99 protein-coding genes, 2 tRNA genes and 1 pseudogene (1 of these 102 cut by a window edge) are annotated in these 112,720 nt (G+C 68.7%); 43 read left to right on the top strand and 59 right to left on the bottom strand.

Annotated features, from left to right (window positions below; genetic code table 11):
* Positions 1–742 carry the 5' portion of a MarP family serine protease gene (locus AAEX60_RS13110; protein ID WP_342104014.1) on the bottom strand. It extends 26 nt beyond the left edge of the window, so the window shows 742 of its 768 coding nt (coding positions 1–742); its start codon is at positions 740–742; its stop codon lies beyond the left edge, outside the window.
* On the bottom strand, positions 742–1,179 hold the full coding sequence (locus AAEX60_RS13105) for a CvpA family protein (protein WP_342104005.1): 438 nt from the start codon (positions 1,177–1,179) through the stop codon (positions 742–744). Before AAEX60_RS13105 ends, AAEX60_RS13110 begins: the two co-directional genes overlap by 1 nt.
* Positions 1,180–1,220: 41 nt before the next feature.
* On the opposite strand from AAEX60_RS13105, the pseudogene AAEX60_RS13100 reads away from it, so the two are divergent.
* A pseudogene (locus AAEX60_RS13100) lies at positions 1,221–2,624 on the top strand (purine-cytosine permease family protein); the annotation flags it as partial.
* A gap of 243 nt (positions 2,625–2,867) precedes the next feature.
* Here AAEX60_RS13100 and arfB read toward each other — a convergent pair.
* A complete protein-coding gene (gene arfB / locus AAEX60_RS13095; RefSeq protein ID WP_342104004.1) occupies positions 2,868–3,305 on the bottom strand; it encodes an alternative ribosome rescue aminoacyl-tRNA hydrolase ArfB in 438 nt (145 codons plus the stop codon).
* A 175-nt stretch (positions 3,306–3,480) separates the two neighbouring features.
* On the opposite strand from arfB, the gene AAEX60_RS13090 reads away from it, so the two are divergent.
* Entirely contained in the window at positions 3,481–4,068 is a 588-nt protein-coding gene (locus tag AAEX60_RS13090; protein ID WP_342104003.1) for a DUF3267 domain-containing protein, read from the top strand.
* 213 nt (positions 4,069–4,281) lie between these two features.
* Here the strand turns inward: AAEX60_RS13090 and AAEX60_RS13085 are convergent, their stop codons facing one another.
* The 10 genes from AAEX60_RS13085 to AAEX60_RS13040 all read right to left on the bottom strand — a co-directional run bounded on the left by AAEX60_RS13085 (position 4,282) and on the right by AAEX60_RS13040 (position 14,827).
* The gene (locus tag AAEX60_RS13085) at positions 4,282–4,971 is read right to left on the bottom strand and encodes a TlpA family protein disulfide reductase (protein WP_342104002.1); all 690 of its coding nucleotides are present in this window, start codon (positions 4,969–4,971) and stop codon (positions 4,282–4,284) included.
* Between the two features lie 104 nt (positions 4,972–5,075).
* Complete coding sequence (ccsB, locus tag AAEX60_RS13080; protein WP_342104001.1) at positions 5,076–5,933, bottom strand: c-type cytochrome biogenesis protein CcsB; 858 nt, start codon at positions 5,931–5,933, stop codon at positions 5,076–5,078.
* Complete coding sequence (locus tag AAEX60_RS13075) at positions 5,926–7,434, bottom strand: cytochrome c biogenesis protein ResB (protein WP_342104000.1); 1,509 nt, start codon at positions 7,432–7,434, stop codon at positions 5,926–5,928. Before AAEX60_RS13075 ends, ccsB begins: the two co-directional genes overlap by 8 nt.
* 10 nt (positions 7,435–7,444) lie before the next feature.
* Positions 7,445–8,134, bottom strand: a complete 690-nt coding sequence (locus AAEX60_RS13070) for a cytochrome c biogenesis CcdA family protein (protein ID WP_342103999.1) — start codon at positions 8,132–8,134, stop codon at positions 7,445–7,447.
* Between the two features lie 3 nt (positions 8,135–8,137).
* Positions 8,138–9,088 (bottom strand): tetratricopeptide repeat protein, encoded by a 951-nt coding sequence (locus AAEX60_RS13065; protein WP_342103998.1) that lies wholly within the window; start codon positions 9,086–9,088, stop codon positions 8,138–8,140.
* 215 nt (positions 9,089–9,303) lie between these two features.
* Complete coding sequence (locus tag AAEX60_RS13060; RefSeq protein ID WP_342103997.1) at positions 9,304–10,887, bottom strand: ammonia-forming cytochrome c nitrite reductase subunit c552; 1,584 nt, start codon at positions 10,885–10,887, stop codon at positions 9,304–9,306.
* Positions 10,888–10,893: 6 nt separating this feature from the next.
* On the bottom strand, positions 10,894–11,388 hold the full coding sequence (gene nrfH / locus AAEX60_RS13055; RefSeq protein ID WP_342103996.1) for a cytochrome c nitrite reductase small subunit: 495 nt from the start codon (positions 11,386–11,388) through the stop codon (positions 10,894–10,896).
* Between the two features lie 242 nt (positions 11,389–11,630).
* The gene (locus AAEX60_RS13050) at positions 11,631–12,356 is read right to left on the bottom strand and encodes a response regulator transcription factor (RefSeq protein WP_342103995.1); all 726 of its coding nucleotides are present in this window, start codon (positions 12,354–12,356) and stop codon (positions 11,631–11,633) included.
* On the bottom strand, positions 12,353–13,279 hold the full coding sequence (locus AAEX60_RS13045) for a sensor histidine kinase (protein WP_342103994.1): 927 nt from the start codon (positions 13,277–13,279) through the stop codon (positions 12,353–12,355). Before AAEX60_RS13045 ends, AAEX60_RS13050 begins: the two co-directional genes overlap by 4 nt.
* Before the next feature lie 129 nt (positions 13,280–13,408).
* On the bottom strand, positions 13,409–14,827 hold the full coding sequence (locus AAEX60_RS13040; RefSeq protein ID WP_342103993.1) for a YibE/F family protein: 1,419 nt from the start codon (positions 14,825–14,827) through the stop codon (positions 13,409–13,411).
* Between the two features lie 200 nt (positions 14,828–15,027).
* On the opposite strand from AAEX60_RS13040, the gene AAEX60_RS13035 reads away from it, so the two are divergent.
* Positions 15,028–15,837 carry a DNA-3-methyladenine glycosylase family protein gene (locus AAEX60_RS13035; protein WP_342103992.1) on the top strand — a complete coding sequence of 270 codons (810 nt, stop codon included), beginning with the start codon at positions 15,028–15,030 and terminating at the stop codon, positions 15,835–15,837.
* A 186-nt stretch (positions 15,838–16,023) separates the two neighbouring features.
* On the opposite strand, the gene AAEX60_RS13030 is transcribed toward AAEX60_RS13035, so the two are convergent.
* The 6 genes from AAEX60_RS13030 to AAEX60_RS13005 all read right to left on the bottom strand — a co-directional run bounded on the left by AAEX60_RS13030 (position 16,024) and on the right by AAEX60_RS13005 (position 22,885).
* Entirely contained in the window at positions 16,024–17,205 is a 1,182-nt protein-coding gene (locus tag AAEX60_RS13030; RefSeq protein WP_342103991.1) for an AI-2E family transporter, read from the bottom strand.
* Between the two features lie 378 nt (positions 17,206–17,583).
* Entirely contained in the window at positions 17,584–18,930 is a 1,347-nt protein-coding gene (locus AAEX60_RS13025; RefSeq protein ID WP_342103990.1) for an APC family permease, read from the bottom strand.
* A 281-nt stretch (positions 18,931–19,211) separates the two neighbouring features.
* A complete protein-coding gene (locus AAEX60_RS13020; RefSeq protein WP_342103989.1) occupies positions 19,212–20,675 on the bottom strand; it encodes a sensor histidine kinase in 1,464 nt (487 codons plus the stop codon).
* Positions 20,676–20,740: 65 nt separating this feature from the next.
* Complete coding sequence (locus AAEX60_RS13015) at positions 20,741–21,427, bottom strand: response regulator transcription factor (protein WP_342103988.1); 687 nt, start codon at positions 21,425–21,427, stop codon at positions 20,741–20,743.
* A gap of 4 nt (positions 21,428–21,431) precedes the next feature.
* Entirely contained in the window at positions 21,432–21,956 is a 525-nt protein-coding gene (locus AAEX60_RS13010) for a DUF6457 domain-containing protein (protein ID WP_342103987.1), read from the bottom strand.
* Positions 21,957–21,985: 29 nt separating this feature from the next.
* A complete protein-coding gene (locus AAEX60_RS13005; RefSeq protein WP_342103986.1) occupies positions 21,986–22,885 on the bottom strand; it encodes a 4Fe-4S dicluster domain-containing protein in 900 nt (299 codons plus the stop codon).
* 129 nt (positions 22,886–23,014) lie between these two features.
* On the opposite strand from AAEX60_RS13005, the gene AAEX60_RS13000 reads away from it, so the two are divergent.
* From AAEX60_RS13000 to AAEX60_RS12985, 4 genes are read left to right on the top strand one after another with little or no spacing between them, the layout of a single operon-like run.
* Positions 23,015–25,480 carry a DMSO/selenate family reductase complex A subunit gene (locus AAEX60_RS13000; RefSeq protein WP_342103985.1) on the top strand — a complete coding sequence of 822 codons (2,466 nt, stop codon included), beginning with the start codon at positions 23,015–23,017 and terminating at the stop codon, positions 25,478–25,480.
* 11 nt (positions 25,481–25,491) lie between these two features.
* Positions 25,492–26,103 carry a DMSO/selenate family reductase complex B subunit gene (locus tag AAEX60_RS12995; protein ID WP_342103984.1) on the top strand — a complete coding sequence of 204 codons (612 nt, stop codon included), beginning with the start codon at positions 25,492–25,494 and terminating at the stop codon, positions 26,101–26,103.
* 1 nt (position 26,104) lies between these two features.
* Entirely contained in the window at positions 26,105–27,019 is a 915-nt protein-coding gene (locus AAEX60_RS12990) for a dimethyl sulfoxide reductase anchor subunit family protein (protein ID WP_342103983.1), read from the top strand.
* Complete coding sequence (locus AAEX60_RS12985) at positions 27,016–27,642, top strand: TorD/DmsD family molecular chaperone (RefSeq protein ID WP_342103982.1); 627 nt, start codon at positions 27,016–27,018, stop codon at positions 27,640–27,642. Before AAEX60_RS12990 ends, AAEX60_RS12985 begins: the two co-directional genes overlap by 4 nt.
* Here AAEX60_RS12985 and AAEX60_RS12980 read toward each other — a convergent pair.
* Positions 27,627–28,841: an MFS transporter gene (locus AAEX60_RS12980; protein ID WP_342103981.1), complete on the bottom strand. Its 1,215-nt coding sequence runs from the start codon at positions 28,839–28,841 to the stop codon at positions 27,627–27,629. The genes AAEX60_RS12985 and AAEX60_RS12980 overlap by 16 nt on opposite strands.
* Positions 28,838–30,583, bottom strand: coding sequence for a hypothetical protein (locus tag AAEX60_RS12975; protein WP_342103980.1), 1,746 nt, complete (start codon positions 30,581–30,583; stop codon positions 28,838–28,840). Before AAEX60_RS12975 ends, AAEX60_RS12980 begins: the two co-directional genes overlap by 4 nt.
* 91 nt (positions 30,584–30,674) lie before the next feature.
* Here AAEX60_RS12975 and AAEX60_RS12970 point away from each other — a divergent pair, with 91 nt between their 5' ends.
* Positions 30,675–31,049 carry a hypothetical protein gene (locus AAEX60_RS12970; protein ID WP_342103979.1) on the top strand — a complete coding sequence of 125 codons (375 nt, stop codon included), beginning with the start codon at positions 30,675–30,677 and terminating at the stop codon, positions 31,047–31,049.
* A gap of 79 nt (positions 31,050–31,128) precedes the next feature.
* Here the strand turns inward: AAEX60_RS12970 and deoC are convergent, their stop codons facing one another.
* The 6 genes from deoC to AAEX60_RS12940 form a co-directional block, all read right to left on the bottom strand.
* A complete protein-coding gene (gene deoC, locus AAEX60_RS12965; protein WP_342103978.1) occupies positions 31,129–31,797 on the bottom strand; it encodes a deoxyribose-phosphate aldolase in 669 nt (222 codons plus the stop codon).
* Between the two features lie 26 nt (positions 31,798–31,823).
* Positions 31,824–32,642 carry a sugar-binding transcriptional regulator gene (locus AAEX60_RS12960; RefSeq protein ID WP_342103977.1) on the bottom strand — a complete coding sequence of 273 codons (819 nt, stop codon included), beginning with the start codon at positions 32,640–32,642 and terminating at the stop codon, positions 31,824–31,826.
* A 129-nt stretch (positions 32,643–32,771) separates the two neighbouring features.
* Positions 32,772–33,821, bottom strand: a complete 1,050-nt coding sequence (locus AAEX60_RS12955) for a galactitol-1-phosphate 5-dehydrogenase (protein ID WP_342103976.1) — start codon at positions 33,819–33,821, stop codon at positions 32,772–32,774.
* A 22-nt stretch (positions 33,822–33,843) separates the two neighbouring features.
* Complete coding sequence (locus AAEX60_RS12950) at positions 33,844–35,361, bottom strand: FGGY-family carbohydrate kinase (RefSeq protein ID WP_342104013.1); 1,518 nt, start codon at positions 35,359–35,361, stop codon at positions 33,844–33,846.
* Between the two features lie 198 nt (positions 35,362–35,559).
* The gene (locus AAEX60_RS12945) at positions 35,560–36,000 is read right to left on the bottom strand and encodes a low molecular weight protein-tyrosine-phosphatase (RefSeq protein WP_342104012.1); all 441 of its coding nucleotides are present in this window, start codon (positions 35,998–36,000) and stop codon (positions 35,560–35,562) included.
* Between the two features lie 8 nt (positions 36,001–36,008).
* Complete coding sequence (locus tag AAEX60_RS12940; RefSeq protein ID WP_342103975.1) at positions 36,009–36,380, bottom strand: phage holin family protein; 372 nt, start codon at positions 36,378–36,380, stop codon at positions 36,009–36,011.
* A 241-nt stretch (positions 36,381–36,621) separates the two neighbouring features.
* On the opposite strand from AAEX60_RS12940, the gene argF reads away from it, so the two are divergent.
* A complete protein-coding gene (argF, locus tag AAEX60_RS12935; RefSeq protein WP_342103974.1) occupies positions 36,622–37,617 on the top strand; it encodes an ornithine carbamoyltransferase in 996 nt (331 codons plus the stop codon).
* A 134-nt stretch (positions 37,618–37,751) separates the two neighbouring features.
* Here the strand turns inward: argF and AAEX60_RS12930 are convergent, their stop codons facing one another.
* On the bottom strand, positions 37,752–38,477 hold the full coding sequence (locus AAEX60_RS12930) for an AIM24 family protein (protein WP_342103973.1): 726 nt from the start codon (positions 38,475–38,477) through the stop codon (positions 37,752–37,754).
* Between the two features lie 273 nt (positions 38,478–38,750).
* Here AAEX60_RS12930 and AAEX60_RS12925 point away from each other — a divergent pair, with 273 nt between their 5' ends.
* The 3 genes from AAEX60_RS12925 to AAEX60_RS12915 are packed head-to-tail and all read left to right on the top strand — an operon-like array spanning position 38,751 to position 41,012.
* Positions 38,751–39,317 carry a mismatch-specific DNA-glycosylase gene (locus AAEX60_RS12925; RefSeq protein ID WP_342103972.1) on the top strand — a complete coding sequence of 189 codons (567 nt, stop codon included), beginning with the start codon at positions 38,751–38,753 and terminating at the stop codon, positions 39,315–39,317.
* Between the two features lie 47 nt (positions 39,318–39,364).
* Complete coding sequence (locus tag AAEX60_RS12920; RefSeq protein ID WP_342103971.1) at positions 39,365–39,889, top strand: RNA polymerase sigma factor; 525 nt, start codon at positions 39,365–39,367, stop codon at positions 39,887–39,889.
* Positions 39,882–41,012 (top strand): hypothetical protein, encoded by a 1,131-nt coding sequence (locus AAEX60_RS12915; RefSeq protein ID WP_342103970.1) that lies wholly within the window; start codon positions 39,882–39,884, stop codon positions 41,010–41,012. Before AAEX60_RS12920 ends, AAEX60_RS12915 begins: the two co-directional genes overlap by 8 nt.
* Before the next feature lie 148 nt (positions 41,013–41,160).
* Here AAEX60_RS12915 and AAEX60_RS12910 read toward each other — a convergent pair whose 3' ends face one another.
* Positions 41,161–42,336 (bottom strand): MalY/PatB family protein, encoded by a 1,176-nt coding sequence (locus AAEX60_RS12910; protein ID WP_342103969.1) that lies wholly within the window; start codon positions 42,334–42,336, stop codon positions 41,161–41,163.
* 222 nt (positions 42,337–42,558) lie between these two features.
* Entirely contained in the window at positions 42,559–42,765 is a 207-nt protein-coding gene (locus tag AAEX60_RS12905; protein WP_342090287.1) for a cold-shock protein, read from the bottom strand.
* A gap of 713 nt (positions 42,766–43,478) precedes the next feature.
* On the opposite strand from AAEX60_RS12905, the gene AAEX60_RS12900 reads away from it, so the two are divergent.
* Together AAEX60_RS12900 and AAEX60_RS12895 are read left to right on the top strand one after the other, a co-directional pair.
* Positions 43,479–46,733: a GH92 family glycosyl hydrolase gene (locus AAEX60_RS12900; protein ID WP_342103968.1), complete on the top strand. Its 3,255-nt coding sequence runs from the start codon at positions 43,479–43,481 to the stop codon at positions 46,731–46,733.
* Positions 46,734–46,835: 102 nt separating this feature from the next.
* Positions 46,836–47,438 carry a hypothetical protein gene (locus AAEX60_RS12895; protein WP_342103967.1) on the top strand — a complete coding sequence of 201 codons (603 nt, stop codon included), beginning with the start codon at positions 46,836–46,838 and terminating at the stop codon, positions 47,436–47,438.
* 128 nt (positions 47,439–47,566) lie between these two features.
* Here the strand turns inward: AAEX60_RS12895 and AAEX60_RS12890 are convergent, their stop codons facing one another.
* Positions 47,567–49,630, bottom strand: coding sequence for a bifunctional metallophosphatase/5'-nucleotidase (locus AAEX60_RS12890; RefSeq protein ID WP_342103966.1), 2,064 nt, complete (start codon positions 49,628–49,630; stop codon positions 47,567–47,569).
* 205 nt (positions 49,631–49,835) lie between these two features.
* Between AAEX60_RS12890 and AAEX60_RS12885 the strand changes: the two genes are divergently transcribed.
* From AAEX60_RS12885 to AAEX60_RS12870, 4 genes are all read left to right on the top strand, one after another.
* Positions 49,836–50,213, top strand: coding sequence for a DivIVA domain-containing protein (locus AAEX60_RS12885; RefSeq protein WP_342103965.1), 378 nt, complete (start codon positions 49,836–49,838; stop codon positions 50,211–50,213).
* Between the two features lie 254 nt (positions 50,214–50,467).
* The gene (locus tag AAEX60_RS12880) at positions 50,468–51,100 is read left to right on the top strand and encodes a peptidyl-tRNA hydrolase (RefSeq protein ID WP_342104011.1); all 633 of its coding nucleotides are present in this window, start codon (positions 50,468–50,470) and stop codon (positions 51,098–51,100) included.
* Between the two features lie 460 nt (positions 51,101–51,560).
* The gene (locus AAEX60_RS12875; RefSeq protein ID WP_342103964.1) at positions 51,561–52,616 is read left to right on the top strand and encodes a YeeE/YedE family protein; all 1,056 of its coding nucleotides are present in this window, start codon (positions 51,561–51,563) and stop codon (positions 52,614–52,616) included.
* Between the two features lie 34 nt (positions 52,617–52,650).
* The gene (locus AAEX60_RS12870; protein ID WP_342103963.1) at positions 52,651–52,881 is read left to right on the top strand and encodes a sulfurtransferase TusA family protein; all 231 of its coding nucleotides are present in this window, start codon (positions 52,651–52,653) and stop codon (positions 52,879–52,881) included.
* A 69-nt stretch (positions 52,882–52,950) separates the two neighbouring features.
* Here the strand turns inward: AAEX60_RS12870 and AAEX60_RS12865 are convergent, their stop codons facing one another.
* From AAEX60_RS12865 to AAEX60_RS12850, 4 genes are all read right to left on the bottom strand, one after another.
* Positions 52,951–53,550, bottom strand: coding sequence for an HAD family hydrolase (locus AAEX60_RS12865; protein WP_342103962.1), 600 nt, complete (start codon positions 53,548–53,550; stop codon positions 52,951–52,953).
* A gap of 74 nt (positions 53,551–53,624) precedes the next feature.
* The gene (locus tag AAEX60_RS12860) at positions 53,625–54,908 is read right to left on the bottom strand and encodes a TIGR04053 family radical SAM/SPASM domain-containing protein (protein ID WP_446721321.1); all 1,284 of its coding nucleotides are present in this window, start codon (positions 54,906–54,908) and stop codon (positions 53,625–53,627) included.
* Positions 54,905–56,374: a protoporphyrinogen oxidase gene (gene hemG / locus AAEX60_RS12855; protein ID WP_342103961.1), complete on the bottom strand. Its 1,470-nt coding sequence runs from the start codon at positions 56,372–56,374 to the stop codon at positions 54,905–54,907. The genes AAEX60_RS12860 and hemG overlap by 4 nt, the downstream gene beginning before the upstream one ends.
* Positions 56,375–56,490: 116 nt before the next feature.
* Positions 56,491–57,153 (bottom strand): response regulator transcription factor, encoded by a 663-nt coding sequence (locus AAEX60_RS12850; protein WP_342103960.1) that lies wholly within the window; start codon positions 57,151–57,153, stop codon positions 56,491–56,493.
* A gap of 172 nt (positions 57,154–57,325) precedes the next feature.
* Here AAEX60_RS12850 and alr point away from each other — a divergent pair, with 172 nt between their 5' ends.
* On the top strand, positions 57,326–58,456 hold the full coding sequence (gene alr, locus AAEX60_RS12845) for an alanine racemase (RefSeq protein WP_342103959.1): 1,131 nt from the start codon (positions 57,326–57,328) through the stop codon (positions 58,454–58,456).
* A 96-nt stretch (positions 58,457–58,552) separates the two neighbouring features.
* Here alr and AAEX60_RS12840 read toward each other — a convergent pair whose 3' ends face one another.
* Positions 58,553–59,227: an EcsC family protein gene (locus AAEX60_RS12840; protein WP_342103958.1), complete on the bottom strand. Its 675-nt coding sequence runs from the start codon at positions 59,225–59,227 to the stop codon at positions 58,553–58,555.
* A 240-nt stretch (positions 59,228–59,467) separates the two neighbouring features.
* Here AAEX60_RS12840 and AAEX60_RS12835 point away from each other — a divergent pair, with 240 nt between their 5' ends.
* The 3 genes from AAEX60_RS12835 (at position 59,468) to AAEX60_RS12825 (ending at position 62,618) form a co-directional block, all read left to right on the top strand.
* Complete coding sequence (locus AAEX60_RS12835; protein WP_342103957.1) at positions 59,468–60,760, top strand: citrate synthase; 1,293 nt, start codon at positions 59,468–59,470, stop codon at positions 60,758–60,760.
* Between the two features lie 249 nt (positions 60,761–61,009).
* Positions 61,010–61,762 (top strand): leucyl/phenylalanyl-tRNA--protein transferase, encoded by a 753-nt coding sequence (gene aat, locus AAEX60_RS12830; RefSeq protein WP_342103956.1) that lies wholly within the window; start codon positions 61,010–61,012, stop codon positions 61,760–61,762.
* A complete protein-coding gene (locus AAEX60_RS12825) occupies positions 61,755–62,618 on the top strand; it encodes an Fpg/Nei family DNA glycosylase (protein ID WP_342103955.1) in 864 nt (287 codons plus the stop codon). The genes aat and AAEX60_RS12825 overlap by 8 nt, the downstream gene beginning before the upstream one ends.
* Positions 62,619–62,790: 172 nt before the next feature.
* On the opposite strand, the gene AAEX60_RS12820 is transcribed toward AAEX60_RS12825, so the two are convergent.
* Positions 62,791–63,450: a hypothetical protein gene (locus tag AAEX60_RS12820; RefSeq protein ID WP_342103954.1), complete on the bottom strand. Its 660-nt coding sequence runs from the start codon at positions 63,448–63,450 to the stop codon at positions 62,791–62,793.
* A 295-nt stretch (positions 63,451–63,745) separates the two neighbouring features.
* On the opposite strand from AAEX60_RS12820, the gene pheA reads away from it, so the two are divergent.
* Together pheA and AAEX60_RS12810 are read left to right on the top strand one after the other, a co-directional pair.
* Complete coding sequence (gene pheA / locus AAEX60_RS12815; RefSeq protein ID WP_342103953.1) at positions 63,746–64,666, top strand: prephenate dehydratase; 921 nt, start codon at positions 63,746–63,748, stop codon at positions 64,664–64,666.
* A gap of 5 nt (positions 64,667–64,671) precedes the next feature.
* The gene (locus AAEX60_RS12810) at positions 64,672–65,121 is read left to right on the top strand and encodes an SRPBCC family protein (protein WP_342103952.1); all 450 of its coding nucleotides are present in this window, start codon (positions 64,672–64,674) and stop codon (positions 65,119–65,121) included.
* A gap of 228 nt (positions 65,122–65,349) precedes the next feature.
* Here AAEX60_RS12810 and AAEX60_RS12805 read toward each other — a convergent pair whose 3' ends face one another.
* The gene (locus AAEX60_RS12805; RefSeq protein ID WP_342103951.1) at positions 65,350–66,030 is read right to left on the bottom strand and encodes an FMN-binding negative transcriptional regulator; all 681 of its coding nucleotides are present in this window, start codon (positions 66,028–66,030) and stop codon (positions 65,350–65,352) included.
* Positions 66,031–66,122: 92 nt separating this feature from the next.
* Between AAEX60_RS12805 and AAEX60_RS12800 the strand changes: the two genes are divergently transcribed.
* Both AAEX60_RS12800 and AAEX60_RS12795 read left to right on the top strand, forming a co-directional pair.
* Positions 66,123–67,307 (top strand): sensor histidine kinase, encoded by a 1,185-nt coding sequence (locus AAEX60_RS12800; RefSeq protein ID WP_342103950.1) that lies wholly within the window; start codon positions 66,123–66,125, stop codon positions 67,305–67,307.
* Entirely contained in the window at positions 67,298–67,963 is a 666-nt protein-coding gene (locus tag AAEX60_RS12795) for a response regulator transcription factor (protein ID WP_342103949.1), read from the top strand. The genes AAEX60_RS12800 and AAEX60_RS12795 overlap by 10 nt, the downstream gene beginning before the upstream one ends.
* 6 nt (positions 67,964–67,969) lie before the next feature.
* Here the strand turns inward: AAEX60_RS12795 and AAEX60_RS12790 are convergent, their stop codons facing one another.
* The 4 genes from AAEX60_RS12790 to AAEX60_RS12775 form a co-directional block, all read right to left on the bottom strand.
* Entirely contained in the window at positions 67,970–68,803 is an 834-nt protein-coding gene (locus AAEX60_RS12790; RefSeq protein ID WP_342103948.1) for an HAD family hydrolase, read from the bottom strand.
* Positions 68,800–69,663: a PRD domain-containing protein gene (locus tag AAEX60_RS12785; RefSeq protein ID WP_342103947.1), complete on the bottom strand. Its 864-nt coding sequence runs from the start codon at positions 69,661–69,663 to the stop codon at positions 68,800–68,802. Before AAEX60_RS12785 ends, AAEX60_RS12790 begins: the two co-directional genes overlap by 4 nt.
* A gap of 117 nt (positions 69,664–69,780) precedes the next feature.
* Entirely contained in the window at positions 69,781–71,190 is a 1,410-nt protein-coding gene (locus AAEX60_RS12780; RefSeq protein WP_342103946.1) for a glycoside hydrolase family 1 protein, read from the bottom strand.
* 28 nt (positions 71,191–71,218) lie between these two features.
* Positions 71,219–73,102 (bottom strand): beta-glucoside-specific PTS transporter subunit IIABC, encoded by a 1,884-nt coding sequence (locus AAEX60_RS12775; RefSeq protein WP_342103945.1) that lies wholly within the window; start codon positions 73,100–73,102, stop codon positions 71,219–71,221.
* A gap of 182 nt (positions 73,103–73,284) precedes the next feature.
* Between AAEX60_RS12775 and AAEX60_RS12770 the strand changes: the two genes are divergently transcribed.
* The 4 genes from AAEX60_RS12770 to AAEX60_RS12755 all read left to right on the top strand — a co-directional run bounded on the left by AAEX60_RS12770 (position 73,285) and on the right by AAEX60_RS12755 (position 76,517).
* Complete coding sequence (locus AAEX60_RS12770; RefSeq protein ID WP_342103944.1) at positions 73,285–73,575, top strand: DUF1905 domain-containing protein; 291 nt, start codon at positions 73,285–73,287, stop codon at positions 73,573–73,575.
* A gap of 154 nt (positions 73,576–73,729) precedes the next feature.
* On the top strand, positions 73,730–74,257 hold the full coding sequence (locus AAEX60_RS12765; RefSeq protein ID WP_342103943.1) for a DUF1697 domain-containing protein: 528 nt from the start codon (positions 73,730–73,732) through the stop codon (positions 74,255–74,257).
* A 5-nt stretch (positions 74,258–74,262) separates the two neighbouring features.
* The gene (locus AAEX60_RS12760) at positions 74,263–75,108 is read left to right on the top strand and encodes a helix-turn-helix transcriptional regulator (RefSeq protein ID WP_342103942.1); all 846 of its coding nucleotides are present in this window, start codon (positions 74,263–74,265) and stop codon (positions 75,106–75,108) included.
* 137 nt (positions 75,109–75,245) lie between these two features.
* A complete protein-coding gene (locus tag AAEX60_RS12755) occupies positions 75,246–76,517 on the top strand; it encodes an MFS transporter (protein ID WP_342103941.1) in 1,272 nt (423 codons plus the stop codon).
* A gap of 31 nt (positions 76,518–76,548) precedes the next feature.
* On the opposite strand, the gene AAEX60_RS12750 is transcribed toward AAEX60_RS12755, so the two are convergent.
* From AAEX60_RS12750 to AAEX60_RS12740, 3 genes are read right to left on the bottom strand one after another with little or no spacing between them, the layout of a single operon-like run.
* Positions 76,549–77,448, bottom strand: a complete 900-nt coding sequence (locus tag AAEX60_RS12750) for a PRD domain-containing protein (protein WP_342103940.1) — start codon at positions 77,446–77,448, stop codon at positions 76,549–76,551.
* Positions 77,429–78,847: a glycoside hydrolase family 1 protein gene (locus AAEX60_RS12745; protein ID WP_342103939.1), complete on the bottom strand. Its 1,419-nt coding sequence runs from the start codon at positions 78,845–78,847 to the stop codon at positions 77,429–77,431. Before AAEX60_RS12745 ends, AAEX60_RS12750 begins: the two co-directional genes overlap by 20 nt.
* A gap of 15 nt (positions 78,848–78,862) precedes the next feature.
* A complete protein-coding gene (locus AAEX60_RS12740) occupies positions 78,863–80,770 on the bottom strand; it encodes a beta-glucoside-specific PTS transporter subunit IIABC (RefSeq protein ID WP_342103938.1) in 1,908 nt (635 codons plus the stop codon).
* Positions 80,771–81,015: 245 nt separating this feature from the next.
* Here AAEX60_RS12740 and AAEX60_RS12735 point away from each other — a divergent pair, with 245 nt between their 5' ends.
* From AAEX60_RS12735 to AAEX60_RS12725, 3 genes are read left to right on the top strand one after another with little or no spacing between them, the layout of a single operon-like run.
* Positions 81,016–81,831, top strand: a complete 816-nt coding sequence (locus AAEX60_RS12735; protein WP_342103937.1) for an MBL fold metallo-hydrolase — start codon at positions 81,016–81,018, stop codon at positions 81,829–81,831.
* Between the two features lie 16 nt (positions 81,832–81,847).
* Positions 81,848–82,234, top strand: a complete 387-nt coding sequence (locus AAEX60_RS12730; protein WP_342103936.1) for a DUF2255 family protein — start codon at positions 81,848–81,850, stop codon at positions 82,232–82,234.
* Positions 82,235–82,255: 21 nt separating this feature from the next.
* Positions 82,256–83,038, top strand: a complete 783-nt coding sequence (locus AAEX60_RS12725) for a carboxymuconolactone decarboxylase family protein (protein ID WP_342103935.1) — start codon at positions 82,256–82,258, stop codon at positions 83,036–83,038.
* A gap of 75 nt (positions 83,039–83,113) precedes the next feature.
* On the opposite strand, the gene AAEX60_RS12720 is transcribed toward AAEX60_RS12725, so the two are convergent.
* Both AAEX60_RS12720 and AAEX60_RS12715 read right to left on the bottom strand, forming a co-directional pair.
* The gene (locus AAEX60_RS12720; RefSeq protein WP_342103934.1) at positions 83,114–83,782 is read right to left on the bottom strand and encodes a hypothetical protein; all 669 of its coding nucleotides are present in this window, start codon (positions 83,780–83,782) and stop codon (positions 83,114–83,116) included.
* 121 nt (positions 83,783–83,903) lie between these two features.
* Positions 83,904–85,484 carry a diacylglycerol kinase family protein gene (locus AAEX60_RS12715; protein WP_342103933.1) on the bottom strand — a complete coding sequence of 527 codons (1,581 nt, stop codon included), beginning with the start codon at positions 85,482–85,484 and terminating at the stop codon, positions 83,904–83,906.
* Positions 85,485–85,586: 102 nt separating this feature from the next.
* Between AAEX60_RS12715 and serS the strand changes: the two genes are divergently transcribed.
* Together serS and AAEX60_RS12705 are read left to right on the top strand one after the other, a co-directional pair.
* Entirely contained in the window at positions 85,587–86,861 is a 1,275-nt protein-coding gene (serS, locus tag AAEX60_RS12710) for a serine--tRNA ligase (protein WP_342103932.1), read from the top strand.
* Between the two features lie 11 nt (positions 86,862–86,872).
* A complete protein-coding gene (locus tag AAEX60_RS12705; protein WP_342103931.1) occupies positions 86,873–88,699 on the top strand; it encodes a PQQ-binding-like beta-propeller repeat protein in 1,827 nt (608 codons plus the stop codon).
* A 119-nt stretch (positions 88,700–88,818) separates the two neighbouring features.
* Here AAEX60_RS12705 and AAEX60_RS12700 read toward each other — a convergent pair whose 3' ends face one another.
* Positions 88,819–89,589 (bottom strand): HAD family hydrolase, encoded by a 771-nt coding sequence (locus AAEX60_RS12700; protein WP_342104009.1) that lies wholly within the window; start codon positions 89,587–89,589, stop codon positions 88,819–88,821.
* A 147-nt stretch (positions 89,590–89,736) separates the two neighbouring features.
* Positions 89,737–90,303 carry a WhiB family transcriptional regulator gene (locus AAEX60_RS12695; protein ID WP_342103930.1) on the bottom strand — a complete coding sequence of 189 codons (567 nt, stop codon included), beginning with the start codon at positions 90,301–90,303 and terminating at the stop codon, positions 89,737–89,739.
* Positions 90,304–90,978: 675 nt separating this feature from the next.
* On the opposite strand from AAEX60_RS12695, the gene AAEX60_RS12690 reads away from it, so the two are divergent.
* Positions 90,979–92,298 carry a DUF4921 family protein gene (locus tag AAEX60_RS12690; RefSeq protein ID WP_342103929.1) on the top strand — a complete coding sequence of 440 codons (1,320 nt, stop codon included), beginning with the start codon at positions 90,979–90,981 and terminating at the stop codon, positions 92,296–92,298.
* A 7-nt stretch (positions 92,299–92,305) separates the two neighbouring features.
* Here the strand turns inward: AAEX60_RS12690 and AAEX60_RS12685 are convergent, their stop codons facing one another.
* Positions 92,306–92,896, bottom strand: coding sequence for a TetR/AcrR family transcriptional regulator (locus AAEX60_RS12685; RefSeq protein WP_342103928.1), 591 nt, complete (start codon positions 92,894–92,896; stop codon positions 92,306–92,308).
* A gap of 94 nt (positions 92,897–92,990) precedes the next feature.
* Between AAEX60_RS12685 and AAEX60_RS12680 the strand changes: the two genes are divergently transcribed.
* The 3 genes from AAEX60_RS12680 to AAEX60_RS12670 all read left to right on the top strand — a co-directional run bounded on the left by AAEX60_RS12680 (position 92,991) and on the right by AAEX60_RS12670 (position 98,212).
* Positions 92,991–94,214 carry a hypothetical protein gene (locus tag AAEX60_RS12680; RefSeq protein WP_342103927.1) on the top strand — a complete coding sequence of 408 codons (1,224 nt, stop codon included), beginning with the start codon at positions 92,991–92,993 and terminating at the stop codon, positions 94,212–94,214.
* A 96-nt stretch (positions 94,215–94,310) separates the two neighbouring features.
* Entirely contained in the window at positions 94,311–96,248 is a 1,938-nt protein-coding gene (locus tag AAEX60_RS12675) for an ABC transporter ATP-binding protein (protein WP_342103926.1), read from the top strand.
* Positions 96,245–98,212 carry an ABC transporter ATP-binding protein gene (locus AAEX60_RS12670; protein ID WP_342103925.1) on the top strand — a complete coding sequence of 656 codons (1,968 nt, stop codon included), beginning with the start codon at positions 96,245–96,247 and terminating at the stop codon, positions 98,210–98,212. The genes AAEX60_RS12675 and AAEX60_RS12670 overlap by 4 nt, the downstream gene beginning before the upstream one ends.
* 138 nt (positions 98,213–98,350) lie before the next feature.
* Here the strand turns inward: AAEX60_RS12670 and AAEX60_RS12665 are convergent, their stop codons facing one another.
* The 4 genes from AAEX60_RS12665 to AAEX60_RS12650 all read right to left on the bottom strand — a co-directional run bounded on the left by AAEX60_RS12665 (position 98,351) and on the right by AAEX60_RS12650 (position 103,850).
* Positions 98,351–99,859 (bottom strand): MFS transporter, encoded by a 1,509-nt coding sequence (locus AAEX60_RS12665; protein ID WP_342103924.1) that lies wholly within the window; start codon positions 99,857–99,859, stop codon positions 98,351–98,353.
* On the bottom strand, positions 99,856–101,040 hold the full coding sequence (locus AAEX60_RS12660; RefSeq protein ID WP_342103923.1) for an amidohydrolase: 1,185 nt from the start codon (positions 101,038–101,040) through the stop codon (positions 99,856–99,858). Before AAEX60_RS12660 ends, AAEX60_RS12665 begins: the two co-directional genes overlap by 4 nt.
* Positions 101,041–101,136: 96 nt before the next feature.
* The gene (locus AAEX60_RS12655; protein WP_342103922.1) at positions 101,137–102,639 is read right to left on the bottom strand and encodes an MFS transporter; all 1,503 of its coding nucleotides are present in this window, start codon (positions 102,637–102,639) and stop codon (positions 101,137–101,139) included.
* Positions 102,636–103,850 carry an amidohydrolase gene (locus AAEX60_RS12650; RefSeq protein ID WP_342103921.1) on the bottom strand — a complete coding sequence of 405 codons (1,215 nt, stop codon included), beginning with the start codon at positions 103,848–103,850 and terminating at the stop codon, positions 102,636–102,638. The genes AAEX60_RS12655 and AAEX60_RS12650 overlap by 4 nt, the downstream gene beginning before the upstream one ends.
* A 193-nt stretch (positions 103,851–104,043) precedes the next feature.
* Here AAEX60_RS12650 and AAEX60_RS12645 point away from each other — a divergent pair, with 193 nt between their 5' ends.
* Together AAEX60_RS12645 and AAEX60_RS12640 are read left to right on the top strand one after the other, a co-directional pair.
* Positions 104,044–105,786, top strand: a complete 1,743-nt coding sequence (locus AAEX60_RS12645) for a pyruvate dehydrogenase (RefSeq protein ID WP_342103920.1) — start codon at positions 104,044–104,046, stop codon at positions 105,784–105,786.
* 201 nt (positions 105,787–105,987) lie between these two features.
* The gene (locus AAEX60_RS12640; protein WP_342103919.1) at positions 105,988–106,665 is read left to right on the top strand and encodes a hypothetical protein; all 678 of its coding nucleotides are present in this window, start codon (positions 105,988–105,990) and stop codon (positions 106,663–106,665) included.
* Positions 106,666–106,776: 111 nt separating this feature from the next.
* On the opposite strand, the gene argG is transcribed toward AAEX60_RS12640, so the two are convergent.
* The gene (argG, locus tag AAEX60_RS12635; RefSeq protein ID WP_342103918.1) at positions 106,777–108,195 is read right to left on the bottom strand and encodes an argininosuccinate synthase; all 1,419 of its coding nucleotides are present in this window, start codon (positions 108,193–108,195) and stop codon (positions 106,777–106,779) included.
* 78 nt (positions 108,196–108,273) lie between these two features.
* Between argG and AAEX60_RS12630 the strand changes: the two genes are divergently transcribed.
* Positions 108,274–108,669, top strand: coding sequence for a hypothetical protein (locus AAEX60_RS12630; protein ID WP_342103917.1), 396 nt, complete (start codon positions 108,274–108,276; stop codon positions 108,667–108,669).
* A gap of 83 nt (positions 108,670–108,752) precedes the next feature.
* Here the strand turns inward: AAEX60_RS12630 and AAEX60_RS12625 are convergent, their stop codons facing one another.
* The 4 genes from AAEX60_RS12625 to AAEX60_RS12610 all read right to left on the bottom strand — a co-directional run bounded on the left by AAEX60_RS12625 (position 108,753) and on the right by AAEX60_RS12610 (position 112,102).
* The gene (locus tag AAEX60_RS12625; RefSeq protein ID WP_342103916.1) at positions 108,753–110,372 is read right to left on the bottom strand and encodes an LCP family protein; all 1,620 of its coding nucleotides are present in this window, start codon (positions 110,370–110,372) and stop codon (positions 108,753–108,755) included.
* A gap of 52 nt (positions 110,373–110,424) precedes the next feature.
* On the bottom strand, positions 110,425–111,396 hold the full coding sequence (locus AAEX60_RS12620; protein WP_342103915.1) for an NAD(P)H-quinone oxidoreductase: 972 nt from the start codon (positions 111,394–111,396) through the stop codon (positions 110,425–110,427).
* Positions 111,397–111,426: 30 nt separating this feature from the next.
* Positions 111,427–111,951 carry a hypothetical protein gene (locus tag AAEX60_RS12615; protein WP_342103914.1) on the bottom strand — a complete coding sequence of 175 codons (525 nt, stop codon included), beginning with the start codon at positions 111,949–111,951 and terminating at the stop codon, positions 111,427–111,429.
* 63 nt (positions 111,952–112,014) lie between these two features.
* Positions 112,015–112,102: transfer RNA gene (locus tag AAEX60_RS12610), tRNA-Ser, on the bottom strand.
* A 320-nt stretch (positions 112,103–112,422) separates the two neighbouring features.
* On the opposite strand from AAEX60_RS12610, the gene AAEX60_RS12605 reads away from it, so the two are divergent.
* Positions 112,423–112,516, top strand: a tRNA-Ser gene (locus AAEX60_RS12605).
* The last annotated feature ends 204 nt before the right edge of the window (positions 112,517–112,720 follow it).

Raw genomic sequence — 112,720 nt, 5'->3', positions numbered from 1 at the left:
TGACCGGGGTGCGGTAGCCGGCCGCGTTGTCCAGCATCTCGTCGGTGGCGGCGTCGGTCAGGGCATAGCCGGTGGAATGGTCCACCATCGAACGGGCGAAGATGGTGCCGGCCACCTTCCCGTCGGAGGTGAGCAGCGGGCCACCCGAGTTGCCGGGCTGCACCGTGCCGCTGAGGGAATAGACCTGCCGGGTCACGCCCTTGCCGCCGTAGATGTCGTCGCCACCAGCGGTGACGGTGCCGCGGACGCGGGCGGCCTTGACGGTGTAGCCGGCATTCATCGGGAAGCCCGCCACCACCGCGTCCTGCCCCTTCTCCAGGGGGCCCGTGCGCGGCAGCGGCGCTGCGCCCAGCCCCGGCACGTCCAGGATGGCCAGGTCCAGGTCCGGGTTGAAGGCGACGACGGTGGCCTCCAGGCGCTGGCCCACCCCGCCCACTCGCACCGAGGTGTCCCGGGCACCGGCCACGACGTGCGCATTGGTGGCCACCCGGTGGGGTGCCACCACCCAGCCGGTGCCGGTGTGGGTCTGGGAACAGGCGTCGGCATCGGAGGTGATCTTCACGATTCCCGCGGCCGCCCGCCGCACGGCGGTCGTCTTGGCGGCGGCGGTGTCCGGCGCCGGAACCGGAAGCACGGGTTCGGGGGACAGGCCGCTGAAGACCCGGGGGAAGCCGGCCCGGCTGAAGCGGTCGGTGACCTGGCTGGCCCACCGGCCGGCCTGGTCCGGGGTGAGGCCCTCCATCACGGCAACACCCTGGACTGGTTGAGGGTGGCCGCCAGGCTCCGGGGAAGCGACGGGCGCACCGCGCCACCCAGCAGGGTGACGACGATGCTGACCACCAGCATCGACGCCAGCGCGCCCAGCCCGGCATCCAGCCGTCGGGCACTCTGGCCGGAGGCCTGGGCCCGCAGCCGCAAGCCGATCCGGCGCAACAGGGCCTCGCCGAGCTGCGCGGTGACCAGCACGCCGCCGGCCAGCAGCACCACGGGCAGCGGATCCGCCAGCCCGCTGCCCCAGCGGGAGATCAGCCGCGGCACCAGCCACAGCCCGCCCGCGGCGCCCAGCAGGAGCCCGGCCAGCCCCAGGACGCTGACCAGCGCGCCGGTGAGCCAGCCCCGCACGGCATGGCTGACCAGTAGCAGCACCAGGGCCAGGTCCAGCAGGGTGTGGCCGGTCATCGCTTCCTCTCGGGAGTCTGGGAGGTCAGGGGGTGGCATCCATGGTGCCCCGTGATCCTGTGGGGACAATTGTGGAGCCGTCTCGCGTGAGGCCGATTGTGCCGCGGGGTGGGGTCGGCTGCACCAGAATGTCGCGAGTGAGCCACTTGCTTGAACAGCGTTCAATCGCCGAGGAATCCCCCGTCGACACCCCCGGACCGTACTCCCAAGCCCTGCGCATCGAGACCCACGGGATCGACGTGATCTCGGAGGCCGACCGCAAGGGACGCCCCCGCGACATGTTCTGGCCCTGGTGCGCCGGAAACATCACCCTGCTGCAGGTGGCCTGGGGCGCCTACCTGTTGGAGTTCGGCATCTCCTTCGGTCAGGCGCTGCTGGTCAGCCTCGTCGGGGTGGTGGTCAGCTTCTTCATGGTGGGCCTGATCTCCCTGGTGGGGATGCGCGGCTCGGTCCCCACCATGGTGCTGTCCCGCGCCGTCTTCGGCGTGCACGGCAACTTCGTCTCCGGGATGATCGGCTACCTGCTGATGCTGGGCTGGGAGATCATCAACGTCTCGGTGGCGGTGCTCGCGTCGGGAACCATCGCCCAGCGGATGGGCGTCGACGCGGGCCTGGTCAAGGTGGTGGCCTTCGTGGTGGTGGTCACGCTGGTGATGGCCCTGGGCATCCTGGGCTTCGACGCGGTGATGCGCGCCCAGAAACTGTTCAGCTGGCTCACCCTGGCCATGACCGCGGTCTTCATGCTGCTCACCGCGGACCAGCTGCACGTCGGTGAGTTGGGCAAGCACCCGGCCGGCAATGCGTACGCGGTGGTGGGTGCCACCATCATGGTCTTCTGCGCCTTCGGGGCGGGCTGGTTCACCGGCTCGGCCGACTACTCCCGCTACCTGCCGCGCAGCTCGTCGCGCCCCGGGATCGTGGGGTGGACGACGGCGGGTGGTTCGGTGCCCGTCGTGCTGCTGATCGGCTACGGCCTGCTGCTGGTGGGCAGCAATCCCGGCCTGATCGAGCAGATGGCCGCCGACCCGATCGGCACCCTGGCCGCCCTGGCCCCGGTCTGGTTCATGGTGCCCTTCTGGCTGTTCGCGATGGCCGGGCAGATCGCCGGGGCGACGCTGGACCTGTACTCGTCGGGCCTGTGCCTGCTGGCCGTCGGGCTGCCGGTCAAGCGTTGGCAGGCGGCCGCCATCGACGGGATCCTGATGAGCCTGGGGGCGGTCTACGTGGTCTGGTTCGCGCTGGACTTCATGGGGCCGTTCACCGGATTCCTGATCACCCTGGGCGTGCCCGAGGCGGCCTGGGCCGGGATCTTCCTGGCCGACCTGGTGATGGTCCGCTGGCGGGCCGGCTACGACGGGCGTCGGCTGTTCGACGCGTCGAGGCGCGGCTATGGCTCGGTGAAGTGGCAGCCGCTGGCGTTGATGCTGGTCTGCTGCGTGCTCGGCTTCGGGCTGGTCACCAACAACTACGCCGGTTGGCTGGGTTGGCAGGGCTACCTGCTGGGACCGCTGGGCTTCGGCGGCCGCGACGGAGTCTGGGCGCACACCTCGATCGGTGTGGTGATCGCCCTGGTGGTGGCCTTCCTGGCCTACCTACCGCTGGCCCGACAGGTGGCGGGGGGAGTAGCCGGGAAACCCGAAGTCATCCCCCGGGCGGTCACAGGTGGTGCTGCCTCAGCGGGTGCTGCCTCAGTCGGTGGGGCGGCCGCGCAGCCGCTTGGTCTCCGAGCGTCTCTTCTTGGCCTCCAGCCGGCGACGGACCGAGCCGCGCGACGGCTTGGTGGCCCGACGGCTGGGTGGCGGCGGCGACAGGGCGTCGCGGAGCAGGGCCGCCATCCGTTCCCGGGCGGCGGCCCGGTTGCGTCGCTGGTGGCGGTGCTCGCTGGCGTCGATCCGTAGCAGGCTTCCGTCCAGTCGGCCGGCAAGGCTGGTCAGCAGCCGTTCCCGCTGCCGCTCGGTGAAGGCCGTGGAGGCGGCCAGGTCAAGGGTGAGCTGGACCCGGGAGTCGGTGGTGTTCACGCCCTGCCCGCCCGGCCCGCCGGAACGGCTGAACCGTTCGGACAGCTCCGCCTCGGGCACCACCAGGCCCTGCGGCACGCCCGGCCCCGGGGCAATCACCAGATCCATGTCACTCCTTCCGGTCCAGTCTGGCAGCCCACCGATGGCTGCTGCACCCGGATTTCCGGGAACCAACCGCCAGAATCCGGCCTTCCGACCGTCCGTTGCGCGGGCGGAGGGCCGGGCCCGGCAACTGGCGGCCGCTCTTCGGAATCGGGAGCTGGCGGCCGCATAGGATCAAGCCATGTGGTACCCGCCCAAGCTCCCTGGGACCAGTGAGAGCAAGGTTCCCGGCGAGCGTTCCCAGGCGTGGATGGCCGCGCTGGGGACGGGTTTCCTGTTTGGTGGGGCCGCGCTGGGGCTGGGCATCCTGGCCTGGCGCGACGAGGCGTCGGGCAGTTATGACCTTGATGCCCGTCGGGCCCTGTTGCTGGTGATCGGGACCACCTTCATGACCATCGGCACCATGGCCCTGCACGAGCTGCTGCACGGTCTGGGAATGGCGGCCCTTCGTGCCCGGCCGCGGTTCGGCGCCGGCATGATGTCACCCGGGTTGCCCTACCTCTACACCACCTGTGAGGGGCACCGGTTCACCCGTCGGCAGTACATCGCCGTGGCCGCCCTGCCCAATGTGGCGGTCAATCTGGGCCTGTTGGTGATGCTGGCCGTCGGGCCCAATCCCGCGTGGTGGGTGCTGCCCTTCGCGCTGCACCTGTCCGGTGGGGTGGGCGACGCCTGGCTCTGCTGGGCCGCGCTGACCGAGCCGCCCGGAACCCTGGTGGAGGACCAGCGTGCCGGGGTCCGGGTGCACCGCCCCCAAGCCCCCGCCTGAGCAGACCTCGGCCCCGCCGGGGCATTCCAACTCTGCGACGGCGCACCCAGGTCTGCGACGGGCATTGGCAGGTCTTCGACGGGCATCGCCAGGTTCCCGCCCGACGCCCGAGTTCCCGACTGCCCTCACCCCTGGCCAAGTGCGGATGGGGCACACCGATGGGGCGTGGGGACGGGGCGCGTGGAGGGGATGGGCGGCGTGCCGGTCGGCTCGTCAGCCGCCGATCTCGGCCAGGTTCTGCTGCATCTGCTCCGCCGTCAATGCCCCGACGTGGCTCTTGCGCAGGACGCCTTCACCGTCGATGAAGAAGTGCGACGGGATCCCGATGGAGCGGTAGCGGGAGGCCAGCTCGGTGTTGGGGTCGCTCACCATGGGGAAGCTCAGGTTGAGCCGGTTGGCATAGCCGCGCACCGTGGCCGCATCCTCCTTGATGAAGACCGCCAGCACCGTGACGCCCTTGGGCTTGCCGGCCTGCCACGCGGCCTCGATGTCCGGGGCCTCCGCGCGGCAGGCGGTGCACCACGTCGCCCCGAAGGTGATCCACACCGGCTTGCCCTTCAGAGAGGCCAGCGAGACCTGCTTGCCGTCCATCGTGGTCGCGGTGAAGCCGGGCGCGGGCTGGCCCACCTCGGGGGCCGAGCCGCTCTGGTCACCCTCCAGCGTGACCGACTGCGCGCCCCCGGTCCCCCCGGAGCCTCCCGCGGCGGGTTCGGAATCGGAGCGGTTCACCAGCCACGCGCCGGTCAGCACTACGGCCAGGGTGGTGCCCAGCACGGCCAGGCTGCCGACCTTGCTCTGCCGCAGCCGGGCGCGCCAGTCCCCCGACGTGGCGGCCGGGTCGCCAGGATGCTGCTCGGGATGTGGTTCGGTGGCGTGCTGCTCGGTGGCGTGCTGCTCGGACATCTGGTGCTGCTCCCTCGGGATGTGGGCTCGGGTGGAAGAAGGACCGAGCCCGTCGTCGTCACCACCAACGGTGGCAGATCCGGCGACGGGCTCGGGCGGTCAGGTCAGGCGTAGGAGTGCATGCCGCCGAAGAAGTGGTTGCCCAGGAAGGTGAACAGGATGGCGACGAAGCCCAGGATCAGCAGGAAGGCGGAGCGGTTGCCCTGCCAGCCCTTGGTGACCCGGGCGTGGATGTAGGCGCCGTAGATCAGCCAGGTGACCAGGGCGGCGGTCTCCTTGGGGTCCCAGCTCCAGTACTTGCCCCAGGCGGTGTTGGCCCAGATGGCGCCCTGGATATTCATCATGGTCAGCAGCGGGAAGCTGAAGACGACGGCGCGGTAGCCCAGCTCGTCCAGCCGCTCCCGGCTGGGCAGGCTGGCCCAGTTAACCTTCGGCTTGAGCAGGTAGAGGATGCCCGCGGCCGAGGCGACGCCGCCCGCGCCGTAGCCCAGCACCGCCAGGAAGACGTGCACGGTCAGCATGAAGGGGCTCTGCAGGGCCGGCATCAGCGGTTTGGTGATGTCATCCCGGGTGGCGGCGTAGATCAGGACGGCCAGCGCCATCGGCAGCAGCGCGATGCCCAGTGCCCGGGCCTGGTGGCGCCGCTCGAAGTAGACGTAGAAGGCCAGCATCCCCCAGCCGAAGGCACAGGCGAACTCGTACTGGTTGGAGAAGGGGGCGTGCTTCACCACGATCGCCCGGCAGACCAGGCTGATGGTCATCAGCACGGCGGCGGCCAGGGTCAGCTGGCTGCCGTACCAGGCCACCCCGCGGCTGGGTGCGGCGACGCTGACATTCGGCCCGCCGGCGGTGGCCAGCACGGCCCCCCGACGAGAGGTGGTCAGCCCGGCCAGGAAGGCGACGGCGGCCAGCCCCACCAGGGCGACGGCTGCGATGAGGCAGTACTTCGAGATCTCAAGCATGGGTGCTCCCGGTAGTGGTGAGGTGGTTGGTGGAGTGCGCGTCGGTCCCGGCGCCGGACGGCTCCGGATCCGCGTCGAGGTCCTTGCCGCCCAGCGAATCGACGAAGCGGGTCACCTCATTCTCGAACAGGGTGTCGTGCTTGTCCGGGGAGGCCACCCGGACCTGGTTGCCGTCGGTCCCGGGGTGGATCCGGATCCACAACCGCTGGTGACGGAAGAACATGGTGCAGATCATCCCCAGCACCAGCAGCAGCGATCCCAGCCAGACCAGCGGGGCGCCGTTGTCCTTGCTGACCATCAGGCCGGTGAACTGGCGCTCCCGGTTGAAGGTCATCTGCAGCTCGCCAACCTGGGCCGGCTTGCCCTGGCTGATCACCTGGCTGTCGACGGGCTCATTGCTGTCCGCCGGGTAGAGCTCCACCAGCACCTGGCCGGGGCCGATCCGGGCGTCGGTCTGACCCGAGGCCGGGGCGACGACGTAGAGCTGCATCCCATTGGGCAGGGTGGTCTTGCCGTAGTTCTGGGTCTCGTCCTGGGTCTGGTACTGCAGGGCGACGCCGTTGTGCATCAGCTCGGCACCCTTGCTGTCCTTGACCGTCAGGTCGGCGGCAAAGCCGAAGTAGGACTGGTTGAACATCACCCGGTCATGCTTCAGCGCCGCATTGACCCGCAGGGTGTGTTCCTTGATCTTCTGCCCGTCCTTGTAGAGCACCACCTCGGAGGCGTAGTCCATCGGGCTGCCGTCGTCGTGGTAGCTGTCGGTGAAGCTCTTGGCCTCGATCGACAGGCCGGTGCCGTGCCCGACGGCCTGCGGCCCCATCCCGACCGGCACGGTGAACTGGTCCTCGTGGAAGCCGGTGTTGTTGGTCACCAGCACGCCCAGCAGGATCAGGCAGAAGGCGGCGTGGGCGAAGGCGGTGCCTAGGGGCATCCACCGGTTGCGGTCGGCGTACAGGTTCAGCCCGTCGGCCGAATCATCCTGGATGATCCGGAAGCGCTTGTGGGCCAGCTTGCCGCGAGCCTCCTCCAGCAGGGCCTGGGCGTCGCCGCTGACGACGGTGCTGCGATGGGTGCGGGCGTGGTCGAAGAAGCCCTCCCGCACGTGGGTGTGCGGCTTGGTGGCATTGCGCCACAGCGTGGGCAGCCGGTGGGTGGTGCAGGCGATGATGCTGAGCACCAGCAGGATGTTGATGATCCGGAAGGGCCAGGAGCTGAACATGTGGAAGACGCCCAGGAAGCTCAGCGGCATGGTCCAGCCGCGGTACTTGGGCTGCACGCTCTCCAGAAAGGAGGCGTACTTGGCCGGGTCGGCCCGCACCTCGGCCGGCACCTGGGTGAACAGGGCGCCCAGCAGGGAGAGCAGTGCCATGGCGAAGATCAGCCACAGCCCGAAGCGCTTGTTGTAGAAGAGCCGGTAGATCCGACGAAACATCTCGGCGGGGCTGATGTCGGCACCGGTGTCGGGGGCCGCCCCGGGGGGTGACTTCACGGCTGTGCTCATGGTGTCTTCCTCATACTCCGAAGGCGGAAAGCCTGCTGAACTGGTTGGTGATGACCAGGAATCCGGTGAGCACCAGCAGCGCTCCCGAGACCAACTGGACGGCGGTTTCATGCCGGGTGAACCAGGCGAGCTTCTCGCTCACCCAGCCGGCTCCCAGCGCGACGGCGACGAAGGGCAGGCCGAGCCCCAGGCTGTAGGCCACCAGCAGCAGGCTGCCCTGGGCCAGGCCGCCCTGCTGCAGCGCGAGGCTGATGATGGCGCCCAGCATGGGCCCGATGCACGGGCTCCAGCCGGCCCCGAAGGCCAGGCCCAGCAGCAGTGAGCGACGGACGCTGGGGGCCTGGGCGCCGCGCCCGGAACGCGGGCCGCCGAAGGAGCGGGACAGGAAGGGGATCTCCACCAGCCGCGCCACGTGCAGGCCCATCACCACCAGCACCAGCCCGCCGACCCAGCGGATGGTCTCCCGGTTGGCGGCGACGGCCCAGCCGAAGGCGCCGATGGCCGCGTAGATCCCGGTGAAGACCACGCTGAAACCCAGCACGAAGGCCAGGGACTGCCTCAGGGCCGTCGCACGGGTGCGCTCAGCCTCGTCGACGCCCGCCAGGTAGCCCACGTAGACGGGCACGATCGGCAGGAAGCACGGCGAGGTGAAGCTGACGATGCCCGCCAGCAGCGCAACCGGGACGGTGAGGTCGGCCATGGCTCAGCGCGAGGAACTGGCCGACGGGTTGGTCGACGGATTCGCGGAGACCGGGGCGGAGGCCTTGCCGGAGGCGGCGGCGCTGGCCGACGCACTGGGGGCCTTGAGGTGGGACTTCACCGTCTCGGCCAGGCCGGTCGTCGGGTCGATCTCCACCACCGTGGCCCAGGCCTCGCGGGCCTTGTCCATGTTGTTCTGGCTCAGGTACAGGAAGCCCAGGTTGTAGAAGGTCTCCTGCCGCTTCGGGTCCAGCGTGGCGGCCCGCTTCCAGGAGATCTCGGCATCCTTCAGGTTGGCCCCGTTGAACTGCGCGACGCCCAGCGCCAGCCACGCGGTGGCGTCCTTGGGAGTGACCTGGGTGACCCGCTGCTGCCAGGCGGCCGCCTTGTCATACTCGCCGGCGCCGTCATAGATCTGCCCCAGCGCCTTCATGGACAGCACGTCCTTGGGGTCCTTCTTGATCTTCTCCTCCAGGGTGGCCACCATCTGTGGGTCCACCGGCTTGGGGGTGCTCTTGACCTGGGCTCCAGCGGAGGCCGACGCGGCGGCCTGGGCGTTGGGCTCCTGGGGTTGGCCGCCCATCAGGTAGACCCCCACCACAACGGCGGCGCTGGCGGCGGCCAGGGAGACGGGCATGAGCCAGCCGCGCTTGCGGGGCGGGTTGATCTTCACCGGCGTGGCGGCCGTGGCCGTGGGGGCGTTGGTCTCCTCGTCGAGGCCCAGCAGGGAGAAGTCCTCCGCCACCTCCGGGGCCACGTCGCTGGCCGCGGGAGTGCCCTCGACGGCGGCCCGGGCGAGCCGCAGCTGTCGGGTGGCCCAGGGCTGCAATTCCTCGGGCGCCTGCTGCAGGTAATTCACCAGGGCGTCGTGCGTGGTGGTGAGTTGCGCGGGGGTGGCGCCCGCGGGCAGACCGAAATAGCGTTCGGCGCCGGTGGCCTGGTCTGGCGTTGTCATCTGCGTCTCCCAAGGGGGTTCTGGTCTGGCCGCCCAGCCTGGTCCCCAGGGCCGCGCCGCCGAATACTCGGCCCGCCGCATCACTCGGTTAGATACGGAATCCGGGTTGAATATTCCATTGCGGCTCACTGTAGCTGGGGCCTCCCGGACGACGAGAACGGGGGGTGGACTTTACGTCCACCCCCCGTTCGGGGCTGTCGGTCAGCGGTTGTGTACTACCGGCTGGAGCTCGCGCTCGGAGCAGGCGTCCCGGTGGTGCCCGGCAGGGTGCTGGGCAGTGCCGACGGGGCGGTGCTGGCGGCCGGGGAGGCGCTGGCGGAGGCGGCCGCAGCAGCGGCCTTCTTCTTGGCCTCCTCCCACTTCTTCGCACCCTCGGCGCTCAGCGGCAGCGGCTTCGGGTTGGAGGCCTTGCCGAGCAGGGCCAGCTGGCCCTGGCGGGCGGCATTGGTGGCCTCGGCCAGGATCTGCTGGCTGTACGCCGGGGCGTGGAAGCCGTTGGAGTTCTCGCTCTCCGAGTAGTCCAGGTAGAAGCTGGCCTTGCGCTGGTAGAGGCGGGCCTCGTCCAGCCGGGCCTTGTCGACGCCGGACTTCTGGGCCTTCTCGATGTCGGTGATCAGCTCATCGACGGCGGTGTAGGTCTCGTCCATCGTCTTGTGGAAGCGGTTCTGGATGGTGGAGACGCGCTCCTTCATCTCCTTCTCGCTGGCCTTGTGGCAGGTCTGGCAGGAGGCATTGACGTCGAGCATCGGGCTGCGGACCTGGTGTTCGCTGACCTTGGTGGCACCCTGCCGCTTGTACGGCATGTGGCAGTCGGCGCAGGAGACGCCGGCCTTGGCGTGGATGCCATTGCTCCAGGTCTCGAAGTCCGGGTGCTGGGCCTTCAGGCCCGGCATGCCGGTGGTCTTGTGCGTCCAGTCCACGTGGTCGGTGCTGTCCTCGAACTCGTTCTCGATGGTCAGGCCCTTGCTCCACGGGAAGGTGAGGGTCTTCTTGTCACCCTTGAAGTAGTACTCGACGTGGCACTGGCCGCACACGAAGGAACGCATCTCCTGCGGGGTTGCGTCCTTGTTGACGTCGTAGTCCTTGATGCCCTGGCTGGCCTTGTACTCCTTGATGCCGGTGATGAAGGCCGGCTTGGTGACGCGCAGGGACATGTCCTTGGGGTCATGGCAGTCGATGCAGGAGATCGGGTGCTTGAACTTGCCCTGGATGTCCATGTACTTGGCGTGGTTCGTCTCGTCGAAGCCCTTCATGATGTCACCGCCGCCGATCTCCTTGAAGACCGTGTAGGTGGAGGCGTGGCAGTTGATGCAGGCGCCGGGCTGCGGGAAGTCGGTCATCCGCTTGGTGTACAGCTGGTCCTCCAGCATGTAGGCGTGGCCGCGGGCCTCGCGGTAGTCCGTCGCGAAGGCATAGCCGGCCCACACCTTGCGCAGCCGCGGTTCCTTGTCCAGCTCCTGCGCGGCGGTGAAGGTGCGCGGATCCTTGGCGTCGGGCGTGTGCGGCGTCTTGTTGGAGCCGCCAAACTCGGTGGCCTCCATCTCCGCGGTCTTCTTGTACATCTCGTACTGGATGGGGAAGTTCTTGCCCCACTCGGCCGGGTCCACCGTGGTGTCGGTGAGCTCGACGGCCTTGAAGTAGGTGTCCTTGGCTTCCGTCTGCTTCTTCGCGACGTCCACCAGCAACGCCGCGATCACCAGGGTGACCAGCAGGCTGCCCAGGACCAGCGCGCCAAGCAACAGCTTGGTGCGGCGCTTTGGCTCGTGCGGGGGCACTGTGCTGTGCTCAGCGGTACTCATGGCAGTTCACTTCCTGTGACCGACTTCACTGTGGCATTTCGTGCACGACACCTGGGTGTCGTGGTTGCGCGTCATCTGGATGTCCTTGGTCAAGTCCTGATGGCAGTTCAGGCAGTTGGCCTCGGCGACCTTCATGTTGACGTCGCGGATCTTGATGTTCTCCGGGTACCAGCCGGTGGAGAACTTCAACCCGTGCAGGAATCCGTCCTCCGCCTTCACCCAGTACTTGTGCACGACGTTGTCGTGCGGCAGGTGGCAGTCATTGCAGGTGGCCACCGCGTGGTGGCTGCCCGCCTTCCACGCGTTGTACTCCTCGTTCATCGCGTGGCAGTTGTTGCACGTCTTGGGATCGGTGCCGAAGTAGGACAGGCCCTTCGCGAAGACGAAGGTGTAGACCCCCAGACCGATCACTGCACCGATCGCGATGGCGAGTAGCGACAGGACAATCGTCTTCATGTCGGCGTACTTCTTGACCGTCTCGACGATGCCACCTCCTGCCATCGTGCACCTCCTGCTCAGGCCCGCTGCCGGCTCCCGGGGTCGGGACGGCAGACATGGCACCCAGTAGTGACATATTCCCGGCTTTCGGGAGGCAAAAACATCCCTCGGTGGATAGAACTTCGGTACATACGACCCGTCGTAGTGCACAGTGTCCGGCCAAGTCAGGGCCGGAATGCACGGGTGTGTCGGGGTGGATGGCGCGGGCCGTGACGAGGGACTGGCGCGCGGGGCGTGACGCGGGGTCAGCGGGTGTGCTGGCGGGGGGCGCCCAGGCCCTTGCGCACGATGTAGGCCGCGGCCTGGATGCGGTTGTCCATGTGCAGCTTGCGCAGCGCATTGTGGACGTGGTTCTTCACGGTGCCCTCGGTGATGGACAGCCGGTTGCCGATCTCCCGGTTGCTCAGCCCGCCGGCCACCAGCTGCAGGATCTCCAGCTCCCGCTGGCTCAGCTCCTGCCGCGGCTCGGTGGCGGTGGCGACGGAGCGTGGGGTGGGGCCCTGGCCGCGCAGTTCGGCCAGCAGCCGGCCCACCAGGGCGGGGGCGAAGGGGGATTCGCCGCGCATCACCTGGCGGAAGGTCTCGAATAGCTCGTCGGGATGCATGTCCTTGAGCAGGTAACCGTGCACGCCTTGTCGGACGGCCGGCAGCAGGTACTCGTCGTCCTCGCTGACGGTGAGCAGCACCACCTTGGTGGCGGGCAGGTCCTCCAGGATCCGGCCCGCGGCCTCGACACCATTCATCACCGGCATCTCCACGTCCATCAGCACCACGTCGGGCTGCAGCTCGTGGGCCAGCTCGACGCCCTCCAGGCCATTGCTGGCCTGGCCCACCACCTGCAGGTCCGGTTGGGCGTCGATCAGCGTGGCAATGGCGCGCCGAAACAGTGGCTGGTCGTCCACCAGCAGGATCCGGATCGGTACGGTCCGGGAGGCATCCGGGGCGGGGGCTGGGGTCAGGGGTGGGTTCACCGGGCGCCCCGTCCGCTCAGTGCGGGGGTGTGGGCCTCGTCGCGCGGCAGGTCGACGACCACCCGGGTGCCCTCGCCGGGGGCGGAAGCGACGCTGAACCGGCCGCCCAGGTCTTCCACCCGCTCGCGCATGGTGTGCAGGCCATAGCTGTCCTGCCGGCCGGGCAGCGACGGGTCGAATCCCCGCCCGTCGTCGCGGACCTCGACCCGGGTGTGTCCGCCGTCCGCGCGCAGCAGCACCCGGGCGTGGCTGGCGCCGGAGTGCTTGCGCACATTGGTCAGCGCCTCCTGCACCACTCGGGAGAGCTGCAGCTCGTGGCTGCTGGGGATCGTGGGGGCATCGTCGGCCAGCTCCAGCGAGAGCTCGGCCGGGATCCCACTGGAGCGTGACCAGGAGCTGAGGAAGCGTTCGATGCCCTCGATGAAGCCGCGGTCCGCGCGCCCGGCCTCGCGCAGACCCAGGATCGCCTCCCGGACGTCGCGGCAGGACTCCTGGCACAGGTCGGCCAGCTCGCCGAGTTCCCCGCGCACCTGCGGCAGCCCCGCCAGCTCCGGATCGCACTCCAGACTGCGCAGCTTCAGGTGGGCGACGGACAGGACCTGGGCCAGGGAGTCATGCATCTCCCGGGCGATCCGCTCGCGCTCCTCCAGGACGGCACTGTGCCGTTCGGCCGCCAGGGCACGGTCCTGCAGTGTGACCAGCTGGCTGTACCCCCGCTCCAGGAGGGCGAAGACCACCCGGCTGAAGACCACCACCGCGAGGGCGCCCACCAGCCCGGCGATCACGTGGATGGTGCTGGGCCACAACAGCGGCAGGGCGGCGACGAAGGCCACCGGCACAACGATCGAGAGCAGCCGTAGGCGTCGCAGCCAGCGCTCCAGATCCTGTCGGCTGGCAGGCGTGGACGCCTCGCGTGCGCTCACCTGTCCACCTCCTCGATCCAGGGCATGTCATCGGGTGCCTGGGGCAAGCGTAATTCACACAGTTTTGGCTGTGTTTATCGGGGGTGGTGTATCGGTGGATACAGGTCCGTTGGGCCCTCCTGCGGGTGATCAGACCTCGTCGGGGCCCTGCGGCCGCTTGAACAGGTCCGGCTCATGGCTGGCCTGCCGGGCGCGGCTGCTGCGCACCGCATTCATCCCGGTCAGGGTGGAGTAGTCCTTGCCGCGCTCGTGCTGGGCCGGCCGGGCGGGCTGCTTGCGGGCCGGCTCGGGCTTGGGCTGCTCCACCCGGGGCTGCGGGCGGATCTGCTTGGACGGCTTGGGTGCCTGGCCGGCCGAGACCGCCGCCACGGCGATCGCGGTGGTCACCGGAACTGCCAGCACCAGCCCGATGGAGCCCACCAGGGTGCGCACCAGCTCGCCGGCAAACATCTCCCCGGTCAGCACCTCCACCAGCGGGCGCTGGTAGATGCTGAGGAGCAGCAGGACCGTCATGATCGCGCCGGCGGTGGCGAAGGCGGTGGTGTAGACCGTCGAGGCAATGTGGTCCCGGCCAATCCGCATGGCGCCGGTGAACAGCTCCTTGCGGCTGCGCCCGGTGCCGGCCAGTTCCCAGACCGCCGAGGCCTGGGTGATGGTGACGTCGTTCAGCACGCCCAAGCCGGCGATGATCACGCCGCAGACCACCACGGAGCTCAGGTGCATGCTGGGTGCGGCGGTGGCCAGCAAGAAGTCGTCCTCACTGGCGACGCCGGTCAGGTGGGCCCACCTGGCGGCCCACCACCCCAGCCCGGCGCTGATCGCCAGGCCGAACAGGGTGCCCACCAGGGCCGTCGTCGTCCTGGTGGAGAAGCCATGGGCCGCATAGAGGACGACGAACATGATCGCGGAGCTGGCGGTCAGGCCCACCAGCGTCGGGTTGTGGCCGACGATCAGCGCCGGGAAGAGGAACTTGACCATCACGAAGCCCGCGAAGACCAGCCCCAACAGTGACGCGAAGCCGCGCCACCGGGCCACCGCCACCACCAGCACCGCGAAGACCAGCGCAAAGAAGGCCAGCGGCAGGTCGCGCTGGAAATCGGCGAACTGGTAGCCGATGCTGCCGTCCTGCGGCGAGGGCATCCGGTAGAGCTTGACCCCGTCGCCCACCTTCAGGCCGGACTCGTAGACCTCCGCGGTGACCTGCACCTCCTGGGTCTGACCCTTGTCCGGCCCCTCGTCCAGATGGACCGCGATCTTGGCGCATGGCCGGGTGTCATTGGCCACCGATCCGGTCATGCCCTCACAGCTGACCTCATTGAGGGTGGTCACGGTGCCCTTGGGCATGGTCACCCCGGGCACCATCACGCTGGAGGCGTCGCTCTTGATGTGTGCCGGCACATTGCGCGGCCACAGCCAGACCAGGGCCACCAGGGTGAAGACCGCGATGGGCACCAGGATGCTGACCATCCAGCCCAATGCGCGGCGTTCCACCGTGCGCAGCTCCGGGTCATCCGGGCGGGCAGCGGCGTGCGAATGTGCATGTGACATGAGGGCCTAACCTTTGACCAATGGATTTCTTGACCGAGCCGAGCCGTCTGCGTCCCCCGGGGCGCTCCCCGGCGCCTGCAGACGCGGCCACCATACCCGCTGCCGGTGGCTCGGTCCGGCTCGTTTCGGGGGCGGCCGGGCGGTTGGGGGTGTGTCTGGGGCGGCTGCGTCGCGGCCCGGGGGACCCCACCATCCGTCGGGTGGGTGACGTGTGGTGGCGGGCCAGCCAGACCCCGTCGGGCCCCGTGCTGGTCCAACTGGCCGACCGGGACCGCGACGTGCTGGCCCGGGCCTGGGGCGATGGCGCCCAGTGGGCGCTGGAGCAGCTGCCCCGCCTGCTCGGCTGCCATGACCGGGCGGATTTCCGGCCGGAACATCCCGTCTTGCGGGAGCTGGTGCGGCGTCATCCCCAGTTGCGGGTGGGCGCGACGGACCTGGTCTGCGAGAGCCTGCTGCCCGCCGTCGTGGAGCAGAAGGTCACCGGGGCGGAGGCCTTCCGGGCGATCCATCGGCTGACCCGACGGCATTCCCGGCCGGCTCCCGGGCCGGCCGCCGTCGCGGGGCATCCCGCCCACGGAATGCTGTTGCCGCTGGCTGCCGAACACTGGGCCGCCATCCCCAGCTGGGAGTACCTGCAGGCCGGGGTGGAGCAGAAGCGCTCGGCGACGGTGGTGGGGGCCGCCCGTCGGGCCCGGGCGGTGGAGCGCACCCTGACCGGACCGGATCCCGACCGCGCCCTGCGTTCCCTGGCCGGGATCGGTCCGTGGACGGCGGCCCGCGCCCGACAGCAGGCCCATGGCGATCCCGACGCGTGGAGCGTGGGGGACTACCACGTGGGCCGGGCGATCAGCTTCGCCCTGTGTGGCGAGGAGCTGGACGACGACGGTTGCGCCGAGCTGCTGGCCCCGTATGCGGGGCACCGCTACCGGGTGGAGCTGCTGCTGGGCCTGGGTGGTCCGAGGATCGAGCGGCACGGCCCCCGACGCAGCCTGCCCACCCACCTGCCCTGAGATCCCCGGGCCGCCGCGGTCCGCTTGCAATCCCCGAGGTGGCCTGCCGGCCACGGTCCCCGGGTTGGTCCAGGGGCAAGCCTCACTGCGCAGCAGTTGGGTGTTGGGGCAGCTGTTGGAGCGGCTGCCCCAAGACTTTGCGGCTGCGCAGTGGTCCTGACCACGCCGGGAGGTGCGGGATGCGGGTCAGACCTCCGTGGCGGCCGGCCGGGCACCACCGGCGGCTGCGGGGTCGGCCGGTTCCCGACGGGGGTAGGGTCGGTGTTCATCCTCCCCGTCGGCCTGGTCCAGCTGGGGGAAGGGGTCGGTGTCGTTCAGGTATCGCAGCCAGGACGTCACCACCGCCATCACGGGCACCGCCAGCAGCGCCCCCACCAGACCCCACAGGTAGCCGGCCAGGCTGACCCCGACGATCACCGCATAGGGATGCAGGGAGACGGCGCGGCCCATCAGGAGCGGCTGCAGCACATTGCCCTCCAGCTGCTGCACCGCCAGCACCACGACGGCCATCAGTGCAGCCGCCGTCGGGCCGCCGGTGAACAACGCCAGCACCACGGCCACCAGCCCGGAGACGATTGCCCCGGCGAAGGGCACGAAGGCGGAGACGAAGACCAGCATGGCCAGCGGCAGCGGGAAGGGGACGTCCAGCAGCCAGGCACCCATCCCGATGAAGAAGGCATCGATGAAGGCCACCACCACGGCGGTGCGGGCGTACAGCTCCAGGCTGCGCCAGCTGCGACGGGAGGCCTCGTACTGCCGGGTGCGGGAGCGGGGCGGCACCAGCCACAGCAGGTGCTGCCAGATCCGGGCGCCGTCACTCAGGAAGAAGAAGGCGCTGATGAAGCCCAGCAGGGCCATGGCCGTCAGCTCGCTCAGGGAACCGCCGAAGCTCATCACCGTCGTGACGATGTTGGAGCTGTGACCGGTCAGCCAGGCCTGCGCCTTGTCCACGGCCTCGGTGAGCTGACCGTCCTGCAGGTGCAGCGGACCGTCGCGCAGCCACGTGGCGCCCTGGTGCACTGATCTTTGCGCCAGGGAGGTGATGTCGCCCAGATCCGAGAGCAGCACCGTGACTGCGTAGCCAAGCACCGCCCCGATGATGCCCAGCGCCGTCAGCAGCGCCAGGGCACCTGCCAGGTATGGCCCCAAGCGTAGATGCCTGCGCAGCCAGCGCACCGCGGGGCTGAGCAGGGCGGTGAGCAGCAGGGCGATCGCCATCGGGACCAGTGCGAAGCGGGCCTGGCTGATCAGCCGGATGGCCACCCAGGCAAAGGCCACGCTGACCAGGAAGGGCACGCCGACGCGCAATGCGAGGTCAAGCGCGCGGGAGCGATGGAAGGGAGTGTCGGACAGCTCGGGTTGGTGCACCTCTCAAAGGTGCCCCCGAAGCACACTCATTGCCAAGCCCACAAGGTCTTTTACACCCCTAGGGGTGGGCTGGTCTGGCGACGTGGGCTGGCGTCGGACCCCGGAGGACGACGGTCGGCTGGCCTGCCGTACCCGCCCGGGCATGGCGGGTACGGCCGAGCGTCTGCCCCGAGCGACAGGCTCAGCGGGCGATGGTGGCGCCACGGTCCACCCGCTCGAAGCCGGCGGGAGCCTTCCCGGTCCAGCGGTCGAGCTCCAGTCGGCCAGCCCTCACGCCTGGTGCCGGTGGAGAACCCGTCGAAGTCCCGTGCAACACAGAAGTAGCCCCTGCCAATGAATGGATTTCCGGTCAATCCAGTCGTGACTGGGAGGTGTCGTTCACTGGTTGGCCGGCTCCGGTGAGCGACGGGCAGCCAAGGCGGCCAACAGCACCCCGACCGCCAACAGCGGGAGCCCGAGGCGCCAGGTGGCGGCTTCCACCTGGGTGGCCAGCAGTAGACAGGAGGCCAGCCCCAGAGCTGGCACCACCGACGGGATCCGGAAGTGCTCGTGGCCCACCTGGTCACGTCGCAGCACCAGCACCGCCAGGTTGGTGCTGGCGAAGACCACCAGCAGAAGCAGCACCAGGGTGGCGGCCAGGGTGTCGATCTCCCCGGTCAGGGCGAGCACCACCGACAGGCCCGAGGTGACCAGGATCGCCACCCACGGGGTACGCCGTCCCGGCAGCACCCGGGCAAGGGCGCGGGGGAGCAGCCCGTCGCGGGCCATTCCATAGGCCAGCCGGGAAGACATGATCCCGGTCAGCAGCGCACCATTGGCCACGGCCACCAGCGCCACCAGGCTGAACAACACCGGCGGGATCCCGCCGGCCGCCCGCACCACCTCCAGCAGCGGCCCGGAGGAGGCGGCCAACCGATCCGTGGGCAGGATGGCGCTGGCGGCCGCGCCGACGCCGGCATAGATCACCGCCGCCACCACCAGCGCACCAAACAGGGCTCGCGGGTAGGAGCGGTTGGGGTCGCGGGCCTCCTCCGCGACGTTCACCGACGTCTCGAAGCCCACATAGGAGTAGAAGGCCAGTACCGCCGCGGCCAGCACCGCCTGGACCGCGCCATGCCCCGGAGCGCCCAGCTGGGTCAGCCGGGACAGGTCCGCGTCGCCGCGGGCAATCACCACGATGCCCAGCACGAGCACCGTCAGCAGTCCGGACACCTCGATGATGGTGGCCACGGCATTGGCCCCCATCGACTCCTTGATCCCGCGGGCATTCAACGCGGCCAGCAGGGCCAGGAAGACCACCACCACCAGCGGGACCGGCAGTCGCACGAACTCACCCAGGTAGTCCCCGGCGAAACCGAGCGCCAGGGCGCCGACCGAGACGATCCCGGCGGCCAGCATGCAGAAGCCCACCAAGAAGCCCGCGAACGGACCGTAGGCGCGGTGGGCGTAGTACGACGAGCCACCCGCGCGCGGATACTTCGTCGCCAGCTCGGCATAGCTGCCGGCCGTGAGCAGGGCCAGCAACAAGGCCACCACCAGCGGCACCCACACCGCCCCGCCGGCCAGCGCTGCTACCTGCCCGACCAGGACATAGACCCCGGCGCCCAGCACGTCGCCCAGGATGAACAGGAAGAGCCCCCAGGTGCCGACGGCGCGGCGCAGCGGGGTGCCGCCCGGCTGGGCGGGGCCGGGGGACTCTGGCATGGTGTGTGGGGAAGAAGACATGCGCCGCAGCCAACCACGTCCGACGCCCCGTCGCCTCACCCCAAGGTGGACCAATCCGGTCCGCGAGTCCCGCCCTGTTTCCCGAGCCCCGCCATGGTCCCCGAGCTTGTCGAGGGTGTGCGGCTTGATTTCGGGGGATGATGTCTCCGGCCGGGTGTCCTCGTGGCTGCCCGCCCTTGATTGGCGAGCCGCACCATGCTCCCCGATCCACTGCGCTCGTGGAATGCGCAGCCTCGTCGCTGACAACGGCTTCCCTCCTTGCCGAGGGGTTGGCCGATCCGTCAGTCGGTGGTCGGGGCCTGGTTCCCGGTGGACTCCGCAGCCTCCAACTGGTCGGCCACGGTCTGCCCGGGCAACCGGACCACGAATTCCGCCCCACCCTCCGCGGACCGACGGGCGGTGACCTGGCCGCCGTGCGCGTTGATGGTGTGCGCGACGATCGACAGGCCGAGGCCGGTGCCGGGGGTGTTGCGCGCCCGGTCCGAGCGGTAGAAGCGGTCGAAGACGTGTGGCAGGTCCTCGTCGGCGATCCCCGGCCCTTGGTCCGCGATCCGCAGCTGGTCCCCTTCCAGGTGCACGTGAATGGTGCCGCCGGGCGGGGAGAACTTGACCGCATTGTCCAGCAGGTTGGTGACGGCCCGTTCCAGCGTGTCCGGTTCACCCACCAGGAAGAGCGGGTTGAGTTCCACGTCGAAGTTCAGTCCGGGCCCGCGTCGCTTCGCCCGCACGATCGCGGATTCCACCACATCCCGGAAGTCCAGCGGTTCCGGATTGGCGGTCACCTTGTCCTCCCGGGAGAGCTGCACCAGGTCACCCACCAGGGAGGTGAACTCGCCCAACTGGGCCGCGATGTCATGCAGGATCTCGGCGCGGGCTCCCTCGGGCAGCATGCCGCTCTTCTCGTCGGCCACTAGCAGCTCGATGTTGGTGCGCATCGACGTCAACGGGGTTCGCAGTTCATGTCCGGCGTCGGCGATCAGCCGCTTCTGCCGTTCCCGCGAGGAGCCCAGCGAGTTGAGCATGGTGTTGAAGGAGCGGGTCAGCTCGCCCAGCTCGTCGTCGGAGTGGATCTCGATCGGGGTCAGCTCGTCGGTCTCGGTGACGTGTGCCACGGCGCCCGACAGGTTGCGCAGCGGTCTCATCGCCTGCCGGGCCGAGAGCCACCCGAGCAGGATGGAGAGCAGCACGCCGATCCCGCCGGTGGTGATCATGGTCAACCACAGCCAGTGCAGGGTGGTCTCGGTGGGCGGCAGCGGCCGGGCCATCACGACGGCATAACGGTGGTCCCCGATGGTCTGCGGCACCGCGATCATCCGGTAGCGCACCCCGGTGGAGCCGGTCACCGTCCGGGCTGTGGTGCCCTGCTGCAACCTGGCCACGGCCAGCTCGTCGTCGCCCGGTTCCAACGCGACGGTGGCGCCATTGACCTGCTGCACCTTGCCGTCGCTGGCCAGCAGCATCAGCGTCACATTGGCCGCCCGCAGGGCGCCGGCATTGAGCCCGCCCATGCTCTCCACATCCTGCTCGATCTGGGCGGCGGAATAGGCGGCGACGTCCACCAGCTCGTTGTCCAGCTGGGTGTAGAGGCTGAGCCGGGTCATCCAGTAGGCGGCGATGGCCACCAGCATCACCGCCAGACTCACTGACATCACCGTCAACCGGACCAGCCGACGGCTGAGCGAGGCGCGATGGGGCGCGCGGTCTCCCCAGGGGAGCAGCCGGACCACACGGTCAAGGGGATTCACGTTCGGGTGCCTGTCAAGAAGGGCCAGTCAGGGGAGGGGTGGGTTGGGGCGGTCACCCCGACCGATCACGGCGGGGTTTCGCGCAGCACGTAGCCGATGCCGCGCACGGTGTGGATCAGGCGGGACTCACCCTGCGACTCGGTCTTGCGCCGCAGGTAGCCGATGTAGACCTCCAGCGAGTTGGCCGTGGTCGGGAAGTCGAAGCCCCAGACCTCGTTCAACAGCCAGCCGCGCTCCAGCACCCGTCGCGGATGCTCCATGAAGACCTGCAGCAGCGCGAACTCGGTGCGGGTCAGGCTGATCTTGCGCCCACCGCGGGAGACCTCCCGGGTCTGGGTGTCCAGGATCAGGTCGTCGAAGACCAGGGTCTCGCTGCCCTTGTCATTCTCCGGCCGGGAACGACGGGTCAGCGCCCGCACCCGGGCGAGCAACTCGTCCAGCGCGAACGGCTTGACCATGTAGTCGTCGGCGCCGGCATCCAGCCCATCCACCCGGTCACCGACGGCATCCCGCGCGGTGAGGATCAGGATCGGCACGTCATTGCCGGTGGACCGCAGCATCCGGGTGGTCTCCAGACCGTCCAGCCGGGGCATCATCACGTCCATGATCACGGCCTCGGCCTTGATAGCGGACAGCTTGGCCAGCGCCTCCAGGCCGTCGGCGGCGGTGCTCACTTCATAACCGCTGTACTGCATGGAGCGGGCCAGGGAGTCGCGGACGGCCTGGTCGTCGTCAACCACGAGGATGTGCATGGGCCTAGCTTGCCACTTGCGGCTGCCGATTGCCCGTTGGCTCCTCGGAGGCGGACTGGACGGCCGCGAGCACGATGTCGAACCGGCTCGAAAGCCCCGCGGGGCCGCCCAGCCCCAGCAGGAAGGCGGCCACCGGCGCCATGGGGCGCACACTGGCGTGGGCGACTGCCCGGGCGAGGTGGGGCAGCTCGTCGACCGGAACCTCTGCCGGGTCGAGCCCCAGCCCTCCGCACGACTGGGCGACGAAGGCCTGCCAGCAGCGCGGGTCCTCCCGGGACTCCTCGGGCAGCGGCTCGGCAGGGAGGGCGTCCAGGATCACACGCCGTGCCAGCTCCCGGTCCCGTCCCTCGGCCAGCGCCCAGCCCCACAGATAGGCGCTGACCGGCGCCATGGGGCGCAGACCGGCCGTCGCCACCTGCCCGGCGAGCTCGAGAAGTTCGGTGGTGTCCGTCAGGTGGGGGTTCTGGCCCAGCGCCTCACAGGCAGCATCGACCCATGGGTCCAGCGGTGGTGTGTCCTGATGGTGCATGCCTTCCTCCGGCTTCTGGGTGAGGGTGGTCAGGGTTGGAGGCGACGTCCGTCGGCCCCGCGGCCCAGACGGGCCAGGACGTGGTCCGGCAGATGCACCCCGAAGGGGTCACCGGTGCGGGCGCGGCAGAGGTGACACAACGCGCGGTCATCATCGGGGAAACGGGAGCGGCAACGCTCGCAGCGGCGAGTGGGAACCCTGGCCAATTCATGGGGCTCGCCAGCCACCAGCTCCGCCCAGCCGATGGTGCCGGTGGTTTGCAGGGCGTCGACGGGACAGTGCGTGACGCACTGTCGTTCTCCGCGGCAGGCCGTGGCCCGGTGCACCAGCACCGACGTGCCGCCCTCGTGGGTGAGGGACAGGGCCTCGTGCGGGCAGGCGCGGACACAGACACCGCAGGCGGTGCAGCCCGTGGCGGCCAGGGCAAGGGCCGGGGAGTCGGCCAGATCCTGGTCCACCACCCCCGCGGCGGCCAGGGACTCCAGCAGCCGGGTGTGCGAGTCGCCGTCCGGTGAGTGGGTGCTTTCTGAGGGGGCTGGGGGCGGGCGCAGCCCAAGCGCGGTACGGCGATCCACCGGAGGGCGACGTTCCTCCAGCAGGGCTCCGCGGCCGCCAGGGCCGGGTGTCGTGCCCAGTTGCAGCCGGGAGGGGCCCACCAAGGTGGCAATCCGGTGCAGGTCCTCGCGCGCGGCGGCTCGGGTGCACTGGTCGACGTCGAGCCAGGCCGTGCCACCAGCCAGGGCAAGGTCCAACAGCCACCAGACCGGCACCTCGGCCAGGCAAGCGTCCAGGCGCAGGGTCCTGGCCCGGTGCCTGCGCTCGGCGTGGTCGCAGACCACCACCAGCCCGCTGGGGTCGCGGGCCAGGTGGGCCAGGATGGTCTCCTGGCGCGTCCGCGCACCGGGTGGTCCACCGCTCCCGATCGTCACGAATGTCCTCCTCCCGGGTGGTCACCGCCGAGCCTATGTGATGTTCTTCACGGCCCCGGCAGTGGGCGTGAAAGTGGTTGTCAGATAGCGTTGGAGACTCCAAGACAGTTTCTCCTACAGGGGGTAGTGGTGGGTACTTCCACGCAGGTCCAGGGCGCGGGCCACGGCGCGCGGGTGTCGCGGCGCCACCTCATGCAGTGGACGGGTGCCGCGGCGGCCACGGGTGCCCTTGTGTCCACCCTCCCGGAGCGGGCCGCCAGCGAGCCGGTGCACGTGCGCCAGGCTGACGGCCTGGCCGACGCCGACCGGACCATCTGGTCCGCCTGCATCGTCAACTGCGGCTCCCGGTGCCCCTTGCGCCTGCAGGTCAAGGATGGGGTGGTTGTGCGGGTGCTGCCCGACAACACCGGTGACGACAGCCTGGAGAATCGACAGATCCGAGCCTGCGTGCGCGGCCGCAACATGCGCCAGCGGATCTACAACCCGGACCGGATCAAGAAGCCGCTCAAGCGCAAGGAAGGCACCAAGCGAGGCGACGGCCAGTGGGAGGAGATCAGCTGGGACGAGGCCTTCGACCTGTTCGCGGAGAAGTTGAAGTACACCTATGACAAGTTCGGCCCGGAGGCCGTCTTCAAGGTCTACGGCTCTGGAGTGTGGAATGCCCACCTGGCCTATGGTGCTGGCTGGCAGCGCCTGTTCAATGCGATGGGTGGCCACCTGAACTACTACAACAACTACTCCTACAGCCAGATCGGTGGGATCACCCGCTTCCACTACGGCAACACCGACGAGCAGATGTCGAACTCCTTCGAGGACTCCATCAAACACGGGCGGATGCTGGTGCTGTGGGGCAACAACCCGCAGGAGACCCGGATGTCGGGGGGCGGCCTCACCTATGTGTCACTGGAGGCCGCGCGCAAGGCCGGGTTGAAGATCGTCGTGATCGACCCCCGGCATTCGGACTCGGTCTCGGTCCTGGCGGACCAGTGGATCTCCCCGCGTCCCGGCACCGACGCCGCCTTGGTCAGCGGCATCGTCCACCACCTGGTGAAGAACGGTCTGCATGACCAGGCCTTCCTGGACAAGTACTGCGTCGGCTTCGACGAGCAGCACATGCCCAAGGGCATTCCGGCCAACAATTCCTACCTGAGCTACATCATGGGCAAGGGAGAGGATGGGATCGAGAAGACCCCGGCGTGGGCTTCGAAGATCACTGGCGTGCCGGAGAAGACCATCATCGAGTTTGCGCTGGAGCTGGGTCGTACCAAGCCGGTGAACATCACCCAGGGCTGGGGGCCGCAGCGCCACGCCAACGGTGAGAACCAGGCCCGGGCCATCTACACCCTGGCCAATGTGCTGGGCCAGGTGGGCATCCCCGGCGGAGGTACTGGTGGCCGGGAGGGCAACTACTGGCCACTGACCGCCTGGCTGCCCAATGGTGACAATCCTTGCAAGGCCGCCATCAGCAATTTTGCCTGGAGCGAGGCGATCGTCCGGGGCGAGGAGATGACCGAGCTCAAGGATGGTGTGCGGGGGGTCAAGAAGCTCAGTACCGGAATCAAGTTCCTGCTGGAGTACGGCGGCAACATGCTGGGCAGCCAGCATGCCGACCTCAACAAGCTGCGCGAGATCCTGACCGACGAATCCAAGTGCGAGTTCATCGTCACCGTGGACAACCAGATGTCCACCTCCGCGGATCTGTCCGATCTGGTCCTGCCGGACACCACCACCGCTGAGCGCTGGGACCTGGTGCCCAGCGAGTACTGCGGTGACACGGCCTACCTGATCGCCTGCGAGAAGGCGATCGAGCCGCTGCACGAGTCCAAGCCCGCCTACGAGATGGTCACCGAGATCGCCAAGCGGCTCGGCGTCGAGCAGAAGGTCACCGAAGGGCGGGACCTCAAGGGCTGGGCACAGTACCTGCAGGACGAGGTGAACGTGAAGGCCGTCCCCGGGATGCCGAAGTTCGACGAGATGCTCAAGAAGGGTGTGCACCGCTACCGCAACCCGGAGGGGACCACCGTCGCGCTCAAGGCCTTCCGGGACGATCCGGTCAAGAACCCGCTGGAGACCCCGACGGGCAAGATCGAGATCTTCTCCGAGCAGCTGTGGAACATGGCCAAGACCTGGGAGTTCCCCGACCGCAAGAAGGGCGACGTGATCACCGCCATCCCGGTGCACGTCGACACCTGGGAGGGCGCCATGGAGGCGCTGTCCAATGACAAGTACCCCGTGCAGCTGATCGGCCACCACTACAAGCAGCGAGTCCACTCCACCTACGGCAATCTCAGCAATCTCCAGGAGGCCCACCCGCAGGCGGTCTGGATCAGCATCCCCGACGCCGAGAAGCGCGGCATCAAGAACGGGGACATGGTGGAGATCTTCAATGACCGCGGCCGGGTGCAGATCCCCGCCAAGGTCACCGCCCGGATCATGCCCGGCGTCGCCTCCCTGCCGCAGGGAGCCTGGACTGACTTCGACGCCGATGGCGTGGATCATGGCGGCGCGGTGAATGTGCTCACCTCGCTGCACTGGACGCCCGTCTCCAAGGGCAACTGCCAGCACACCACCCTGGTGCAGATCAAGAAGGCCTGAGAGGGGACGTCATGGAGGGTTTCTACTTCGACCAGTCGGCCTGCAATGGGTGCAAGGCCTGCGCCATCGCCTGCAAGGACAAGCATGACCTGCCGGTGGGCGTCCAGTGGCGCCGAGTCATCGAATACACCGGTGGCGGGTGGGTGCAGCAGGGGGACACCTACGAACCCCAGGTCTTCAGCTACTACACGTCGATCTCCTGCAACCACTGCGAGGACCCGATCTGCGCGGAGGTCTGCCCCACCACGGCCATGACCATCCGCGACGATGGTACCGTCTTCGTCGATCCCAACAAGTGCATCGGCTGCAAGTACTGCGCGATGGCCTGCCCCTACAGTGCACCGCAGTTCAACCCCGACAAGGGAATCATGACCAAGTGCGATGGCTGCAAAGACTACCGCGATGCAGGCCAGAAGCCAGCCTGTGTGGCCGCCTGCCCATCGCGCGCACTCGACTGGGGTGAGATCGACGAGTTGAAGAAGAAGCACGGAACCGACCTCCGCGCCGTGGAGCCGCTGCCGGATCCCGAGATCACCCGTCCCAACCTGCTCATCACCCCGCACCGTTCCGCCCAGGCGCAGGGCCGAGGCACCGGGTCCATCGCCAATCCCGAGGAGATCTGACATGTGGCATGAGCTACCCCTGGTGATCTTCACCATCTGTGCCCAGATGTCGGTGGGCTCCTTCATCGTGCTGGGGGTCATTCACCTGGCCGGCCTGAAAGTTCCGCAGAAGACGATGGACCGGGTCACGGATCCCGCGTTGTACGCGATCGGCCCCCTGTTGGTGCTGGGTCTGGCCGCCTCGACGATGCACCTGGGCAAACCATTCCGCGCCCCCAACGCGCTGCTCCATCTGGGTTCCAGTTGGCTCTCCCGGGAGATCGTCGCCGGCATGGCCTTCGCGGCGCTGGGTGCTGCCTTTGCTTTCTGCCAATGGTTCAAGCTGCTGAACCACCGGCTGCGCCAGTTGCTGGCAGGGCTGACCGCCGTCGTGGGCATCTTCCTGGTCTTTGCCATCTCCAAGGTCTACTCGCTGCGCACTGTTCCCGCTTGGGCGACGGTGCACACCCCGATCACCTTCTACATCACCACGCTGCTGCTGGGCGGATTGGCGGTCGCCGCGGCCCTGCTGGTCTCCTTCCGGCTGGCCCGTGGTCGAGGCGTCGAGGACCCCACTGCCGATCTGCTGACGCTGAACACGGTGCGAGCCATCTCCTTCGGTGCCCTGCTCGTGCTGGGACTCAAGTTCCTGCAGCGCAACACCTACTACACCTGGTTGGGCGCCCATCCCGATGCCGCCGCCCGTCGTTCCCTGGAGCTCTTGGGCGGCGAATTCGCTGGCTACCGGATGGCGGAGATGGTGTTGATGGTGGCGACCCTGGCCTGTCTGGCATGGCTGCTGTACAAGCTGGTGGGTGGACTGCGCCAGCACGGAATGCTGCCGGCCCTGGGGGTGGTGGCCTTTGCCCTGGCCCTGTTGGGTGAGTTCATCGGGCGGCTGCTCTTCTACGGCTCGATGGTGCGGGTGGGCGTGTGAGGCCCTGGCAGGAGCTGGCCGCCGCCGGAGCCGTGCTTCGCGTGCTGTCCGCCGTGATGTCCGGCCCTCCCAGCCCAGAGCTGCTGGCCATGGTGCGCCAGCGGGAATGGCAGCAGCAGTGGCCGATGGCGCACACGGGCGTCTGCCTCGCTGGTCTTGACCATCTGGCGGCCAGCGCCGAGGTGGGCGAGGACCTGGGCGACATCACCGCCGACCATGCGCGGCTGATGGGAGGTCCTGGCAGGGTTGCCGTGCACCCCTATGAGTCGGTGCATCGTTCGGTCGAGGGGCTCCTGTTCGAGCAGGAGACCTTGGAGGTGCGCGCTGCCTATGCCGAGTTCGGGCTGGCCGCCCCGCACAAGAATCGCGCTCCCGATGACCACATTGCCCTCGAGTTGGAGTTCGTCGCGACCCTGGCCGAACGAGCGGTGGATTCCGAACCGCCCGAGCAGGACACGCTGGTGGCCGGCTTCGAGCGGTTCCTGGCCGAGCATCTGTTCCGTTGGGGTCCGAACTTCTTCGACAGGCTGGGGCAGGCGGCCCAGACAGACTTCTACCGTGGTGTGGCGCTGCTGGGCGTCGACACCTTGGTGCAGGTGGGGGCTGGTCAACAGGAGTCGTGACGGCCAGCCGGCCGGCACTGTGTCACGATAACCGCCACCAGCGCGACGCCCACCAGACAGGCGGTCAGGGCGGTGACGCCGGGCCAGTGCCAGCGGCTCCAGGCCCAGCCCGCCACGGTTCCGGCCAGCGAACTGCCCAGGTAGTAGGCAAACAGGTAGAGCGACGCGGCCTGGCCGGTGCCCAGCCGGTGTTGCACCGCGTTGGCGGCCACCCAGCCGCTGGCCACGCCATGCGCCGCGAAGAATCCGATGGTGATCAGGGAGAGCCCCAGCACCACCAGCCACAGCGGCTGGGCGGCGCTGACCGCAATCCCCAGCAGGTGGATCGCCAACCCGCCGATGGCCACCGTCGATGCCCCGTGGGTCTCGGCCGCCCGCCCGGCCCGGGCCGAGCTCCACGAGCCGAAGGCATAGACCAGGAAGACCGTCCCGGCCAGGCCGACGGACAACCGGTAGGGCGCAGCCTCCAACCGGAAGCCCATCGCATTGAAACAGGCGACAAAGGCTCCCATCGCGCAGCCGGACAGGGTCATCAGCGCCAGTTGCACCGGATTGCGCAACAGGGCCAGGGTCTTGGCGGTCAGCTGCGACGGGTGCAACGGCTGTGGAGTGAAGTGCCTGCTGGGCAGCAGCAGCGCCCGCACCACCACCGCGCAGGCCAGGGCCAGCAACCCCACCCCGCCGATTGCCCAGCGCCAGCCGAACAGATCCGCCAGCGCCCCGCTGACCAGCCGACCGGACATGCCACCCAGGGCCGTGCCGCCGATGTACAGCCCGGTGGCCCGGCCAGCCGCGCCGGCGTCGATCTCCTCCCGCAGGTAGGCGACGGCCACCGCCGGAAGCCCCGCGACACAGGCCCCCAGCAGCAGCCGCAGGGCCAGCAACAGCTCCCAGGTGGGGCTGAGTGCCGTCGCCACGGTGACCATGCTGCAGGCAAAAAGGCTGGTCATCATCACATTGGTTCGGCCGATGGCGTCGGAGATCGGGCCCAGGAAGAGCAGCGCGATGCCCAGGGTGATGGTGCTGGCCGAGACGCTGAGCGCGGCCTGCGCCGGGGTGATCCGGAAGACCTCCCCCAGCGTCGGCAGCAGCGGCTGGGTGCAGTACAGCGTGGCGAAGGTCACCAGCCCGGCCAGGAAGAGCGCGACGGTGGTCCGCCGGTAGCTGCTCTCACCCGGCCGGTGGCCGCGGGCTGTCACTCCTGGCGTGGGGCGTCCGGCTGGGCCGGGCTCTCATCGCTCGGCGCGGCGGGCGGCTCGTCCGCTGGCCTGGGATCCTGGGCCGGATCGGCGCAGTCACCGGCCGGCAGCTGCGTGACACTGCCCGCCTCCTGGATCTGGATCCCGTTCTCTGGCGACGCCTCTTCGGGAGCGTGCTCGACGGGGACCTCGTCTCCGATCCCGTCCGCAAAGGCCGGTTCCGGGGCGCTGTCCACCGGCCCCGACGGCAACCCGTCGAAGGGCTCCAGCAGCGGCTCCTGGGCCCGGGCCGGCTCTTGGACCGCGGTCCCCGAGCCCTCCTGAACCACGGTCCCCGAGCTTGTCGAGGGGTCCCCGACCAGCCCGGATTCGGCTTCCGGTGGCAGGTCGGCCTGGGTGTTGGCCACCTCCTGGGGTGCCGGCTCTGCGCTCGGGGTGGCGGCGTATTCCTCGTCCAGTCGGGCTTGCGCCACGGTCTCCTGCTGGGCCTCGACAGGCTCGGCCGTCGTGGTTGGGTCGGTGTCCGTGGTTTGCGAAGTCTCGGTCACCGTCTCCGAATTGGCCTCGGTCACGGGCTCCGCGCCCTCTTCAGGCCGGGTCTCCGAGCCGTCTTCAGCCACGGTCCCCGAGTCCTCTTCAGCGACGGTCCCCGAGCCCTCTTCAGCCACGGTCCCCGAGCTTGTCGAGGGAGCCGGGGTGGGGTCTTGCTGGGCCTCGACAGGCTCGGCCGTCGTGGTCGCCTCGGCGGCAGCGGCCTGCGCCGCGATCCGCTCCGCCTCGGCCTGCTTGTGGGCTTCCCGCTCCGCCCGGGCCTGTTCCTCGGCCTCGATCCGGCGAGCCTCCTCCCGACGCTGCTCGGCCAGCTCGGCCTGCCTCGCCTCCCGGGCCTCGGCGATCCGGCGCTCCTTCTCCGCCTTCTCCTCGGCGGCCTGACGTTCCGCCTCGCGTCGGGCGGCGGCCTCGTGCTCCGCGGCCTCCCGTTCGGTGGTGAGGTACTCGGCATGCCGCTGCTGCTCCGCTGCGCTGGACTCGTGCCGCACGACGATCGCCGTGCCCTCCTTGGTCAGCCAGTGGATCCGCTGGTGCCCCTCGACGGTGGTGCGCCCGCTGACCGGATCGATCACCAGGCAGGTGCCCTCGTCGATGGTCACCACGGTGGTGACCTCGCCCTTCTCCAGCGCGGCCAGGCCGGCGCCCAGACCGGCGACGTCGCCGTGCACGTCGACGGCGGGGCCGATCAGCCCCAGCCCGTCGCGCATCTCGAACTCCTCCAGACCCTCGCCCCAGACCTCGGGCACAATCTGGCGGCCGCGGAACTTCCACCCGCCGACGATGGCTCGCTTTCCCACCACCATGGCACCGGCGGAGAAGCCCAGGTAGGGGACGCCGCGGCGGACCAGCTTGGCAATCAGGTCCCGGTGCGGCCGCAGCGCCTCCAGGTAGCCGGGCGTCCAGCCGCCCGCCACCACCAGCGCGGCCAGCTCCTCGGGAGCCTGGGGCCAGGCGGTGGTGTTCTCCTTCGGGTCGGGCTCGTCATCCAGCCAGACCGGCACGATCTCCGCCTCCGGCCAGCGCTGGCTGATCGGGTCGGCATAGCCGGCCAGCGCCTCGCCCACCTCCTCCTGCGTTCCCAGCAGGGCAATGGCAATCCGCGTGCCCCGCTTCTTCGCGGACTCGACGAACTGGTCGTGGACGCTGTCGAGGCTCTCGGCGGGGCCGCCTCCAACGAGGTACATGGTCATGCAGCCAGACTAGTCAGCGCCCAAGCCCGGGGGAACCTGAGCTGACCCGGCTCAGACCTACTGTGATTTCTCGCCCAACGAGAGGACTGCCATGCCAAAGCCGACCAATGCCGTCCACAGCTCCCGTGTGAACCTGGTGGCCAAGCCCAGCAATCTGCTGGAGACCGTGATGGCCTGGCAGCCGTTGCAGCTGCTCACCGGCATCTATGGCACCATCAGCCTGGGCGGTCACCTGTACGTGACGCCCACCGAGCTGACCTTCATCCCGCACGCACTCAACGCCTCACACACCGAACTTCACCTGCCGTTGGCCGACATCGTGGGCGTGCGGACGCAGCAGAAATTGCTTGCGGCGCTGCTCGTGATCAGTACCGCCGCCGGCGAGGAGATCCGCCTGGTCAGCTGGAGTCGTGACGAGGTGGTCGCCGCCGTGGAACAGGCCCGCGGCACGGCGCCCTCCGCCTGATTCGAACGCGTTCGCTCTGCGCTGCGGTGGTTCATCGCCCGCTGCGATGAACCACCGCAGCGGGCGGGTGCATCGGTGCTCAGACGTGGCCCAGCGAGTTCAGGACAGCGGCCGAGGCGGACAGCCCCAACCGGGTGGCGCCCGCGGCGACCATGGCCAGTGCGGTTTCGCTGTCCCGGATACCGCCAGACGCCTTGACGCCCAGCCGTCCACCGACGGTCTTGGCCATCAGCTCCACCGCATGCACGCTGGCCCCTCCGGCCGGGTGGAAGCCGGTGCTCGTCTTGACGAAGTCGGCGCCGGCGCGGGCGGCAGCTTGGCACACTTGCACAATCGTGTCGTCGTTCAGGGCGGCAGACTCGATGATCACTTTGAGCACCACAGGCGCGGGAACAGCGCGACGTACGGCGAGGATTTCCGCCTCTGTCAGATCAAAGTGACCCTCCAGAGCGTGCCGCAGGTTGATCACCATGTCGACCTCGTCGGCCCCCGCCCGCGCGGCCTGACCGGCCTCGTAGGCCTTGGTCTCTGCAGAATGGGCCCCGGAGGGGAAGCCGCACACTACCGCCAGTTTGATGCCGTTCGGCACCGCGATTGGCAGGTGGCTTGGGGAGAGACACACGGAGTAGGTACCCAGCGTGGCAGCCTCGTCGATCACCCGTTGGATCTGGTCGAGCGTCGCTTCGGGCTTGAGTACGGTGTGGTCGATCATCTGGGCGAGCTGAGTGCGAGTGGGATTTGTGGTCATGACGGGTCCTTTCGGTGGGTGGGCGGCTATCGATCAAGCAACGCTGAAGCTGTCGGCTGATCCGTGACCAGAATCGTGCAGAGCTTCTGGTTGAGGGCAGCCCGGGCAATGGCCACCTTCGCGGGGCCGGCGCAGACTGCGATGGAGCTGGGTATGGTGTGGATGTCAGTAAGGCTGAGACCAATTGTTCTGGCCTGCAGGTCCTCGTCGACGGGTTCGCCCTCGCCGTTGACGAATCGGGCCAGGACATCTCCCACTGCGCCGCGCCTGCGGAGCTGGTCGATCTGGAGCGCGGTGAGGCAGCCCGACTGCACCAGCACGGATTCGCGGGTGGCAGCACCCAAGGAGAAAACGATCGCGTCTGCCGTACGAGCAAGTTCCAGCACACCCCGGATGGCGGGCTCGCGCCGTAGCGCGGGAGCCAGCGTCTGGGAATCGATGACGGCCGGTGCCGGGAGGAAGACAGGAGTGCCGTTCGACTGTCTGGCCAGTCGGGAGATCACGGAGGCCGGATCGCCCCACCCAGGATGGCTGAGTCCACCATTGGCCTGCACCACAGTGGCTCGATCCGTCCACATCGATGAGATCTGCTCGGCCAGCGCCGTCATGGTGAAGCCCCATGACGCAGCCACCACTCGCGGGTTCGGAGACAGGTCCGCGAGGGCATCCGCGGCGGCACCGGCCACCAACCGAAGGTTGTCCTCGGGTTGGGTGGCTCCGGGTACGACGATGGAGGACTGCAATCCGAAGCGGTCCACCATGGCGGCTTCCAGATCGTGACAGCGGGCACGAGGATGGACGATACGTACCTGAACGATGCCGCGCCGCTTGGCTTCGGCCAGCATCCGGCCTACCTGCCATCTTGTCAGGTGCAGCCGTGCGGCCACCTCCTGCTGGGTCAGGTCTCGCTCGTGGTAGAGCTCAGCCGCCCGGAGCAGGAGATGGTCGTACTTGTCATCGCGTCGCGGCATTGATCAGATCGCGCCGTTGGGCAAGAACAGCACCTTGGAAGACACGACGCTGCGTTCCGCCATCTGCTGGATCAGCACCGGGACCTGTTCCAAGGCTTCCTCATGCGTGATCATGAACTGCCAGCGCAGGTTGCCGCGTGCCATCTGGTCGAGCGCCGTGGTCCACTCGGCTCCCGGGAAGGGCGCTGAGAAGGAGTTCCAGGAACCTCGGATATTGATCTCCAGTCGCATCAGGCGGGCCCACGAGGAATTGCTGATGATGATGTCCTCGTTGGGGATTCCGATTAAAACCACGTCGCCATGCCGAGCCGTGATCCCCACTGCCTGATCAGTCACGGTTGGGACGCCGGAGGTTTCGATGACGACGTCGAAGCCGCTACCCACAAGCGGTTCCAGCTCTTCCTTTGTGATCGGCGCATGATCGGCGCCGGCCTCGAGCGCCAACTTGGCTTTTTCCGGCGCTACATCGACAGCCACGATCTCGCCGGCGCCCATGATTCGCGCCCACTGGACAGCGAAGAGCCCGATCGGGCCGCCGCCCCCCAAAACGGCCACTCGGTGCCCGGCCCGCAACTGGGTGCGCCAGATGGCATGCAGAGCTATGGCAGCCGGATCAGCCATGGCGGCAGCCCTGGGATCAAGGCCCTCCGGCACCTTCAGCAACAGGTCTGCAGGGCCAGCCACAAACTGTGCATAGGCACCATGGCGACGTGAACCGTAGTAGTCGTAGTTCTCACACAGACTGAACTGCCCCTGGGCGCAGGGAGGGCAGTCAAAGCATGGCAGCATCGGCGGTACCGTCACCAAATCACCCACATTGAGGCCGTCGACCCCCTCACCAAGCTCGTCCACCCAGGCGCTGAACTCGTGGCCACAAACCAGGGGCAACTTGTGCGGGCCCTTGAGGAACATCCGCGCAAGGTCAGAGCCGCAAACGCCACAGGCAGCGACTTTCAACAGCACCTCGCGATTGCCCGGGGTGGGAACCTCGACCTCCTCGATTCGGATGTCGCCCACCGCGTGCATCATGGCGACCTTCATCATCCGTGTCATCGTCGTATCCTTCCGTGGTTGTTCAGGCCTGTTCGAGGTGGCGGGTCATGTCACGCATCAGTTCGCGCATGGCGTCGTAGGTCCTCAGATAGGCGTGGTAGCTGTACTCGTAGGCCTCGTGGGCCGTCTGGTTCGGCTCGATCACCGCAACGGTGTGCACCATCTGTTGGGCAGCGGCGGGCAGATCAGGGAAGATGCCCGCGCCGACGGCGGCCATCATGGCCGACCCAAGTACAGGACCCTCGCGGACGTCGGTGAAGGTCATCGGCACATTGGTCACGTCGGCGTGCAGTTGCATCCACAGCTTGGACTTGGCCGGGCCACCCGAGACGACGACGCTCTCCGGAGGGTAGCCATTGGCGCGCATCACGTCGAAGATGCTCTGCGTTCCGAAGCAGACTCCTTCCATGATCGCTCGGAACATGTGGCCCTCGGTGTGCCCCAGACTCAGTCCCCAGAAAACACCGCGCGAGCGGGCATCCGAGTAGGGCGCGCGGTTACCCTGGAAGTGGTCGAGGAGGATTAGGCCGTCACTGCCGACCGGCACCTGCGACGCCAGTTCGTCGAGCACGGTGTAGGGGTCCACACCTGCTGCCTTGGCCCGTTCGCGGGCGATCGGGGCAAGATTGTTCTTGAACCATGCCGCCACCGAGCCGGTCGACGACTGGCCGCTCTCCACGGTGTACTCGCCCTTGATGACAGCGTCGGTGAAGGAACCCCAGATGCCCGCAGCGTGCACGGGGGTCTTCGACTGGCCGATCATCACGTGGCTCGAGCCGGTGATCAAGGCCATCTTGCCGGGCTCCACAACGCCCAGTCCGATGGCTCCGGCATAGGCGTCGATAGCCCCCTCTGCCACCGGAGTGCCGGGCTTGAGCCCCAGCTCCGCGGCTCTATCCGGCCGCAACCCACCCACCACCTCACCGATCGGCAACAGGTTCTTGGGGAACTTGTCCAGCACTGCCTCCGCACCGGCCTTCTGGTACAGACCCACTGGCCAGCCTCCGCTGTCGCCGTCATAGAAGTACTTGCCCGCCGCGTGATTGAGCGACATCGACCACTCGCCGGTCAGCTTGTTCACGAGCCAGTCGGTGCAGTCGCAGATCACCTTTGCCTTCTCGAAGACCTCAGGCTCGTTCTTCGCGATCCACATGGACTTCGGGGCGCCCCACTCGGCAGAGACGGGTCCGAATCCGGAGTACTTCAGCGCTTGGTCTCCGGTGGCGGCCAGCGAGTCTGCCTCCGGGGCAGCCCGCACGTCCATCCACAGCAAGGCAGGCCGCAGATGCCGATCATTCTCATCCATGGCGACGACCGTCGCGGCAGTGGAGTCGAGCCCGATCCCGACAATGGACTCGGACGTAGCTTGGCCAGCCGCCATCACCCCGCGGACGGCTTCGACGATGCACCGCCACCACTCATCTGGATCCTGTTCCGCCCGACCAGGGCGAGGGAATTCGGTGTGCCACTCGGTGGCGAAGACGGCGATCTGCTTCCCATCTGGGTCAAAGATGCCGGCGCGTGCTCCGCCGGTGCCCATGTCGATACCCAGCAGGAGTTGTTGTGCACTCATGATGTCGTTCCCACCTCACGGAATCAGCGTTGATCACGCGGACAGTTTGTGGCGGCTTTGCCACTCCTTCAGGGTGCTGCGCATCTCTCCCGAGGCACAACGAATCTGCCGGATTTGCTCACTTGAGCAGGGTGGGGGTCTCGATCGATAGCAACGCGAGGGGCGTCACCTCTCCACCTCGTCTAGGATGCGGGGAACCGCCCGTTCGATCGCGGCCAGCGTCGCGTGGAAGCCGTCCATTCCGCCATACCAGGGGTCGGGAAGGCCGTCGCCGGGCGAGGCCTCGGGGTCGTACTCGCTGAACAGGTGGAGGTTGTCGGCCTCCGGCACCAACCGTCGCATCCGGTCCACGTGGTACTGCTCCGCGGCCACCACCAGATCGGCCTCCTGGATCTCCCGTGCGGTGATCTGGTGGGCCCGATGGTTCGACGTGTCGTAGCCCGCCGCCTTGAGCACCCGGGCGGCGCGCGGATCGATCGGGCCGCCGTGCTCCTCGTCGCTCACGCCAGCCGAGGTGATCTCCACCTCCAGACCACGCTCGGCGGCCTGGGCTCGGGCCACCCGTTCGGCCATCGGGGAACGGCAGATGTTACCGTGGCAGACCATCACCACCCTCACCGGTCCTCTCCCTTCAGCAGGCCGCCGACCACGGCGCTCACGACGCTGATCACCACGGACCCCAGCAGGGCCGCGAGCCAGCCGGTCACCCGCCACGGCTGCCCGAGCTGCCCGGCCACCCAGCTGGTCAGCATCAACATGCCGGCATTCAGCACCCACAGGAAGAGCCCCAGGGTGAGGATCACCAGCGGGAGGGAGAGCACCTTCAAGACCGGCTTGACCAGGGCATTCAACACGCCGAAGATCACGGCCACGATGACGATCACCACGGCGCGCTGGGTCAAGCTGCCACCCTGCAGGGTGATTCCCGGAACCAGGACGGTGGCCAGCGCCAGGGCCGCAGCATTGGCAAGCAGTCGAGCGAACATGCCTCCAGCCTGCCACGCCCGCCCGGGGCCTCCCGGGTGGGCTGCCATGTCCTTCCACAACATATGCGGCAGGTCAGTTGTCCAAGCCCGCTTCGGGGCCCTTGGACAGATGACCTGCCGCATTTGTTGTGGGCCGGCCAGGAGCACCCCTGGTCCAGCTGGTCCAGACCCGGGACTGGCCTCCCGCGCAAGCCCCGGGCCTGACAGGATGGATGTTCACGGACGCACGCAAGGAGCACAGATGAGCCTGAAGGGCCGCAACTTCGTCAAGGAAGCCGATTTCACCCCCGCCGAATGGTTGGAACTGCTGGACCTGGCCGCCGAACTCAAGGCCGCCAAGAAGGCCGGCACGGAGGCCAAGCGCCTGCAGGGCAAGAACATCGCGCTGATCTTCGAGAAGACCTCCACCCGCACCCGCTGCTCCTTCGAGGTGGCGGCCTTCGACCAGGGCGCCCACACCACCTACCTGGACCCCAGCGGCTCGCAGATCGGCCACAAGGAGTCCATGGCCGACACCGCCCGGGTCCTGGGCCGGATGTTCGACGGGATCGAGTACCGCGGCTTCGGCACCGACGGCGTCGAGGTACTGGCCCAGCACGCCGGGGTGCCGGTGTGGAATGGGCTGACCAATGAGTGGCATCCCACCCAGATGCTGGCCGACCAGCTGACCATGCGCGAGCACTGCGCCAAGCCGCTGGACCAGGTGGCGCACGCCTACCTGGGCGACGCCCGCTACAACATGGGCAATTCCTGCCTGGTCTCCGGGGCGCTGGTGGGGATGGACATCCGGATCGTCGCCCCCGTCGAGTTCCAGCCCGAGGCCTGGGTGGTGGAGCTCGCGCAGCAGATCGCGAAGCAGACCGGCGCCCGGATCACCATCACCGATGACGTCGCCGCCGGGGTGCGGGGCTGTGACTTCCTGTCCACCGACGTCTGGGTCTCCATGGGCGAGCCCAAGCAGGTCTGGGCCGAGCGGATCGACAAGCTCAAGGCCTACCAGGTCAACGCCGACGTGCTGGCCGCCACCGGCAACCCCGACACCAAGTTCCTGCACTGCCTGCCGGCCTTCCACGACCGCAACACCACCGTCGGTGAGGAGATCTTCCAGGCCACCGGAATGGCTGCCCTGGAGGTCACCGACGAGGTCTTCGAGGGCCCGCAGTCCGTCGTCTTCGACCAGGCCGAGAACCGGATGCACACCATCAAGGCCGTGATGGTGGCGACGCTGGGGGACTGAGAGCTTGGGGTTGGACCTCGGGATCCCCGAGGGCCGGGGCCCTGCAGTCCGCTCTGGCAGGAACACGAAGTGTGTCAGTTTCCCACCGAGGTCGGTGGGAAACTGACACACTTCTGAGGTCTTACCGCGGGGGGTCAGTCCAGGATGCTGCTGAGCATCCCGGCCGCGCCGCCGTTGCCGCCGCCATTGGGCGTGGCGACGACATTCTCGCAGGGCTGGACCACCACGTGGCCCTGGCCCCGGAAGGCCATCTGCAGCATCTCGCCGGTGCCGCCGCGCACCATCGACTTCAGGCCGCCGGTGTCCATCTTGATGTCCATCTGCACGCCGCCGGTCCACATCACCACGGCCTGGGCGTCGGCGAAGGTGGGGGCCTGGGCAACGTCAAGGGCCACCGGCTCACCCTTGGTGGTGATGGCCACGAAGCCGGTGCCCTGCAGCGATACGTTGTAGAGCCCGCCGGTCATCACCGCGCCGCGGGCCTGGATCCGGTGCACATCCCACTGGATCGACTGGCTGAAGGCCAGCACATTGCCGCCATTGACGCTGATGCTGTCGTTCTCCAGGTAGATCACCTGGATCTCGGCCGCCTCGTCGGCCAGGAAGAGCTCACCGTTGCCGACGCACTCCATCAACGGCACACCCTCGCCGGTGGCGGCCTGCTTCAGCAGCTTGCCCAGACCGCCCGAGCCGCGGTTGGTGAAGTTGATCTGCCCCTGGTAGGCCACCATGGAGCCGGTGCGGGCCCAGACCGGGCCAAAGCCCATGTTCACCTTGAGCAGTTTCTTGTTCTGCAGGCTGAACTGGTGCTCGGAGTTCTTCTCCGCGTAGTCATTGAACAGGGGGCCGTAGAGCGGCATCGCGTCACCTCATCGTCGTCGGGTCCTGCCACGAGGGTAGGGGAGTGCCGGACCACGGCGGGCGTCGTTCACCAGAAGATCGCCAGCGGTTCGCCCGAGCGCCGCGAGCTGCGCGGCCGTCCAGTTCTGGGATCCGGCCCTGGAGTTCCGGCACGGCTCGGGCCGTCCCCGGCCAGACGGCAGGGGACCGCAATCCCGAGGTCGCTTTCCAGAACTGGTCAGGGGAACAACCCGGGCGCGTCCCCTGGGACCGGGCTCTGCCATGCTGTCCGCATGGGGTACTCGGCGGCCGAGCTGCAGCGGTTCGCGGGGCGCAGCGTGCCCGACCTGTTGCCCGACCCGCTGCGGCTGTTGGTGGTGGGGATCAACCCGTCGCTGTGGACGGCCGCCACCGGGGCGCACTTCGCCCGGCCGGGGAACCGTTACTACCCGGCCCTGGCCCGGGCCGGGATCATCTCCCACCCCTTTGATGCCTCCGACGGCTACCGGCCGGAGGACCTAGCCGAACTGCACCGGCTGGGGATCGGCAACACCAATCTGGTCTCCCGGGCCACAGCCCGCGCCGACGAACTGAGCCGCGAAGAGCTGCGTTCCGGCGCCCGTCGGCTGGAGCGGCTGGTGGCCCGGCGGCGGCCGGCCGTGGTGGCCGTGCTTGGCGTCACCGCCTACCGACAGGCCTTCGGCGTGCCCCGGGCGACGTTGGGGAAGCAGCCCCAGCCACTGGCCGGCGCCCGGCTGTTCGTGCTGCCCAATCCGTCGGGCCTGAACGCCCACGAGACCATCGACAGCCTGGCCGCGCAGTACGCCCACGCGGCCCGGGCGGCGGGAATCCTGGGATGAATCCGGGCAGGGTGCAACGAAAGCCGTCCGTCGTGCGTGCTGGGGATGTGACCACCACACTGTCGGCCGTCCCGGACACCCTGCCGGGTTTCGACGAGTGGTTGTCGCTCAGGGGGCAGGGTCTGCTCTCCTTCGCCTGGATGGTCACCCGCAACCGGGAGGATGCCAAGGACGCGCTGCAGGATGCGCTGCTGGGCCTCTACCCGCGCTGGCACCAGTTCGAGGATGCCGACGCCGCCGAGGCCTACCTCAAGCGCAGCATCGTAAACGCGTCGGTGAGCAATTGGCGCAGGTCGGGCAAGCGGTTGGTCCCGGTGGCCGATCCGGGGGTGATGCAGCCGTCGATCCCGGACTTCAGCGACAGCTACGACGAGGCGGACACGGCGTGGCAGCTGTGTGAACAGCTGTCTCCCCAGCAGCGGGCGGCGGTGGTGCTGCGCTTCCGGGAGGACTGCACCTTTGCGGACATTGCCCGCATCCTGCAGATCCCGGAGGCCACCGCCCGCTCGCACGTGCACCGGGCGCTGGCCCGGCTGCGTACGATGCTCCTGGCCCAGGAAGGGGGTGAGTGAGGTGGACGACGAGCACCAGCAGGACTTCTCCCGGGAGGAGGAGCTCTTCCGGCAGGCCTTCGCGCGGCACGGCGATGATCTGGCCGACGAACCGATCGGCTTCCTCCCGCCCGCCGACGAGCGGCCCCGCAGCGCCGTGCCCCTGGCCGTTCGCTGGTTGTCGGTGGCCGCTGCGCTGGCGGTGATCGGCGGCGGCAGCTGGGCCTACCTGAACCGAACCGACACCGCCGTGCCCGGCCCCGCCGCCCCCAGCGCCCTGCCGGCCTCGCCCAGTCCGACACCCTCCGCGTCGACAAGCCCCACGGCGTCTCCGTCGGCCAGCCCCAGCCAGACTCCGTCGCTCACCACCAGCCCGTCCCCGGCGCCCACCGCCGTCACGGTCACCACCGCCGCCCCCAGCCGGGCCGGATCCGCCACGCCGACGCGGACCGCGTCGGCCGGGCCATCGGCCACCGCGGCCAACTCACGGCAGCAGGCCGGCAGCGCCGGCCCCACGGCCCAGACCACGGCCCAGACCACCGGGCGAGCCTCGGCCGGCGCCGGAGCGACGGCCAGCCAGGGCCCCAGCGCCACCACCTCCCCCAGCAGCCAGGAACTGGGCGACGCCAACCCCCAGGACCCGGTACCCGCCAAGGCCGACCAGCTCACCGTGGACACCCCGGTAACCTTCTCCGGCTGGGGTGCCTACCAGCTGGGTACCACGGCCCCCGAGTTGACCCGGCGCAAGCTGATTGTGCCCGTCGACTACCTGTGCGAGGGCTCCGTGGCCCCGATCACGGCGCATCGCACCCTGGGGCTGAGCGGCACCGACTTCTCCGGGAAGTCCGGCCCCCTGGTCACCATGACCATCAGCAACCCGGTGGTGCGCACGGACCGTGGGGTCGGCGTCGGCATGACCCTGGCCCAGGTGGCCAAGGCCTATGGGGACCAGTTCGCCTACCAGACCAAGCGCGGCGAGTTCCAGGACCTGCTGGTGGGCCGGGCACAGCAGGGCAGCCAGGAAATCCTCTTCCTCACCGAGTCAGCGACGGGGGAGCCGGTGAAGGCCAGCCCGACCGCCACCGTGAGCGCCATGGTGGTGCGCCCCTATTCGGAGCTGGCCCCGCCCCAGGACGCCTGCTGAGCAAGCCCAATGCAGGGTCGGTGCTGGTGCGACGGGAGTTCGACGTCGGCGATGATCCCCGGCTGGCAGTGGGCCCGGGGGAAAGTGCGGTGGCTGGACATCGGCGCCGGCCCCGAGTCAGCCGAGCGGTCACCCTCATCCCCGGCTCTCAGCGCCGGTCCAGCGCACCCTTCAACCGGCCCAGCCCCTCCTCCAGGATGGCTCCCGTGGTGGCCAGGTTCATCCGGGCGAAGCCCTGTCCCGGGGCGCCGAAATCTCCACCGGAGTTCAGCCACAGGTTGCCGTGTTCCAGGATCCAGCCGGCCGGATCCGTCCCCAACCCGGCCCCGCGCAGGTCCAGCCAGCCCAGGTAGGTGGCATTCGGCGGCTGGAAGCCGACCTCCGGCAGCTCCGCCGCCAGGAAGTCCTTGACCCGCTGCCCGTTGCGGGCGATGGTGGCACGGGCGCCGTCCAGCCACTCGCCTCCCTCGGTGAAGGCGGCCAGATTGGCCTCGATCCCCAACGTCGTGGCGCCGTAGAGGCGGTCGGGGTGGGCGTCGGTGGCAAAACGACGCGCCGCCTGGGCCGTGTGCAGCGTGACCGTGGCACAGGGCAAGCCGGGGATGGAGAAGCTCTTCGACGCGCTGGTCACGGTGATGCAGTGGCTGGCCGCCGTCTGGTTGACCTCCGCATAGGCCTGGTGCGCGATGCCGGGCATGGTCAGCGGGGCGTGGATCTCGTCGCTGACCACCCAGCCGTCGTAGCGCGCCACGATCTCCGCCAGCCCGGCCAGCTCCTCGGCGGAGAAGACCTTGCCGACGGGGTTGTAGGGCTGGCAGAGGATCACCGAGCGCGCACCGGCCGCGAAGGCCCGCTCGACCCCGGCGAGATCCAGCGCCCACCGCTCGTCGATCCCGTCGGCATCAGGCGTCTCCAGCAGCGGCACCTCGACGGCCTGCCGCCCGATCAGCCCGGGGATCTCCAGGAAGTGCATATAGGCGGGGGTGGTGACCACGATCCCGGCCTCGGGCGGGGTGAAGACGTCCAGTGCCACCTCGATCCCGGCCAGCACATGCGGGACGACGGTGGTCCACTCCGGGTTGACGGTCATCCCGAGCCGCCGCGACGCGAAGTCCGCGAAGGCCCGCGGCACCCGGTCATCCACCTCGGCGTAGCCGAAGCCCTGTCGTGCCACCACCTGCGCGATGGCCTGCTCGATCGGTTCGGCCAGCGGGTAGTCCATCTCCGCCACCCACATAGGCAGCACCTCTGGGCCACGCCGGTTCCACTTCATGGAGCCGCGCTCGCGCAGGGACTGGGGGGTGAGGGATTCGAAGTCGGTCATGCCCCCGATCCTGCCGCAGCAGGGCAAACCGGGGCTCCCATGACCACGGGTCAGGAAGCGCCCAGCAAGTTGGTCGCCTGTCCTGTGGTCATTTTGGTGGTGAGTTCGCAACCCAAAAGACCACAGGACAATTGACCCACTCTCCCGGGGAGGGACACGGCACCCAGAATGCGAAACCGCCCGCCCTGCCGGAGCAGGACGGGCGGTTCGAAAGAGTTGGTGTCAGCCGATCACGCGGATGTCGGCGGCCTGGGCGCCCTTGGGGCCCTGGACAACCTCGAACTCAACGCGGTCGTTCTCGTTCAGGGTCTTGAAGCCCGAGCCCTGGATGGCGCTGAAGTGCGCGAACACATCGGCGGAGCCGTCCTCGGGAGCGATGAAGCCGAAGCCCTTTTCGGCGTTGAACCACTTCACGATGCCAGTAGTCATGTCATTCCTGCTTTCTGGTGCTGAACAGGCCGACTTTCGGACTGTTCGTAGCTGTGATGCCTTGTGAACCCATCCAGAAAACAGTTTTGGCACGGACTCCCAACGGGAGCTCAAGGCCGAAAACCGCTTGTCATACGAGGTACAGAACTTCAACAACTGGCCACCACACTACACGGCAGGGGTCCGATGCAAAACCGGTCCGAGCCCAGTGTTTGGCCCGTCGCTGGCAATACCACCCCTAAGGGTGGTCTGGCCGGTCGTTTGAACGAACAAGTGGGCGTGGGGGCGGGTCCAATCTTCAGGAAGCGCAGCCGAACAGGGCCGAACAAGGGACGTCGCCGGTACCCGACGGCCGGCTCGAATCCGACGAGATTCCGGGGTCCGCACGGCCAGGAAGCCCCGACCGATGCCGGTTTGAGCGAGGCCGTGATCATGGGACACGCGGCCGGGGCATGGATGATCGGTTGTTGCCCAGGAGACTGCTGACCAATCATGTTCGGCGGCGCTCTGCCGGATCCGGGGGATCCGCTGATCCCAGCTCTTGGGCAGTAGGTCCAGAACGGCCACCAGGCCGGGATCACCAGCCCATCCCGCCCGACACGGCCCGGCTCGGAACAGCATTGTTCAGCGGCCTCCTAGGCTTGTCCTGTCGGGGAGCCGCCGGCGGCCGTGCCGCCGGGCCCCGGATGACGCCGACCCACCCAGGAGTGCCGATGCCTCAGTCCACCACCACCCACGATGCCGGGCGGGGCCCGGTGCTGTCCGCCTCCACCGGCCCGGACCGGCCGATGGCGTCGATGGCGGGCGTGGGGCTGCGCGAGGGGCAGGTCTGGCACTTCCGGCAGCACCCGGCCGGGGGAGCCACCCCGATTGCCGAGGGATTCGACGCCCGGCCCGGCACCGTCTACGAGCTGGCCGTCTTCCCGGACCTGGAGCACGACGCCACCTCCAACAGCTCCCCGGACCCGAACTTCGGCGGCTGCTCGCTGGCCGTCGAGTTCCTCACCGACGAGGGCGTCGTGACCTTGACGGACCAGCACGAGCACCCCGTCGACGGCACCCGGCAATGCCTGGTGGCCAACAACTGGAACCTGCTGCAGCTCAGCCTGGAGCCGCTGGCTGGCCGTCGCGTCAACCGGGTCCGGCTGGCCAACCGGGAGGGCCTGGACGGGGCGGGCTGGGTGCAGGTCTTCGGCGTCGCCCCGCGGCCCACCGAGGAGCCTGACGTGGTGGACCGGGTCCGGACCACCCGTGGCACCCATTCCGCCTTCCTCTACTCCCGCGGCAATGCCCTGCCGCTGACCTGTCTGCCGCAGGGCTTCAACTTCCTGGTGCCGCTGACCGAGAGCCGTGACCGCAACTGGCTCTACGGCTACCACCGCGACGGCGGCCCGCGCCCGCGGCTGCAGGCCCTGGCCTTCTCCCACCAACCCAGCCCCTGGATCGCGGACCGCTCCGCCTTCCAGATCATGCCCTGGCAGGGCCGGCCCACCGCCTCTCCCCGGGAGCGGGCCCGCGCCTTCAGCCATGCCGACGAGATCGACCGGCCGCACTACTACCGGGTGGACCTCGACGGCGGCATCCGGGCGGAGATGACTCCCACGTCCCGCGCCGGGATCTTCACTTTCAGGTTCACCGAGCCCGGGCGGCACGGCGTCGTGCTGGACCAGCCCTTCGCCGGCAGCATGACCACCGAGACCCTGCCCGACGGCCGGGTGGTCTTCCGCGCCGCCATCGCCCCCGCCGAGGGCTGGACCGCCGGCCTGCACCGTCCCAGCCCGCCCGCCTATGTCTACGGCGAGACCAACGTCCCGGCCCAGGTCCACCCGGCCCGGGAACTGCGCAGCCCGCTGGAAGGGCTGCACGTCAAGGGCCTCCGGCTGGACCGGGGCTGGTTCGGTGCGGACCTGCTGGGCAAGCTGCGGCTGCCGCGCTCCCGGCCACAGGCCACCATCCTGGAGACCGACGCCGAGGTGCTGGAGGTGCGGGCCGCGATGAGCTTCATCGGCACCGATCAGGCCAGACGCAATCTGGAACTGGAGATCGGCGAGGCCGGCTTCGACGAGATCGCCGGGCGCGCGCAACAGACCTGGCGGGAGCTGCTGGCGCGGTTGGAGATCGACGGCGGCACCCTGGACCAGCGGATCACGGCGTGGAGCAACCTGGCCTGCCTCTACTCCTGGCCCAATGACCACCACGAGAACCTCGGCACCGCCGAGGAGCCCCGCTGGGCCTATGCCTCGCCCTTCCGACCGGCCGGCAAGCACGGGCCGGAGCAGACCGGCTGCCAGATCGTCGACGGCCAACTGAGCGTCAACAACGGCTACTGGGACACCTTCCGCACCTGCTGGCCGCTGTATTCCCTGCTCACGCCGGAGTTGGCGCCCGAGCTCTTGTCCGGCATCCTGCAGCAGTACCGCGGCGGCGGCTGGATGGCCCGCTGGTCCGCGCCCGGCTATGTGGACTGCATGCCCGGCACCAGCTCCGACGCGATCTTTGCCGACGCATCCCTGCACGGCACCCTCAACCGGCACGAGGACGACGAGCTGACCGCCTATGACTCGGCGCTGCGCAATGCCACCGGTCCGTCGGATTCGGTGCTGACCGGCCGAAAGGGAATCGGCAAGGGGCGGTTCGTCGGCTGGATCGACACCGCCACCCAGGAGGGCCTGGCCTGGACCATGGACAATGCCTCCTGCGACGCGGCGATCTCGCTGTGGTCCGGCCGGCTGGCGGCCCGGGCGGCGACGGATCCCCGGCTGGCCACCCGTCGGGCGGAGTTCGAGGCCAATGAGGCCTGGTTCGCCAACCGCGCCCTGTCCCACGCCCAGATGTTCGACGAGCGGATCGGCTTCTACCAGGGTCGTCGGCCCGACGGGAGTTTCCGCGTCCCACCGGAGAAGTTCGACCCGACGGTGTGGGGCACCGACTACACCGAGACCAATGCCTGGGGGCAGGCCTTCCATGCCCCGCACGACGGCGCCCTGCTGGCCCAGTTGCTGGGCGGGGAGCAGGCGCTGGCCGCCGCGCTGGACCGGATGCTGGAGACCCCGATGGTGATCCGACCGTCGGTCTGGGGCGGCTACCGCTACAACATCCAGGAGATGAACGAGGCCGAGGCCGACGGGATCGGGCAGCTGGCCATCAGCAACCAGCCGGCACACCACATCCCGTTCATGTATCTCTTTGCCGGGCAGCCGCACAAGACCCAGTGGCTGACCCGGGAGCTGCTGGACAAGAAGTTCGTCGGCTCGGAGATCGGCCAGGGCTACCCCGGCGACGAGGACAATGGGGAGATGAGCGGCTACTGGCTGCTGCTGGCGATGGGCCTCTACCCGCTCTTCGTCGGCGGTGGAGAGCTGGCCATCACGGCGCCGCTGTTCGCCAAGCTGGCCTGGAACCGGGCCGACGGCACCCGGCTGGAGATCCGGGCCACCAACATCGAGCACCGCTACATCCAGTCCCTGCGGGTCAATGGCGAGCGGTGGAATGCCTGCACCATCCCCGCGGAAATGGTGCGGGGTGATGCCCTGCTGGAGTTCGAGCTGGGCCCCGAACCGTCCAGCTGGGGGGCTGGGACCCGGCCGTGGAGCGCGTCGACGGCCACCGGAGAGCCGCGCCGTTGGCAGCCCGACCGCACCCCGGCGGCGCACTACGACGGCCCCCGCTGCCTGACGGACGACCGGGGCCACACGGTGGCGGACCTGGCTGCCGGGGACGTGGTGGAGTTCACCTGGGACGCCGAGTTCACCCCGCTGTACGCGACGCTGACCAGCCCGGATGCCGCCGCCCCCGCGCTCCGCGTCGAGATCCGGCGTGACGGGCACTGGCGGGACGCCGGCGTGGTCTCCCGGGCCACCCAGCACCCGGACCAGACCGCGGCCTACCTGCTGGGCACCAGTCCGAACGACGGTTTCCGGCTGGTCGCCACGGGGCCCTGTCGCCTGAGTCAGGTGGAGGTCTACTGACGCGCGGTCCCGCCCCTCGGCTGTCGACGATGACCGAGGGAATAGTAGTGAGGGACTCGCGGGTGATGTGCGCGACCGCATGCTCGGCCTAGCGTCGACCTCATGCTGAGAACGGGATGGGTACGAGTGGTTGCGGTGAGCCTGCTGGTGGCGTGGCTGTCGTTGGCAAGCAACATCACCACCCAGGCCCAGCTCTCGGGGGAGGCCAACACGTTGCTGGCCGGCCGGCTGGTCGTCAGCAAGCTGCTGAATTCCGGCACCATCTGGGCCGGCTTGCCGATCCTCGCGGGCTGGTTGGTGCGACGCCCATGGTGGGCCGTGCTGGCCGGCGGCGTCTCCGCGGAGCTTGCGCTGGTGGCGCACTACGCCGCTGGCCAGCTGTTGGGCATCTTTCAGCCTGGAATCTGGCGGGACAATGGCTACTGGTTCGTTTTCGGCCTGTTCTGCGCCCTGCTCGGGCCGATCGGTGCCCTGGCTCGACGCGCCGACTGGATTGGGCTGCTGGCTCGACTCGCCATCCCCGCCGGGGCACTGGCGGAGCCCTTCGTCGTGAGCATGTTCAGCAGGCCACAGATCCTTCCCTGGCCGGATCGCTTCGCCAGCACCGCGTGCGGGGTCTTGCTCTTGGCCATGGGTCTGTGGGGCACATTCTTTGTCGTTCGAGATGCTGCAACCGCACACAGGGAACCTGTGGTCTCCGAATAGGAGCCCCTGCTCTACAAGGGCACGGATCTCTGTCACACGGACTTGCGACCGGTGACCTGATCGGACAACAGGAGCGGCCGCCGTGGCGCATCAGGCAACCACGGCGGCCGAGCCGGTCGAGACCTGGATCAGGCGATCGTGACCGGGATGCTCACCACGGTGCCGGACGGTGCGGCCTTCAGCGTCAGCACGGCCGAGCCCTTGGTCGCCGACGCCGGCACGGTGACGGTGATGGTGGCCTGGCCATTGACAACCCTCGCGGTGCCCACCTGCACGTCGCCGATGGACGCCACCAGCGAGGTGTTGGCCACCGCGCCGGCGGACTTCATGTCCAGGGTGTCGGTCTGGTTGGCGCCCTGCGGGGCACCAACGGTGAAGGTGGTGGCCTGACCCGCGGTCAGGGTCTTCGGGGTCTCCTTCATACTGACGGCGCCCCGGGCGTAGCTGGGGGAGACCGTCTGCTGCTCGGTCAGCCAGTCCACCCAGGCGGCCAGGTCGCTGGCGCCGGTGTCCCGGGTGTTCTGACCCTCGGCCAGGACGCGGAAGTTGTCGCCGCCGGTGATCAGGAAGTTGCCGGAGCCGACGGTGTACAGCTTGGCCGGGTCAATCGCCTTGCCATTGACGGCAATCGAGGTGATCCGGTCGCCGGCGGGGCGGGACTCGTCGTAGGTGTAGGTGACGTTCTTGCTCAGACCCAGCTGCAGGTAGGCCCGGCTGGGGGTGCTGCCGTCGGCATTGGTCTGCCACTGCTGCTCCAGCATGGTCTTGACCTGGGCGCCGGTCAGCTGGGTGGTCATCAGGGTGTTGGCGAAGGGCAGGATGGCCGCGGCGGCGGCGTAGCTGATCTCGCCCGACGGCAGGTCGGCCCGGGTGCCGCCCGGGTTCTGCACGCCGATGAACTCCGGGTCCCCATTGCCCAGCTTGTCGTGGAACATCTGGGCCACCATGTTGCTCAGCGAGCTCTCCACGGCGCGGTTGTCCGGGCTGCCGTCGGCCTTCAGGCCGCGGGTCACGGGCCCCGTGGAGGTGGCGATCACCCGGGAGCCGATGATCTTGGCCTGGGCCAGGGCGTCGGTTGTGATCTTCTGCACCTCGGCGACGCGCGGGTGGGCGGCCACCAGGGCGGGCACCTCGGTGGAGGGCTTGACCTTCAGGTTCTGGGCCTGCGAGGAGCACACGGTGCCGCGCAGCTCTGCGCCCGGATCCTTCACTGCGCCCTTGCCCTTGCCCTTGTTGTTTCCGGGGCGCATCGGCTGGGTGTTGTCCAGGGTGAGCTCCACCTGACCGACGGCGGCGCCGTAGCTGCCGGACTCGATCACGGGGCGGGTCTTGTCGGTGCCGGGAACCGGGGCCTGCCAGGCATAGCTCTGGTGGGTGTGCGCGGTCAGGATCGCGGCCACCTTCGGTGAGGTTTCGTTGACGATGCTGGCGAAGGGCTTGCTGGTCAGGGCCTCGTCCAGGGTCTTCGGCTCGCTGACGGCGGCCCCCTCGTGGTAGCTGGCAATCACCACGTCGGCCTCACCATTGGCCGGGTCCCCGTCGGTCAGCGCCTCGGTCTGGGTGTTCACGGCGGCCACCGGGTCGCCCAGGTCCACATTGGTGAAGACCTCGGTGCCCACCAGGCTCTTCAGGTCACCCGTGACGGCACCGACGACGGCAATCCTCAGCCCGTCGCGCTCCACGATGGTGTACGGCTTCACGGCCGGGGTGGTGGTGCCCTTGGTGTACAGGTTGGCGGCCAGGTAGGGGAACTCGGCCCGCTGCTGGATCCGGCCGGTGAAGTCTGCCCAGCCCCGGTCGAACTCGTGGTTGCCGGCGGTGGCGGAGTCCAGGTCCATCGCGTTCAGCAGGTCGATCGTCGGGTTGTCCTCCTGGACCGCCGACGGGAAGAGCGAGGCGCCCACATTGTCCCCGGAGCTGATCACCATGGAATGCTGCTCACCGGCGGCCTGCCGGGCGGCCTCGATGGTGCCGAAGAAGGCCACGGTGTCCGGGCTGGCGGTGGCGAGCCGGCCGTGGAAGTCGTTGAAGGCCAGCAGCGTGAGCTTGTTGGTCTCCTGCTGGCAGGCGACGGCCTGCTGGGGCTTCGGCTTGGGGGTGGGCTTGCCGGCGACGGCCGAGGTGCTGCCCCCGGCTACGAGGGCGAGGGCCGCCACCGAGGTGACGGCGGTGCGCGCCAGACCAGTGAACATGGGTACTCCTTGGTGGGGGATCCGCGAGGATCGGTGAGGTGCGCCGGGGTGGACACGGGGCCGTGCAGGCGCATGCACAGGTCAGCTTCCTGCCATTCGACGACGACACGCAAGGGCCCGGGGTCATGTTTGAAAAGAATTCACCAATTCAACTGTTCGGCCTGTCATGCGACATGACTGGGGGACACGGAGGTAGCGTCGCCACATGTCTGTCACCACAGAAGAAGTCGACGCCGTCCGCTTCCGACTGAGCGGCCGTGGCGGCCATGGCTATGAGGTCCGGGCCGTCGACGACTTCCTGGACCAGGTCCGGGAGCTGCTGGCCCAAGGGCTCGCGGTGGCCGAGCTGGCGGATGCGGCGCGCTTCCCGTTGAGCCGACGCGCTGGTGAGGGCTATCACGCCCAGGACGTGGACGAGTTCCTGGACCGGCTGGCGGGGCACCACAACCCGCACGGCCACGGGGCCGATGGCGACGCTGCGGACGTGGACGGGGACGGGGCGCAGCCCTCGTCGGACTTCGGCCGGATCGAGCCACTACCCGAGGAGCCCGGCTTCTTCGGGCGCCTCTTCCGGCGTCGCTGACTCCCCTTGGGGCCGACATCCCGGGGCGTGGGCCGTCGGCGCGCTGGATGCCAGCAGGGCGGTCACGGTGGCGGCGAGTGCCAGGAGTCTGCGCAACATGCCGCCATTCTGCCCGGCCGGCCGAGGCCCGAGGAGGGAGCCGGACGGCGACCGTAGAATCCCTGCCCATGGAAGCCGCGCCCCTGGAACCCCTGCCCGAACCGTCCGACGTCTCGCCGATCGACGGGCACACCGATCACCAGATTCCGTGGGCCATGCAGTTCGCCGTCCGCTATGACAGGACCCGGCCGGCCAGCCACATCGACACCTGTGAAGCAGTGGCTCGGGCCGCGGTGGGCCTGATTGCCTCGCCGCAGGCTCGGGAGGGGGAGTGGCGGGAGGCCGTCGAATTCTGGCGCGACGGGCGGATCCGCAAGTTGGTCCGTCGGGCCCGCGGTCAGGCCCGGTGGGACGAGGTGCAGCAGCTTCCCGGGGTGACGGTGGAGCAGCCGGGGGATCCCGGCGACGGAATGGCCGGCGCCCGGGCCTTCGTGCCCGGCCCGGTCCGCCCGCTGGGCCCTGTGCTGAAGAAGCTGCAGGTGGAGGGCACCGAACTGCCCGACAGCCATCCCAGCCGCACCCAGGGGGCACTGGTCCTGGTGGGGGTGAACCCGCTGATCCAGATGACCACCGGCAAGGCCGCGGCCCAGTGCGCCCACGCCGCGCAGCTGGCCTGGGAAGCCATGGACGAGCCCACCCGTCAGGCCTGGGCCGCGGACGGCTTCCGGCTCCGCGTCGAGGTGATCGACGAGGCCCGCTGGGCCACGGATTCCGGCCGGGTACAGGTGGTCGACGCCGGCTTCACCGAGCTGGACGGCCCGACGGAAACCACCCGTGCCTGGTGGTGAACCACCCGTCGCGAGGTGCCCGCGAGGTACGGGAGGCGATCCCAGAACCCGGACGGGGAATTTCGTCACATCGTCGTGACGTTGTACTGTCAACCGACGCCTCCGGCAGCGACGAGCTGCGCCGGAGAAGCTTTGAGGAAAGGAATCGCCGTGGGCACCCAGCGTGACACCATGACCACTCGGCACGCCGTTGTTGGCACGCCGATGTTCATGTGCCATCCGCTGTGTCGCTGCCCCGAGCGCCCCGCCTGTCACTGACCCCGTTTCCGGCCGTCCGCCGTCGGGCCCGTTGACCGGTCTCCAGACCCGGTTGCGCCTCCCCTGACGGCACCTCTGCGCCCTGCCCTGACCGGGCACCGCCCTGCCCACCTCCGGCGGGCATTTCGCTTCACCGCCAGACCCCGCTCACTCCCCGGGGTCTCTGGCCGCACCCGCAATTCCCCTCTCCAAAGGAACAATCATGATCATCACCGGCCTCTTGCTGGGCATCCTGTTCGGATTCGTGTTGCAACGCGGGCGTTTCTGCGTCACCGGAGCCTTCCGTGACGTCTGGATTGCCCACAAGACCCGCTGGCTCACCGCCTTCCTGATCACCATCGCCGTGCAGGCGGTGGGCGTCGCCGCGCTGCAGAGCGCCGGCGTGATCACCTTGTCCTTCCAGAACCTGCCGTGGCTGGCGGTGATCGTTGGCTCGCTGATCTTCGGGGTCTCGATCGTCGCGGCCGGCGGCTGCGCCACCGGCACCTGGTACCGCGCCGGTGAGGGCCTGGTCGGCTCCTGGATTGCGCTGGTCGGCTACGCCGTCGCCGCCGCGATGATGAAGTACGGCGCCCTCAAGCCCGTGAACGACGCCGTCCGCGGCGTCACCGTCCCGGTCACCACCATCCACGGCGCCCTGGGAATCTCCAGCTGGGTGCTGGTGGCACTGCTGGTGATCGGCGTCGGCTACCTGGCCTGGCGGGACCTGTCCCGCAGCAAGCCGATGGCCGCCCTGCCCGCCGAGCGCACCGGTCTGTCCCACGTGCTCTTCGAGAAGCGCTGGCACCCGTTCGTCACCGGCGCCATCATCGGTCTGATCGCCATTGCCGCCTACCCGCTGAGCTTTGCCGCCGGGCGCAAGTCCGGCCTGGGCATCACCACCCCGTCGGCCAACCTGACCTCCTTCCTGGTCACCGGCAATGGCCAGCGGATCGACTGGGGCGTGCTGCTGGTGCTGGGCATCCTGGTGGGTTCCTTCATTGCCGCCAAGGCCTCCGGCGAGTTCAAGGTGCGGGTGCCCGACGCCACCACCGTGCTGCGTTCGGTGGGCGGCGGCCTGGGAATGGGCGTCGGCGCGGCCTGGGCCGGCGGCTGCACCATCGGCAACTCGATGGTGGAGAGCTCGCAGTTCACGGTCCAGGGCTGGCTCGCCTTTTTGTTCACCCTGCTGGGCGTCGGCATCGGTGCCCGGATCTTCCTGCCGGTGACCCGCAAGAAGCCGGCCACCCGGACCGCCCCCGTCGCCATCCCCGCTTGATCCCCATAACCTCCCACTGACAAGGAGAAATGACATGGCAAAGCACGTTCTGGAAACCGCCGGTGAGGTCTGCCCCTTCCCGCTGATCGAGGCCAAGCAGGCCATCAGCACGCTGCCCGTCGGCGACGAGCTGGTGATCAACTTCGACTGCACCCAGGCCACCGAGTCCATCCCGGAATGGGCCGCGGAGTCCGGCTACCCCGTCACCGAGTTCAAGAAGGCCCCAGACTTCGGCTGGACCATCACGGTGCAGAAGGCCCACTGAGACCGAAGCCGCACCTGTAGCACCCGGCCCGGGACCCCGCGTGGTTCCCGGGCCGGGTGCTGTTTCCGGTCACCCCGCCAGTGCGCCGATCCCCACCAACCACTCCCGGGTGTCCTCGTCGGAGACCCACAGGTGCGTCTGCCAGCCCCGGTCCGCGGCGACGGCGATGTTCTCCGGCCGGTCGTCGATGAAGAAGAGCTCCGCGACGGGAGTTTGCAGCGCCTGCTCCACGTGCTGGAAGATCGCCGGGTCCGGCTTCATCAGCCGCAGCGCGCCGGAGATGAAGCGTCCGTCCAGGAACTGCCCCCAGTCGGAATCGTCGACGGCCCGCTCGAAGATGGCGGCGGCATTGGACAGCAACCAGACCGGTTGATCTCGCTCGGCCAGCTCCGCCAGGAGTTGGCGGGCGGCGGGCCGGATGGTGGTCCAGAGGTGGGAATCGTGCCGGGCCAGGTCCTCGGCCACCGGCTCGTCGATCTCCAGGCCGGCCCCGGCGGCCACCGGCCCCCAGTAGTCCAGGTTGCTGCACCCGATGTCCCACTGATCCCGGCAGGCCCAGTAGGGCCCCGAAATCTGGTGCGGTGCCACCCCGAGCCGCTTCGCCGCGTCGCGGATCTGCGTCGTCTCCGTCACCAGCACGCCGCCCAGATCGAAGATGATCGTCTGCATGACGGGAGCCTAGAAGCGAATCGGCGCCCGGACAATGGGTCCCCGCTCCATCTCCGGGTGGGCCGGTTCGCCCCTCAGCCGATCCGGCGGACGACGTTCTCCTGCTGCTCCGCCCAGGCCTGTGGCACCCACATGCAGGTGGGGTCGCTGGCCAGGTAGTCCCCGGTCATGGCATAGGCCGTCGAGCGGGAACCGCCGCACATCCGGTTGAACTCGCACACCCCGCACTTGCCCTTGAACTCGTGCGGTTTGCGCAGCGCCTGGAAGACCGGGGAGTTGGCGTAGATCTCGTGGAAGGGGGTCTGCTTCACATTGCCGCAGTGTTCGGGCAGGAAGCCGTTGGGGTAGACATCTCCCAGGTGGTCGACGAAGGCAAAGCCGGACCCGGAATTGACGGCCATCGGCGCCCGGGGACGGCGCGGCTTGTCGGGGTGTTCGCCCAGCAGCCGGGTGGTCTCGGCGGTCAGGTAATCGTACAGCTCACCGCGGTGCGCCACCTGGTCCGGGATCGGGGTGCCATTGCGCGCCTGCTCCCGTTGGAGGGCGATCCGGCGGTACTGCGGCGCCTCGGTGGTCTTGATCGCAATCCGGTCGCTGATGTCGTGCAGCCAGTTCAGCACGTCCTCGCGCTCCTCCGGGCTGAGGGCCTGCAGGTCAGCGCCGCGCCCGGTGGGCACCAGCATGAACGTGTACCACATGAAGGCGCCCATCCCCAGCACGGTTTTCAGCAGCTCGGGGGCCTCGTGGATGTTGCCCTTGGTGAAGACCGAGTTCACCTGCAGCCGGAATCCCTCCTCACGCATCCACTTCGACGCCTCGATCGATGCGTCGAAGGTGCCGGGGAAGCCGCGGAAGGCGTCGTGGGTCTCGGCGCGCGCACCGTCCAGGCTGAGGCTGATCGCCTTCCCGCCGGCCTCGCGCATCTCGTGCAGCCGCTCCGGGGTCACCAGCGGGGTGATCGACGGGGACAGCGAGATGCTCAGCCCCTTCTGGGTGCCGTAGCGGCACAGCTCGGCCAGGTCGGCGCGCTCGAAGGCGTCGCCGCCGGTGAAGACCACCAGCGGACGCGGCGCCTCGTAGGCGGCCAGGTCATCCAGCAGCGCCTTGCCCTGCTCGGTGGTCAACTGGTCCGGGTGGGCCCGGTGCTGCGCGTCGGCCCGGCAGTGCTTGCACACCAGCTGGCAGGCCCGCGTGGTCTCCCAGATGACGATGAAGGGCTTGGTGTTCAGGTCATGCTTGATGGTCCGCACGACGGGTGCATGGTGCGGGTGCCTCGGCTCACCGCCGCCGGCGTCATGGCTCTGCGGGTCATGCCCGTGCGGGTCCTGGGTGACTTCGTCCGCGGTGGTGGCGCTCACTGTTCTTCCTTGTCGGCCGGGGTGTTGATGATCTGCTGGGCCGCCTGCTGTCCCGATTTCACGGTGGAGCCAATCCCCAGGCCGTCGACGGCGCAGCCCGCGATGTGCAGCCCTCCGACGCCGGACAGGGCCTCGCGGGCGGTGGCCACCCGCTGCTTGTGGCCGGGTTGCAGCTGAGGCATGGAGGCCGGCCAGCGGTGCACCTGCTGCAGCACCGGCCGGGCATCCAGCCCGGTCAGCTCGGCCAGCTCGTCGGTCACCCGGGTGGTCAGTTGCTCGTCGGTCAGGTCGTCGGCCATGGTGGTGGTGATCCGGCCGACGGAAGCCCGCACCAGGTGGTGGGTCGCGCCCAGCCGGGGCCACTTGCGGCTGAGGTTGGTGGCGGCCTTGAAGGTCCGCACACGCTTGCTGGGCAGCAGGATGCCGTTGTGGTCCCGCAGGATCCGGTTCCGGGCGGCGGCCTCGGGCGGGTAGGCCAGCACCACGGTGGCCACCGAGGCGGTGGGCACTGCGTCGTAGAGCGCGGCGGCCTCGGGGCAGTGGGGGCGCAGCAGCTTCGCGGAGACCCGGCCGGGGGTGGTCAGCAGCACCTCGTCGGCCGCGATCCGCTCCCCGGATTCCAGCACCACATCCCACCGGTCGTCGCGGCGCTCCAGGGCGGTGACGGGACAGCTCGTGCGCAGGCTGGCCGCGCTCTGCTCGGCCAGGGCCGTGGTCAGGGCCTGCAGGCCATTGGGCCAGGTGGCGAACATCGGCAACGGAGAGCCGCCTTGGGTCGGCCTGCCGGAGGCCGGCGGCGCCGCCTGCGGGGCCAGGGAGGGCAGCACCCGCCCCGCCACCCGGGCGATGGGGGCCGGGAGCTTCAGGTTCTTCAGCAACAGGGAGACCCCATTGGCGGCATCGGGGGCCAGCTGCGGCGCGGTGGCCTGCAGGGAGAGCTGATGCACGTCGCCGCCGTGCAGGTTGCCCAGCAGCGGGTCGACGAAGGTGTCGGTGACCTCCGTGCCGAAACGACGCTCGGTGAAGGCGCCGACGGCGATGTCCTCGGGGAATGTGCGGCGGGCCATCACCGGCTCCAGCCCGGCTCGCAGGATCCCCAGCGGGGTGAGGATGCCCGACTTCAGCACGGGCAGGATCCTGGTGGGGCCGGTGGGTCCCACGCCGGCCGGCAGCGGCCGCAACCCCTTTCGAGTGGCCATCACGGAACCCCCGGGCGCGGCGGCCACCACGCTGCCGTCCAGCCCGAGCTCGCGGACCAGCGCCGCCACCTGCGGTGCCCCCAGGTGGGCGGCCTCGGCGCCGACGTCCACCTGCGCACCGTCGATCGGGCGGGTGTTGATCTGGCCACCGACGCGCTCGGAGGCTTCGAGGCAGATCACCTCGAAGCGGTTGTCCTTGGCGAGCTCTCGGGCGGCCACCAGACCGGTCAACCCGGCCCCGACCACCACTACCCGACGCACTGCCATGTGCCACCTCCTGTGCGGGTGACTCTACCCGGCGCACTCCGTGATAAATCCGGCGGGGTGCCACGCGGGTGGTCGTCCGTCGCCCCGAGCCGGGGACGACGGTGCTCCGGGGAAAATCAGACGATGATCGAGCGGGAGCGGTCCGGCAGCATGCCATGCTCGATTCCCCAGGCGACGGCCTGGGAGCGTCGCTTCACACCGATCTTGCGGTAGGCCGAGCGGATGTAGGACTTGACGGAGTTGGGGCTGAGGTAGGTGTGCTCGGCAATCTCGGCATTGCTCATCCCCTGGGTGATCATGGTGATCATCTCGGACTCGCGCATGGTCAACCCCAGCTCCCGCCCCGGCCAGTCCGTCTTCGAGCTGCCGCGTCGGGTGGTATTCGTTGTGATCCGGACTGACGGGGTGATCAGCCGCTCTCCGTCCGCAATGCGCTGCAGGGCGCTGACCAGCTCCTCGGCCGGCAGGGTCTTGGAGAGCAGCCCGTCGACGCCGGCCTCCTCGGCGGCGTCGACCAGGGCCTGGGTGTGATTCCAGGTGAACAGCACCACCTTGTCCACCTTGCGCTCGTTCAGCGGCTTTTGCATGGACTGCAACGCACGGCTGCTCTGGCCATAGGTGTCGTAGAGCGCGATGTCGACGGGTGTGATCACGTCCGCATTCGCGTCCATCTCCACCACGTCCACCTGCTCGGCGTAGGGCGCAAGCATCTCCCGGATGCCGGCGAGCACGATCTCGTAGTCGTTCACCAGGGCGATGCGCAATGGGGATCTCTTCACCCGGGCGATTATTCCACCTTTCGCGCCGGGCAATTCAACAGGGTGGGCTCGCGGCGGGGCGGAGGACTTACTTCAAGGGTTGATTGCGCCTCAGTGGGCGCGGGAAATTTCACCAGAGTTTGTGGGGGTGGACGCTCAGGCGACGTTTGGGGGGCGGTGGGATGATGTCGCAGTGTTCTATGCCACTCATGCCTGCGTCGATCTGGCGGCCATTCGCCGCAACCTGCTCGCCGTGCGGGAACGGGTCGGCGGGCGGCAGGTCATGCTGGCGGTCAAGGGTAATGCCTATGGTCACGGGGCGGTGGAGGTCTCCCGGATGGTCGAGCGCACCGGGTGCGCGGACCGGCTGGCCATCGCCACGGTGCCGGAGGGGATCGAGCTGCGCGAGGCCGGGATCACCCTGCCCATCCTGAAGCTCTCCCACTGTTTCGAATGGGAGCTGGAGGCCGCCCTGAAGGCGGACCTGGTGCTCACCGTCGTCGACGAGCTGACCATCGACCAGGCCCGCGGCGCGGCGCAACGGTTGGGCGTGACCGCCAAGGTGCATCTCAAGGTGGACACGGGGATGCGCCGGATCGGCACCGAACCCAGCCAGGCTGAGGCGCTGGTGCGCTGGATCGACGCGTGCCCCAACCTGGAGTTGGAGGGCATCTTCACCCACCCGCCGGTCAGCGACATGGCCGACGAGACGGCCTACACGGTCGCGGAGCTGACCGCCTTCCGGGAGCTGGTTGACCGGATCCAGGCCGAGCGCGGCCCGATCGACCTGGTGCATGCCGCCCCGTCGGGTGTGATCCTGGCCCATGACCTGGCCGGGACGACGGCCGTGCGGGCCGGGATCATGGCCTATGGCTACTACCCGGATGCCAGCACTCCCCGCACCGTCGCGCTGGAGCCGGCCATGTCCATGGTCAGCCGGGTGACCTTCGTCAAGCAGATCTCGGCGGGAGAGTCAGTGGGCTACGGCCGCACCTGGGTGGCCCCGCGGGACACCTGGATTGCCACTGTCTGCGTGGGCTATGCCGACGGGTGGAGCCGGCGTAACACCAATACCGGGCGGATGCTGGTGGGGGGGCGGAGCTATCCCGTGGTCGGCCGGGTCTGCATGGACCAGACGATGGTCGATCTGGGCCCCGAGGATCCGCAGGTGGGGGTGGGCGACGAGGTGGTGCTGCTCGGCCGGCAGGGTGACCAGGTGATCACCGCGGATGACCTGGCGGCCATCATGCAGACCATCAGCTATGAGGTGACCTGCCTGATCACGGCCCGGGTTCCCCGCGTCTACCAGGACGACGAGGCCTGACCCGACACGACGCCCGGCCCTCGCAATCACGACGGCCGAGCCTGTCGAGACCCAAGCCCACGCGTGGCTGTGACGGGCGCGGGACCGTGATGGCGCTCAGCGGCGACGGTTGAGGAACTGACTCTTGGCGAAGGCCCCGGTGGACCAGGTGGCCCAACCGTCGGTGGCGGCGCCGACGCCCCCACCCACCAGCGGAATCTTCTTGCCGGCCAGCAGCGAGACCCGCTTGCCGCCCACCTGCCCCATCAGGTTGGCCAGCACCTTCTCACTGATGGTGTTGTCCAGCGCGACGTCGTGCACCGGAGCGGTGGCAATGGCCAGGGCGGAGCTGGGCAGCTCTCGCCGGTCGATCGCCTCCCTGGCATTGGCCTCACCCAGCAGGCACATCAGGATCGCCGAGCGCACCCGGGGATCCTCGATGTCATAGCCGCGCAGATGGGCGACGGCCGCCACCATCCGGCACTGCACGATGGCGACGCCGGAGACATTGGCCGGGATGCTCACGGCCAGGGTGGCCAGGCCACCCAGATTGGTCAGGAAGCCCTGCGCGCCCGCCATGGCGACGTGCTGCTTCACGATCTGGTCGATGGCCAGCTCGGCGGAGCCGGTCTTCTGCAGCGCATTGGCGGCGGTGGTCTTGGCGCCGGGGACCTTCCCCACGCCGTCGATGGCCAGGTCCAGGGCGCGTCGCAGCACCGTGGAGGCGGCCCCGGGCGCAATGTTCGGCGCCTGGGCCAGGATGCTCTTGCCGATGTCTCGCGCGTTGGCCATGGTTCCTCCTGGGGCTGTCTGGTGCTCGTATCCACGGTAGTCGCTGCGCTCAATCCCCTCCAGAGACCGCGCCCCTGAACCGGCCCCCATTCGCCGTCGGCGCAACCGTCGCTGCCCGGGGTCCGGCCCGCGTCGGGCCACTGACTGCCGTGGTCCGCCGTCGTCGCATCAGCATGTGGACAGCGGGTCTCATGCCTGAGTCGAGGCGGACGATGGAGCCACGTCTACCCGGAGGCCCGCATGACCAACCAGACCGCACAGCTGACCATTGACGGCAAGACCTATGACCTGCCGATCGTTACCGGATCGATGGGGGAGCAGGCCCTGGACATCAGCCGGCTGCGCGCCGAGACCGGTCTGATCACCCTGGACGACGGCTACGGCAACACCGGATCCTGCCGGTCGGCCATCACCTTCATCGACGGGGAGAAGGGCATCCTGCGCTACCGCGGGGTGCCGATCGAGCAGCTGGCGGAGGGCAAGTCATCCTTCGTCGAGACCGCCTGGCTGGTGATCTTCGGGCAGCTGCCCACCCAGGCCGAGCGGGACCATTTCAGTGAGCTGTTGGCCGCCTCCTCGGCGCTGCACCCGGACATGAGCAAGCACTTCGACGCCTTCCCGGAGAGCGGCCACCCGATGGCCATCATGAACTCGATGATCAACGCGATGAGCACCCACACCCGGCCCAGGATCACCGACGAAGAGAGCTTCCTGCGCGCCGCCGCCCACCTGATGAGCAAGGTGCGCACCATCGCCGCCGCCTCCTACAAGTCCTACAAGGGCGAGCCGTTGATCTACCCACGCCATGACCTGAAGTACGTGGAGAACCTGCTGCACATGATGTTCTCCCTGCCCTACAAGAACTACGAGCCGACGCCGGAGGAACAGCGCGCGCTGAACCTGTTCTTCGTGCTGCACGCCGACCATGAGCAGAACTGCTCCACGTCGACGGTGCGGATGGTGGCCAGCTCCCAGGCCAACCTCTACACGGCCTGCTCCGCGGGGGTGGCGGCGCTGTGGGGGCCCCGGCATGGCGGAGCCAACATGGCGGCGGTGCAGATGCTGCGCCAGATCCACGAATCCGGGATGAGCACCCAGGACTATGTGGCGCGGGTCAAGGACAAGTCGTCGGGGATCAAGCTGCAGGGCTTCGGGCACCGGGTCTACCGCAACTTCGACCCGCGCTCCCGGATCCTCAAGACCGCCGTCGACGACCTGCTGCGGGACCTGGAGATCCACGATCCGCTGTTGGAGATTGCGCTGGAGCTGGAGGAGGTGGCTCTGCAGGATCCCTACTTCGTGGAGCGCAAGCTGTACCCGAATGTGGACTTCTACTCCGGGATCTTGCTGCGCGCCCTGAACATCCCGCTGAACATGTTCACCGTCATGTTCGCGATTGGCCGGATGCCCGGGTGGATCGCCAACTGGAAGGAGGTCACTGAGGACCCCTCGGGCCGGATCTATCGGCCGCGGCAGGTCTACGTCGGCCCCGAAGAGGTGCGGTGGGTGCCCCGCTACCAGCGCGGCAAGTGACTGCCTGCTGAGAACAGATGCCGGATGGGGTCCCCAACGCAACTATTGCGTTGGACCCCCCACCTGGCATCTGTTCTCAGCAGCTCCCCACGCCCCCGGCTTGTTGAGGGGATGTCAGGTTCCCCGCCGGGCCCGTCCGTTCGCTCCCGAGCACGGCGCGGGCGTCGTCGGGGGTCCCTGCTTGCCCAATCTGGGGCAGGAGCCGGCGCCGGCAGGAAATTGTCGGTGGCTGGTGAGACACTCTGAGACGTGCTGGCCCATGTCTTCGGTCCCTGGACGCAATGGCCGGAACAGGACCTGATCGCCTTCTCCGAGGAGTTCAACCAGGAGCTCGCGCTGGCGGCCTACTGTTCCGGCATCTTCCCCATGCCCCTGCATGAGACGGGCTTCGAAGGCGAGATGGGTTGGTGGTCACCCATGCTGCGCGGGATCCTGCCGCTGGACCGGCTGCGGGTCAGCCGCAGCCTGCGCAAGACCGCCCGCCGCTACACCACCACCGTCGACGCCTGCTTCCGCCAGGTGCTGGACGGCTGCTCGGACCCGGATCGCCCCGACGGCTGGATCGACGAGGACATCCGGCAGGTCTACCTGCACCTGCATGACCAGGGGGCGGTGCACTCCGTCGAGACCTGGGATGACCAGGGTCGGCTGGTGGGCGGGCTGTACGGCGTCGCGCTGGGCGGGCTGTTCGCCGGGGAGTCGATGTTCCACCATCCCGAACTGGGCCGGGACGCGTCCAAGGTGGCGCTGCTGCGGCTGGTCGCCGAGCTGCGCCGCGACGGGGCGCCCCGGCTGCTGGACGTGCAGTGGCGCACCGATCACCTGGCCAGTCTGGGCGTCGTGGAGGTGGAGCGGGTCGGCTACCTCAGCCTGCTGGACGGGGCGCTGGAACTTCCACCGGTGGACTGGGAGGCGGTGGCCCAGCGCGGCCCGCTGACCGCCGACGACCTGCTGCCTGCCCTGGCCTCAACGCCGATCGCACAGGAGGAACGCAATGCCTGAACTACCCGAGGTGGAAGCCTTGCGCGGCTTCCTGGCCGAGCGGCTGACCGGGCGCACCGTGGCCCGGATCAACCTGGCCGCCTTCAGCGCCCTGAAGACCTTCGAGTACCCGCTGGAATCCCTGCTGGGGCTGGAGATCGAACGGGTCAACCGGCACGGCAAGTTCCTGGACGTCGAGGCGCAGGGGATGCACCTGTGCTTCCACCTGGCCCGGGCGGGCTGGGTGAAATGGCATGAGGTGGCGCCCGCCGGTGTCCCGAAGCCGGGCAAAGGGCCGCTCAGCCTGCGCGTCGTGCTGGACGACGATGCGGGCTTCGACCTGACCGAGGCCGGCACCCAGCGCAAGCTGGCCCTGCACGTCGTGGCTGCCCCGCAGCAGGTGCCGGCCATCGCCAGCCTGGGGCCGGACCCGCTGGCCGACGAGTTCACCCCACGGGTCTTGGAACGGATCCTCGTCGACGCGGGCAAGGCCCAGCTCAAGGGGGTGTTGCGGGAGCAGCGGACCATCGCCGGCGTCGGGAATGCCTACTCCGACGAGATCCTGCACGCCGCTCGGCTCAGCCCGTTCAAGGGGGCCAACACGCTCACCGAGCAGGAGCGCGCCGACTTGTACCAGGCACTGCGCGAGACCCTGGCGGAGGCGGTGGAACATGCGCACGGGCTGGCGGCCAAGGACTTGAAGGACAACAAGCGGGGCAGCATGCGGGTGCACGGCCGCACCGGTGAAGCCTGCGGGGTGTGCGGGGCGACGATTGCCGAGGTGAGCTTCGCCGACTCCTCGCTGCAGTACTGCCCGGGTTGCCAGACCGGCGGCAAGGTGCTGGCCGATCGCCGGCTGAGCCGGTTGCTCAAGTAGGTATCTGGCCCAGCCGGGACAGGGGCCGGGTCACGGTGGCCGAGCCCGTCGAGGCCGTTGGCTGGGACGGTGGCCGGGGTAGGGACCAGACAACGGTGGCGAGCCCGTCGGGCCCCCTGTGCGGGGGTGCCGCCGTCGGGCGAACCCCCGCCAGGTGTTTCTTCAGTGCGGTTCAGAAGGCCAGGTACTTGAAGAAGGGCAGGATCGGGGTCAGCAGACCGGTGCTCATCCAGAACATGCCGAAGTTCATGGCGAAGTCGCTGAGACCCTCCAGCCGTCGGGCCGGGCCCTGCAGCGCCAGCACGATCGCCTTGAAGGAGGCGTAGAGCAGGTAGGCCATCAGCGGCAGCCCGATCAACGCCATCCACCACAGCGCGCTGTGGCCGCCCCACATCATCTGGTGCGACGGCATCTGGTGCCTCATGCCGCCGCCCATCGGCGCACCGCCCATGGAGCCCATGGCCTTCATGTTCTGCATCTTCACCATCATCGCGGCCAGGTGCCAGGCCATCGCCGTGAACATCAGCGCGCAGCCAATCGGGTGGGCGCGGTGCCCCTGCTTGGCCACCACCGCCAGGTAGCCGAACCAGACCACGCCCAGCACCATCAGGGCGATGGAGACCGGCACCGGCACCACGTTGCGGAAGGGCACCCAGATGTTCTTGGGCACCATCAGCAGCATGATCACGCTCATCAGCCAGTGCAGCCCGTGCGAGATCCGGCCGCGGGTGCTGGGGGCCTTCACCAGCTGGTAGGTCTCGTAGACGGTGGTGAACAGGAAGAAGATCAGCAGACCGATGAACTTCACCGGCACGGCGCTCAGGGTGAACATGGATGCTCTTTCGACAGTGGGAAGCAGTTACGCCCACCAGTCGTCTCCCGACGCCGAAAAGTTCCCACCCGCGGTAACACTCGTGGCCACAGGCCCCCGAACTCCTGGTCCGCGGCAAATTGCACCACCGACCCGCCGGGCGGCGGGTCTGGTTTGCGCCACAAACTGCATTCTGGTTCCTGACCAGTGTCTCTACGGCACCGCCCGGGCTTCACAATGCAGTTTGTGGCGCAAACCGGTGGGGTGATGGCTGGACGAGGGGCGCCGCGGAGCGGAGGTTGCCTAGAATCCCTGCATGCTCGGATACTTCGGCCCCGCCGGCACGTTCACCCACCAGGCGCTGTTGAGCGTCAGCACCGACGAGGCTCGGCCCTACCCCACGGTCGTCGCCGCGCTGGACGCCGTGCGGGCCGGGGAGGTGGAGGCCGCCCTGGTGCCGATCGAGAATTCCGTCGAGGGTGGCGTTTCCGCGACGCTGGACAACCTGGCCGCCGGTGACCGGCTGATGATCATCCGGGAGGTGCTGCTGCCGGTGCAGTTCGGGCTCTATGTCCGGCCCGGGACGCGGCTGGATGACGTCCGCCAGATCCTGACCCACCCACACGCCTACAACCAGACCCGCGGATGGGTGGCCGCCCACTGTCCGCAGGCACAGGTCACCGAGGGGGGTTCGACGGCTGCGGCCGCGGCCGAGGTGGCCGACCCGTCGTCGCGGCACGACGCCGCGATCTGCGCCGCCGTCGCCGGCCAGATGTACGGACTGGAGGCCGCCGGCACCGCGATTGCCGACAACGAGGCCGCCGTCACCCGCTTCGTCCTGGTGGCGCCGCAGGGCCCGCCAAGCCAGCGCACCGGGGCGGACAAGACCACCCTGGTGGCCTACATGCGGGAGAACCATCCCGGCGCCCTGCAGGAGATCCTGGACCAGTTCACGGTGCGTGGGGTCAACCTGAGCCGGATCGAATCCCGCCCCACCAAGACCACGCTGGGCAACTACTGCTTCTCGATCGACGCGGAAGGGCACCTGCTGGATTCCCGGATGGCCGACGCGCTGGTGGGCCTGCACCGGATCTGCAAGAGGGTGGTCTTCCTGGGCTCCTATGCCCGGGCGGACCGGGTCAAGCCGCGGGTCCCGGCCGGCGCCACCGACGAGGACTACGCCGCGGCCATGATGTGGTTGGAGAAATTGCGCACCACCGGACAGGACGACGACTGATGACCATGCCAGGACTCATGACCTACACCTGCCGGGTGGAGATCGCGGCGCCCCGGGCCCGGGTGCTGGAACTGATGACCGACGGCGATCGCGCCGCTGAATGGATGCCCGGGCTGGTCAGCTACCGGGCCATCGAGGGGGAGCGCGGGACGCCGGGTTCGGTCAGTGAGCTGCGCTTCGACGGGGTGCCCGGCCCCGGCGAGATGATCGAGAAGGTGGAGCGCCGCGACGCCGAGCACCATGACGTGGTCTACCTGCTGGGCCCGGTGCGCAATGTGGTGCACAACACCTTCGTCGAGCTGCCCGACGGCGGCACCCGCTGGGCCGCGGAGCACATCTTCCACCTGCCGCCCGGGATGCTGGAGGGGATCGGGGAGCAGGGGCAGGCCGCCTTCCGTCAGAACACCCAGGGCTCGATGGAGACCTTCAAGACCTGGTGCGAGGCCAACGCCTGACCCTGCTCCTGTCTTGGCGAACCCCAACCACGGTGGCCGATCCTGTCGAGGCCTCCTCCGCGTGGCCCTGTGGAGCCAACCGTTGGCTTGCGATGGAAGCAACCAGGGGAGGGCACCTGTCCGATGAGCAGGGCGACCGCCCGACGGGTCCGGGGAACTGGGTCGGGGGGCTCGGGGAACGTACTGGGGCTCCTCGACCGGCCCGGGAGCAGGGAAGAGTTGGGGCGGTCAGGAGCCGGTGCCGCTGACCCGGAGGTCGACGGCCCTGCCGCCGCGCAGCTCGGAGATCAGCGCGTGGCGTTCCTGCGCGTGCGGCAGGCTGACGGTGCGCAGGTAGTCCACCAGCGTTTCCTGACCTTGGCTCTCCAGCTCCTGGATCAGGCTGCGGATGTCGTCGGGGTGCCGGTTCTGGCTCATCTTGGCCTTGCCCTCGACGCGCTCCACGGCCACCTCCACCGCGACGATGGAGCGCGCCATCCGCTCCAGCTTCTCCTGGCCCACCCGCTCCAGCACGTCGTCGCCCTCGAACCCTTCCGTGAGCCGACGGGCCGCGGCCAGCGCCGCCGCCGGGCTGGGATCGACGCGCATCGTGCCCCAGACGTGCACCGTGATGTAGTCCCAGGTGGGCACATTGGGCAGCTTGTCATTGGTGGCGTACCAGCGCGGGGAGACGTAGGCGTCGGCCTCGTCGAGGACCACCATCGCCGGGCCGGTCACCGGCCGGGTCGCCTGCGGGTTGTTGCGCACCAGGTGGGTCACCAGCACCTCACGTTCCGCGTCGTGGAAGAAGGGCACCATCGTGGCGTCGGGGCCGTCGTCGTGGCAGGTCACCAGGTTGCCGGCCCGGGCACTACCCAGCAGGCGTCGGGTGTACTCGTCGGGCAGCCGGAAGTGGTTGGGGACGTACATGCCTGCCAGCGTACGGGGACCACCCGAGGCACCCCCGACGATCAACCTCTGGCCGACATTCGAGATCCCGGAACCGCCGTAGATTGGGACGCATGGCCACCTCCGCCACGGCGCCAGCCACCAGCCGCTGGCCACACCACGTCGAATCCGCCCTGCTCGCGGTGCTCTTCTGGATGCTGGGTGCCGCGCTGTTCTTCCTGATCGCGGAGGACCTCTACCCGGACCTGGAGAACATCCCGCCACGCGATGAGGCGCTGCTCGGGATCGACACATTGCTGGGCCTGGTGGGTTGCCTGCTCGTGCCCTTGGTGCGCAGCCGCCGTCGACGCGTCGCCGGCGGCGCCGCGCTGGTGCTGATGCTGTTCAGCGCCGTGTCGATGTGGGTCTTCGCCCCGGTCGTGCATGCCCTGGTCACCGTCTCGTCCTGGCGGGACCGGCGCTGGCTGGTGGTCGTCGACGTCGTCGCCATCGTGGCTGGATTGGTGTCCCTCGAGGTGATGCCGGGTTCCTCCTTCACCCTTGGGCAGGCCTCCGGGATGGTGGTGATGGTCGTCGTGCTGAACCTGTGGGGGCTCTACCGCGGGCAGAAGGCGGCGCTGGCGGACTCCTATCGGGTCCAGGCGGAGACCCTGCGTCGCGAACAGGCCGCGACGGTGGCGATGGCTCGCGCGGAGGAGCGCACCGCCATCGCCCGCGAGATGCACGACACCCTCAGCCATCGGTTGGCCGTCATCTCGCTGCATGCCGGTGGGCTGTCGGTGCGCCCGGACCTGCCGGTGGAGCGGATCACCGAGACCGCCTCCCTGATCCAGGCCACCGCGCAGTCCGCCAGCGAGGAGCTGCGGGACCTGCTCACCCTGCTGCGCGAAGACACCGCGGACCGTGCGCTGCCCACCACCCTGGCGGACCTCGACGCCATCCTGGCCGGGGGGCGTGCTGCCGGGTTGCGGGTGGCCTGCGACGTCGACCCCACCGTGCGCGCCCGGTTGGCGGAGCTTCCCGTCGGCCGGTCCGCGGCCCTGGCCCAGACCGTCCGCGAGGGCTTGGCGAACTGCCTCAAGCACGCCCCGGACCAGCCCGTTGCCGTCGCAATCACCGCGGACCAGAGCGGTGCGACGGTCCTGGTCTGCAACCCCCTGTCCCGGCGCGACACGGGACTGGCCGGCGGCCATGGCCTGGTGGGGCTCGACGAGCGGCTCCGGTTGGCGCGTGGCCGGCTGCGGCATGGCGTCGTCAGCGGGAACCACGAACTGGAAGCATGGGTGCCATGGACGTGACCACGACGCTGCTGCTCGTCGACGACGAGATGCTGGTCCGGGCGGGCCTGAAGATGGTGCTGGACGGCAACCAGGGGATCAGTGTCATCGGTGAGGCCGCAGACGGCCTGGCCGCGGTGCAGGCCGTCGAGGCGCTGCGGCCCGACGTGGTGCTGCTGGACATCCGGATGCCCGGGATGGACGGCATCGAGGCGGTCCGCCGGATCAGCGCACTGCCGCAGGCCCCGGCCGTCGTGATGCTCACCGCCTTCGACACCGAGGACTTCGTCGCCGATGCCCTGGACGCCGGCGCGCAGGGCTTCCTGCTGAAGAGTGCCCCGCCGACCGAGCTCGTCGACGCCGTGCACGCGGCCGCCCGCGGGGAACTGCCGTTCACCCCGGAGGTGCTGCGACGGGTGGTGGGGCTGGCCGCGCGCACCAGCCAGCCGCGGCACGAGGCGTCGGTGCTGGCCGAGCTCAGCGAGCGGGAGCTTCAGGTGGCGCTGGGTGTGGCCGACGGGTTGGCGAATGCAGAGATTGCGGAGGGCCTGTTCCTGTCCCTGGCGACGGTGAAGACCTACCTCAACCGCATCTTCGACAAGACAGGCGCCGACTCCCGGGTGCAGCTGGCCCTGCTCGTCGAGCGCGCCCGGATCACCGGGAACCTGCCCGGTTGATCGCCCTCAGACCAGACCCAACTCCGCGAAGGCCTTGGCCAAGCCGTCGTGGTCGACGGGAGCCGTGACCAGGTCCGCCAGTGCCTTCACCTCGTCGGGGGCCTGGCCCATCACGACGGCCGTGCCGCAGGCGCGCAGCATGGGGATGTCGCTGCGGGCGTCGCCGAAACCGATCAGCTCTTCCGTCCGGGCTCCCAGGTGCTCGGCCAGGGCGCGGACGCCGATCTCCTTGCTGATCCCCAGCTGGCCGATCTCGCCGAACTGGTCCGGTTCGGTGTTGGCGGACCAGCTCCCCACCGAGGCCCGGCCGTCGAAACGCTCCTGCAGGTCCGGGAGAAGGTCCACCAGGCTCATCCCGTCGGCCATCAGGAAGCTGATCTTGTTCACGTCATAGTGGCCACGGGAGGTGTCGTAGACCATGGCGGGGAAGATCGAGCGCACCCATTCGGGGCTTCGGCCCAGCCGCCGTGCCGCGCGCTCGGGCAGGTCCGGGCTGCCGAAGAGCCCGGAATTGCACTCCAGATAGAAGGGCAGGTCTCGTTCCTCCAGCCAGGCGATGGCCTGTTCCACCAGCGACTGGTCGAGGACCTGGTGGTGCACGACGTGCCCGTCCACCTCCACATAGCTGCCATTGCCGCCGATCATCCCGTCCAGGCCCAGCTCCCACAGGTGCGGGTAGACCTCGGCCTTGGCGCGGCCGGTGCAGATGAACAGCCTGTGCCCGTTGGCCTTGGCCCGCCGCAACGAGTCGGCGGCGCTGCCAGGGACGCTCGTGTCGTAGTCGACGATCGTCCCGTCGACGTCGAGCAGCAGGACGTGGGGTGTGGTGCGGGTGGTCATGGGGTCTCCTGAGGGGCGGTGCGGACGCGTTCGTCGGAGGTGAGGCGGGCGATGTGCATGGCCAGATAGGTGGTCTCGCTGGCGGAGACCGTCGTCCCCAGCCTCAGCGCCAGGATGGCGGCGACGGCATGGGCGCTGCGGGTGGCGTCGGGGAAGCTGGCCGCCAGCGATGCGGCCAGCGGGTCGATGGCATCATCCAGCTGGGCGGCGTCGTGGGCGCGGACGAAGAAGTAGCGCAGGTGCGTGATGAAACGGGCCGCATTGGCGCTGTCGCGGTCCAGCGGCCGCCCGATGGAGCTCTCGACGACGTCGAAGATCTGCGAGAAGACGCCGGTCATCTGGTAGGTCTTCGACAGGTCACCAGTGTTGAAGGACGCGTTGACCAGGTGCAATGCGATGGGCAGGGCCTCGTCGTCCGGCAGCGGAGTGTCCACCTCGGCATTGATCCGGGCGACGACGCGTTCGGCCAGCTCCACCTCCCGCGGGTACAGGTGCACCACCTCGGCGCGCAGCGGATAGTCCACCTCCAGCCCGGTACGGGCCCGTTTGATCGCGAAGCTGAGGTGGTCGGCCAGCGCGACGACGGTGCTGGATGGCAGGCTCCCCAGGTCATCGCGCACGGTCTCCAGCGAACGGGCGGCCAGGTCCAGGTGCTCCGGCGGGATGGCGGCCAGCAGCTGGCCGAAATTGTCCGGATTGCGACCCTCGTCGGGTACGAAGGTGCGGATCACCTTGGCGGCCTCCACCGGCTGCCCGGCCTTCTTCTGGAAGCCCAGGCCGCGTCCGGTCAGCACCACCTCCTGGCCCACGTCGTTGCGGGCCAGCACCACGTTGTTGTTGAAGACGCGCAGGATCTCCATTGACCAATCTTCTCAGGTGCGGGTTGTTTGTCGGGGGCCTTGATGGGCTGGGCGCCCCACCCGGCCCCGGTACCCGAGCCTGTCGAGGGGGACCTCGACAGGCTCGGCCGGCGGACCTCAGCGCAGGCTGGCGCCGTTGCTGGCGATGACCTCGCGGTAGAAGTCGAAGGACTTCTTCCGGTAGCGCTCCAGGGTGCCGGTGCCGTCGTCATTGCGGTCGACGTAGATGAAGCCGTAACGCTTGCTCAACTGCGCGGTCGAGGCACTGACCACGTCGATCGGGCCCCACCACGTGTAGCCCAGCAGGTTCACTCCGTCGGCGATGGCCTCGCGCACCTGCACCAGGTGGTCGTTGAGGTACTGGATCCGGTAGTCGTCCTCGACGGTCTTGACACCGTCCTTCTCCACCAGGACATCCTTGGCGCCCAGGCCGTTCTCGACGATGAACAGCGGCTTCTGCCAGCGGTCCCAGTAGTCGTTGAGCACCAGGCGCAGCCCGACGGGGTCGATCTGCCAGCCCCATTCGGAGGCGGGCAGCGTCGGGTTCGGGACCCCGGCGAAGATGTTGCCGGCGCCCTTCTCGATGCTCGGGTCGGCCGACGCACAGACACTCACGTAGTAGCTGAAGCTGACGAAATCGACGGTGTGCTTGAGCGTCTCGCGGTCGGAGTCGGTGATCTCCAGCTCGACGCCCAGCTCGGCCAGCTTGCGCAGGAAGTAGCCCGGGTAGGCGCCGCGGCAGTGCACGTCGCCGAAGGCGTAGTTGTCGCGCTCGAGCAGCTTGCCGGCCAGCACGTCGGCCGGGGCCGGGGTGAGCGGGTAGGCGGGCATGGACAGGATCATGCAGCCCACCTGCAGTTCGGGATCCAGCTCGTGGGCAATCCGGGTGGCGGCCGCGGAGGCCACCAGTTCGTGGTGGATGGCCTGGTAGAGCTGCTGCTGGGACAGCTGTTCCTTCGGTGTCCAGATGCCGCCCGACATCAGGGGAGCGTGCAGCACGGAGTTGATCTCGTTGAAGGTCAGCCAGTACTTGACCCGCTTGCCGTAACGCTCGAAACAGGTGCGGGCGAAGTTCTCGTAGAAGCCGATCAGGCGGCGGTCCACCCACCCGTCGTAGGTCTTGGCCAGGTGCAGCGGCGTCTCGTAGTGGCTCAGTGTGACCAGCGGCTCGATGCCGTGCTTCTCGCACTCGTCGAGCACCCGGTCGTAGAAGGCAAGACCGGCCTCATTGGGGGTGTCCTCGTCGCCTTGGGGGAAGATGCGGCTCCAGCCAATCGAGAAGCGGAAGACCTTGAAGCCCATCTCCGCAAACAGGGCGATGTCGTCGGCGTAGCGGTGGTAGAAGTCGATGCCCTCCAGCTTGAGGTTGTCCGGCGTCGGTTCCTCGGTGGGTGGGGCCATGATGCCCTTGGGCATCACGTCCTGGATGGACAGCCCCTTGCCGTCGGCGTCGTAGCCGCCCTCGTACTGGTTGGCGGCCAGCGCGCCGCCCCACAGGAAGCCGTCGGGGAAGGTCAGTTCGGTCATGTCGTGGTTCTCCTCGTGGGTTGGGTTTTCAGGCGATGACGACGCAGGCGTCGGCTCCCGCGGTGACCGGGCCGGTGGCGCCGGGGGTCACCTCGGACATCGTGGCGGTGTTGGTGACCACGACGATGGTGGTTGGGTCGAATCCGGCCTCGGCCACCTTGGCCAGGTCGACGGTGCACAGCGGCTGGCCCTTGCTCACCGTCTCGCCCTTGGCGACCTTGGTCACAAAGCCCTCCCCCTTCATCTGCACCGTGTCGATGCCGACGTGCACCAGCACCTCCGCGCCCTGCGGGGAGCGGATGCCGAAGGCGTGGCCGGATTTCATGGAGACGATGATCTCGCCATCACAAGGGGCGACGATGGTGCCGTCGGTGGGCGCCACGCCGAAGCCGGAGCCCATGGCGCCCGAGGCGAAGACCTTGTCCGGGACCTCGGTCAGCGGCACCAGGGTGCCGGCGACCGGGGAGCCCAGGGTGATGGCCCTGCCGGTCAGGGGAGCGGGGGTGGCATCGGCGTCGTCGACTACGGGATCTGGCAGTACGTCGGCTACCTCGTCGGCCTGCTCGCGGTCGACGAATAGCAGGGTAAGCACGAAGGCGATGGTGACCGCGGCGGCGCAGCCGATCAGCTGCATCGCGAAGGAACCGACCTTCGTGAACCCAGCCAGCCCGAGGAGGCTGGGAAAGACGAACTGATCAGCAGCATTCCCACCCATGGCGGCGATCATGCCGCCGACGGTGCCGCCGGCGATCCCGAAGTAGAACGGCTTCTTGAGGGGCAGGTTGACGCCGTAGATGACGGGTTCGGTGACGCCGGCGACAAATCCCGACAAGGTTCCGGCTGTCGCAATGTCACGACGCTTCTTGCTCCGCGTGCGCAGCGCCACCGCTGTGGCCGCGGCGGCCTGCGCGAGGACGGCGGAGACTAGCGGCGCGCTGAGTTTGGTGTATCCCTGCGTGGTGAGGTCATTGAGGATGATCGGCACGAAGCCCCAGTGCAGGCCGAAGAGCACGAAGACCTGCCAGAGGCCACCCATGATCGCACCGGCAGCCCAGGGCGCGACGCGGAAGAGGTAGTTGACGCCGGCGGAGATGCCGTTGGATGCGGCGATGGTGACCGGACCGACGGTGATCAGGATCAAGGGGACCATGATGGCGATGGTGACCAGCGGGGTCATGAAGTTGCGGAGCCAGTCGGGCAAGAGCTTGCTGAGGAGTCGCTCCAGATGACTCTGGAGGTAGACGCCAATGATGATCGGGATCACGGAGCTGACATAGCTCATCATGGTCACCGGGAGGCCGAAGAACTCCACTGGAGTGCCAGCAGTGTTCAACGCAACGATGGACGGGTATACCAAGGCTCCGCCAATGGCCATGGCGGTGAACTGGTTGGCCTTGAAGCGTTTGGCTGCGGTGAAGGCCAGGAAGATCGGCAGGAAGTTGAACAGTGCATCCGCTGAGGCGTTCAGGATGGTGTAAGTGGTGCTGGTGGTGCTGATGATTTTGAAGGTGGTGGCCGCGGCCAGGAAAGCCTTGTACAGGCCGGCTCCTGCCATTGGCCACAGCAACGGCAGGAACAGGGAGCTGATCAGCTGGATGAACTGGTTCAGCAGGTTCCCCTTGGGGCCGGTATCCGCGTCGGCCGCGGCGTCCCCGGTGAGCTTGGAGATCTCACCCAGCGCGGCGTAGACCTTGGGGACGTTGTTGCCGACCACCACCTGGTACTGGCCACCGGCCTTCATCACGGTGATCACACCGGGGATTTTCTCGACGGCCTTGTCATCGGCCAGCGACTCGTCGCGCAGCTTGAGCCGCAAACGGGTGGCGCAGTGTGTCACGCTGGCGACGTTGGCCTCCCCGCCCACCGTGGCGAGGATCTCCTCCGCCGTCTTCCTGTAGTCAACCGACGCCATTGCCGGGTCCTTTCCTGTGTGCCTTGCCGGATGTTCCGGCCCGGGAAACAAAAAAGACCCAGAACACGGTGAAGTGTTCCGGGTCTTGCCCCAGTCGGTGACTGGGTAACAATCCTGGTGTCCCCTTGCGGGAACGATGCCTACATTAGACCATGCGGTCAGGAGCTTGTGAAGGGGGTGCCATGGAGTTCGAGTTCAGCGCCGAGGTCTTCGAGTGGCGCGGCCCGGCACCCTTCCACTTCGTGCGCGTTCCAGACGACGTCGCCGAGGACATCCGGCTGGTCGTCGCGCAGGTGACCTACGGCTGGGGCATGGTCCCGGTCTCCGGGCGGATCGGCCAGACCACCTTCACCACGTCGCTGTGGCACCGCGAGGGCGGGTATGTGGTTCCGCTCAAGGACGCTGTGCGACGGGCGGAGGGGATCGAGCTCGACGACGTGATCACCGTCTGGCTCCGCCTGGGCCGGGAGTGAGCTGGGCCTTCCCACAGCGAGGCGCCTGGGGTCACCGCGAGGCGGCAACCACCACCTTGAGGTGGTTCCACCCACCTCAAGGTGCGCCGTGCCGCCTCAATGTCTCCGGCCGGGGATACTGGGGGCGTCACGGCGTCGGACGAAAGGGGTCCAGATGGACAAGCGCGTCGCCCTGCTGCGCGGGATCAACGTCGGCAGGGCCAACCGGGTGGCCATGGCCGAGCTGCGGGAACTGGCCACCGAGCTCGGTCTGACGGACGTCGCCACCCACCTGCAGTCCGGGAACCTGATCTACGGCTCCGCCGCGACCCCCGCGGAAGACCAGACTCTCCTGACCGCCGCGTTGACCGAACGGTTCGGCTTCGAGATTCCGGTGGTGGTGACGGACCGGGAGACGGTCACCCGCGTGCTGGCCGAGCATCCCTTCGCCGACGACGACCCGAAGAGCGTCCACGTCGGTTTCGCCTCCGGCCCGCTGCCGGACACCCTGCTCGATGACCTGGTGGCCCTCGCTCGGGAGTGGGAGCGCTTCGAGGTCCGCGGTGACGTCCTGTTCGCGGACTTCGGGGGCCGCGTCCACGACTCCCGGGTCGCCAACAAGCTCGCCCGCCTGGTCAGCCCCGGCTTCATCACCCTGCGCAACCTGACGACGGTGCGAGCCATCGCCGAGAAGTTGGGGTGAGGCCCATGCCCAGCGATTCCCGCGCCCAGATCGGCGAATTCCTGCGCTCCTGCCGGCTGCGCGCCCAGCCCACCGAGGCCGAGGTGCGCCTTGGCCCATCTCCCCGGCGAGTGGCGGGCCTGCGTCGGGAGGAGGTTGCCGCCCGGGCGGCGATCAGCTTGGACTACTACATCCAGCTGGAGCGCGGCCACGTCGGGGAGGTGTCGGACAGCATCCTCGGTTCGTTGATGGCTGCCCTGGGTCTGGATGACGTGGAGCGGCAGTACCTCGCGGACCTGTTGAGGGGGGTGCGTCTGCGCCCCTCGGATGCGCCCCCGGCTGTCAGTCCCGGGCTGATGGACACGATCGACCGCCTGTCCACCGTCGCGGCGACCGTGCGTGACCACCGGATGAAGCTGCTTGCCGCCAACGCGCTGGGTGCGGCGCTCTTTCGTCGGGTCGCCGAGGTGCCCGACGACAACATCGCCCGGCACGTCTTCCTGGACCCGCGCACAGCGGAGCTCTACCCGGACCTACCGGTGCTGGCGGACGAGGCCGCTGGCACGTTGCGCACGTCACTGGCCAATCATCAGGACGACGCCGAATTGCTGTCCTTGATCGAGGACCTGAAGGCCAGTCCGGACTTCGTCGCCCGCTGGGAGAGCCACCGGGTCCTGCGCACCGGGCCGGGAGTGCAGCGCTTCCGTGACCCCGACGTGGGAGACCTCACCCTCCAACGCGACCAGTTCGCCGTCCTCGACGGATCAGGTCTGGTGATGAACCTCTACCGCCCCCATGACGCGTCCCAGGAACCGGCTTTCGCCTCCTTGGCCGAGGTGGATCTGGGCACGGGGCAGCGTCTGCTGAGGTGAGACGCCTGACGGGTGGAGGCGCCGGGTGGGGTCAGCAGCACCCCCTCCGCGGCTTCTGCCGCCACGTCCTCGAAGGACATGATGGACGTGGCCCGCCGGACCCACCTCCGCCATTCCGGACGGCCGCAAGGAGGATCGTGTCCCAGACCACGCAGCAGAGCACGGCGAAAGAGCCCAGCACCACTGATCGCATCTCCCGTGACCCGAGCCAGCCTGTCCCGACGCGACAGCGGCGTCCCGAGTGGCTCGCCTTCCTTGCCGCCACCCTCGCCCTGGTGACCGCCTTCGTCGCCTCCGCCGCACCGTTGCCGCTCTACAACACCTACCGGGCCCAGAATGGCGTCACCACCGCCGATCTCTCGCTCACCGTCGTGGCCTACTTCCTGGGCACCATCGGGGCCCTGCTCTGCCTGGGCCGGCTGTCCACCCATCTGGGCCGGAAACCGGTCACCATCGCCACCCTGATCCTGGTGATGGCGGGGTGCCTGGTGCTGCTCCGGGTGGATTCGGTGCTGCCACTGGTGGCAGGGCGTTTCCTGATGGGCGTGGGTTGCGGCATGGCCTCCAGCGCCGTGATGGCCTTCGTGGTGGACGCGGCGCCCCCCGAGCCGCCGTGGCTGGCCACGCTGATCACATCCCAGGGGCCCAATGTCGGGCTGACCCTGGGGGCCTTCGGCTCTGGCGCGCTGGTGGACCTGGGCCCCGCGCCCCGCACCACCGTCTTCATCACGATGGCCGCGCTGCTCGCGGTCAGCCTGGTGCTGGTCCTGCTGGCGCCCGAGACCCATCCCCGTACGCCCGGGGCGCGGGCGTCGCTGCGGCCGCAGGTGGCGTTGCCGCGGCAGGCGCGCCGCCTGATGCCGGTGGCTGCCATGAGCTTCATGGCAACCTGGGCGCTGGGCGCGGCCTACCAGTCACTGGGGCCGAGCATCACCCAGGACTACCTGCATACGGACAAGGCCCTGGGCATGGCCCTGGTTTTCGCCTCCTACATGGTCCCGGGCGTGCTCGGGGCCCCCTTCGGCAGCCGTTTCCTGCCCGCGACGGCGCAGCGGATCGGGATCAGTGGTTTCCTGGTGGGAGCGGTGGGCCTGTGGGCCAGCCTCTTGGGCGGCTCGATGGTGGGCTTCATGCTCTTTGGCGCCCTGGCCGGGTGCTGCCAGGGGATCACCGTCACCTCAGCGATCCGTGGTCTGATGCACGGGGTGGCCCCGGCGGACCGGGCCAGTGTCCTGGCCGCGATCTACCTGACCTGCTACCTGGGTGCGATGGTGCCCAACCTGGTGATCGGCCAGTTGACCAAGCTGTTCAGCCTGCCGCAGGTGATGACCGGTTTTGTCGCGATGGCCGTGGTGGCCGCCGTGATCACCTGGTTGTGGGCCCGGAATCCCGACGGACTGGCTGCCTAGACCGACTGCCGCGGACGGCGGTTCTGCAAGGTCAAGCGGGGGCAGCGGGAAGCAGTCGTGCCACATGCAACGCGAGGTAGGCCGCCTCGTCGTCGCTGAGTTGCGTCTCCAGCCGGGCCTCCAACAGGTAGCGCAGTTTGCCTGCACAGACCGTCGCCTCCGGGTAGGCCCGGGTGATGGCCTCGGCCAGGCCGGCTCCGTGCTCCACGAGTTGTTGTCCGGATGCCACCCGGCTGAACAGGTAGCGCAAGTGGGTCACGAAGCGTGCGGCGCTGGGGGACTGACGGTCGATCGTCACTCCGAACTGGGCCTCGATCACCTGGAAGACTCGCGAGAGGTCCTCGGTCATGGTCATCGCCATGCCGGTGCCCGGGCCGGCGAACTGGGCGTTGACCAGATGCATGGCGATGGCCACGGACTCATCCTCGGACAGCGCGACGCGCAGCAGACGGCTGGCCAGCGGGACTGCACGTTGTCCGACAGCCAATTCGCGCGGGTAGAGCTGGGTGACCTCCCAGGCGAGAGGGATGGCCACCGGCAGGTTGTCCCGTGTGCGCTGCACCGCAAAGGCCAGATGGTCCGCCAGGGGCAGGATCAGGGATTGTGTCACTGGAAGCCCCAGTTCGACGCTGGCCAGCTCGGCGATGGCGGTGGCGGCTCGCACACAGTCCAGTGGAACATCGGCCAGGAAGGTAGCCAGCTGTTGCCGTCCGTCGGGGGAACCGGCAATGAAGAACTGCTCGACCTGGTTGGGGTCGAGCACTTCTCCGCGACGGCGGCCGGACCCAAGGCCGCGGCCGAGGGCGACTACCTCCTGGCCGTCCTCGGCCTCACACAGAGCCGCATTGTTGCCCAGCACGCGCTTTACGCGCAGGTTCGGAGCGCTGGCCCCTGAATCCGAGCTGCCCGGGTCAGGCCAGCTTCTTGCCATTGGTTGCGATGACCTCCCGGTACCAGCCGAAGCTGTCCTTGCGAATGCGGGCCAAGGTGCCCAGATCAAACTCGTTGCGGTCAACATAGACGAAGCCGTACCGCTTGGCGACGCCGGAGTGGGTGGAGATCAGGTCAATCGCAGACCAGGGGCAGTAGCCCATCAGGTGCACGCCGTCGCCAATGGCCAAGGCCAGTTGCTCGATGTGCTGTCTGTAGAAGTCGATGCGGTAGTCGTCATGGACCGCCCCGTCGACCAATTCGTCGTGAGCGCCAATGCCGTTCTCAGTGATCAGCAGCGGCAACCGGTAGCGGTCATGGAGGCGACGCAGCGTGATCCGCAGACCCACCGGGTCGATCTCCCAGCCCCACGCATTGGTTCGCAGGTGCTCATTCTTCACCGCCCGATACAGACCGACCTCTCCGCGCACCACCTGCTGGTCCCCGGCACGCGACTGCAGGTCGGTGGCGTCGCCCCGTGAGGCGCCCACTGTGTGGGTCGCGTAGTAGTTGAAGGCGATGAAGTCCGGTCGACCGTCGCGGAGCACCTGCTCATCCTCCGGCTCGAAAGCCGGCTCCAGACCGCGGTCGACGAGGTAGCGCCAAGCGACCGGGTGGTACCTGCCGTGGACGGCGACGTCCAGGTACATCAGGTTGCGTACCGCGTCCCAGTTGTCGGCCGCCAGGACATCGTCCGGATCCGGAGTCGCGGGATAGATGGCGATGATGTTGGGTGCCGGTCCGATCTTCGCATCGGGAACCATCTGGTGCAGCAGCGAGGTCACCCTGGCGCCAGCGAGGAACATGTGGTGGTTCTGCTGGTAGATCGACTTCTTGTCGGTCTGGCCCGAGCGGCCGGTACTGCCGACGGCATCGCCGTGCAGCACCATCATGTTCTGCTCATTGATGGTCAACCAGTACTTGACCTTCTCACCGAGCGCCTCGAACAGGATCCGGGCGTACTCGACGAAGGCAACCACGGTCGCGCGGTTGCCCCAACCTCCCTGATCATCCAAGGCCGCCGGAAGGTCGAAGTGGTAGAGCGTGACCACTGGTTCGATTCCATTGGCCAGCAGTTCGTCGACCAGGTCCCGGTAGAAGTCCAGACCGGGCTGGTTCACCTCACCCCGGCCGCTGGGCAGCACCCGGGTCCAGGCGATGGAGAAGCGATAGGCTTTCAGCCCGAGCTCGGCCATCAGGGCAACGTCCTCGCGCATCCGGTGGTAATGGTCCGACGCGACCTTGTAGTCGCTGGTGCCCTCGGGGAAGTGCTCCCTGGTGTCGACGATCGACGGACCCTTGCCGTCGGCATCCCATCCCCCCTCCACTTGGTAGGCGGAGGTAGAGGCGCCCCACCAGAAGTCCGCGGGGAAGGGCTTGGTCTGCGATGTGGTTTCCATGGTTTCTCCTGTCGGTCAGGCGTTGATGGTGATGGCTGGCTGGCCGGCGGTGACGGGCCCCGGGACCGCCGGGACCACCTCGCCGAGCTTGGTGTGGTTGGTCACCACCATGATCACAGTGGCCGGGTGCCCGGCATGGGCGATCGCCGTGAGGTCAACCTCCACCAAGGGTTGTCCGGCCTCGACACGGTCTCCCTTGGCGACTGCCGGGGTGAAGCCGTCCCCACCCATGGTCACGGTGTCCACTCCAACATGGACCAGCACCTCCGCGCCATCGTCAGTCCTGAGGCCATAGGCGTGCCCGCTCTTCATGGCCACAAGGACGACGCCGGAGGCAGGAGACAGGATGGTTCCCGAGCTGGGTTCGATGCCAACGCCCGGGCCCATGGCTCCTGCGGCAAAGGCCCTGTCGGGGACATCAGCAAGGGCGATCAGCTCTCCGTCGACGGGCGACCGGAGGTCAAGGGTGCTCCCCGCAGCCGGGGCAACGGCCATCGTGGTCTGGGTGGATGCGTCCGCGAGCACTTCCCCATCGGCGGGAACGGCGCTGTCAGCCTTCTCATAGTGGCCAGCCAGCACCCAGGTGACCATCGCGGTGACGACGGCACCGATGGTGATCGCGATCAGGATGTTGACCAAGTATCGAAGGGTGTTGTCGCCGATGTAGAGGAGGACGGCGGGCAGGCCGGATGTGCCCGTGGCGAACCGGTGGGTATGGGTGAGCCCGGCGTACAGGCCGCCAGCAGCGCCGCCGATCATGGCAGCCACCAGCGGGTAGCGCTTGGGCAGCAGGACGCCGTAGAGAGCGGGCTCCGTGATCCCCATCAGGCCGGTGATGCCACCCGCCGTGGAGATCTGCCTCAGCTTCACGTCCTTCGAGCGGAAGGCCACCACCAATGAGGCGACGCCGACGCAGATGTTGGAGACCACAGCGCCCGGGCCGAAGATGGAGTCGAAACCGGTCTGGGCCATCTGGACGATGCCCAGTGGTGCGATCGCGTTGTGGATCCCGAACATCACCATCACTGGCAGCAGCCCGCCGATGATCACGGCGGGTGCCCACGCGGCATTGGTGCTCAGGAAGGCAAAGCCCTTGGCCAGGTAGCCGCTGAGCACCGCACCGATCGGGCCGAGCAGGGACATGGCGAGCGTGCCCATCACCAGGATGGTCAGCATGGGGACGAAGACGAGTTTCACCGACTCGGGAATGATCCTGTTCAGGAAGCGCTCGACCCTGGCCTGGACCAGCACCACCAGGATGATTGGCAGGACGGAGTAGGAGTAGTTCGTCAAGGTCAGCGGGATCACGTCGAACAGGTGCACAGGTGCCTTGGCCTGCACCATCGCGACCCAGTTGGGATGGAGCATCAGGCCAGCGACGGCAGCTGCCAGTAGCGGGTTGCTCCGCAGTTTGGTGGCGATGCTGAAGGCCAGCAGCACCGGCAGGAAGTAGAAGACGGCGTCGGCGAAGAAGTTCAGGACCGCGTAGGTCTGGGACTCCTTGGTGATGGCACCGAAGACCACCAACAATGCCATCAGGGCCTTGACCATGCCGGCTCCCGACAGGGCGGGAATGATCGGTTGGAATGCCCCGGATACGAAGTCGATCAGGGTGGCCACCAGCCCCCGCTCCTCGGCTCCCGGAGTGCCCACGGCCGGTCCCGCCGCCTTTCCGCCCAGTTCGCGGTCAATCTCGTCGAAGACATCCTTCACGTGGGTTCCGATCACCACCTGGTACACACCGCCGCTGCTCAGCGTCGTGACCACGCCGTCGGTCTGCTGCAGCCCCTCCTCATCAACCTTCGACGGGTCGGACAGCCCGAACCGCAGCCGGGTCTGGCAGTGATAGGCCGTCGTGATGTTGCCAGCCCCTCCCAACAGCTCGATGATGCGCGTCGCCAGCGACGCGTACTTGCTCGACATGTGCCTGCTCCTTGGTCTTCCCTGTAGACAGAAAAGGACCCGGGCACAGTCCTCCCCCTCAGCGGAGAACCAGAGCCCGGGTCCTGCTCCACGTGCGGTGGATGACATCCCGTGTCTCGACGGCCACCATGGCCGCCACTGGAAAACTAGTACTGGGGGAGGACGAGCACAATGCACGAAGGAGGTGCTCCCAGCCCCACCCAGACTCCCGGCGCGCGGACGCAACGCTTCCTAGACTCGGCCTCATGAGCAACCAGGCAACTCCTCCCGCCACCATCCCCTTCGGGGCCGAGGCCTTCGAGTCAATTGGCCACACCGAGCTGCGCTGGCTGACCATGGCTGGCTTCCTGGTGAACAGCCGCGGCACCACGTTGATGATCGACCCGCTGCTGCGGGACTTCGACATGCCGATGCTGACTACCTTCCCGATCACCACCGCCGAGGTGCCGCGGCTGGACGCGGTGCTGGTCACCCACAGCGACAATGACCACTTCAGCCGTCCCACCTGCCGGGACCTGGCGGCGCTGGGGTCCAGCTTCCACACCACCCAGTACGTCGCCGACGAGATGCGCGGGGAGGAACTGGAGCAGCTGGGCGGCAGCGTCCACGGCCATGACATCGAGGACAGCTTTACCGTCAATGACCTGCGGGTGCGGGTGCTGCCTGCCGACCACGCCTGGCAGAATGCCAAGCCCAAGCCCGGCCAGCGCACCTTCCAGCCGGAGGACTGCTGCGGCTTCTGGATCGACACCCCGGACGGCAGCATCTGGGCCCCCGGCGACTCCCGGCTGATCCGCGAACACCACCTCGCCGGCCCCAGCCCCGACGTGATGCTCTTCGACTTCTCGGACAGCGAGTGGCACTTCACCCTGGACGGCGCCATCGAGATGGCCAATGCCCACCCCACCTCCCAGCTGCTCCTGCACCACTGGGGCTGCGTCGATGCGCCGGACTTCTCGCCCTTCAATGGCAACCCCGCGGATCTGATGGACCGCGTCGTCAACCCGGAACGGATCCGCGTCCTCGCCCCGGGCGAGGCCTTCCGCCTCCCCCTTGCCTGACCCAGAAAGGAAGCCCATGAATTCGTGGCCCAAAGACGTGATCGAGCGGATCGCCGCCAGCGATGACCTGCACATCTCTCCCTTCCGCCCCGACGGCAGCACCCCCGGAACGCCCACCTGGATCTGGTCCGTGGTGGTCGACGGGCGGCTGTTCGTCCGCGCCTGGAATGGCACCCGGTCCCGGTGGTACCGCGCGGCCGTCGAGCAGGGAGCTGGCCGGATCTCGGCCACGGGAGATGACTTCGACGTCGCAATGACACCCGTCGACGAGGCCAGCGACCCCACCCTCGGGAACCGGATTGACGAGGCCTACCGGACCAAGTACGCCGGCAGCCCCTACCTGCCCCCGATGGTGGCCGCGGGTCCCAAGGCCGCCACCGTCGAACTCACGCCAGCGAACTGACCTGGCCTCGAAAGGACCACCATGACCCAGAACCGTACCGAACAGGCCGCCGAGGTCTTCGGCCGCCTGTTCAACGCCACCCCTCCCACCAGCGAGCCGGATCCGGAGTTCGGCCCCATCCTGCGCAAGGTGATCTTCTCCGACGTCTTCGCCACCGGAGACCTCGACGACCGGACCCGGGAGCTGGTCACCGTCACCTGTCTGGCCGCGCTGCAGACCCTGCCCCAGTTGAAGGCCCACGCCACGGCGGCCCTGAACGTCGGCGTCACGCCGGTGGAGCTGCGTGAGGCGATGTACCAGTTGGCGCCCATCATCGGCTTCCCACGCACCCTCAATGCGATCGGCGTGGTCAGCGAGGTGATCACCGCAGCCGGGCACGAGCTGCCGCTGCAGACGCAGGGAACCACCACCGACGAAGACCGCCATGAGTTGGGCCTGGACATCCAGACCGCGCTCTACGGCACGGAGATCGCCGACGCCCTGGCCGGCCTTCCGGAACCCTTCGACCGGGCCGTGCCGGGATTCCTCACCGATTTCCACTTCGGCGACTTCTGGACCCGTGAGGGGTTGGACCGCGGCACGCGCGAACTGCTCGCCCTGGTCACCCTGGCTGCCCTGAACCTGGCCCCACAACTGCCGGCCCACGTGCGTGGCTGCCTGAAGGCGGGCAACAGCGTGGAGACCGTGCTCGCCGCGCTGGTTCAGGCCTTCCCCTACATCGGATACCCCAGCGCCCTCAACGCAATGCGCGTCGTGCTGGCGGAGACGGGCTCCAGGCCACAACAAGTGCGGCAGGTCAAGTGACCAGACCGCCCGGGCGGCACTTGGTCACCTGACTTGCCGCATTTGTTGTGGCCGACCGATCCGAAGGTTCTCCGGTCACCACTCCCAGTCGAGCGCGTGCAGGCCGGGGGCGGGGTTGGCGAGCACCAGCTCCACCATCCGGGCCGGCTCCAGCTCCCGCTCCACCACCGGTTCCGCCTCGCTCTGGGCCGGCTTGACCGTGTGCAGGATCCGCTTCGGCAGCGCCCCCTCGAAGTGCACCGTTAGCGTCAACAGCTGAGCCGGCCGGCTCAGGGCATAGCCCATGGTGGTGCACTCCGCGTCGCCGTGGAAGGTCAGGCGGTGCTGGGTGCGGCGGTTGTCGCCCTTCTTCAGCGGCGGGTCGAACAGGAATTCATAGACCTGGGCGCCCTCGTCGACGGGGATCACCCGGCCCAGCGTGCAGCCCAGCAACGCCTCGGCGTGCACCTGCTGCTGCGCCAGATCGACGGAGATGGACCAGCCGCGCACGTCCTCGGCGGTGGCCTCGATCACCAGCGTCGTGGTGGCGGTGCGTTCGGCACGCTTGGCGTCCACCAGCACCTCGTGATGCGCGGTCAGCAGCTTCTGACCCGACGCATTGGGCATGTGGGCGCCCTGGATCACCCGGCGCAGCATCTGCACCCGGTCACTGGTCCAGGCCTTCTGCACGGCGGGACGGATCGCATCACCGATGCGCTGGGCCAGCTCGGTGGCGGGGATCTCGGGTCGGGACGTCGGTGTCACGATGCCTCCTCGGTGTGGCTGTGGAGGTAGCGATCGGCAGTGACCGGTGCCTCCGTTGTGTCTCATTGTTGCGCAGACGGCACCCCCGTGAGGGCAAGTCCACAGCAGCTTCCGCGGGATCTCAGGGCTGCATCACCAGTAGCGCCTGGGGCACCACCTCGGCCTCGAAGACCCGGGCACGTCCGGCGGTGTCCCCGTCGAGTTCATAGGGCATCTCCTCGGCGACGCTGATCCGCACCCGTCGGGCCTGGAGCTGGTCCACCCGGTTGACCCGGTCGCTGCCCAGGGCCATCACCTTGGCGGCCATCGCTGCCCAGTCCGCATAGTTGCGCGGCGAGGCGATCGCGACGTCCAGCAGGCCGTCGGTGGCCGAGGCCTTGGGCATCAGCTGCAGGCCGCCCTGCAGCAGGCCGACATTGCCCACCACCGCCATCATCGCCCGACGGCGTTCCGGGGCCTGCCCGTCCACCTGGAAGCTGAGGTCCATCGGCGGGGCATTGACCTCCTGCGCGGCGGCCAGGAAGTAGGCCGCCGACCCGACGGTCTTCTTCAGCTCCGGCCGGGTGTTCTCCATGATCCGGGCGTCGATCCCGATTCCGGCCATCACCGCGAAGTGCTCCGCGCCCGCCTCGTCGCCGTCGATGATCGCCTTGACCAGATCGATGGGCTGGGGCTGGCCGCCGAAGGCCACCCGGGCCGCCGCCACCTCATCCAGCGGGATCCCCAGATTGCGGGCCAACAGGTTGCCCGTGCCCGCCGGGATGATCCCCAGCGGGATCCCGGAACCGGCTAGCTCGGAGCAGACCACGCGGACGGTGCCGTCGCCACCGGCAACCACGACGAGGTCCACGTCCCGGGAGATGGCGGCGCGGGTCATGGAGTAGCCGGGGTCGGTGGGCTTGGTCTGCAGCCACAGCACATCGTCCCAGCCGCCCTGTTCCAGCTCGTACTCCACGGTGCGGCGGAAGCTGCCCCGGTCCAGCACCTTGGAGGGATTCCAGATCACCGCGCAGCTGCGTTCCTCCGCGGCCGCGCGACGACGGCGGGGCACCGGCACCATGTGTACCCGCGCAACCAGGCAGGCGAGGCTGGCGCAGACCAGGCCCAGCAGGAAACCGCCGACGATGTCGGTGGGCCAGTGAGCATTCATCACGAACCGGTCGTAGCCGATCAGCCCGACGCCCAGAACACCCAGCACACGCCACAGGTAGCGCACGTCGGACGGCTGCCGGGTGGTGGTGGTTGTGGCAATCACCATCAGGGCCGCGGTGGTGGTCATCGCCAGGTGCCCACTGGGATAGGCCCACCCGGCGTGGGTCAGCACGTCGGCCAGCGGGGAGGCCGGGCGGGGCCGGGCGAAGATCTGTTTCAGCAGGAAGCTGCCTCCCCAGGCCAGCACCACCGACAGCACCAACCCCACCGCCAGGTTGCGCAGCCGGCGTCGCCAGGCCCAGACGGCGATGATGGTCAGGATGGCGGCGAAGACGCCCGGCATGGTGACGATGGAGATGGCCGTCCAGATCTGGGCGGGGTGGCTGTCGGGCTCCAGCCGCGTGGTCCCGGAGAACCGGTCCAGCCCGGCCAGGGCGGTGGTGGCCAGGGCCAGCCAGGTCCACAGGCCGAAGGCGAACCCGGCGGTGACCAGCACGAAGAGCGCGAACCGGGCCCGGGCAAGGGCGGTGATCCGGTGCAGGCTGGGCATGCGCTGATTGTGCCACGCGCCGGCCAGCTCCCCGATTCCCAGAAAGTGTTGCCCGACAAATGGCGGGGACGAGGAGGGCGGCCACTCGGTAGGCTGTTGCCCATGATTGATCCCAAGCTGCTGCGCACCGACCCCGACCGCATCCGACGTAGTGAGATTGCGCGCGGCGGCTCCGGTGAGATCGTCGACGAGCTGCTGGCCGCCGACGAGTCCCGCCGCAGCAACATCCAAGCCTTCGAGACCATGCGTGCGGAGCAGAAGGAGCTCGGCAAGCAGGTGGCCAAGGCACAGGGCGAACAGAAGCAGGAGCTGCTGGCCCGCACCAAGCAGCTGGCCGCGGATGTGAAGGCCGCCCAGGCCACCGCCGATGAGGCCGGGCAGAAGTTCGACGAGCTGATGAAGCAGCTCGGCAACCTGGTGATCGACGGCGTCCCGACCGGCGGCGAGGATGACCTCTACGTGATCGAGACCCACGGCACCCCGCGGGACTTCGCCGCCGAGGGCTTCGAGCCCAAGGACCACCTGGAGCTGGGTGAACTGCTCGGCGCCATCGACATGGAGCGCGGCGCCAAGGTCTCCGGCAGCCGCTTCTACTTCCTGACCGGCGTCGGTGCCCAGCTGGAGTTCGCCCTGTCCCAGTTCGCCATGGCCAAGGCCCTGGAGTGGGGCTTCACCCCGATGATCCCGCCGTCGCTGGTCAAGCCGTCGGCCATGGAGGGCACCGGCTTCCTGGGCCAGGCCGCCGCCGACGTCTACCGTCTGGAGGCCGACGACCTGTACCTGGTTGGCACCGCCGAGGTGCCGCTGGCCGCCTACCACTCCGACGAGATCATCGACGCCAACAGGCTGCCGCTGCACTACGCCGGCTACAGCCCCGCCTTCCGTCGTGAGGCCGGCAGTTACGGCAAGGACACCCGCGGCATCTTCCGCGTGCACTGGTTCGACAAGTGGGAGATGTTCGTCTACTGTGACCCGGCCGACGCGGAGGCGGAGCACCAGAAGCTGTTGAACTTCGAGAAGGAGTTCATCACCGCCCTGGAGCTGCCCTTCCAGGTGCTGGACGTCGCTTCCGGTGACCTGGGTCTGAGCGCCGCCCGCAAGTACGACTGCTACGCCTGGCTGCCCACCCAGAACCGCTACCGGGAGATCACCTCCACCTCCAACTGCACCGAATTCCAGGCCCGACGCCTCAACATCCGGCAGCGCAAGGACGGTGAGGTCAGCCCGCTGGCCACGCTGAACGGCACCCTGTGCGCCATGACCCGGATGATCATCATGCTGCTGGAGAACCACCAGCAGGCCGACGGATCGGTGCACATCCCCGAGGTGCTGCGTCCTTACATGGGTGGCCTGGAGAAGCTGACCCCCAAGGCCTGAGACCGGATGCGATGACCTCGCCCGAGCCCGACGAACCCAGCGGCTACGCCCGTCCCGACGGATGGACCCCGCTGGGGGAGCCGGGCTCGTCCGCTTCCCCCACCGACGGTCTGGACGCGCGCCCAATTCCGGAAGGTGACCGCCAGAATCCGACGGCCGGGGTGGCTCCCGCGGGGGAGTCCACCGCCGGTGGGAATCCCGAGGTCACTTCCCGGAACCAGGTCCCGGAGTCTTCGCCCGGCGCGTCCGCAGCCGGTTCCGCCGGAACACCCGGCTGGCAGCCGTCACCTCCCGGCGCCGGTGAGCCCGGCAGATCCGGCTTCTCCCGCCACCCCCTGCGCTGGGCGGCCTGGTTCAGCGTGCTGGCGGTGCTGGGCTTCCTGCTGGTCCGGCCATTGGTGGCCCGGGACCCCGAGCCCGACGAGGTGCCGGACCTGCGGGTCCCCAGTACCCTGCCCACCCCGCAGCAGCCGTCGACTCCCAGGCCCTACCCGCCCTCACCGCTGCCCAGCACCGCCACCGCGCCGGCCCGCCCCAATGCCCAGCCGGCGCACTACGCCTGGGGAGTCCAGGCCAAGAGTCTGCGGCTGGACCTGGTCAGCGCGGAGCTCAGCTTCTCTCCGGACGGTTCGGCCGACGACGACCGGCCGGTGATTGGGGCCGGCCAGACCTGGCTGGTGCTCACCGGGGAGGGCACCCTGGGCCGCGAGGAGACCGCGCCCGACCGCAAGATTCGCTTGCACGGCCTGGACGCCACCACCGGCCGTCAGCGCTGGCAGCTGGACCTGCCCTTTGGGTTGTGCGCGCGTGAACCGCTCGACGGGAAGGTGGCCTGCGCCTCTGCCGCGGAGCGGGACGGGGCCACCGGCCTGCCCACCCGGTGGACGCTGCAGCTGCTGGACCCGGCCACCGGGCGGGCGGTCAGGACGGCCGCCCTGGACGGCTGGTTCAGCATGGTGGCGGTGCAGTCCGGCCGCTTCCTCCTGGTGGAGCAGGCCCAGCCGGCGCCCCACCTGGTGGTGCATGCCGTCGGCAAGGACCTGTCACCGGCCTGGCGCACGGACCTGTCGTCGCAACCCTTGCACGGCAGCTTCTTCAGCCAGAACCGGTACATCACCCGTCGTGACCTGACGGTTCCCACGGGTCTGGCCCTGGAACGGGTCCGGATCCGGCAGGTGGACCAGATGGTCGCCCTTTGGGGCAGGGTGGGCACCGCCTTCCTCAACGCGTCCGACGGGCGGCTCGTGGCTCTGCCCCGGTGCTCCCGGATGGTGGATGACGGGCAGCGGATCTGGTGCAATGACGCCGATGGTGCCACCGCCTACTCCCGCCAGCTCAAGCCGCTGCACCGTACCCAGCCGGGGATCAGGCTGGCCCACCCCAGGATCGACCGTCGGCATGGTGACCGGTCCGTCCCGGTCTTCCTCAACCAGCACAAGCAGGTGGTGGGGGTGGACCCGGCCACCGGACGTACCCGGGCGGTGATCGCCGACACCAGCTCGACGGACACCTTCGCGGGGCCCCTGGAGCCCACCGCGGTGCAGGCCGGGCGGACCGTCCTGGTGGACGACGCCGGTGGGCTGGTGGCGCTGGACCAGGCCGGCAGCCGGGCGGTCTGGGCAGTGCCGGACTACACCAGCGTCCTCGCCCTCTCCCACGGTGAACGGGTCCTGCTCGGCGACCGCAGCGTGCTGGACGTGGTGGATCCGACGACGGGTCGGGTGGAGGCACGGTTCAGGGACCTGCCCGGCTTTGCCGTGGTCGGCGTGGGCAGCCCGCGGGACCAGGCCGTGGTGGCCGTCGGGCTGGACGGGGTGTGGCGGCTCAGGCTGCCCTGATTCCGGAGGGCTCTCCCACCCCTCGACCGACTCGGAGATCGTGGTTCAGGAAGGCTCGGGGATCGTGAGCGCGGATCGAGCCCCGACTGGCCAGAGGACCTTGAGGAAAGCCCGGGGGATCAGGCGGGGAACCAGCGGTTCAATTCCTCCACCGTGCCCAGATCGTCGAAATTCCCGGTGACGTGGTCCGCGCAGGCCTTGACCTCCTCGGGGGCGTCCCCAATGGCCACGCCGCGGCCGGCCCATTTCAGCATCTGGGTGTCATTGCGGCCGTCGCCCAGTGCCAGCACATTGCGCTTCTTGACCCCCAGTTCGGCGCAGACCTCCTTCAATCCCGTCGCCTTGTTCACACCGACGGGGGCGATGTCCAGCCATGCGGACCACCCGATGAAGTAGCTCACGCCACGCATGCCCAGGGCGCGGGCGATGGTCTTGAACTCCTCGCTGGAGGAGTTCGGGTCCCGGATGATCACTCGGGTGACCGGCTCGGCGCACAATTCCTCGACGCTCTGCAGCCGCATCTCGCCGGTCAGGTCTCCGTCGGGGAACAGTTCGTTCAACCGATAGCCGCCGCGCGGATCCTCCACCGCCACCCGCATGTGGGGGTGCTTGGACAAGACCTTCTGGATGGCGGGGCCGGGGTCAAAGGTGACCTGCTTGCGCAGCCGGTAGGGCGGGAAGTCCACCACGACGGCACCATTGGAGCTGACCGCCGGGCCGGGCGGCAGGCCGAGCGCCTCGAAGATCGGCTGGGTGTCACCCCAGGCACGCCCGGTGGCCAGCACCACCGGGACTCCTGCGGTCTTGATCCGGTCCACTGCGTCGCGGATCTGGTCTGGTAGATGTCCCTCGTGGTCGACGAGCGTGCCGTCGATGTCCAGGGCCACCATCTCGGGGCGCCAAGTCATGGACGAATACTGCCAGCAGGGCATGACCAGATGGTGAAGCGCGGGTGGCCGCAGTGTGTCCACACCGGGCCCCCGCGCTTGTCACCCGGGACTGACCGACGTGTCAATCGGGCAGATCCTATGGTGTGGTCAGGCGGCCAGGCGTCGGCTGGCCTCGCCCCGGCGCAGCACCTCGCGGGCGGCCTGCAGGACGAGTTCCATGCTGGGCTTGACCTGGCGCAGGGAGCGGCTGGGCGCCGGGTTGTTGCGCGCCTTGCGCAGGTGGCGCTTCACGGTGGACAGGCTGCAGCCGAGTCGCTGGGCGATCGACTCCAGGGAGTCATGCGGGTTGGCGGCGCGCAGCCGCACCACCTCGGCCGGATCGATCTGCCGGTTGGGCGTGACCACGCCGGCGAAGGAATCCAGATCTTCGGGCTTCACGCGAACGCCCAGTCGGGAACGGATCGCGTTGCGCTGGGCGGGGGTCGTGCCGGCCACATAGCCCGCCACGTCGTGCTCCACGACGGCGGCGTAGAGGCACCTCTGGAGCAGCGGGCAGCCACCGCAGGCCTGTTCGGCCTTGCGCATCAGCATCTGCTGGAGGTGACGTTCGTGGGCGCTGGCCGGGGAGATGTGGTCCTCCAGCAGCGGATGCTGGAAGACCTCAGCATGCTCCACGCAGGCCCGGGCCGTGAGGGTACTGGTCTGGATGGTCATTTCTGGGTGACAACTTTCGGTGCGGGAATCGGGGTGACGGTGTCCCTACGACGGAGCGCGAGTTCCACCTGGTTCCCGATTGCCCCGACGGCTCTAGGTTGTCAGGCCGTGGCGAGGAAAGGCCATCGCAATGGTGGGGGTGACTACCTGTTCGGGGGTGGCACGGATACTCATGGGAATCTGAGTATCGCTACTCATAATTCAACGTTGAATTGTTGAAGCCATGAACGGGCCCCGGCGATCCCTGTGTCCACAGGAAAAATTCTGCTGCCCACCTCGCTCCTTGCGCCGATGCGGAAGCCGTGGCGCCCTTTTTCGGGCCGTTCCTGCGCTGTCACGTATATCCGTGACATGTGACTCGATTGTCCACCCGCTGAGTGTCACCTGAACAGACGACAAGGGGATTTCATGGCGTTAAGTATTCGATCAGCAACCGGTTCCCTGTCATCAGTTCTGATGACGTGCCCCTGCCGGGGGCGATGCCCCAAGGTCCATGCGCGCAGCATGAGGGGTGTGTGCGCAGGACGTCTCCAGTCTGGTGGGCAACCGCACGCGGCGGCTTCAGGAGCCACCCGTCGCAGCAGGTCCGTGACCTGGCTGGATGATCCAACCCGTCCAGGGGACCCATCGGCACAGCCCGGGTCAGCGCGCGCGGGGCCGGCATAGTCTGGGGCAATGAGCGCCAGCGACGAGGTCTTGCAGCGGCTGCCCGACGGAACCGTGAAGCAGCGCAATCCCTTCACCGGGACCCAGGTCTGGACCATGCCCGGCCGGGGCAAGCGTCCCCTGCCCAAGACGCTGGATGATCCGGCGCCGCTGCCTCCCGACGGCGGGACCCCCGGCTGCGCTTTCTGCCCCGGCCATCATCTGGATAACCCGCCGGAGCGGTCCCGGCTGGTCCGCGAAGGGGAGGGGTGGCGGGCGCTGTCCGGGCTGTCGGCAGCCGAGCTGGATCGGACCGAGGCGGACTTTCGTCGGGTGCCCAACCTGTTCGAGATCTGCTCGCTGGACTACTGGCGGCTCAATCACGGCGTGGAGCCGAGCCCGGAGGTGGTGGAACGGGTGGAGGCCTACCTGGCCGATCCGGTGGGCCACGCCCAGATCGAGCGGGTCTGGCGGCTGCGGGAACGCTTCGCCAAACAGGAGGTGGAGCCCACCGAGGAGGCGCTGCGGCAGGCCGCCCTGGGCTGGATCGGGACCTCGCATGAGCTGGTGATTCCGCGACGGCACTACGTGGATGGCGCCACCGACACCAGTCAGTTGGCCTCCTCCGGCTGGCTGACGGTGCCGGAGCACCGGGCCTACGTCGGGCTGACGGTGCAGGCGATGGCGGACCTGTACGCCGCCAATCCGGCCGCCCGCTATGTCTCGGTCTTCCAGAACTGGCTGAAGCCGGCCGGCGCGTCCTTCGAGCACCTGCACCGCCAGGTGGTGGCGATCGACGAGCTGGGGGAGCACGCGGGGGCCGCCGCGGAGGCCCTGACCCGCCATCCCAATGCCTTCAACGAATACGGGTTGGACATCGCCATCCAGAACGGGCTGCTGCTGGCGGCCAATGACCATGCCGTCGCCTTCGCCGGCTTCGGCCACCGCTACCCGTCGGTAGAGATCTACTCGCTCTCCCCGCGGCGGGAGCCGTGGCTGCTGGACGCCGACGAGATGGACGGGATGAGCGACCTGCTGCACGCCATGCACGCCGCCGGCGGTGAGAAGCTGTCCTGCAATGAGGAGTGGCACCACCGGCCGCCGTCGCTGGCCGAGGGGATCGGCGCCATCGGTGAGGAGCACATCCCCTGGCGGATCGTCGTGAAGTGGCGGATCTCCACCCTGGCTGGCTTCGAGGGCGCCACCAAGATCTACCTGAACACGCTCTCTCCGTGGGATGTGCACCGGCGGGTGCTCAAGGAGCTCTACCGGCTGCGCGACGAGGGCCGGATTGCCCCGATGAAGCTGGGCGACGAGTGCGATGTCGCCCCGGGGAGCATTCCCTGCTGAGCTGTTGTCAGCTGGCCAGCTGACCCTCCAACAGGCCCGTGGCGGACTGGGTGTAGTCATCAAGGTCCGTGGCGATCCGGAAGGACGCCTGCATCACGTAGCCCTGGATCAGGGCGACGAAGGCGGGGGCGAGGCGGGCGGCGCGGCGCAACGGGAGTCCCTCCTGCCGGCACCACGCCTCGAGATAGCCGGTGACGCGTTCCATCAGGGTGGCCGCGTGGTCCAGCAGCCCGGCGGACAGGGCGTTGCCGGTGGTCAGGTTGCCCCAGAACTGCAGCACCAGGCCGCTCTCGATCCACTCGTGGGGGAGGTTGCGCAGCACCTGTGCGAGGGCCGTGGCCGGAGGCGGCACGGGGGACTGGTCAGCGAAAGTGACCAGAATCTCGCTCTTGGTGGTCACCACGGAGGCGGCGATGTCCCGGATCAGGTCGTCCTTGCCCTTCCAGTAGCCGTAGATGGCTCCGGCCGAGAGCCCGGACTCCTTGATGATGTCGCTCATCGTCGTGCTGGACAAGCCCTTGCGCTGGATGACCGCGATGGCGGCGTCCAGGATCCGCTGGCGTTGGGCGGCGCGATGTTCGTCGGAAACCTTGGGCATGCGCCGATCCTAGCAAAACGAACATTCTGTTTGACAGCTTCCCCGGGAGGGCGCACCATAGAGAACGAACATTCGTTTTATGAGAGGATCCGTCATGGACGAGCACCTGCACTCCACCTGGCAGGCCACGCTGCGCACCATCCTGGCCGCCGCCACCGTCGTCACCCTGGTGCTGTTGGCCTTCGCCTGGCCCAGCTACACGGCCAAGCCGAAGGGCATGCCCGTGGCCATCGTGGCGCCGACCCCTCAGCGCGCCGCGGTCGCCCAACAGCTGGAGGCCGCCGGAGGAGCCTTCACCGTGGTTGACCAGAGCGACCGGGCGGCCGCCGTCGAGGCCATCGAGCAGCGAGGGGTCTACGGAGCGCTCGTCTTCTCGGGGCAGAAGACGGAGGTGCTCACCGCCTCGGCCGGCAGTGCCGCCGCCACCCAGATGCTCGCCGGTGCCGCGCAGAAGCTCGGCGCCCAGCAGATGGCTGCCGTCGCGGCCCAGAAGCAGCAGGCTGCCGGGGAGGTCGCCAAGCTCGGCGCGCAGGCTGCCGCTGCCGCCGCCAGCGCTCAGACCCTGGCGACGGTGTCCCAAGGGCTACCCGCCGCCCAGGCCGCGGCCATGAAGCCGCAGGTGGAGGCCGCCCAGAAGGCTGCCGCGGGTGCTGCCGCCAAGGCCAAGCAGGCACAGGATTCCTTGGCCGCCACGAGTGCTCCCGTCGTCGCGATCACCGACGTCGTGCCGCTGGCCAGCAGCGATGCCCGCGGCACCGGCATCGCCATCGCCGGTCTGCCGTTGACGATGGGCGGCATGATCGGCGGCGTCCTGATCTCCATGCTGCTCGTGGGGTGGAAACGCCGTCTGGTCGCCGTCGCCGGGTACGGCGTGCTGGGTGGCCTGTTGCTGACCGGCATCCTGCAGGGCTGGTTCGGCTTCATCCAGGGCGGCTTCTGGATGAACTGGCTGGTCATTGGCGCATCCATCGCCGCGACGGCCGCCTTCATCGTGGGCGCGCACTCCCTGCTGGGGCGGCCCGGGCTGGCGCTCGGTGCGATTCTGACACTGTTCGTCGGCAACCCCCTGAGCTCCCAGAGCATGCCCAAGGAATGGCTGCCCGGTGCCTGGGGCGAGATCGGCCAGTGGTTCGTGCCCGGTGCCGCCGGCAACCTGATGCGGATCGAGAGCTACTTCCCGCAGGCCTCGACCTTCCAGCCCTGGCTGGCCCTGCTGGTCTGGTTCGGGCTGGGTGTTGTGCTGGCCGTGGTGGGGCGTCGTGCAGGCACCGTGGCCGGGGCCGTTGTGGGCAGTCGCGGGGATGTCGACGAGCGGTGATCCTGGCCGGGCCTGTCTGCACCGGTACATGTTTGGTGGGGCGCGGGGAAAATCGGATGAAAACTGTCAGAGGCAGCATCTAGTGTCATTCCTGCCATGCAGACCTTTCCGCCGGACACCACGGCCTTCAGCCAACGCACCCGGGACGCCCTGACCCCTGACCAGACGGGCGGCCCGGGCGGCGTCGTTTCCGGGGACGAGCCGGACACCCGCAGCCCGGCCCGCTTCCTGCGCTGGCTGCTGGGCCAGCAGCTGGACCTGGTGCTGGCCAGCGCCGCCGTCGGCGCGCTGTGGTTCCTGCCCAGCGCGATCAACCCGTGGCTGCTCGGCCGCGCCATCGACGAGGGGGTCAGCCGGGGCAGCGTCTGGGCCACCCTGCCGTGGGCGCTGCTGATGGTGCTCAGCATCACCGTCGGTGTGGTGGGCGGCACCCTGATGCACACCAGCGCCGTCACCGGCTTCCTGGTGGCGATGTACAAGACCATGAAACTGGTGCTGCGCAAGGGAACCCAGCTTGGGCACGTCGCCACCCGCCGCACGCCGTCGGGGGAGATGCTCTCCATCGCGGGCGGCGACGCGGAGACCTACGGCATGGTCTTCGAGGTGGTGGGCCGCACCATCGCCGCGCTGGCCGCCTTCATCTTCGTCGCCGGCCTGGTGCTGGCCGAGTCCACCAAGCTCGGACTGGTCACGCTGATCGCCGCCCCGCTGCTGGTGGGAGCCGCATCACCCCTGCTCAAGCCGCTGCAGCGTGCCCAGGCCAGTGAGCGCAGCCGCTCCAGCGAACTCACCGGGATGGCCACCGACATCGTGGCCGGCCTGCGGATCCTGCGCGGCATCGGCGGCGAGCAGACCTTCGGGGACAACTACGCCCACCAGTCCCAGCGGGTTCGTCGGGCCGGGGTCCGGGCGGGCACCTGGCAGGCCGCGGTGGACGCCCTCAGCGTGCTGCTGTCCGGGCTGCTGCTGGTGGTGCTGACCTGGCTCGGCACCCGGGAGATGCTGGCCGGGCGGTTGAGCATCGGGCAGCTGGTCAGCTTCTTCGGCTATGCCATCTTCATGGTCTGGCCCATCAGCACCTTCTACGAGTTCGTGCAGAAGTGGGTGCAGGGTCTGGTCTCGGCCAAGAAGACCATCGCCGTGCTGGGCCAGCGTCCGCCGTGGCGGGACCCGGCGGATCCGGTGGCCCTACCGGCGGGGGCCACCATCACCGACGAGGCCTCCGGTTTCGTGGCGCAGCCCGGGCGGATGACCGTCGTGGTCAGTGCCCTGCCGGATGACTCGGCGGCGCTGGCGGACCGGATCGGCCGTTTCCTGCCCAGCCAGACCGAGGCGGTCTCACTGGTGATCGACGAGGACCTGAAGGGCAAGGCGGCCAAGCGCGCCCGGGCCGAGCGCCAGGAGCAGTTGGCCACCCTGGTGGCGGCCGACGAGGAACGGGCCGAGGCGCACTGGGGAGTCAGCTTCGACGACGTGGACCTCTCCCGGGTGCGGTTGGATGAGGTGCGCTCCCGGGTGCTGGTGGCCGACGCCAATGCCCAGGTCTTCGCCGGAACCCTGCAGGAGCTGGTGGACCCGCACGGCCGCGCCACCCGGGAACAGGCCGAACAGGCGCTGCGCACCGCCAATGCGGAGGACGTCTACGACGCCCTGCCCGGTGGCTGGCAGGGGGTGCTGGATGAACGCGGCCGGGGCCTGTCCGGTGGCCAGCGGCAACGCCTGGTGCTGGCCCGCGCACTGCTGGCCGATCCCGAGGTGCTGGTGCTGGTGGAGCCGACGTCGGCCGTCGACGCCCACACCGAGGCCCGGATTGCCGCCCGGCTGGCGGAACACCGTCGGGGCCGGACCACCATCATCACCACCGTCTCTCCGCTGCTGCTGCACCATGCCGACGAGGTGGTGCTGCTGGACGACGGCAGGGCGGTGGCCCGCGGCACCCATGCCGAGCTGTTGGCCGACAACCCGGGCTACCGCGCCGTCGTCGCGCGGGACATGGACCAGACCGACGAGAGCCCGGAGGGAGGGAACCGATGAGCGAGGACACGATGCCGGCCCCGGCGACACCGGTGGCCGAGGACCTGTTGGCCAGCTCCGCCAGCACCTGGCGGGAGGGGCCCGCCCGCGGGGTGGAGATCCCCGAGATCCTGCAGGTGGACGAGTCGGTCCCGCTCCCACTGCGCCTGCGCGGCTGGCGGCAGCGTCGGGACCTGCGCGGCGAGCGGGCCGAGGAGTTCTACGCCGGCTCCCGCAACCCGGAGCGCGGCCTGCCCGTGGCCCCGGACTCCGATGTGGTGGCCTTCATCCGACGAATGCTGGGCGAGCGCAAGCGGCTGGCCGTCGGGCTGGTGCTGCTCAACGCGCTGGCGGCCGTGGCCGGGCTGTTGGTGCCCCGGATGCTCGGCGGACTGGTGGACCGGGCCGGTCAGGGCGGCGACGCCCTGGCCAGCCAGTTGGACGGAATTGCGCTGACCGTGGTGGGCGTGGTGCTGCTGCAGACGGTGCTCACCTTCGGGGCGCGTCGGATCAGCGCCGTCTTCGGCCAGGACATGCTGGCGGAGGCTCGGGAGTACGTCGTGCGCTTCGTGCTGCGGCTGCCGCTGTCCACGGTGGAGCGGGCCTCCAGCGGTGATCTGGTCACCCGGGTGACCAGGGACGTCTCCACCATGTCCGGGGCGGTCCGGTGGGCCCTGCCGCAGCTGGTGATCGCGTCGGTGATGACCGGACTGACCATGGTGGCGATGTTCCTCAACTCGTGGATCCTGGCGCTGCCCAGCGTCGGCTCCATGCTGCTGCTGGCCATCGTCAGCCGGGGGTATCTGCGCAAGGCCCCGAAGGGCTACATCACCGAGGGCGGCACCTATTCCCAGATCAACACCGGGCTGACCGAGACCATCGAGGGTGCCCGGACCGTCGAGTCGCTGCGGCTGCAGGACGCCCGCACCGGGCGGACCGATGGCGACATCGAGGAGTCCGGCCAAGCCGAGCGCTACACCATGACGCTGCGCAACCAGATGTTCCTGAGCGTCGACTACGCCTACCAAGGGCCGCTGGTGCTGATCGTGCTGCTGGGTGCCTGGGGGCATGCCCACGGCTGGGTCACGCTGGGCCAGATCACCGCCGCCGCCATCTACGTGCAGCAGCTGATCGAGCCGATGGACCGGCTGATCCAGACCCTGGACCGGCTGCAGGTGGGGATGGCCTCCACCACCCGACTGCTCGGGATCGCGGCCGTGCCGCCGGACCGGCAGGCCACCGGCGAGATCCCGCTGGGTGACCACTTGGTGGCCGATGACCTGCGCTTTGCCTATCGCGAGGGTCACGACGTGCTGCACGGTGTCAGCCTGGACCTTCGTCCGGGGGAGCGGCTGGCCATCGTCGGGCCGTCCGGTTCCGGCAAGTCGACCCTGGCCCGGCTGCTCAGCGGAATCAATTCGCCGCGGGCGGGTGAGGTCAGCGTCGGCGGGGTGGACGTGATGAACCTGCCGCTGGCCGACCTGCGCACCCAGGTGGCGCTGGTCACCCAGGAACACCACGTCTTCGTCGGCTCCGTGAGGGACAACATCGTGCTGGCCCGGGAACAGACGGCCACCGACGATGAGGTGTGGCAGGCACTGCGCGCCGTCGAGGCCGCCGAGTGGGTGGAGCGGTTGCCCGACGGGTTGGCCACGAAGATCGGCTCCGGCAACCAGGTGCTCACGCCGGCTCAGGCGCAGCAGATTGCGCTGGCCCGGCTGGTGATCGCGGACCCGCACACCCTGGTGCTGGACGAGGCCACCAGCCTGATCGACCCGAAGACCGCCCGCCACCTGGAGGGTTCGATGGCCAGCCTGCTGGACGGCCGCACCGTGGTGGCCATCGCGCACCGGCTGCACACCGCGCACGACGCGGACCGGATTGCCGTGGTGATCGACGGGCGGATCGCCGAGCTGGGTTCGCACGACGAATTGATGGCCCGCGACGGGGAGTACGCGTCGCTCTGGCGGGCCTGGACCAGCTGATTCGGCCTGTGGTGGCCGGCGCGAACCGCGGACGGAGACTCCGACTCTGCACCCCGACGGTCACTGGGCACCCGCTGGAGCGGGTGCCCAGTGTCGTCCGGGGGTGCCCAGTCGCATGCCGGGGTCAGGCGGAGGCGGTCAGGCCTCCTTGCGCCCCTTGGGCACGGTCAACGCGACCGAGGCCAGGGCCAGCAGGGTGAGCAGCAGGTTGAAACCCATCGTCACCATGCCCGCGGTGCGCACCCGGGCATTGGACTGGATGCCCTGCATCTCGAAGACCCAGCCGGTGGTGAAGCCGCTGCCCATCACGCCGGTGAAGATCGCCAGGGAGGCCGCGGCGCCGATGGCCGAGCCCAGACTGGAGGCCATCTTGTAGATCCCCGCGCCGGCACCGGCCTGGGCGGGCGGCAGGTTGGACAGGGCGGCGTCGGTGGAGGGCGTCGCGTAGAAGGCCAGGCCCAGGCCGAACAGCACATAGGCGATCACGGCCAGCACCACATAGGTGCCCACCAGCACCTGGGTCTGCATCAGCAACAGGCTGGTGACGCCGAGGATCATGGCTCCCCACATCATCGGCTTGCGGGGGCCGAAGCGCTGCAGCAGTTTCTCCCCGATCCGGATGCAACTGATCACGGCCACCGCGAAGCCAATCGTCAACAGGCCCGCGTGCCAGGCGTCGAAGCGTTCCGGACGGGCCAGCTGCAGCATCTGCTGGCTCACCATCAGCATGCCGATGGTCATGTTGATGGCGAAGTTGGAGACCACCGCGCCGGTGAAGGTGATGTTGCGGAACAGCGCGAAGTCCATGAACGGGTGCTCACGCCCCCGCTCCCAGACCACGAAGGCCACCAGACCAAGCAGGAAGACGGCACCCAAGCCCAGGGCCGTCGGGCTGGTCCACCCCAACTGCTTGCCGAAGACCACCACCACCATGAAGCACAGCACGGTGACCATGAACAGCAGCAGGCCCACCAGGTCGAAGGCCTTGTGGGAGACCTGTTCGGCGCGGCTCTCCGGCGTGCCCCAGATCATCGCGAAGCTCAGCACCGACGCGACGATCGACGCGACGAAGATGTAGCGCCAACCCAGGTTGGAGGCCAGGAAGCCACCGAACAGGGCGGCCATCGACGAGCCGCCAAAGGTGCCGATGGACCACATGGACACCGCGCGCTGCCGCGCCGGACCGTCCCAGTAGGCCTTCACCAGCGCAAGGGTGGCGGGCATGATGCACGCGCCGGATAGGCCCTGGACGGCGCGGCCGAGGAGCATCGTCGGTAGGGCCAGGGAGCCACTGGACAGCAACACCAGAACAGACCCGACGACGCCCAGCACATTGCCCACCAGGGCCATCCGCACCCGACCCATCCGGTCAGCGATGCTGCCCATCAGGACGATGAACAGCCCACTGAACAGGGCGGTGATGGCCACGGCCAGGTTCATCTGGTTGACGGTGAGCACCGGATCGGCCCAGGTCTTGGTGGCCGCATCGGTGTAGGGGCCATTGACGTCGCTCAGCACCCGTCGGGCAACGGCACCCAGACTGCCCGCGAAGAGCCAGAAGGTGAGCAGCCCCAGGACGGAGCCCCACAGCAGCTTCTCGGTTCCCCGGTATTCGCTGGCGGCGGGGGCCGCGATCTGCGTGCTCATCGTGCACCACGGAGGCAGGCGAGGGAGGCGGCCAGCAGGGCGCGGGTACCGGACTCGATGGTGGGGTGGATCACGGGTGCGAACCGCGGGTTGTGGTTGGCGACGGGTGGCTCGCCCTCCGGGAAACCGCCCCAGGTCCAGAAGCAGTAGGGCACCCCAAAGGCGTCGGGAATGCGGCTGAAGTCCTCGGATCCGGTGGCCGGAGGCATGGTCTTCACATTGTCACTGCCGAGCGCGGCTTCCAGGGCGGAGCGTACCGTGGCGGTCAGGGCGTCGTCATTGTTCGTGGGCGGGAAGATGTCGTGGTACTCGAAGGTGGGCTCCCTGGGCGAGCCGGAGGCCGCGCACTCGGCGCGCACGATCTGCTCGATCGAGGCCAGCAACTTCTGCCGGACCTCGGGGTGGTAGGCGCGCACATTGAGCTCGAGCACGGCCCGGTCACCGATCACGTTGGCCTTGGTCCCGGCATGCAGGCTGCCGACGGTCACGACGCCGAAGTCGCCGGGCGCGATCACCCGGCTGACGATGGTCTGCAGGCGCATCACGATGGCGGACGCAAGCAGCACCGGGTCCACCCCGAAGTGCGGCATTGACCCGTGACTGCCGACGCCGAAGACGGTGACGGTGATGCTGTCACCCGTGGCCATCACGGCGCCCGGCGCGATGTACACCTGCCCCGCGGGCATGCCCATCACGTGCTGCCCCAGGCAGACGTCGGGCCTGGGGACCTTGTCCACCAGTCCGTCGGCCACCATTGAGGCGGCGCCCGCCGCGGTTTCCTCACCGGGCTGGAAGAGCGCCAGGTAGGTGCCGCGCCACGCGTCGCGGTGCTCGCCCAGCAGTGCGGCGACGCCCAGCGCACAGGTGACGTGCATGTCATGTCCGCAGGCGTGCATCACTCCCTCAACCGTCGACATGTAGTCCAGCCCAGTGTCCTCGGCCACCGGCAGGGCGTCGAAATCGGCCCGGGTCAGCACCGTCGGGCCGTCGCCATTGGCGAGGACACCGACGACGCCACCACCGACCGTGATGGTGTCATAGCCCATCTCGTCGAGCCGACGGGTGATATCCGCCAGGGTCTCGGTCTCCTGCATCGACAGTTCGGGGTGGGCATGGAGGTCTTTGTAGAGCTCCTCCTGCCAGGCCAGCGGAAGCTGTACCGCTGTGAGATCCACCGTCATTGCTGTTCTCCTCGGTTCTTGTCAAGGCCACGGGCCGGGCGTCGCGTCGGCGATGCCCGGCCCGTGGAACCAGTTTCTTCTTGTGGGGTTGTTCTGTCAGGACTTCTGCTGTTTCGGCACCGTGACCATGATCGAGATCATCGAGACGACGACCAGGAAGAGGTTGAACAGCATGGTGACCATGCCCGCGGTGCGGATGTTCACATTGGTCTGGATGCCGTTCATGTGCACCGCGTCGCCGATGCGGGTGACGTCGGCCCCCATCACCGCGGTGAAGATGGCCAGGGACAGGGCCGCGCCGATGGCGGAGCCCAGGCTGGAGGCCATCTTGTAGATGCCGGAGCCGGAGCCGGACTGGGCGGCGGGCAGGTTGCTCAGCGCGGCGTCGGTGGATGGGGTGGCGTAGAAGGCCAGGCCCAGACCGAACAGGGCGTAGGCCACCACGGCCAGGATGGTGTAGGTCCCGACCAGCACCTGGGTCATGGCCAGCAGGACGCACACGACGCCGACGATCGCGGCGCCCCACAGCATCGGCTTGCGCGGGCCGAACTTCTGCAGCAGCTTCTCACCGACGCGGATGAAGCCGATGATCGTGATGGCATAGCCCAGAGTCAGCAGGCCGGCGTGCCAGGCGTCGAAGCGCTCGGGGCGGGCCAGCTGGAGCATCTGCTGGCTGACGATCAGCAGCCCGATGGTGGCGTTGATGGTGAAGTTGGAGATGGTGGCGCCGGTGAAGGTCTTGTTGGAGAACAGGCTGAAGTCCATGAACGGGTTGGCCTGCTTCTGTTCCCACCAGATGAAGGCCGTCAGGCCGACGAGCGCCACGGCGGCCAGCCCCAGCGTCGTGATGCTGGCCCAGCCGAGCTGCTTGCCGAAGATCACGACGATCATCAGGGCCAGGATGGTGACGATGAAGACGCCCAGGCCGACGATGTCGAAGCGCCTGCGGACGGTCTTCTCGGCCCGGCTCTCCGGGGTGCCCCACATCATGGCGATCGAGATCAGTGAGATCACGATGGACGCCCAGAAGATGTAGCGCCAGCCAAGGTTGGTGGCGACGAAGCCGCCGAAGATGGCAGCCAGACCGGAGCCGCCCCAGGAGCCGATCGACCACATGGACACGGCGCGTTGGCGGGCCGGGCCGTCCCAGTAGGCCTTCAGCAGCGCCATTGTCGACGGCATGATGCAGGCGGCCGACAGGCCCTGGATGGCGCGGCCGGTCAGCAGCAGCGGCAGCGCCAGTGAACCGCTGGCCAGCACCACCAGCAGGGAACCCACCAGGCCCAGCACATTGCCGGTGATGGCCACCTTCACACGGCCGAGCTTGTCCGCCAGACCGCCCATCAGCACGATGAACAGGCCGCTGAACAGGGCGGTGATGCTCACCGCGAGGTTCATCTGGTTGACGCTGACGTGCGGGTTGGCCCACTGCCCGGGGGCGGTGGTGGGGCCATTGATCTCGGCCAACATGTTGCGGGCCACCGTGCCCGTCGTCCCGGCGAAGAGCCAGAAGGTGGTGACGCCCAGCACGATGCCCCACAGCAACTTCTCGTTGCCGCGAAAGCCCTGCGCCGGGGGAGTGGCGGGGGTGGTGCTCATGCCTTGTTCTCACTCTCGGGGGTGTTCTTGCCCAGCCAGGCCAGCGTCGCGACGGCCAACGCCTCGGTGCCGGTCTGCAGGGTGGGATGAATGGTGGGGGCGAAGCCCGGGTTGTGGTTGCCGACCACCTCGGCGTCCTCGGCGAAGCCGCCGACGCCCCAGTAGCAGTAGGGGACGCCGAACGCGTCGGGGATGACGCTGAAGTCCTCGCTGGCGGGGATGGGGGCCAGGTGCAGCACCCGCTCCTGCCCGAAACTCTCCACGAAGGCGTCGGTGACCTGCTGGGTGGTCTGCTCGTCATTGGTGGTCAGCGGGAAGCGGTCGTAGTACTCGAAATCGGGCTCCTTGGGGCAACCGGAGGCCTCGCACTCGCCGCGCACGATCCGTTCGATGGCCTCGAGCACCTTGTCTCGCACCGCATTGTCATAGGTGCGCACGTTGAGCAGCAGCGTGGCGGAGTCCGGGATGATGTTGGACTTGCTCCCGGCCTGGATGCTGCCGACGGTGACGACGCCGAAGTCGCCGGGGGCGATCACCCGGCTGACAATCCCCTGCAGCCGCACCACGATGGTGGACGCCAGCACCACCGGGTCGACGCCCAGGTGCGGCATGGAACCGTGGGATCCCTTGCCGTGCAGGGTGATCCGGATGCTGTCGCCCGCGGACAGGATGGGACCGGGGGAGGTGGACACGGTGCCGGCCAGGCCGGGCAGCACGTGCTGGGACAGGCAGACGTCGGGCTTGGGGAGCTTGTCCACCAGGCCGTCGTCCACCATGGAGCGGGCCCCGGCGGCGATCTCCTCGCCCGGCTGGAAGAGGGCGACGTGGGTGCCGCTCCACGCGTCGCGGTGCTGGGCGAGCAGCTCGGCCGCGCCCAGGCTCCAGGTGATGTGCATGTCGTGGCCGCAGGCGTGCATCGCACCGTCGATCTGCGAGGCGTAGTCCAGGCCGGTGGCCTCGGTGACGGGCAGGGCGTCGATGTCCGCACGGGTCAGGACGCAGCGTCCCTCACCATTTTCGAGCACGCCGACGACGCCGCCGCCGACCTGCTGCGTCTGGTAGCCGAAGCCCTCCAGCCGACGGGTGATCTCGGCCGCTGTCTCGCTCTCCTGCATGGACAGTTCCGGGTTGGCGTGCAGCTGCTTGTAGAGCTCCTCCTGCCAGACCAGCGTCTGCTCGATGCCCTGCAGGGCGGGGTCGGTGCTGCTCATGCTTTCGCGTCCTTCCGTGGGTGCCTTTCTTCGACGGTAGGGACCATTTCACGCGCGGGCTGGGGGTTTCCGTCAGTTGCCGGGACGTTCGCCGGTGGCCGAATGCCTCGTGGTGGTGAATTGCGGCGACGTAGCGTGGCTGCGGACGTCGTGGGGGCACCGGCCTCCGCCAGGCACAGGAGGCCAACACCGGATGAAACTCGCAGACCAGATCGTGGCCCAGTTGCGGGCGACGGGAGTCCGTCGCATCTACGGCATCGTTGGGGACTCACTCAACCCGATTGTCGACGCGGTGCGCCGCACCGGCGGGGCGGAGAAGGGCGGGATCGACTGGATCCACGTTCGCCACGAGGAGGCTGCGGCCTTCGCCGCCGCCGCGGACGCCCAGCTGACCGGTGAATTGGCGGTCTGCGCCGGATCCTGCGGCCCCGGCAACCTGCACCTGATCAATGGCCTGTACGACGCGAACCGCTCCGGTGCGCCCGTGCTGGCGATCGCCTCGCACATCCCCAGCGCCCAGATCGGCCAGGGTTACTTCCAGGAGACCCACCCGGACCGGCTGTTCACCGAGTGCAGCGTCTACTGCGAGCTGGTCAGCACCCCACAGCAGTCGCCGCGGGTGGTCGAGGCCGCCATCCAGCACGCCGTCACCCTGAACGGCGTCTCCGTGGTCACCATCCCCGCCGACGTCACGGACCAGGAGGCCACCGCCGACGCGCCGCTGCACACGCCCGTCGCCCGCGGCTCCCTGCACCCCGATCCCACCTCCCTGCAGCAACTGGCCGAGGCCATCAATGCCGCGGACAAGGTGGCCATCTTCGCCGGTGCCGGCGTCCAGGGTGCCCACGACGAGGTGATCGAGCTCGCTGGCCGGATCAATGCCCCCGTCGGGCATTCCCTGCGGGGCAAGGACTTCATCCAGTACGACAATCCCTACGACGTGGGGATGACCGGCCTGCTGGGCTATGGCGCGGCTGCGGCCGGCATGGAGGATGCGGACCTGCTGCTCCTGCTGGGGACGGACTTCCCCTATGACCAGTTCCTGCCCGAGGTCCGCACCGCACAGGTTGACCGGGCCGCGCAGCACCTGGGCCGGCGCACCGACGTCGACGTCGCGGTGCATGCGGACGTGCTGCCGACCCTGCAGGCCCTGCTGCCCTTGGTGAAGAACAAGCGCAGCGACCGCTTCCTGAAGCAGATGCTCAAGAAGCACCACCGGATCGTGGACAAGGGCACCAATGCCTACACCCGCAATGCCCGCACGATGAAGCCCATCCACCCGGAGTACGCGATGGCCGTGCTGGACGACTTGGCCAGTGAGGATGCCGTCTTCACCGCCGACACGGGCATGTGCAATGTGTGGACCGCCCGTTACGTCACGCCCAATGGCCGCCGCCGGCTGATTGGTTCCTTCCTGCACGGTTCGATGGCCAATGCGCTGCCGCATGCCATGGGCGCGCAGGTGGCCTACCCGGGCCGTCAGGTGATTGGCGTCTGCGGCGATGGAGGCCTGTCAATGCTGCTGGGCGAGCTGCTCACCGTCGCCACCTACCGGCTGCCGGTCAAGCTCGTCGTGTTCAACAACTCGACGCTGGGCATGGTGAAGCTGGAGATGCTGGTCAACGGCCTGCCCAGCTCCGGAACCGACGTGCCAGATGCGAACTATGCCGCCGTCGCGAATGCCGTCGGGATCAAGGGCATCCGGGTGGAGGACGGCAAGGACCTCCAGAAGGCCTACCGCGAGGCCCTGGAGCACGATGGACCGGCGCTGGTGGAGGTGGTCACCGACCCGAACGCCCTGTCCATCCCGCCCGAGGTCAGCCTGGACCAGGTCTACGGCTTCGCGACGGCGATGAGCCGCACCGTCCTCAACGGCGGCGCCGGTGAGGTGGTCAGCATGGCCCGTTCCAACCTGCGCAACATTCCGCGGAGCTGAATCCCGGACTGGCTCGGGCTCCCTCGCCTGCCACCGAATCCGAAAAGCGACCGCCAGATTCACGTCTTCCGGGCCGCCCACGTGGGGGCCCGGGGCAGACCGCCAATCTGGCGGTCGCTTTTCGGAATCCCACGACGAGTCCTGCGCGCCGCGACCCGAAGCGACCTATCTTGTGGGTGGATGACGCGGGAGGGAGCGGTCATGAAACAGCGGGTGATGGTGCTGGCCCTGGCGAGTCTGCTGGCGGTGGGGTGTGCGCCGAACGGGAAGAGCCCCCTCCCGGGCCTGTCGGGGCAGAGCACGCCGGCGCCCAAGCCCTCGGTGTCGAGCACGTCCGACGGCTCGGCGCCGCCCACGTCCTCGGCGGCGCCGTCGCCGGCGGCTTCGGCCAGCAGGCCTGTCGACCAGTTGATCAACACCCAGAGCGTGATCAGCTATCAGGGGATCGGCGCCTACACCTTGGGCACCCCCGGCGCGAGACTGCAGGAGCAAGGGCTGGCGACGCCCAACCAGGCCTGCGACAAGATGTGGGACCCCACCAGGGCGCCCCAGATCCTCGGCATCGAGTTGAACTTCGATGGCGACGGAAAGCTGATCGGGGTCTCCACCATGAACCCGATGATGAAGACCACCTCCGGGGCGCATGCCGGGATGACCTTCGCCCAGGTGGCAAAGATCTACGGCCCGCGCTTCAGCTATGTCACGCTGCCCGCCGGTGAGCAGGGCAAGCTGACCGTCGGCCGGATCAGCCAGGGCAACCGGGAGATCCTGTTTGGTCACCGGGCCGACAGTGGGCAGGACAGCAACGCCTCCGCGGACCTGGACGTCAGCTGGGTGATGGTGCAGCAGCAGTCCAAGGGCATCTTCTGGGGATGCTGAGCCGTGGTGGGACTTGCGGCAAATGTCCGGGGAGATGACACTGCGCCCCCGGCCATTCGCCGGGAGCGCAGTACGTCGTGCGGCGCCAGGTGAGGCGCTGACCTCCGCGGGTCAGTCCAGCCCGAAGTCCATGGCGGCGGCGTCCAGCGAGGCCTCGGCCTCACCCGCGCCGCGTCCCAGCGACGGGATGGACTTGCCGGCGCCGGCCTGGAGCTCGCCCACCAGCTCGGCGGAGGCGCCACCCAGCACGCCCTGGGCGGCGTAGATCTCCAGCTTCTCGCGGGAGTCGGCGATGTCCAGGTTGCGCATGGTCAGCTGGCCGATCCGGTCCGTCGGGCCGAAGGCCGCGTCCTCGACGCGCTCCATCGACAGCTTCTCCGCGTGGTAGCTGAAGTTCGGGCCATCGGTGTCCAGGATGGTGTAGTCCTCGCCGCGACGCAGGCGCAGCGTGACCGTGCCGGTGACCGCGGAGGCCACCCAGCGGGTGATGGACTCGCGCAGCATCAGGCTCTGCGGATCCAGCCAACGGCCCTCGTACATCAACCGACCCAGCCGGAAGCCCTCGGAGTGGTAGTTGGCCAGGGTGTCCTCGTTGTGGATGGCGTTCAGCAGCCGCTCGTAGGCGATGAACAGCAGCGCCATGCCGGGGGCCTCGTAGATGCCGCGGGACTTGGCCTCGATGATCCGGTTCTCGATCTGGTCGCTCATGCCCAGACCGTGCCGGCCACCGATCTCATTGGCCTTCATCACCAGGTCGACCGGGGAGCCGAAGCTCTCGCCATTGATCTCCACCGGACGGCCCTGGTGGAAGGTGATCTTGACGTCCTCGGTGTCGATCTGCACCGACGGATCCCAGAACTTCACGCCCATGATCGGCTCGACGGTCTCCAGCGAGACGTCCAGGCTCTCCAGGGTCTTGGCCTCGTGGGTGGCGCCCCAGATGTTGGCGTCGGTGGAGTAGGCCTTCTCCTTGGAGTCCCGGTAGGGCAGCTTGCGCTCGGTGAGCCAGACCGACATCTCGTCGCGGCCGCCCAGCTCGCGCACGAAGTCCTCGTCCAGCCACGGCTTGTAGATGCGCAGCTGCGGGTTGGCCATCAGGCCGTAGCGGTAGAAGCGCTCGATGTCATTGCCCTTGTAGGTGGACCCGTCGCCCCAGATGTTCACGTCGTCGCTGGCCATCGCGCGCACCAGCAGGGTGCCGGTGACGGCCCGGCCGATCGGCGTGGTGTTGAAGTAGGCGCGGCCGGCGCTGCGGATGTGGAAGGCGCCACAGGCCAGGGCGCTCAGGCCCTCCTCGACCAGCTGCTCGCGGCAGTCCACCAGACGGCTGATCTCGGCGCCGTACTGGCCGGCGCGGCCGGGCACCGACTCGATGTCGGGCTCGTCGTACTGGCCGATGTGCGCGGTGTAGGTGCAGGGAATCGCACCCTTCTCGCGCATCCACGCGACGGCGACGGAGGTGTCGAGGCCTCCGGAGAAGGCGATGCCGACCTTTTCGCCGGCCGGAAGGGAAGTCAGAACTTTGGACACGGCAGCAGCCTAGCGCATATCTATTCGATCCGTCGAATAAATATTCCCTGCCTTGGGCTGGTCTGGAAGGATGGGGACATGCCTGCCGCCCCCACCCTGCGCCTGCACCTGCTTGCCATCAACGCCAGGGGCGACGTCGCCGTCCAGTTGGACGGGCAGCCCCACCAGCTGGCGGCCGGGGACCCGGCGGTGGTGCACCAGCTGACCACCAGCCCCGGGCCGCACGAGCTGGTCTTCTCCGGCCGGGTCCCGCTGGGCCGCACCGGGGACGCCGCCGCCGTGGTGGAGGTGCCGGAGCAGGGCGATGTCGACGTGTACTACGCGCTGCCGGCGATGCCGCGGATGCGGGGCGAGGTCTCCGACGAGCCGGACGCCGTCCCCGGGCGGGAGTGGCGACGGGTGATCTTCGCGGTGATCCTGCTCACCGTCGCCACCTGGGCCGTCAGCCTGGCCTGGGTGGTCACGCTCCTCTGATCCCGGGCAGGGCCCACCGCCGGTGGCTCCCGAGCAACCAACCACGGTCCCCGAGCCTGTCAACGGGCCCGACGGGTGCAGCCTCAGCGGCTGGGGGTGGCGCTGGGGCTGGCGTCCTGCTGGATCGGGTTGAAGGCGCAGGCGTCGCTGAGATTCTCCGCGGCCGGGGTGCTGGCCGAGGCCGACGGGCTGGCCGAATCGCTGGCCGAGTTCCCGGGGGAGGGTTCGGCCGAGGTCGGGGCGGCACTGGCCGGCTTGGTGGCCTTGGGCGCCGTCGGCTTCGGGGCAGCCGTGGGCGGGTTCTCCGCCTCCTGGATGGCCCGCTCCACCCGCTTCTTCATGGCCGGGAAGTCCGGCTCCGCGGAGACGAAACCGTCCTTGCCATTCACGAACAGCACGCTGGTCTGCTTGCCGGAGTCCCGCACGTCCAGGGAAAGATCGGCGATCTCGGGCAACACATTCGACGGGATGTCGGTCTTGATCATGTTCTTGGACGCGCTGGCGATCGCCTCGTACTTGGTGAGCATCGTCGGCACGTCGGCCTGGTCGATGATGGCCTTCACCAGGCAGCGCTGGCGGCCCATCCGGCCGAAGTCGCCCAGCGGGTCCATGTACCGGCTGCGGCCGTACCACAAGGCGTGATAGCCGTTGAGCTTCTGGTTGGGCCCCACCTCCAGGAAGCCCGTGGTGTTCTCCGGATGGTCCGCCGAGCCGTTGATCGGCAGCCGCTGGTTGATGTTGACCGTGACGCCGCCCATCGCGTCGATCACCGACGTGAGGCCATTCAGGTCCACCAGGGCGAAGTAGTCGGGCACCAGGCCGGTGATTTCCCCGATGCTCAGCTTCAGCGCGTCGGCGCCGGGCTGGTCGGTGTCGGTGAACAGGTCCGGATGTTCCTTGGGCACATTGGACCACACGGCATTGAGCGCGTAGGACTGGTCCATCGGGTCGCCGTTGGTGAACCCGTCGGGGTAGGCGTCGCGCAGCTTGCCGGCAGGGAAAGGCGCCTTGGCCAGGTTGCGGGGCAGCTGCACCAGGACCGTCGCGCCGGTCTGGGTGTTGATCGACGCCAGGATCATGGTGTCGGTGTTCATCTCGTCGACTCCGACGTGCTGGGTGTTGCGCCGGAAGTCCGAGCTGTCACCGCCCAGCAACAGGATGTTGAGCCGCGGCTTGTCCTTCCAGACATTCCGGCCGGAGCCGAGAGTGGGCCGGGTCTGGGAGCGGCCACCCTTGCCGAAGATCGAGTCGATGGTGGCGGCCTGGGTCAGGGCGTAGTGGCCGCCCAGGGTGAGCGGCGCCGACGTCACGAAGCTCAGCATCCCCACCAGCACACTGGCCACGGTTCGTTGGGCGCCGGTGAGGCGACGGGGGCGGTGCACCAGCCAGGTCCCGACGATCACCGCCGCCCAGACCAGCGCGCCCAGCACCAGCAGGACGGCGGCCAGACGGAGCCGACGGGGGGTGGTGATGGTCCGGGCGAACCAGCCCAGATCCGTGGTGCCCTTGAAGACCAGGAAAGCCACGCTGGTCAGGAAGAGTCCCAGCACGGTCAGGCCCAGGGCCCGGCTGCGGCGCACCAGGCCCAGCCCCGGAAGGGCGGTGCCCAGGACCGTCCAGCCGATCGCATCCCCGAATCGCGGAAACAGGCCGCCCGCACCCCGGCGCGGGGCCTTCTGGTCGGCCAGATCCTGTTCGGTCACCAGCACTCGTCGGCCCGCGGGTTGTGGCCGCCCCCCGTCGTGCTGGGCCACCTCAGGCCACCAGGATGATCTTGCCGATATTGCTGCCGCCGGCCAGCTGCTCGTGCGCCCGACGGGCCTCGGCCAGCGGGATCCGGGTCTCCGGGGCGGGCTTGATCCGGCCGTCGGCCACCATCGGCCAGACCACCTCGGCCACTCGCTGGCAGATCTGGGCCTTCTGTTCGGCGGGGCGGCCGCGCAGGCTGGTGGCGGTGACCACGGCGCGCTTGTTCAGCAGCTTGCCGATGTTCAGGGTGCCCTTGACGCCGCCCTGCATCCCGATGATCACCAGCCGTCCCTCGGTGGCCAGTGCATCCACGTTCAGCTCCAGGTACTTGGCGCCCATCACGTCCAGGATCACGTCGGCGCCCTTGCCTTCGGTGGCCTCCTTCACGGCCGTCACCCAGTCGTCGTGGTAGTCGATGGCGACGTCGGCGCCCATCTGACGGCAGTGCTCCAGCTTGTCCTCGGAGCCCGCCGTGGTAAGCACCCGGCAGCCCAGCGCCTTGGCGTACTGGATGGCGAAGGTGCCGATGCCACCGGCGCCGCCGTGCACCAGGAAGGTCTCACCCGGCTTGAGGTTCACGCCGTCCATGTTGCTGACGACGGTGGCCGCCACCTCCACAAGACCGGCGGCGGTGACCGCGTCGACCCCCTGCGGAATGGCGATGCACTGCCCGGCCGGCACCACGAAGTACTCGGCGTAGCCCCCGCCGGCCAGCAGGCAGACCACCTGGTCTCCGATGCTCATCCCGGTGACACCCTCGCCCAGCTCGGCGATGGTTCCGGTGGCCTCCAGGCCCATCACGTCGCTGATCCCCTTCGGGGGCGGGTAGTGGCCTTGACGCTGCAGCAGGTCTGCCCGGTTCACCCCGGCGGCGATGGTCTTGACCAGCACCTCACCCGGCGCTGGGGAAGGAGTCTCCACCTCGGCCCACTCGATCTGCTCGGGGCCACCCGGCTCGTTCACGGTGATTGCACGCATGGCTCAAGCCTGCCACACCGGGTGGGGCACTCAACCGTGGGAGACGACGTCCGAATTGGGCGGTTCGTGCGGGTTGATCAGCGGGACGTTCATGGTCTCGCCGTAGCCGCGGTTGGCGTCCAGGTGCTGGGCGACGTCGGTCACCAGCCGGGTCATCTCGGCGTCGGCGGCACCACCCGGGCACAGGATGTGGGTGCGGTTGGTCTGGCCGTGGTAGAGGGTCAGGTGGGCGCCCTCGCCGCTGGTGGTGACCTTGGTCACCTCGTCCCACCGTCCGGCCTTGTCCGCGCCGGGTCCGGTGATCCGGTAGCCGTCGTCATCCAGGTCGACGAAGGTGCGCATCGTGACCATGGACCAGCCGGCCATGCCGGCCAGGGCCAGGCCCAGGAGCAGCACGATCCAGCTCAGCGCCACCCAGACCACCGAGCCGCCGCCGCTGGTGCTGGACAGCAGGATCGCCCCCAGCAGGAGCAGGATGGCGGAGATGAGGAAGGCCCGCAGCGGTGGTTGCGGCTTGAGTACATAGCGTTGGGGTGCGGGGTGGGGGGTGGTCACGTCACTCCTTGCTTGCTGGGCTTGCAATGGATGGGTGCTGGAAGCACTCGCTCCCGTCAGCGCTGGCGGCGAGGGTGGGATTCGAACCCACGGAGAGTTGCCCCTCGGTCGCTTTCAAGGCGACTGCACTAGTCCACTATGCGACCTCGCCGTGCCGGCAGGCGTCGCCTGCACGTCAGCGTTCATCGTACCCGGTTGACCACCCCGGCCAGCCCCGGCCGCGTGTCGTGGCGGGGTTTGAGGGGTTGTCCGTGGACGGTCGGGACCAGTGCACAGCCCGTAGTGGTTCGCCAGCCGGGTGATCCTGGGCGCCCGCGAGGTGACGGCTTGCCAAAGTTGGCGCCCCAGCGGACACAGAAGTTGGTTGGACACGTTCAAATCGCGAAAAGACTGCCAACTTGGTCACGCCCGATGGTCTGGGGAGGTCCGCTTTGCCCCAGAGCCGAGGGCACGGTAGCCTTGATCCTCGTTGGAGGTGTCGCCTAGTCCGGTCTATGGCGCCCGCCTGCTAAGCGGGTTTGGGGCTAAAACCCCATCGCGAGTTCAAATCTCGCCACCTCCGCCAACACGGCCATCGGGTCGGATCCGTTCAGGGTCCGGCCCGATGGCCGTTTCTGTGCTTGGGCTCCCAACCGCACTTGGGGGTTAGCGGCAGAAATGTGTGTATGGCTTCGGGCGTGTCATGGTCGCCAGCGGCCGGCCCAGCCTTTCTGGATGCCGTTGCCGTCTTCCCAGCTGAAGTTGGTGCCGGGTTGTGGGCCGAGGGGTT

The sequence above is a fragment of the Luteococcus sp. H101 genome (assembly GCF_038433155.1).
Lineage (GTDB): Bacteria > Actinomycetota > Actinomycetes > Propionibacteriales > Propionibacteriaceae > Luteococcus.
This window is presented reverse-complemented; position numbering and strand designations above follow the sequence as displayed.

Excerpts from the sequence above, each read along its gene's own strand:
- AAEX60_RS13105 (WP_342104005.1), bottom strand. The coding sequence starts at position 1,179 with ATGACCGGCCACACCCTGCTGGACCTGGCCCTGGTGCTGCTACTGGTC.
- arfB (WP_342104004.1), bottom strand. The coding sequence starts at position 3,305 with ATGGATCTGGTGATTGCCCCGGGGCCGGGCGTGCCGCAGGGCCTGGTG.
- AAEX60_RS13090 (WP_342104003.1), top strand. The coding sequence starts at position 3,481 with ATGTGGTACCCGCCCAAGCTCCCTGGGACCAGTGAGAGCAAGGTTCCC.
- AAEX60_RS13085 (WP_342104002.1), bottom strand. The coding sequence starts at position 4,971 with ATGTCCGAGCAGCACGCCACCGAGCAGCACGCCACCGAACCACATCCC.
- ccsB (WP_342104001.1), bottom strand. The coding sequence starts at position 5,933 with ATGCTTGAGATCTCGAAGTACTGCCTCATCGCAGCCGTCGCCCTGGTG.
- AAEX60_RS13075 (WP_342104000.1), bottom strand. The coding sequence starts at position 7,434 with ATGAGCACAGCCGTGAAGTCACCCCCCGGGGCGGCCCCCGACACCGGT.
- AAEX60_RS13070 (WP_342103999.1), bottom strand. The coding sequence starts at position 8,134 with ATGGCCGACCTCACCGTCCCGGTTGCGCTGCTGGCGGGCATCGTCAGC.
- AAEX60_RS13065 (WP_342103998.1), bottom strand. The coding sequence starts at position 9,088 with ATGACAACGCCAGACCAGGCCACCGGCGCCGAACGCTATTTCGGTCTG.
- AAEX60_RS13060 (WP_342103997.1), bottom strand. The coding sequence starts at position 10,887 with ATGAGTACCGCTGAGCACAGCACAGTGCCCCCGCACGAGCCAAAGCGC.
- nrfH (WP_342103996.1), bottom strand. The coding sequence starts at position 11,388 with ATGGCAGGAGGTGGCATCGTCGAGACGGTCAAGAAGTACGCCGACATG.
- AAEX60_RS13040 (WP_342103993.1), bottom strand. The coding sequence starts at position 14,827 with ATGTCACATGCACATTCGCACGCCGCTGCCCGCCCGGATGACCCGGAG.
- AAEX60_RS13025 (WP_342103990.1), bottom strand. The coding sequence starts at position 18,930 with ATGTCTTCTTCCCCACACACCATGCCAGAGTCCCCCGGCCCCGCCCAG.
- AAEX60_RS13015 (WP_342103988.1), bottom strand. The coding sequence starts at position 21,427 with ATGCACATCCTCGTGGTTGACGACGACCAGGCCGTCCGCGACTCCCTG.
- AAEX60_RS13010 (WP_342103987.1), bottom strand. The coding sequence starts at position 21,956 with ATGCACCATCAGGACACACCACCGCTGGACCCATGGGTCGATGCTGCC.
- AAEX60_RS12995 (WP_342103984.1), top strand. The coding sequence starts at position 25,492 with ATGGAGGGTTTCTACTTCGACCAGTCGGCCTGCAATGGGTGCAAGGCC.
- AAEX60_RS12990 (WP_342103983.1), top strand. The coding sequence starts at position 26,105 with ATGTGGCATGAGCTACCCCTGGTGATCTTCACCATCTGTGCCCAGATG.
- AAEX60_RS12975 (WP_342103980.1), bottom strand. The coding sequence starts at position 30,583 with ATGACCATGTACCTCGTTGGAGGCGGCCCCGCCGAGAGCCTCGACAGC.
- AAEX60_RS12970 (WP_342103979.1), top strand. The coding sequence starts at position 30,675 with ATGCCAAAGCCGACCAATGCCGTCCACAGCTCCCGTGTGAACCTGGTG.
- deoC (WP_342103978.1), bottom strand. The coding sequence starts at position 31,797 with ATGACCACAAATCCCACTCGCACTCAGCTCGCCCAGATGATCGACCAC.
- AAEX60_RS12960 (WP_342103977.1), bottom strand. The coding sequence starts at position 32,642 with ATGCTGGCCGAAGCCAAGCGGCGCGGCATCGTTCAGGTACGTATCGTC.
- AAEX60_RS12955 (WP_342103976.1), bottom strand. The coding sequence starts at position 33,821 with ATGACACGGATGATGAAGGTCGCCATGATGCACGCGGTGGGCGACATC.
- AAEX60_RS12950 (WP_342104013.1), bottom strand. The coding sequence starts at position 35,361 with ATGGGCACCGGCGGAGCACGCGCCGGCATCTTTGACCCAGATGGGAAG.
- AAEX60_RS12945 (WP_342104012.1), bottom strand. The coding sequence starts at position 36,000 with ATGGTCTGCCACGGTAACATCTGCCGTTCCCCGATGGCCGAACGGGTG.
- AAEX60_RS12940 (WP_342103975.1), bottom strand. The coding sequence starts at position 36,380 with ATGTTCGCTCGACTGCTTGCCAATGCTGCGGCCCTGGCGCTGGCCACC.
- argF (WP_342103974.1), top strand. The coding sequence starts at position 36,622 with ATGAGCCTGAAGGGCCGCAACTTCGTCAAGGAAGCCGATTTCACCCCC.
- AAEX60_RS12930 (WP_342103973.1), bottom strand. The coding sequence starts at position 38,477 with ATGCCGCTCTACGGCCCCCTGTTCAATGACTACGCGGAGAAGAACTCC.
- AAEX60_RS12925 (WP_342103972.1), top strand. The coding sequence starts at position 38,751 with ATGGGGTACTCGGCGGCCGAGCTGCAGCGGTTCGCGGGGCGCAGCGTG.
- AAEX60_RS12910 (WP_342103969.1), bottom strand. The coding sequence starts at position 42,336 with ATGACCGACTTCGAATCCCTCACCCCCCAGTCCCTGCGCGAGCGCGGC.
- AAEX60_RS12905 (WP_342090287.1), bottom strand. The coding sequence starts at position 42,765 with ATGACTACTGGCATCGTGAAGTGGTTCAACGCCGAAAAGGGCTTCGGC.
- AAEX60_RS12900 (WP_342103968.1), top strand. The coding sequence starts at position 43,479 with ATGCCTCAGTCCACCACCACCCACGATGCCGGGCGGGGCCCGGTGCTG.
- AAEX60_RS12895 (WP_342103967.1), top strand. The coding sequence starts at position 46,836 with ATGCTGAGAACGGGATGGGTACGAGTGGTTGCGGTGAGCCTGCTGGTG.
- AAEX60_RS12890 (WP_342103966.1), bottom strand. The coding sequence starts at position 49,630 with ATGTTCACTGGTCTGGCGCGCACCGCCGTCACCTCGGTGGCGGCCCTC.
- AAEX60_RS12885 (WP_342103965.1), top strand. The coding sequence starts at position 49,836 with ATGTCTGTCACCACAGAAGAAGTCGACGCCGTCCGCTTCCGACTGAGC.
- AAEX60_RS12880 (WP_342104011.1), top strand. The coding sequence starts at position 50,468 with ATGCAGTTCGCCGTCCGCTATGACAGGACCCGGCCGGCCAGCCACATC.
- AAEX60_RS12875 (WP_342103964.1), top strand. The coding sequence starts at position 51,561 with ATGATCATCACCGGCCTCTTGCTGGGCATCCTGTTCGGATTCGTGTTG.
- AAEX60_RS12870 (WP_342103963.1), top strand. The coding sequence starts at position 52,651 with ATGGCAAAGCACGTTCTGGAAACCGCCGGTGAGGTCTGCCCCTTCCCG.
- AAEX60_RS12865 (WP_342103962.1), bottom strand. The coding sequence starts at position 53,550 with ATGCAGACGATCATCTTCGATCTGGGCGGCGTGCTGGTGACGGAGACG.
- hemG (WP_342103961.1), bottom strand. The coding sequence starts at position 56,374 with ATGGCAGTGCGTCGGGTAGTGGTGGTCGGGGCCGGGTTGACCGGTCTG.
- AAEX60_RS12840 (WP_342103958.1), bottom strand. The coding sequence starts at position 59,227 with ATGGCCAACGCGCGAGACATCGGCAAGAGCATCCTGGCCCAGGCGCCG.
- AAEX60_RS12835 (WP_342103957.1), top strand. The coding sequence starts at position 59,468 with ATGACCAACCAGACCGCACAGCTGACCATTGACGGCAAGACCTATGAC.
- AAEX60_RS12825 (WP_342103955.1), top strand. The coding sequence starts at position 61,755 with ATGCCTGAACTACCCGAGGTGGAAGCCTTGCGCGGCTTCCTGGCCGAG.
- AAEX60_RS12820 (WP_342103954.1), bottom strand. The coding sequence starts at position 63,450 with ATGTTCACCCTGAGCGCCGTGCCGGTGAAGTTCATCGGTCTGCTGATC.
- pheA (WP_342103953.1), top strand. The coding sequence starts at position 63,746 with ATGCTCGGATACTTCGGCCCCGCCGGCACGTTCACCCACCAGGCGCTG.
- AAEX60_RS12810 (WP_342103952.1), top strand. The coding sequence starts at position 64,672 with ATGCCAGGACTCATGACCTACACCTGCCGGGTGGAGATCGCGGCGCCC.
- AAEX60_RS12805 (WP_342103951.1), bottom strand. The coding sequence starts at position 66,030 with ATGTACGTCCCCAACCACTTCCGGCTGCCCGACGAGTACACCCGACGC.
- AAEX60_RS12800 (WP_342103950.1), top strand. The coding sequence starts at position 66,123 with ATGGCCACCTCCGCCACGGCGCCAGCCACCAGCCGCTGGCCACACCAC.
- AAEX60_RS12795 (WP_342103949.1), top strand. The coding sequence starts at position 67,298 with ATGGACGTGACCACGACGCTGCTGCTCGTCGACGACGAGATGCTGGTC.
- AAEX60_RS12790 (WP_342103948.1), bottom strand. The coding sequence starts at position 68,803 with ATGACCACCCGCACCACACCCCACGTCCTGCTGCTCGACGTCGACGGG.
- AAEX60_RS12785 (WP_342103947.1), bottom strand. The coding sequence starts at position 69,663 with ATGGAGATCCTGCGCGTCTTCAACAACAACGTGGTGCTGGCCCGCAAC.
- AAEX60_RS12780 (WP_342103946.1), bottom strand. The coding sequence starts at position 71,190 with ATGACCGAACTGACCTTCCCCGACGGCTTCCTGTGGGGCGGCGCGCTG.
- AAEX60_RS12775 (WP_342103945.1), bottom strand. The coding sequence starts at position 73,102 with ATGGCGTCGGTTGACTACAGGAAGACGGCGGAGGAGATCCTCGCCACG.
- AAEX60_RS12770 (WP_342103944.1), top strand. The coding sequence starts at position 73,285 with ATGGAGTTCGAGTTCAGCGCCGAGGTCTTCGAGTGGCGCGGCCCGGCA.
- AAEX60_RS12765 (WP_342103943.1), top strand. The coding sequence starts at position 73,730 with ATGGACAAGCGCGTCGCCCTGCTGCGCGGGATCAACGTCGGCAGGGCC.
- AAEX60_RS12760 (WP_342103942.1), top strand. The coding sequence starts at position 74,263 with ATGCCCAGCGATTCCCGCGCCCAGATCGGCGAATTCCTGCGCTCCTGC.
- AAEX60_RS12750 (WP_342103940.1), bottom strand. The coding sequence starts at position 77,448 with ATGGCAAGAAGCTGGCCTGACCCGGGCAGCTCGGATTCAGGGGCCAGC.
- AAEX60_RS12745 (WP_342103939.1), bottom strand. The coding sequence starts at position 78,847 with ATGGAAACCACATCGCAGACCAAGCCCTTCCCCGCGGACTTCTGGTGG.
- AAEX60_RS12740 (WP_342103938.1), bottom strand. The coding sequence starts at position 80,770 with ATGTCGAGCAAGTACGCGTCGCTGGCGACGCGCATCATCGAGCTGTTG.
- AAEX60_RS12735 (WP_342103937.1), top strand. The coding sequence starts at position 81,016 with ATGAGCAACCAGGCAACTCCTCCCGCCACCATCCCCTTCGGGGCCGAG.
- AAEX60_RS12730 (WP_342103936.1), top strand. The coding sequence starts at position 81,848 with ATGAATTCGTGGCCCAAAGACGTGATCGAGCGGATCGCCGCCAGCGAT.
- AAEX60_RS12725 (WP_342103935.1), top strand. The coding sequence starts at position 82,256 with ATGACCCAGAACCGTACCGAACAGGCCGCCGAGGTCTTCGGCCGCCTG.
- AAEX60_RS12715 (WP_342103933.1), bottom strand. The coding sequence starts at position 85,484 with ATGCCCAGCCTGCACCGGATCACCGCCCTTGCCCGGGCCCGGTTCGCG.
- serS (WP_342103932.1), top strand. The coding sequence starts at position 85,587 with ATGATTGATCCCAAGCTGCTGCGCACCGACCCCGACCGCATCCGACGT.
- AAEX60_RS12705 (WP_342103931.1), top strand. The coding sequence starts at position 86,873 with ATGACCTCGCCCGAGCCCGACGAACCCAGCGGCTACGCCCGTCCCGAC.
- AAEX60_RS12700 (WP_342104009.1), bottom strand. The coding sequence starts at position 89,589 with ATGGTGGCCCTGGACATCGACGGCACGCTCGTCGACCACGAGGGACAT.
- AAEX60_RS12695 (WP_342103930.1), bottom strand. The coding sequence starts at position 90,303 with ATGACCATCCAGACCAGTACCCTCACGGCCCGGGCCTGCGTGGAGCAT.
- AAEX60_RS12690 (WP_342103929.1), top strand. The coding sequence starts at position 90,979 with ATGAGCGCCAGCGACGAGGTCTTGCAGCGGCTGCCCGACGGAACCGTG.
- AAEX60_RS12685 (WP_342103928.1), bottom strand. The coding sequence starts at position 92,896 with ATGCCCAAGGTTTCCGACGAACATCGCGCCGCCCAACGCCAGCGGATC.
- AAEX60_RS12680 (WP_342103927.1), top strand. The coding sequence starts at position 92,991 with ATGGACGAGCACCTGCACTCCACCTGGCAGGCCACGCTGCGCACCATC.
- AAEX60_RS12675 (WP_342103926.1), top strand. The coding sequence starts at position 94,311 with ATGCAGACCTTTCCGCCGGACACCACGGCCTTCAGCCAACGCACCCGG.
- AAEX60_RS12670 (WP_342103925.1), top strand. The coding sequence starts at position 96,245 with ATGAGCGAGGACACGATGCCGGCCCCGGCGACACCGGTGGCCGAGGAC.
- AAEX60_RS12665 (WP_342103924.1), bottom strand. The coding sequence starts at position 99,859 with ATGAGCACGCAGATCGCGGCCCCCGCCGCCAGCGAATACCGGGGAACC.
- AAEX60_RS12660 (WP_342103923.1), bottom strand. The coding sequence starts at position 101,040 with ATGACGGTGGATCTCACAGCGGTACAGCTTCCGCTGGCCTGGCAGGAG.
- AAEX60_RS12655 (WP_342103922.1), bottom strand. The coding sequence starts at position 102,639 with ATGAGCACCACCCCCGCCACTCCCCCGGCGCAGGGCTTTCGCGGCAAC.
- AAEX60_RS12650 (WP_342103921.1), bottom strand. The coding sequence starts at position 103,850 with ATGAGCAGCACCGACCCCGCCCTGCAGGGCATCGAGCAGACGCTGGTC.
- AAEX60_RS12645 (WP_342103920.1), top strand. The coding sequence starts at position 104,044 with ATGAAACTCGCAGACCAGATCGTGGCCCAGTTGCGGGCGACGGGAGTC.
- AAEX60_RS12640 (WP_342103919.1), top strand. The coding sequence starts at position 105,988 with ATGAAACAGCGGGTGATGGTGCTGGCCCTGGCGAGTCTGCTGGCGGTG.
- AAEX60_RS12630 (WP_342103917.1), top strand. The coding sequence starts at position 108,274 with ATGCCTGCCGCCCCCACCCTGCGCCTGCACCTGCTTGCCATCAACGCC.
- AAEX60_RS12620 (WP_342103915.1), bottom strand. The coding sequence starts at position 111,396 with ATGCGTGCAATCACCGTGAACGAGCCGGGTGGCCCCGAGCAGATCGAG.